Origin of the sequence: Pyrodictium occultum, assembly GCF_001462395.1 — an archaeon.
In the GTDB taxonomy this organism is placed as follows: domain Archaea; phylum Thermoproteota; class Thermoprotei_A; order Sulfolobales; family Pyrodictiaceae; genus Pyrodictium; species Pyrodictium occultum.
In genome coordinates this window covers 960,317-1,075,005 of the sequence record NZ_LNTB01000001.1, presented here as the reverse complement: position 1 = coordinate 1,075,005, position 114,689 = coordinate 960,317, and the positions used below count along the sequence as shown (strand labels likewise).

At 62.1% G+C, this 114,689-nt stretch carries 113 protein-coding genes and 6 tRNA genes (2 of these 119 running past the window's edge); 54 read left to right on the top strand and 65 right to left on the bottom strand.

The features are described 5' to 3' along the window. Positions 1-175 carry the 3' portion of a winged helix-turn-helix transcriptional regulator gene (locus CF15_RS05655; protein ID WP_058370917.1) on the top strand. Its footprint begins 74 nt before the window's first position, so only the last 175 of its 249 coding nucleotides appear in the window; the start codon falls outside the window, past its left edge; its stop codon occupies positions 173-175. A 54-nt stretch (positions 176-229) separates the two neighbouring features. Here CF15_RS05655 and CF15_RS05650 read toward each other — a convergent pair whose 3' ends face one another. Next, positions 230-466: a 30S ribosomal protein S25e gene (locus CF15_RS05650; RefSeq protein ID WP_058370916.1), complete on the bottom strand. Its 237-nt coding sequence runs from the start codon at positions 464-466 to the stop codon at positions 230-232. Between the two features lie 139 nt (positions 467-605). Between CF15_RS05650 and rqcH the strand changes: the two genes are divergently transcribed. Then, entirely contained in the window at positions 606-2,633 is a 2,028-nt protein-coding gene (gene rqcH, locus CF15_RS05645) for a ribosome rescue protein RqcH (RefSeq protein WP_058370915.1), read from the top strand. Then, the gene (locus tag CF15_RS05640; protein WP_058370914.1) at positions 2,578-2,868 is read left to right on the top strand and encodes a hypothetical protein; all 291 of its coding nucleotides are present in this window, start codon (positions 2,578-2,580) and stop codon (positions 2,866-2,868) included. The genes rqcH and CF15_RS05640 overlap by 56 nt, the downstream gene beginning before the upstream one ends. Here the strand turns inward: CF15_RS05640 and CF15_RS05635 are convergent. From CF15_RS05635 to metG, 4 genes are all read right to left on the bottom strand, one after another. Continuing rightward, a complete protein-coding gene (locus tag CF15_RS05635; protein WP_058370913.1) occupies positions 2,833-3,474 on the bottom strand; it encodes an SAM-dependent methyltransferase in 642 nt (213 codons plus the stop codon). The genes CF15_RS05640 and CF15_RS05635 overlap by 36 nt on opposite strands. Next, a complete protein-coding gene (locus tag CF15_RS05630; RefSeq protein ID WP_236698153.1) occupies positions 3,458-4,360 on the bottom strand; it encodes an MBL fold metallo-hydrolase in 903 nt (300 codons plus the stop codon). The genes CF15_RS05635 and CF15_RS05630 overlap by 17 nt, the downstream gene beginning before the upstream one ends. Positions 4,361-4,539: 179 nt before the next feature. Beyond that, positions 4,540-4,962 carry a UBP family nucleoid-associated protein gene (gene ubp, locus CF15_RS05625; RefSeq protein ID WP_070807829.1) on the bottom strand — a complete coding sequence of 141 codons (423 nt, stop codon included), beginning with the start codon at positions 4,960-4,962 and terminating at the stop codon, positions 4,540-4,542. 21 nt (positions 4,963-4,983) lie between these two features. Then, complete coding sequence (gene metG, locus CF15_RS05620; protein WP_236698152.1) at positions 4,984-6,744, bottom strand: methionine--tRNA ligase; 1,761 nt, start codon at positions 6,742-6,744, stop codon at positions 4,984-4,986. Positions 6,745-6,806: 62 nt separating this feature from the next. Here metG and CF15_RS05615 point away from each other — a divergent pair, with 62 nt between their 5' ends. Both CF15_RS05615 and CF15_RS05610 read left to right on the top strand, forming a co-directional pair. Then, positions 6,807-7,763, top strand: a complete 957-nt coding sequence (locus CF15_RS05615) for a PfkB family carbohydrate kinase (protein WP_058370911.1) — start codon at positions 6,807-6,809, stop codon at positions 7,761-7,763. Next, complete coding sequence (locus CF15_RS05610; protein ID WP_058370910.1) at positions 7,732-8,139, top strand: YkgJ family cysteine cluster protein; 408 nt, start codon at positions 7,732-7,734, stop codon at positions 8,137-8,139. Before CF15_RS05615 ends, CF15_RS05610 begins: the two co-directional genes overlap by 32 nt. Here CF15_RS05610 and gcvPB read toward each other — a convergent pair. From gcvPB to CF15_RS09360, 6 genes are all read right to left on the bottom strand, one after another. Further along, entirely contained in the window at positions 8,094-9,692 is a 1,599-nt protein-coding gene (gcvPB, locus tag CF15_RS05605) for an aminomethyl-transferring glycine dehydrogenase subunit GcvPB (RefSeq protein WP_058370909.1), read from the bottom strand. The two genes, CF15_RS05610 and gcvPB, sit on opposite strands and share 46 nt — an antisense overlap. Further along, positions 9,689-11,071: an aminomethyl-transferring glycine dehydrogenase subunit GcvPA gene (gcvPA, locus tag CF15_RS05600; protein ID WP_201783089.1), complete on the bottom strand. Its 1,383-nt coding sequence runs from the start codon at positions 11,069-11,071 to the stop codon at positions 9,689-9,691. Before gcvPA ends, gcvPB begins: the two co-directional genes overlap by 4 nt. Before the next feature lie 307 nt (positions 11,072-11,378). Then, positions 11,379-11,678 carry a helicase HerA domain-containing protein gene (locus CF15_RS05595; protein ID WP_083494522.1) on the bottom strand — a complete coding sequence of 100 codons (300 nt, stop codon included), beginning with the start codon at positions 11,676-11,678 and terminating at the stop codon, positions 11,379-11,381. 318 nt (positions 11,679-11,996) lie between these two features. Beyond that, a complete protein-coding gene (locus tag CF15_RS08900; protein WP_168371300.1) occupies positions 11,997-12,914 on the bottom strand; it encodes a hypothetical protein in 918 nt (305 codons plus the stop codon). 141 nt (positions 12,915-13,055) lie between these two features. Then, positions 13,056-13,295, bottom strand: a complete 240-nt coding sequence (locus tag CF15_RS08600) for a hypothetical protein (protein WP_236698150.1) — start codon at positions 13,293-13,295, stop codon at positions 13,056-13,058. Continuing rightward, positions 13,270-13,425 carry an AbrB/MazE/SpoVT family DNA-binding domain-containing protein gene (locus tag CF15_RS09360; protein WP_168371299.1) on the bottom strand — a complete coding sequence of 52 codons (156 nt, stop codon included), beginning with the start codon at positions 13,423-13,425 and terminating at the stop codon, positions 13,270-13,272. The genes CF15_RS08600 and CF15_RS09360 overlap by 26 nt, the downstream gene beginning before the upstream one ends. A 415-nt stretch (positions 13,426-13,840) precedes the next feature. Here CF15_RS09360 and CF15_RS08890 point away from each other — a divergent pair, with 415 nt between their 5' ends. From CF15_RS08890 to CF15_RS05590, 3 genes are all read left to right on the top strand, one after another. Further along, positions 13,841-14,272, top strand: coding sequence for a hypothetical protein (locus CF15_RS08890; RefSeq protein WP_168371298.1), 432 nt, complete (start codon positions 13,841-13,843; stop codon positions 14,270-14,272). 4 nt (positions 14,273-14,276) lie between these two features. Beyond that, positions 14,277-14,927 (top strand): hypothetical protein, encoded by a 651-nt coding sequence (locus CF15_RS08885; protein ID WP_168371297.1) that lies wholly within the window; start codon positions 14,277-14,279, stop codon positions 14,925-14,927. A 172-nt stretch (positions 14,928-15,099) separates the two neighbouring features. After that, positions 15,100-15,414 (top strand): TrbC/VirB2 family protein, encoded by a 315-nt coding sequence (locus CF15_RS05590; protein ID WP_058370906.1) that lies wholly within the window; start codon positions 15,100-15,102, stop codon positions 15,412-15,414. A 612-nt stretch (positions 15,415-16,026) separates the two neighbouring features. Here CF15_RS05590 and CF15_RS05585 read toward each other — a convergent pair. Next, positions 16,027-16,138: transfer RNA gene (locus CF15_RS05585), tRNA-Thr, on the bottom strand. Positions 16,139-16,585: 447 nt separating this feature from the next. Here CF15_RS05585 and CF15_RS05580 point away from each other — a divergent pair. Beyond that, on the top strand, positions 16,586-17,332 hold the full coding sequence (locus tag CF15_RS05580) for a DUF2208 domain-containing protein (RefSeq protein ID WP_058370905.1): 747 nt from the start codon (positions 16,586-16,588) through the stop codon (positions 17,330-17,332). A gap of 20 nt (positions 17,333-17,352) precedes the next feature. Here CF15_RS05580 and twy1 read toward each other — a convergent pair whose 3' ends face one another. Continuing rightward, positions 17,353-18,504 carry a 4-demethylwyosine synthase TYW1 gene (twy1, locus tag CF15_RS05575; RefSeq protein ID WP_058370904.1) on the bottom strand — a complete coding sequence of 384 codons (1,152 nt, stop codon included), beginning with the start codon at positions 18,502-18,504 and terminating at the stop codon, positions 17,353-17,355. Positions 18,505-18,894: 390 nt separating this feature from the next. Further along, a complete protein-coding gene (locus tag CF15_RS05570; protein WP_058370903.1) occupies positions 18,895-19,257 on the bottom strand; it encodes an MGMT family protein in 363 nt (120 codons plus the stop codon). 152 nt (positions 19,258-19,409) lie between these two features. On the opposite strand from CF15_RS05570, the gene CF15_RS05565 reads away from it, so the two are divergent. Together CF15_RS05565 and CF15_RS05560 are read left to right on the top strand one after the other, a co-directional pair. Then, positions 19,410-19,486, top strand: a tRNA-Met gene (locus tag CF15_RS05565). Positions 19,487-19,600: 114 nt separating this feature from the next. After that, positions 19,601-21,766: a hypothetical protein gene (locus tag CF15_RS05560; protein ID WP_168371296.1), complete on the top strand. Its 2,166-nt coding sequence runs from the start codon at positions 19,601-19,603 to the stop codon at positions 21,764-21,766. Here CF15_RS05560 and CF15_RS05555 read toward each other — a convergent pair. Further along, positions 21,707-22,924 carry a nicotinate phosphoribosyltransferase gene (locus CF15_RS05555; protein ID WP_058370901.1) on the bottom strand — a complete coding sequence of 406 codons (1,218 nt, stop codon included), beginning with the start codon at positions 22,922-22,924 and terminating at the stop codon, positions 21,707-21,709. The two genes, CF15_RS05560 and CF15_RS05555, sit on opposite strands and share 60 nt — an antisense overlap. A gap of 5 nt (positions 22,925-22,929) precedes the next feature. Beyond that, positions 22,930-23,340 (bottom strand): secondary thiamine-phosphate synthase enzyme YjbQ, encoded by a 411-nt coding sequence (locus CF15_RS05550; protein WP_058370900.1) that lies wholly within the window; start codon positions 23,338-23,340, stop codon positions 22,930-22,932. A gap of 138 nt (positions 23,341-23,478) precedes the next feature. Here CF15_RS05550 and CF15_RS08595 point away from each other — a divergent pair, with 138 nt between their 5' ends. From CF15_RS08595 to CF15_RS05535, 3 genes are all read left to right on the top strand, one after another. Beyond that, a complete protein-coding gene (locus CF15_RS08595; protein ID WP_058370899.1) occupies positions 23,479-23,907 on the top strand; it encodes a thioredoxin family protein in 429 nt (142 codons plus the stop codon). 238 nt (positions 23,908-24,145) lie between these two features. Continuing rightward, positions 24,146-24,982, top strand: coding sequence for a BtpA family protein (locus CF15_RS05540; RefSeq protein WP_058370898.1), 837 nt, complete (start codon positions 24,146-24,148; stop codon positions 24,980-24,982). 132 nt (positions 24,983-25,114) lie between these two features. Next, positions 25,115-25,852, top strand: coding sequence for a methylenetetrahydrofolate reductase (locus tag CF15_RS05535; protein ID WP_058370897.1), 738 nt, complete (start codon positions 25,115-25,117; stop codon positions 25,850-25,852). A 6-nt stretch (positions 25,853-25,858) separates the two neighbouring features. On the opposite strand, the gene gatC is transcribed toward CF15_RS05535, so the two are convergent. The 10 genes from gatC to CF15_RS05485 form a co-directional block, all read right to left on the bottom strand. Then, positions 25,859-26,149, bottom strand: a complete 291-nt coding sequence (gene gatC / locus CF15_RS05530) for an Asp-tRNA(Asn)/Glu-tRNA(Gln) amidotransferase subunit GatC (protein ID WP_058370896.1) — start codon at positions 26,147-26,149, stop codon at positions 25,859-25,861. Beyond that, complete coding sequence (locus CF15_RS05525) at positions 26,139-27,182, bottom strand: MBL fold metallo-hydrolase (RefSeq protein WP_236698148.1); 1,044 nt, start codon at positions 27,180-27,182, stop codon at positions 26,139-26,141. The genes gatC and CF15_RS05525 overlap by 11 nt, the downstream gene beginning before the upstream one ends. 183 nt (positions 27,183-27,365) lie before the next feature. After that, positions 27,366-28,355, bottom strand: coding sequence for a hypothetical protein (locus CF15_RS05520; protein WP_236698147.1), 990 nt, complete (start codon positions 28,353-28,355; stop codon positions 27,366-27,368). 241 nt (positions 28,356-28,596) lie between these two features. Further along, on the bottom strand, positions 28,597-29,433 hold the full coding sequence (locus tag CF15_RS05515; protein WP_058370894.1) for a protein-tyrosine phosphatase family protein: 837 nt from the start codon (positions 29,431-29,433) through the stop codon (positions 28,597-28,599). Next, entirely contained in the window at positions 29,430-30,626 is a 1,197-nt protein-coding gene (locus CF15_RS05510; protein WP_236698146.1) for a lactate utilization protein B, read from the bottom strand. The genes CF15_RS05515 and CF15_RS05510 overlap by 4 nt, the downstream gene beginning before the upstream one ends. Further along, on the bottom strand, positions 30,619-31,587 hold the full coding sequence (locus CF15_RS05505; protein ID WP_058370892.1) for a (Fe-S)-binding protein: 969 nt from the start codon (positions 31,585-31,587) through the stop codon (positions 30,619-30,621). The genes CF15_RS05510 and CF15_RS05505 overlap by 8 nt, the downstream gene beginning before the upstream one ends. A 9-nt stretch (positions 31,588-31,596) precedes the next feature. Continuing rightward, positions 31,597-31,935: a 4Fe-4S dicluster domain-containing protein gene (locus tag CF15_RS05500; protein ID WP_236698145.1), complete on the bottom strand. Its 339-nt coding sequence runs from the start codon at positions 31,933-31,935 to the stop codon at positions 31,597-31,599. 2 nt (positions 31,936-31,937) lie between these two features. Then, positions 31,938-33,353, bottom strand: a complete 1,416-nt coding sequence (locus CF15_RS05495; protein ID WP_058370891.1) for an FAD-binding oxidoreductase — start codon at positions 33,351-33,353, stop codon at positions 31,938-31,940. A gap of 232 nt (positions 33,354-33,585) precedes the next feature. After that, positions 33,586-33,661, bottom strand: a tRNA-Asn gene (locus tag CF15_RS05490). 183 nt (positions 33,662-33,844) lie between these two features. Then, a tRNA-Ile gene (locus CF15_RS05485) sits at positions 33,845-33,921 on the bottom strand. Between the two features lie 284 nt (positions 33,922-34,205). Between CF15_RS05485 and CF15_RS05480 the strand changes: the two genes are divergently transcribed. The 6 genes from CF15_RS05480 (at position 34,206) to CF15_RS05455 (ending at position 38,276) form a co-directional block, all read left to right on the top strand. Then, positions 34,206-34,394 carry a chromatin protein Cren7 gene (locus CF15_RS05480; RefSeq protein WP_058370641.1) on the top strand — a complete coding sequence of 63 codons (189 nt, stop codon included), beginning with the start codon at positions 34,206-34,208 and terminating at the stop codon, positions 34,392-34,394. Between the two features lie 188 nt (positions 34,395-34,582). Continuing rightward, on the top strand, positions 34,583-35,074 hold the full coding sequence (locus CF15_RS05475; protein ID WP_058370890.1) for a hypothetical protein: 492 nt from the start codon (positions 34,583-34,585) through the stop codon (positions 35,072-35,074). Positions 35,075-35,179: 105 nt separating this feature from the next. After that, a tRNA-Trp gene (locus tag CF15_RS08880) sits at positions 35,180-35,315 on the top strand. A gap of 198 nt (positions 35,316-35,513) precedes the next feature. Next, complete coding sequence (ahcY, locus tag CF15_RS05465) at positions 35,514-36,725, top strand: adenosylhomocysteinase (protein ID WP_058371412.1); 1,212 nt, start codon at positions 35,514-35,516, stop codon at positions 36,723-36,725. Positions 36,726-36,753: 28 nt separating this feature from the next. Continuing rightward, complete coding sequence (locus CF15_RS05460; RefSeq protein WP_058370889.1) at positions 36,754-37,356, top strand: MarC family protein; 603 nt, start codon at positions 36,754-36,756, stop codon at positions 37,354-37,356. Between the two features lie 92 nt (positions 37,357-37,448). Further along, complete coding sequence (locus CF15_RS05455) at positions 37,449-38,276, top strand: aldo/keto reductase (protein WP_058370888.1); 828 nt, start codon at positions 37,449-37,451, stop codon at positions 38,274-38,276. Positions 38,277-38,324: 48 nt separating this feature from the next. On the opposite strand, the gene CF15_RS05450 is transcribed toward CF15_RS05455, so the two are convergent. Continuing rightward, positions 38,325-39,155: a Snf7 family protein gene (locus CF15_RS05450; protein ID WP_058370887.1), complete on the bottom strand. Its 831-nt coding sequence runs from the start codon at positions 39,153-39,155 to the stop codon at positions 38,325-38,327. 402 nt (positions 39,156-39,557) lie between these two features. Further along, positions 39,558-40,280, bottom strand: a complete 723-nt coding sequence (locus CF15_RS05445; RefSeq protein ID WP_058370886.1) for a CdvA-like protein — start codon at positions 40,278-40,280, stop codon at positions 39,558-39,560. Positions 40,281-40,387: 107 nt separating this feature from the next. Between CF15_RS05445 and CF15_RS05440 the strand changes: the two genes are divergently transcribed. The 4 genes from CF15_RS05440 to CF15_RS05425 all read left to right on the top strand — a co-directional run bounded on the left by CF15_RS05440 (position 40,388) and on the right by CF15_RS05425 (position 43,371). Beyond that, positions 40,388-41,098, top strand: a complete 711-nt coding sequence (locus CF15_RS05440; protein ID WP_058370885.1) for a hypothetical protein — start codon at positions 40,388-40,390, stop codon at positions 41,096-41,098. Beyond that, positions 41,071-41,331 (top strand): hypothetical protein, encoded by a 261-nt coding sequence (locus CF15_RS05435; protein ID WP_058370884.1) that lies wholly within the window; start codon positions 41,071-41,073, stop codon positions 41,329-41,331. The genes CF15_RS05440 and CF15_RS05435 overlap by 28 nt, the downstream gene beginning before the upstream one ends. A gap of 107 nt (positions 41,332-41,438) precedes the next feature. Next, entirely contained in the window at positions 41,439-42,314 is an 876-nt protein-coding gene (locus CF15_RS05430; RefSeq protein WP_058370883.1) for an inositol monophosphatase family protein, read from the top strand. Between the two features lie 19 nt (positions 42,315-42,333). Then, positions 42,334-43,371 (top strand): thiamine-phosphate kinase, encoded by a 1,038-nt coding sequence (locus CF15_RS05425; RefSeq protein WP_058370882.1) that lies wholly within the window; start codon positions 42,334-42,336, stop codon positions 43,369-43,371. A gap of 163 nt (positions 43,372-43,534) precedes the next feature. Here CF15_RS05425 and CF15_RS05420 read toward each other — a convergent pair whose 3' ends face one another. After that, positions 43,535-43,891: a hypothetical protein gene (locus tag CF15_RS05420; protein WP_058370881.1), complete on the bottom strand. Its 357-nt coding sequence runs from the start codon at positions 43,889-43,891 to the stop codon at positions 43,535-43,537. A gap of 360 nt (positions 43,892-44,251) precedes the next feature. Between CF15_RS05420 and CF15_RS05415 the strand changes: the two genes are divergently transcribed. Continuing rightward, positions 44,252-44,863 carry a class II aldolase/adducin family protein gene (locus CF15_RS05415; protein ID WP_236698200.1) on the top strand — a complete coding sequence of 204 codons (612 nt, stop codon included), beginning with the start codon at positions 44,252-44,254 and terminating at the stop codon, positions 44,861-44,863. On the opposite strand, the gene CF15_RS05410 is transcribed toward CF15_RS05415, so the two are convergent. The 5 genes from CF15_RS05410 to CF15_RS05390 all read right to left on the bottom strand — a co-directional run bounded on the left by CF15_RS05410 (position 44,826) and on the right by CF15_RS05390 (position 49,507). Beyond that, positions 44,826-45,761, bottom strand: coding sequence for a DMT family transporter (locus CF15_RS05410; protein ID WP_058370879.1), 936 nt, complete (start codon positions 45,759-45,761; stop codon positions 44,826-44,828). The two genes, CF15_RS05415 and CF15_RS05410, sit on opposite strands and share 38 nt — an antisense overlap. Positions 45,762-45,869: 108 nt before the next feature. Beyond that, the gene (locus CF15_RS05405; RefSeq protein ID WP_058370878.1) at positions 45,870-46,136 is read right to left on the bottom strand and encodes a 4Fe-4S dicluster domain-containing protein; all 267 of its coding nucleotides are present in this window, start codon (positions 46,134-46,136) and stop codon (positions 45,870-45,872) included. Between the two features lie 32 nt (positions 46,137-46,168). Then, complete coding sequence (locus CF15_RS05400) at positions 46,169-47,623, bottom strand: Ni/Fe hydrogenase subunit alpha (RefSeq protein WP_236698199.1); 1,455 nt, start codon at positions 47,621-47,623, stop codon at positions 46,169-46,171. Then, positions 47,610-48,632 (bottom strand): NADH-quinone oxidoreductase subunit B family protein, encoded by a 1,023-nt coding sequence (locus tag CF15_RS05395; protein WP_058370876.1) that lies wholly within the window; start codon positions 48,630-48,632, stop codon positions 47,610-47,612. The genes CF15_RS05400 and CF15_RS05395 overlap by 14 nt, the downstream gene beginning before the upstream one ends. After that, on the bottom strand, positions 48,629-49,507 hold the full coding sequence (locus CF15_RS05390) for a hypothetical protein (protein ID WP_058370875.1): 879 nt from the start codon (positions 49,505-49,507) through the stop codon (positions 48,629-48,631). The genes CF15_RS05395 and CF15_RS05390 overlap by 4 nt, the downstream gene beginning before the upstream one ends. A gap of 366 nt (positions 49,508-49,873) precedes the next feature. Here CF15_RS05390 and tatA (CF15_RS05385) point away from each other — a divergent pair, with 366 nt between their 5' ends. From tatA (CF15_RS05385) to CF15_RS05360, 6 genes are all read left to right on the top strand, one after another. After that, positions 49,874-50,227, top strand: a complete 354-nt coding sequence (tatA, locus tag CF15_RS05385) for a twin-arginine translocase TatA/TatE family subunit (protein WP_058370874.1) — start codon at positions 49,874-49,876, stop codon at positions 50,225-50,227. Between the two features lie 191 nt (positions 50,228-50,418). After that, the gene (gene tatC, locus CF15_RS05380) at positions 50,419-51,279 is read left to right on the top strand and encodes a twin-arginine translocase subunit TatC (RefSeq protein ID WP_058370873.1); all 861 of its coding nucleotides are present in this window, start codon (positions 50,419-50,421) and stop codon (positions 51,277-51,279) included. Between the two features lie 120 nt (positions 51,280-51,399). Then, positions 51,400-52,545 (top strand): MFS transporter, encoded by a 1,146-nt coding sequence (locus CF15_RS05375; protein ID WP_058370872.1) that lies wholly within the window; start codon positions 51,400-51,402, stop codon positions 52,543-52,545. A 108-nt stretch (positions 52,546-52,653) separates the two neighbouring features. After that, on the top strand, positions 52,654-53,754 hold the full coding sequence (locus tag CF15_RS05370; protein ID WP_058370871.1) for a zinc metalloprotease HtpX: 1,101 nt from the start codon (positions 52,654-52,656) through the stop codon (positions 53,752-53,754). Positions 53,755-53,982: 228 nt separating this feature from the next. Then, positions 53,983-55,359, top strand: a complete 1,377-nt coding sequence (locus CF15_RS05365; protein ID WP_058370870.1) for an ABC transporter substrate-binding protein — start codon at positions 53,983-53,985, stop codon at positions 55,357-55,359. A gap of 308 nt (positions 55,360-55,667) precedes the next feature. Further along, on the top strand, positions 55,668-56,438 hold the full coding sequence (locus CF15_RS05360) for an ABC transporter ATP-binding protein (protein WP_058370869.1): 771 nt from the start codon (positions 55,668-55,670) through the stop codon (positions 56,436-56,438). A gap of 331 nt (positions 56,439-56,769) precedes the next feature. Here CF15_RS05360 and CF15_RS05355 read toward each other — a convergent pair whose 3' ends face one another. Then, positions 56,770-58,356, bottom strand: coding sequence for an AAA domain-containing protein (locus CF15_RS05355; RefSeq protein ID WP_058370868.1), 1,587 nt, complete (start codon positions 58,354-58,356; stop codon positions 56,770-56,772). 21 nt (positions 58,357-58,377) lie between these two features. Next, positions 58,378-60,228: a PD-(D/E)XK nuclease family protein gene (locus CF15_RS05350; RefSeq protein ID WP_058370867.1), complete on the bottom strand. Its 1,851-nt coding sequence runs from the start codon at positions 60,226-60,228 to the stop codon at positions 58,378-58,380. 125 nt (positions 60,229-60,353) lie between these two features. On the opposite strand from CF15_RS05350, the gene CF15_RS05345 reads away from it, so the two are divergent. Next, complete coding sequence (locus CF15_RS05345) at positions 60,354-62,999, top strand: DUF1156 domain-containing protein (protein WP_058370866.1); 2,646 nt, start codon at positions 60,354-60,356, stop codon at positions 62,997-62,999. Between the two features lie 15 nt (positions 63,000-63,014). Beyond that, positions 63,015-66,134, top strand: a complete 3,120-nt coding sequence (locus tag CF15_RS05340; RefSeq protein ID WP_058370865.1) for a DUF499 domain-containing protein — start codon at positions 63,015-63,017, stop codon at positions 66,132-66,134. 106 nt (positions 66,135-66,240) lie between these two features. Here the strand turns inward: CF15_RS05340 and CF15_RS05335 are convergent, their stop codons facing one another. Continuing rightward, positions 66,241-67,365, bottom strand: coding sequence for a hypothetical protein (locus CF15_RS05335; RefSeq protein ID WP_058370864.1), 1,125 nt, complete (start codon positions 67,363-67,365; stop codon positions 66,241-66,243). A gap of 158 nt (positions 67,366-67,523) precedes the next feature. Between CF15_RS05335 and CF15_RS05330 the strand changes: the two genes are divergently transcribed. The 5 genes from CF15_RS05330 to CF15_RS05315 all read left to right on the top strand — a co-directional run bounded on the left by CF15_RS05330 (position 67,524) and on the right by CF15_RS05315 (position 70,835). Then, positions 67,524-67,820 carry an OB-fold nucleic acid binding domain-containing protein gene (locus CF15_RS05330; RefSeq protein WP_269082827.1) on the top strand — a complete coding sequence of 99 codons (297 nt, stop codon included), beginning with the start codon at positions 67,524-67,526 and terminating at the stop codon, positions 67,818-67,820. A 73-nt stretch (positions 67,821-67,893) separates the two neighbouring features. Further along, positions 67,894-68,007 (top strand): hypothetical protein, encoded by a 114-nt coding sequence (locus CF15_RS08590; protein ID WP_236698144.1) that lies wholly within the window; start codon positions 67,894-67,896, stop codon positions 68,005-68,007. Positions 68,008-68,015: 8 nt separating this feature from the next. Next, complete coding sequence (locus CF15_RS05325; RefSeq protein ID WP_058371411.1) at positions 68,016-68,729, top strand: ABC transporter ATP-binding protein; 714 nt, start codon at positions 68,016-68,018, stop codon at positions 68,727-68,729. 12 nt (positions 68,730-68,741) lie between these two features. Beyond that, positions 68,742-69,686, top strand: coding sequence for a branched-chain amino acid ABC transporter permease (locus tag CF15_RS05320; RefSeq protein ID WP_058370862.1), 945 nt, complete (start codon positions 68,742-68,744; stop codon positions 69,684-69,686). Positions 69,687-69,689: 3 nt separating this feature from the next. After that, complete coding sequence (locus CF15_RS05315; protein ID WP_058370861.1) at positions 69,690-70,835, top strand: branched-chain amino acid ABC transporter permease; 1,146 nt, start codon at positions 69,690-69,692, stop codon at positions 70,833-70,835. Positions 70,836-70,888: 53 nt separating this feature from the next. On the opposite strand, the gene tatA (CF15_RS05310) is transcribed toward CF15_RS05315, so the two are convergent. Next, positions 70,889-71,281 (bottom strand): twin-arginine translocase TatA/TatE family subunit, encoded by a 393-nt coding sequence (gene tatA, locus CF15_RS05310; RefSeq protein WP_058370860.1) that lies wholly within the window; start codon positions 71,279-71,281, stop codon positions 70,889-70,891. Positions 71,282-71,605: 324 nt separating this feature from the next. Between tatA (CF15_RS05310) and CF15_RS05305 the strand changes: the two genes are divergently transcribed. Continuing rightward, positions 71,606-71,896, top strand: coding sequence for a hypothetical protein (locus CF15_RS05305; protein WP_168371293.1), 291 nt, complete (start codon positions 71,606-71,608; stop codon positions 71,894-71,896). Here the strand turns inward: CF15_RS05305 and CF15_RS05300 are convergent. Next, positions 71,893-73,425, bottom strand: coding sequence for an HD domain-containing protein (locus tag CF15_RS05300; RefSeq protein WP_058370858.1), 1,533 nt, complete (start codon positions 73,423-73,425; stop codon positions 71,893-71,895). The genes CF15_RS05305 and CF15_RS05300 overlap by 4 nt on opposite strands. An 87-nt stretch (positions 73,426-73,512) precedes the next feature. Between CF15_RS05300 and CF15_RS05295 the strand changes: the two genes are divergently transcribed. Both CF15_RS05295 and CF15_RS05290 read left to right on the top strand, forming a co-directional pair. Beyond that, positions 73,513-73,803 carry a 30S ribosomal protein S26e gene (locus CF15_RS05295; RefSeq protein ID WP_058370857.1) on the top strand — a complete coding sequence of 97 codons (291 nt, stop codon included), beginning with the start codon at positions 73,513-73,515 and terminating at the stop codon, positions 73,801-73,803. 104 nt (positions 73,804-73,907) lie between these two features. Next, a complete protein-coding gene (locus CF15_RS05290) occupies positions 73,908-74,507 on the top strand; it encodes a hypothetical protein (RefSeq protein WP_058370856.1) in 600 nt (199 codons plus the stop codon). Here the strand turns inward: CF15_RS05290 and CF15_RS05285 are convergent. Continuing rightward, positions 74,497-75,123, bottom strand: a complete 627-nt coding sequence (locus CF15_RS05285; RefSeq protein WP_058370855.1) for a class I SAM-dependent methyltransferase — start codon at positions 75,121-75,123, stop codon at positions 74,497-74,499. The genes CF15_RS05290 and CF15_RS05285 overlap by 11 nt on opposite strands. Positions 75,124-75,398: 275 nt before the next feature. Between CF15_RS05285 and CF15_RS08875 the strand changes: the two genes are divergently transcribed. Beyond that, positions 75,399-75,611: a hypothetical protein gene (locus CF15_RS08875; RefSeq protein ID WP_168371292.1), complete on the top strand. Its 213-nt coding sequence runs from the start codon at positions 75,399-75,401 to the stop codon at positions 75,609-75,611. Here CF15_RS08875 and proS read toward each other — a convergent pair. Together proS and CF15_RS05275 are read right to left on the bottom strand one after the other, a co-directional pair. Continuing rightward, positions 75,541-76,992, bottom strand: a complete 1,452-nt coding sequence (gene proS / locus CF15_RS05280; RefSeq protein WP_058370854.1) for a proline--tRNA ligase — start codon at positions 76,990-76,992, stop codon at positions 75,541-75,543. The two genes, CF15_RS08875 and proS, sit on opposite strands and share 71 nt — an antisense overlap. A 147-nt stretch (positions 76,993-77,139) precedes the next feature. Next, complete coding sequence (locus CF15_RS05275) at positions 77,140-77,439, bottom strand: ATP synthase subunit C (RefSeq protein ID WP_201783088.1); 300 nt, start codon at positions 77,437-77,439, stop codon at positions 77,140-77,142. Between the two features lie 148 nt (positions 77,440-77,587). Here CF15_RS05275 and CF15_RS05270 point away from each other — a divergent pair, with 148 nt between their 5' ends. Next, positions 77,588-78,427 (top strand): D-aminoacyl-tRNA deacylase, encoded by an 840-nt coding sequence (locus CF15_RS05270; protein WP_168371291.1) that lies wholly within the window; start codon positions 77,588-77,590, stop codon positions 78,425-78,427. A 12-nt stretch (positions 78,428-78,439) separates the two neighbouring features. On the opposite strand, the gene CF15_RS05265 is transcribed toward CF15_RS05270, so the two are convergent. The 5 genes from CF15_RS05265 to CF15_RS05245 all read right to left on the bottom strand — a co-directional run bounded on the left by CF15_RS05265 (position 78,440) and on the right by CF15_RS05245 (position 83,459). Beyond that, entirely contained in the window at positions 78,440-79,099 is a 660-nt protein-coding gene (locus CF15_RS05265) for a V-type ATP synthase subunit D (RefSeq protein WP_070807908.1), read from the bottom strand. Positions 79,100-79,132: 33 nt separating this feature from the next. Beyond that, entirely contained in the window at positions 79,133-80,557 is a 1,425-nt protein-coding gene (locus CF15_RS05260; protein WP_201783113.1) for a V-type ATP synthase subunit B, read from the bottom strand. Between the two features lie 64 nt (positions 80,558-80,621). Further along, complete coding sequence (locus CF15_RS05255) at positions 80,622-82,430, bottom strand: ATP synthase subunit A (RefSeq protein WP_058370850.1); 1,809 nt, start codon at positions 82,428-82,430, stop codon at positions 80,622-80,624. An 86-nt stretch (positions 82,431-82,516) separates the two neighbouring features. Beyond that, complete coding sequence (locus CF15_RS05250; protein WP_058370849.1) at positions 82,517-83,143, bottom strand: V-type ATP synthase subunit E; 627 nt, start codon at positions 83,141-83,143, stop codon at positions 82,517-82,519. A gap of 7 nt (positions 83,144-83,150) precedes the next feature. After that, positions 83,151-83,459, bottom strand: coding sequence for a V-type ATP synthase subunit F (locus CF15_RS05245; RefSeq protein WP_058370848.1), 309 nt, complete (start codon positions 83,457-83,459; stop codon positions 83,151-83,153). 105 nt (positions 83,460-83,564) lie between these two features. Between CF15_RS05245 and CF15_RS05240 the strand changes: the two genes are divergently transcribed. Next, the gene (locus tag CF15_RS05240) at positions 83,565-85,643 is read left to right on the top strand and encodes a V-type ATP synthase subunit I (protein WP_058370847.1); all 2,079 of its coding nucleotides are present in this window, start codon (positions 83,565-83,567) and stop codon (positions 85,641-85,643) included. 186 nt (positions 85,644-85,829) lie between these two features. Here the strand turns inward: CF15_RS05240 and CF15_RS05235 are convergent, their stop codons facing one another. The 5 genes from CF15_RS05235 to CF15_RS05215 all read right to left on the bottom strand — a co-directional run bounded on the left by CF15_RS05235 (position 85,830) and on the right by CF15_RS05215 (position 90,267). After that, positions 85,830-86,843: a V-type ATPase subunit gene (locus tag CF15_RS05235; protein ID WP_058370846.1), complete on the bottom strand. Its 1,014-nt coding sequence runs from the start codon at positions 86,841-86,843 to the stop codon at positions 85,830-85,832. Then, on the bottom strand, positions 86,840-87,181 hold the full coding sequence (locus CF15_RS05230; protein WP_058370845.1) for a hypothetical protein: 342 nt from the start codon (positions 87,179-87,181) through the stop codon (positions 86,840-86,842). The genes CF15_RS05235 and CF15_RS05230 overlap by 4 nt, the downstream gene beginning before the upstream one ends. A 68-nt stretch (positions 87,182-87,249) precedes the next feature. Then, the gene (locus tag CF15_RS05225; RefSeq protein ID WP_058371409.1) at positions 87,250-88,560 is read right to left on the bottom strand and encodes a cyclic 2,3-diphosphoglycerate synthase; all 1,311 of its coding nucleotides are present in this window, start codon (positions 88,558-88,560) and stop codon (positions 87,250-87,252) included. Positions 88,561-88,650: 90 nt separating this feature from the next. Further along, a complete protein-coding gene (locus tag CF15_RS05220) occupies positions 88,651-89,919 on the bottom strand; it encodes a hypothetical protein (RefSeq protein ID WP_058370844.1) in 1,269 nt (422 codons plus the stop codon). Between the two features lie 69 nt (positions 89,920-89,988). Next, a complete protein-coding gene (locus CF15_RS05215) occupies positions 89,989-90,267 on the bottom strand; it encodes a hypothetical protein (protein WP_058370843.1) in 279 nt (92 codons plus the stop codon). Between the two features lie 87 nt (positions 90,268-90,354). On the opposite strand from CF15_RS05215, the gene CF15_RS05210 reads away from it, so the two are divergent. From CF15_RS05210 to CF15_RS05190, 5 genes are all read left to right on the top strand, one after another. Further along, positions 90,355-92,544: a CDC48 family AAA ATPase gene (locus CF15_RS05210; protein WP_058370842.1), complete on the top strand. Its 2,190-nt coding sequence runs from the start codon at positions 90,355-90,357 to the stop codon at positions 92,542-92,544. Between the two features lie 424 nt (positions 92,545-92,968). Next, a complete protein-coding gene (locus tag CF15_RS05205) occupies positions 92,969-94,717 on the top strand; it encodes a cytochrome ubiquinol oxidase subunit I (RefSeq protein WP_236698142.1) in 1,749 nt (582 codons plus the stop codon). 136 nt (positions 94,718-94,853) lie between these two features. Next, on the top strand, positions 94,854-96,203 hold the full coding sequence (locus CF15_RS05200; RefSeq protein WP_058370840.1) for a cytochrome ubiquinol oxidase subunit I: 1,350 nt from the start codon (positions 94,854-94,856) through the stop codon (positions 96,201-96,203). Between the two features lie 169 nt (positions 96,204-96,372). Then, positions 96,373-97,212, top strand: a complete 840-nt coding sequence (locus CF15_RS05195; RefSeq protein WP_236698141.1) for a serine protein kinase RIO — start codon at positions 96,373-96,375, stop codon at positions 97,210-97,212. Then, positions 97,143-97,775: a KH domain-containing protein gene (locus CF15_RS05190; RefSeq protein ID WP_058370838.1), complete on the top strand. Its 633-nt coding sequence runs from the start codon at positions 97,143-97,145 to the stop codon at positions 97,773-97,775. Before CF15_RS05195 ends, CF15_RS05190 begins: the two co-directional genes overlap by 70 nt. A 139-nt stretch (positions 97,776-97,914) precedes the next feature. On the opposite strand, the gene CF15_RS05185 is transcribed toward CF15_RS05190, so the two are convergent. Next, on the bottom strand, positions 97,915-98,259 hold the full coding sequence (locus CF15_RS05185; protein WP_058371408.1) for a translation initiation factor aIF-1A: 345 nt from the start codon (positions 98,257-98,259) through the stop codon (positions 97,915-97,917). Between the two features lie 469 nt (positions 98,260-98,728). Here CF15_RS05185 and CF15_RS05180 point away from each other — a divergent pair, with 469 nt between their 5' ends. Next, the gene (locus CF15_RS05180) at positions 98,729-99,190 is read left to right on the top strand and encodes a hypothetical protein (RefSeq protein WP_058370837.1); all 462 of its coding nucleotides are present in this window, start codon (positions 98,729-98,731) and stop codon (positions 99,188-99,190) included. A 240-nt stretch (positions 99,191-99,430) separates the two neighbouring features. Here the strand turns inward: CF15_RS05180 and CF15_RS05175 are convergent. Then, positions 99,431-99,547, bottom strand: a tRNA-Pro gene (locus CF15_RS05175). Between the two features lie 475 nt (positions 99,548-100,022). Here CF15_RS05175 and CF15_RS05170 point away from each other — a divergent pair. After that, on the top strand, positions 100,023-100,241 hold the full coding sequence (locus CF15_RS05170; protein ID WP_058370836.1) for a hypothetical protein: 219 nt from the start codon (positions 100,023-100,025) through the stop codon (positions 100,239-100,241). A 108-nt stretch (positions 100,242-100,349) separates the two neighbouring features. On the opposite strand, the gene dcd is transcribed toward CF15_RS05170, so the two are convergent. Beyond that, positions 100,350-100,880: a dCTP deaminase gene (dcd, locus tag CF15_RS05165; protein WP_058370835.1), complete on the bottom strand. Its 531-nt coding sequence runs from the start codon at positions 100,878-100,880 to the stop codon at positions 100,350-100,352. 64 nt (positions 100,881-100,944) lie between these two features. After that, positions 100,945-101,667 (bottom strand): biotin--[acetyl-CoA-carboxylase] ligase, encoded by a 723-nt coding sequence (locus CF15_RS05160; protein ID WP_058370834.1) that lies wholly within the window; start codon positions 101,665-101,667, stop codon positions 100,945-100,947. 141 nt (positions 101,668-101,808) lie between these two features. Between CF15_RS05160 and CF15_RS05155 the strand changes: the two genes are divergently transcribed. Then, entirely contained in the window at positions 101,809-103,293 is a 1,485-nt protein-coding gene (locus CF15_RS05155) for an acetyl-CoA carboxylase biotin carboxylase subunit (RefSeq protein ID WP_058370833.1), read from the top strand. Further along, positions 103,265-103,729, top strand: a complete 465-nt coding sequence (locus CF15_RS05150; RefSeq protein ID WP_058370832.1) for an acyl-CoA carboxylase biotin carboxyl carrier protein subunit — start codon at positions 103,265-103,267, stop codon at positions 103,727-103,729. The genes CF15_RS05155 and CF15_RS05150 overlap by 29 nt, the downstream gene beginning before the upstream one ends. On the opposite strand, the gene CF15_RS05145 is transcribed toward CF15_RS05150, so the two are convergent. Both CF15_RS05145 and CF15_RS05140 read right to left on the bottom strand, forming a co-directional pair. Further along, a complete protein-coding gene (locus CF15_RS05145; RefSeq protein ID WP_058370831.1) occupies positions 103,726-105,282 on the bottom strand; it encodes an acyl-CoA carboxylase subunit beta in 1,557 nt (518 codons plus the stop codon). The genes CF15_RS05150 and CF15_RS05145 overlap by 4 nt on opposite strands. A 30-nt stretch (positions 105,283-105,312) precedes the next feature. Next, on the bottom strand, positions 105,313-106,425 hold the full coding sequence (locus tag CF15_RS05140; protein ID WP_058370830.1) for a M42 family metallopeptidase: 1,113 nt from the start codon (positions 106,423-106,425) through the stop codon (positions 105,313-105,315). 93 nt (positions 106,426-106,518) lie between these two features. On the opposite strand from CF15_RS05140, the gene CF15_RS05135 reads away from it, so the two are divergent. Then, on the top strand, positions 106,519-108,675 hold the full coding sequence (locus CF15_RS05135) for a GNAT family N-acetyltransferase (RefSeq protein WP_058370829.1): 2,157 nt from the start codon (positions 106,519-106,521) through the stop codon (positions 108,673-108,675). 730 nt (positions 108,676-109,405) lie between these two features. On the opposite strand, the gene CF15_RS05125 is transcribed toward CF15_RS05135, so the two are convergent. From CF15_RS05125 to CF15_RS05095, 7 genes are all read right to left on the bottom strand, one after another. Beyond that, entirely contained in the window at positions 109,406-110,086 is a 681-nt protein-coding gene (locus CF15_RS05125) for a VTT domain-containing protein (RefSeq protein WP_168371290.1), read from the bottom strand. A gap of 187 nt (positions 110,087-110,273) precedes the next feature. Further along, the gene (locus CF15_RS05120) at positions 110,274-110,798 is read right to left on the bottom strand and encodes a Mut7-C RNAse domain-containing protein (RefSeq protein WP_236698139.1); all 525 of its coding nucleotides are present in this window, start codon (positions 110,796-110,798) and stop codon (positions 110,274-110,276) included. Between the two features lie 108 nt (positions 110,799-110,906). Beyond that, the gene (locus tag CF15_RS05115) at positions 110,907-111,749 is read right to left on the bottom strand and encodes a CBS domain-containing protein (RefSeq protein WP_058370826.1); all 843 of its coding nucleotides are present in this window, start codon (positions 111,747-111,749) and stop codon (positions 110,907-110,909) included. 34 nt (positions 111,750-111,783) lie between these two features. Continuing rightward, entirely contained in the window at positions 111,784-112,617 is an 834-nt protein-coding gene (locus tag CF15_RS05110; RefSeq protein WP_058370825.1) for a CBS domain-containing protein, read from the bottom strand. 90 nt (positions 112,618-112,707) lie between these two features. Then, positions 112,708-113,655: a CBS domain-containing protein gene (locus CF15_RS05105; RefSeq protein WP_058370824.1), complete on the bottom strand. Its 948-nt coding sequence runs from the start codon at positions 113,653-113,655 to the stop codon at positions 112,708-112,710. Between the two features lie 74 nt (positions 113,656-113,729). Then, complete coding sequence (locus CF15_RS05100; protein WP_058370823.1) at positions 113,730-114,566, bottom strand: CBS domain-containing protein; 837 nt, start codon at positions 114,564-114,566, stop codon at positions 113,730-113,732. A 37-nt stretch (positions 114,567-114,603) separates the two neighbouring features. Further along, positions 114,604-114,689: the final stretch of a CBS domain-containing protein gene (locus tag CF15_RS05095; RefSeq protein WP_058370822.1), read on the bottom strand. 370 nt of this gene lie beyond the right edge of the window; only the last 86 of its 456 coding nucleotides appear in the window; the start codon falls outside the window, past its right edge — the gene reads right to left on this strand; it ends in the stop codon at positions 114,604-114,606.

The following is a 114,689-nucleotide window of genomic DNA, read 5'->3' as shown; positions in this document are numbered from 1 at the left end:
CGCCAGGCCCAAGGAGATAGCTGAGAGGGCTGGCCTCGACGCGCGTAGAGTGGCGGCCAAGATGAGGAAGCTCGTGAGGCTAGGCCTGGTGGAGAGGACCGGTGAAGGCCTCTACAGCATAACGGAGGAGGGTGCCAGGCAGGCGGAAGCCGAGGCCCCCGAGATGAGCGCTTGAATAACCAAAGAACGCCTTATTGCGGGTGCCTTTTTTTGAAGCGCTGCCTAGACCCTACTTGCCCTCCTTGACTATGTATATCGGAGCCCTTCTGTTGGGAGCGTAGAGCTCCACTATGCCCTCCTTCTCGAGCCTCCTCAGCACCTGCTTGGCCAGGCTGACGGTCATGTCGTACTTCTCCGACAGCATGTAGGGGGTTACATACTTCTCCCTCCTAATCTCCCTGCTTATCCTCTTGTAGAGGCTCTCGGGGATGAAGGCGGTGTACTCGTGGCCACTGCGCTCCGACACTGCGCTCCCCCCGGGGGAGGGCAGGGCTCCTGGGCTCCAGGGTATAAGTGCTAACACCCTCCCACTGATGGGCCCTTGGGGGAGGCGCTATAGCCGCTCCGCCGTCTCCGCACAGAGGCCCGAGGGAAGGGGGAAGGCTTTGATCAAGCGCAAGAGGTCTATGACGAGCTTCGATGTGGCGGCTGTCGTGAGGGAGATGGCGGGTCTCCGGGGCCTGAGGCTTAACAACATCTACTATGTAGACGGTCTGGTGCTGCTTAGGCTGAAGGGGGCAGGCAGGGATGCAAGGATAGCGGTGGTGCCGGGTGAGCGTGTACACATAACATCGTTCGATATAACCGGTAAGGGGATGCCGCCACCCTTCATAATGGGTGTGAGGAAGTACATCCGTGGCGCAGGCCTGGTGGATGTGAAGCAGCAGGGGTTCGACAGGATAGTAGAGATGGTCTTCGATGCCGCGGGGCGCAGGTACCGGCTTATAGCGGAGGTGCTCCCCCGAGGCGTGGCGGTGCTGACCGACGAGGAGGGTACGATACTGCAGCTCGACGAGCAGAGGGTGATGAAGGATCGTGTGCTGAGGCGCGGCGCCCGCTACGCGCCCCCACCCGGCTCCAGCATCCATCCCCTCGACCTCGCCGAGGAACATGTGGCGAAGGCGATAAAGGCGGGCGGTGAGGCGGCCCGCAGCCTCGCCAGAAGCCTCGGCTACCCGGGCGAGGTCGTTGAGGAGGCTCTTGCAAGGCTTGGAGTAGAGCCCGGTGATAGTGTTGAGGCTCTCCGGGGTCGCGAGGGCGAGGTGGTGGAGACGCTCCGCAGTATATACCGTGAGAGCCTGGAGCCCGGCGCCTACCTGCTCTACACGCCGGAGGGAGAGCCCCTAACGGTGGTTCCCTTCGAGCCCCGCGGCCTCGCAGAGAGATACGGGTTTAGGATTGCCTCCAGGCATAGCATTAGTGAGGCCCTCGACCAGTACTTCGTGGAGGAGCTGAAGAGGGCTGAAGAGGCGGAAGCCATCAGGGAGATAGAGGCTGAGCGCCGCCGCCTCCTAGCCTCCCTGGAGCGGGCTAGGAGGAACCTGGAGGATCTTGAGGAGAAGCTGAAGAGCCTCGAGTCTAAGGCGCAGCTCCTAGCGGAGCACATGGCGGAGGCCTATGAGGCCCTCGAGTGCGCCAGGAGAATGCGGAAGAGCAGCGGCTGGGAGTACATAGTCGGCAACTGCCCCCACGTGGTGGATGTACAGCCCTCCCGCGGCATCATCGTTGTCCAGATTTCGGGGGAGCCGGTGGAGCTGGATATACGCTCCGACCCGAGCAGGATGGTTGTAGAGCTCTACAAGCGGGCGGGCGAGATACGCTCTAAGATTGAGAGGGGGCGCCGCGCGGTTGCCGAGGTTGAGCAGAGGCTGGCCGAGCTCGAGAATAAGGCGGCTATGAGGGCCAGGAGGGCCCGCGCGGTTGTGCGGAGGCGTGAATGGTACGAGCGCTACCACTGGCTCATTACGAGCAGCGGCCTCCTCGCCATAGGCGGGAGGGATGCGAGCCAGAACGAGTCGGTGGTCAAGAGGTACCTGAACGAGAAGAGGATATTCATGCACGCCAATATACATGGGGCGCCCGCGGTGGTGGTGTTTGCTGAGGGCCGCGAGCCGCCGGAGAGGGATCTCCGCGAGGCAGCGCTCCTCACAGCAGCCTACTCCAAGGCATGGAAGGCCGGCATGGGCTCGATCGACGTCTACTGGGTGTGGGGGAGCCAGGTCTCCAAATCCCCTCCGCCCGGCGAGTACCTGGCCCGCGGAGCCTTCATGGTGTATGGGAAGAGAAACTACGTGCGCAACGTGGAGCTAAGGCTGGCGCTCGGCATCGGCCTCGAGAACGAGGCCCCCGTGGTCATAGTGGGGCCTCCAGAGCTGGTTAAAAGGCGCAGCATAGTCTACGCCGTGCTTGTGCCGGGGGACGAGGACCCCTCTAAACTCGCCCAGCGGCTCCGAAGGCTGCTTGCGAACAAGGCGGAGGAGGAGCAGCGGCCGGCGGTGGAGGCGGTGAGCCACGAGGAGATAAGAGAGAGGGTGCCCGGCCGCTCCCGAGTAGTCTACGTGGACAGGGGCGAGGCCGTTGAGCCGCCGCGGCCCCTTAGAGAGCTACGTGGAGAAGAGGATACAGAAGTTTAAGCTATCCCTGGCCAAGATCCTGCTAGGCTTTGCCGCCGGGCTATTGGCCGCTGTGCTCCCAAGCGGGTGCCTAGCCAGCCTCGCCCTCTATACGGCTCTGCTCCTAGCTGTCAGCGGCTACGCCGAGAGGAGACTCCGGCTGCTCGAAGGCCTGGAACCCTACACCACCGGGCTGGTGAGCGGGCTAGCCGCCTACCTGCTAGGAGTCTTCTTCGCCTCCGCCCTCGCGTCCTAGGCCCCGGAGCATCTCCCGCGCCTCCTCGTAGCCCAGGCCGCTGGCCAGAAGCTCCTCTAGCCCAGGGGCGAAGAGCGGCCTCCCACCGACTAGGGGGTAGGCGAAGGGTAGCTCGACCTCTACCGTCAGCAGGCCGTCCAGCTCCACCTCCAGCCGGGGCCGGCGGACTAGAGGCACGCTGGAGGGGTGCACGCCCTCTAGCGCCTTGAGGGCAAGGTAGACGGCGCCGTCTATGCTGAGCTGGTCCCCGCCGAGGCTCCTAGCGGCCATGCCGCGCGCCCGCCGGGTCAGCATCTCCCAGGTGCGCCGCCTGGGCGGGTGGTCGCCTAGTATGCCGCCCACAACTATCGCCTCGGCTTCAGCGGCCTCCTCTGGGCTGAGCATGGCCTCCGCGGAGGGGTCCAGGATTATCACGCGGCCCCGCTCCCTGTAGAGGACGCCCTCCAGCTCTACCACGCTCTCCCGGTAGCATGGCGCTATCCTGCTCAGCCTGCCGCAGTACTCTCTACCGTTGGTGAAGACCAGGCGGCTCCTAGCCAAGCTACGGCTATGCTGGTACTCGAGGAGCAGCCAGCGCGATAGGTGGTCCTCAAGATGCTCTATCACTATCAGCGGCTTCGGGGCTCCGCCTCCAGAGATCCCTGCGGAGGGCCTCGAAGGGCTCATACTCCACACCCATGAACTCGGCGGCCGAGAGCACTCTCCCGCCCCGGGACCGTATATCCTCAAGGTAGCTCGGGTACTCGAGGTCGCGGGCGAAATGGTGGTCCGCCACTACAGCCTCGCGGGCTGCACGAGCCAGCTCCTCTAGGTGTCTAAGCCCCTGCGCCACGCTCTCCTCATCCACCTTGTAGCCCTCGAAGTAGGTTGGCGGCCCGCTTATGAAAACAAGCTCCGGGCTCCAGCGCTGCAGGATCTCCATCGCCCGCGCCGATATGGGGCCCTGCACATCCGAGCCATGGACGAAGCGGTAGCCGCAACACTCTACGAGCACCATCACCACGTAGCCCAGCTTGGTTCCGTCGGGCCCGTGGGGGACGGGAGGAGAACCCCTTATCTCAAGCCCCTGGTCCACCCTGTACGTGCTGCCGTCAAGGTATATGACCTGCCTCGCAAGCTCGGCTACCCTGTTGCCCTTGAGGAGGCGGTGTGCCCGTATACGCTGGCTAACATTAATGCTCCTCGTTGGATGCTTGACCAGGAGCACCTTGCCCCGGTAAAGCTCAGCTTCCTCGCCGCGGTAGAGGTAGTGGTCGTAGTGGTAATGTGTTATCACCACTATATCCGTGTCCTCCAGCTCCTTGTATATCCTCTCCTTGATCTCCTCGAGCCTCCTTATCTCCAGGGGATGCGGCGGCAGCCCATAGCGGCGGGGCGCGTAGCTCACACCAGGGTCTATGAATATCTTGACGCCGCCGGCCTCAACCACGGTGGCCATGGAGCGGGAGCCGAAGCTGTCGGCCCCTATAATCCTGACCCGCAGCTCCGGCAAGGTGCGCTACACCACTCGCCTAGAGCGGCCCTGGAGGCCGGAAGGGTATTCGGTGGCGGCCGCCACTCCCCAGGCTCCTCACCGGGGCCCCAGGGGAGCCTCGGCTGAGGGGAAGGCTCCACACCCGCGCTCAGAGCCCAGCCTGGGCCGCCTATCTTGGTAGCGCTGGCCCTGGAGGGCTACTCCGGCTCCTCCACGGCCTCGTAGCCCTCGAAAACCCAGCGGTACTTCTCATAGACCCGCCTGTCAAGAATAATATCGCGCCCCTCCACAGTGAACCGGAGCCCCGCCACGGGATGCTCCGGGGGGTCGGGATAGCCCTCCAGCTCTCTAGGCTTCTCCCTGCCGACATAGATCCACTTTACACGCGAGGTGCTGCCCGACTTGCCCTGATAGAGAACGCGCCACCAGTACCTGCCGATGTAGTAGTAGGTCCTCTTGCCCTCCGGCGTGTTCTTGGTCACTATATGCATGGGCTTGAGGTAGAAACCGGTACCGCGTATAAGGCTGTTGTAGCGGTAGATACGCCGCCTATACTCCTCGAGCAGCCTCTCCACGGCCTCTAGGCCGTTAATCACCCTTACGCGTCTCCGCCGCGGCATGGCTGCATCAGGGCCCGCCGGCTACCAGCGTAGCAGCGGCGGCCTCTTCTCCATCACCTTCTTCCTGGCCTCCTCTAGGATCTCCTTGACCTTCTCTGGGAAGTCGTTGGCCAGCTTCCGGAACAGCGGCTCTGGCTCCCCTATCTCGTGGCCTGGCTCCACGAGGGGCCTGGATGCCTCCCTCCAGCGGCCGGGCTCGTGCACCGAGCCCCGCATGTTGAGCATCCTCCACAGCCTCTCCGCGGCATCTGGAGTGAAGGGTGCCAGCATCACAGCCAGTGTCGCCACAGCGTTGGCCGCCACATACATTGTTGTAGCGGCATCGCTGGGCTCCGTCTTTATCTTGTCCCAGGGCGCCTTTGCATTGAGGTACTGGTTGCCGTGCCGAGCCAGCTCCACGACCTCGTCTAGCGCCTGCTTCAGTCTGAATGAGTCCAGGTAGCTCCCAACCCTCTCAGGGGCCTTGAGCGTGTAATCCAGGTAGTCCCGGTCTAGCTCCTTCATCTCTCCCGGCTCTGGCACCCTGCCGCCAAACCTAGACTTTATGAACTTGAGTACCCGGTGAACGAAGTTGCCTATATCGTCGTTCATGTCGCTGTTAACTATTCTCGTGAACTCCTTCCAGGTGAAGTTGGTGTCCCTGGTTTCCGGCCTCATCTTTATCAGTGCGAAGCGCCAGTAGTCGGCGGGAAGTATCTCAAGCGCCTCATCTATCCATATACCCCAGCGCCTACTCTTGGAGAACTGCTCGCCCTCATACATCAGGTACTCGGTCGAGGCTATATACCATGGGAGTGTGTAGGGGTCACCGCTGGCCATGAGCATCGCCGGGAATATTATGGCGTGGAAGGGTATGTTGTCCTTGCCTATGAAGTATACAGTCCTCGTTTCCTTGTCGAACCAGTATCTCTTCCAGAGGCTCTCGTCCCCCTTTTTCAAGCCATACTCCTTGGTTGCAGATATGTAGCCAAGGAGAGCGTCAAACCATACATAGATTGTCTTACCCTCGGCCCCGGGGAAGGGGGCCGGTATGCCCCACTTGTTGTCGCGGGTCACGCTACGCGGCTTGAGGCCCTCCCTGACCCAGTTTAGCGCATAGTTCTTCACGTTGGGCGGGAGGTTCGACTCCTCGAGCCACTTGAGCAGCCTATCCTGAAGCTTGGACAGGTCGAAGAACCAGTGCTTGCTCTTTCTGAACTCCACGGGGCCGCCGCATATAGCGCAGCGCGGGTTCTTAAGCTCGGTCGGGTGCAGGAGCCTGCCACAGTTGTCGCACTGGTCTCCATGGGCGTAGGGGTAGCCGCAGTAGGGGCATGTGCCTACCACGAACCTGTCGGGTAGGAACATCTTGTCGCGGGGGCAGTAGGGCAATATATCGTCCTGCTCGAATATGTAGCCATTCTCGTAGAGCTTCATCATGAACTCGCGGACGAACTCCCTGTGTACCGGGCTCTCGGTGCGTGTGTAGTTGTCAAAGCTTATCCGGAACTCCCTGAAGAGCCTGGACACGTACTCGTGGGCCTGGTCAGTGAGCTGCCTCGGGTGGACCCCTCGCTTTATCGCCTCGATCTCTATCGGTGTACCGTGCTCATCGCTCCCGCTCACGAACACGACGTCCTCGCCGCGCAGCCGGAGATAGCGGGCGAACACGTCGGCAGAGAGCACTGAGCCGATAAGGTTGCCTAGGTGCGGCACGTTGTTGACGTAGGGCCATGCAGACGCTACTACCCAGCGTGCCACGGCTACCTGGCCCTCCGGAGCCTGGGCCTCCCCGAGGTGCATGCGGCCCGCCCCTTGTTATTTTAGGCGCTCCCTCATCCAGGCGCGGCTCCGGGGCCGGTGAATTGCCTGCCCGGGACCCCCCGCTGCACCTGGCAGTTGGTAACATCAACGTTGACGTCTACCTCCTGGTTGACTACTTGCCGGGCCCGGACGATAACGTGGTGGCTCGTGAGGCCTACCTCGGGCCTGGCGGCGCGGCGTCGAACTACTCGGTTGCGGTATCCAGGCTCGGGCACCGGGCAGCCATAGTAGGCCACACGGGGAGGCTCGCAAAGCAACTAGGAGTTCTGGCCGGGCTCGAGGCTGCGGGTGTAGACACCTCCTTTGTGAAGATACACGAGGACGAGATGCCCGGGATAGTGATTGTCCTCGTCACTCCCGGCGGCGAGAGGACGATGATATCTATGAGGGGTGCTAACAACCTCCTCCGCGGCGATGAGGCCAGGGGCGCTGTTGCCGACGTGCTGCACGTGGCTAGCCGCGGCGTGGAGGTGCTGGAGCGTGCAGCTTCCAGCACGCGCCCCGGCATAGTGTCCTATGACCCTGGCAGCTCGGTGGCTAGGAGGGAGGGGGGCCTGATCCTTGAGGCTGCCCGGAGGTATGTGGACATACTGGTTCTCAACAGGGTGGAGTACCAGCTTGTGGCCGGTAATAGAGGCATCGAGGAGGCTCGTGGCCTGCTCGGCGGGAGGCTCCGTTACATTATAGTCAAAAGGGGGTCTGAGGGCGCGGTGCTCGTGGCCAGGGATGGTGTATGGCATGTTGAAGCCCTTCGCCTCGGCGAGCCCGTCGACACCACTGGGGCTGGCGATGTATTTATAGCTGCATTCAACACGTACTTGGTAGAGAGAGGTGACCCGCTGGAGGCTTTACAAGCGGCCTCGGCCGCGGCGGGCATTAAGGTTACACGCCGGGGTGCCCAGAGTGCGCCTAGCAGAGAGGAGGTCGAGAAAATCCTCCGCGAGAACCCGCCGAGGATACGGGAGTATGGGCGAGGAGCCTCCCGAGCTCAGGGTTGACTGTAGGCTCCCCGACGGCAGGTTGTGCGCCCTCTGCTGCTACAACACTGAGATGCCCCTCACTAAGGAGGATATTGAGAGGATAGCGTCCCTGGGCTACAGTGTGGAAAGCTTCGTAGAGTATGTGGACGGCATTCCGCGCCTAAGGAATGTCGACGGGCACTGCGTGTTCCTCGACCCCTCAACCGGGAGGTGTAGAATATACCCATACAGGCCGATGGGCTGCCGCCTCTATCCGCTCGTCTACGTCCCCGGAGAGGGCGTTACTGTTGATCCTGAGTGTCCTAGGGCATACATGATTAGCGGAAAAACTGTGGAGAGGCTGGCGCCCTATGTGGCGAGGCTCGTGGAGAAGATATACGGGAGGCTAGAGTGAGAGCTCTCTCCCGCAAGCCTCCTCCTGAGCACCCGGTGGCTCGGCGTCACGCTGCGCGGGTGGTTGGCGTACACGTTATCTAGCCTGCCCACAGCGGTGTTGCGGGGCGCCCGCTTCACAGCCTCCGGGTCCCGGTAGGCCTCTTCCACTATCTCTCGGAGCGCTCTTGCATACTCCTCGATCGAGCGGCGGGGCTCTGACTCAGTGAACTCTATCATGAGCGCCTCATCCACTATGAGCGGGAAGTACATCGTTGGGGCGTGTAGCCCTCGGTCTAGCAGCGCCTTAGCCACATCCTCGGCCGTCACGCCTGTATCCCTCTTCAGAGGCTTTGCCGAGAGCACCAGCTCGTGCTTCCTGGGGCGATCCGGGTCATAGGGCAGCTCGTAGCCCCTGACGCCCCTCATCAGCGCTATGAAGTAGTTTGTGTTGATCACGCTCTGTATGGCCGTTTCCCGGAGCCCCTCGCCGCCAAGCATGGCTATGTATATGAACGTCTTCACGAGGGGCAGTATGTTGCCGTAGAACATTCTTATCCTGCCTATGCACTTCTTGCACTCGTAGTCCCAGTAGTAGCGGCCGTTCTTTCTCGCTATTAGGGGCCTGGGCAGGTAGTCTACAAGCTCGCCGCGTGCGCAGACAACGCCGGCTCCAGGCCCGCCGCCGCCGTGGGGTGCGGAGAAGGTCTTGTGGACGTTAAGGTGCACGATGTCGAAGCCCATGTCGCCGGGCCGGACTATCCCCATTATGCCGTTGAGGTTCGCGCCATCGTAGTAGAGGAGCGCCCCCCGGCTGTGAAGCTTCTCGGCGACCTCGAGTATCCGGTCTTCGAACAGGCCGAGCGTATTGGGGTTTGTCAGCATTATGCCCGCCGTGCGCTCGGAGAGTGCGGCCTCAAGGGCCTCCATGTCCAGGGTGCCGTGCTCAGAGGTCGGTATTCTCACCACCCGGAACCCTGCCATAGCGGCGCTGGCCGGGTTGGTGCCGTGGGCCGAGTCTGGGATCAGCATCTCGTCCCTCTCCTCGCCACGGTCCGTGAAGTACTTGCGTATCATCAGCGCCCCTGTCAGCTCTCCTGCAGCGCCGGCCGGGGGCTGGAAGCTGCACCTATCCATGCCGGTGAGCTCTGCCAGCCAGCGCTCGAGGAGGTAAAGGATCTCCAGCAGCCCCTGCACGGTCTCCTCGTCCTGGTAGGGGTGTAGGTAGCGTATCCGCGGGTCTCTGGCCAGCTCCTCGCTTATCTTGGGATTGTACTTCATTGTGCAGGAGCCCAGGGGGACAGGGCCCGTGTCGACGCCGTAGCTCATCTGGCTGAGCCTCGTGAAGTGGCGTACCACCTCAACCTCGCTCAGCCCCGGCACCCTGGGTGCTTCCCTCCTCAGCATTCTGCCGAGCCGCTCCTCGGGCGCCCCGACAAGCCGCTCTAGCTTCTCGTCTTCATCGCTGTAGGGGTGGACGAACCAGGTGTTATCGTAGCTGCCGAGGTCGTAGATGAGGGGCTCGCTCCACTTAGCCTGCCTCCAGCCCTTCCTCAGCTCGAGCCCGCCGCTCATAGGGCCTCACCCACCGCCTCTACGAGCTTGTCTATATCACTCATGCTATGGGCCTCGGTGACGCAGAAGAGGGCGGAGCGCTCGTCCTGGAGCGGGGGCCTCTCCGCGAGGGGTAGACCGCCCAGGATCCCTTTCTCCAGCAGGGCGCTGTGCACCTCCCTGTAGGGCTTGGGAAACCTGGCCACAAACTCCTTGAAGAACTCGCCTTTGAAGAGAGGGGCTTCAACACCCTCTAGCTCGCCTAGCCTCTTGGCGGCGTAGTGGCTGCGGAGCCAGATGCTCCTGGCTAGCTCGCGCAGCCCCTGGCCGCCCAGCAGGGAGAGGTAGGCGGCAGCCGCCACAGCCAGGAGGGCCTCGTTGCTGGTTATGTTTGAGGTAGCCTTCTCCCTGCGTATGTGCTGCTCGCGGGTCTGGAGTATCATAGTGAACCCGTACTCCTCGCCGTCGACGGCTCTCGTGAGCCCTATGAGGCGGCCGGGCATCTGCCTAACTAGCCTCCGGTCCCAGCGGGTGGCGAAGACGCCGAGGTAGGGGCCTCCATAGTTGAGCCCCAGGCCGAGGGGCTGGGCGTCTCCGACAGCTATGTCTGCCCCGTAGCTCCCAGGGGGCCTTACTATGCCTAGGCTGAGCGGCTCTACACCAGCTATCAGCAGTGCCCCTCTCCGGTGGGCTGCATCTGCTATAGCCTCTATCTCGTCCTCTATCACTCCCAGGAAGTTGGGCGTCTCTACATAGACCGCGGCCGTGCCGGCGTCTATCCTGCTCTCTGCATCCTCTAGGCTGGTCTTCCCCGTCTCCCCGTCGAAGCCTAGGATCTCCAGGGTGGCGTCCTTGCCCAGCAGCCAGGTCTTCATAACCTCTAGGCGCTCCGGGTGTATATTACCCGCTACCACTATCTTCCTTCTCCTCGTAACGCGCATGGCCGCCAGCGCCGCCTCCGCCGCGGCGGTGCTCCAGTCGTACATGGATAGGTTGACTACATCCATCTCGAGCAGGTCAGCCATTAGGCTCTGGTACTCGAAGAAGGCCTGGAGGAGGCCCTGGTTTACCTCCGGCTGGTATGGCGTATAGGCTGTATAGAACTCGCTCCTGGAAACTATGGCCTCCACAGCCGCCGGGACCACGTGCATGCAGGCACCGCCGCCCATGAAGGGCGGCGGGTCCAGGAACACACGGTTCCTGGCGAGAAGCCGGTCGATGATCCTCCTTATCTCCCACTCGGAGAGCTGGCGGCCGAACCCCACACGCGGGGGCTCCCGGAGTATAATCTCCCTCGGTATATCCCGGTATAGCTCCATCACGCCTTTAACTCCAATACGCTCGAGCATTTCTCTACGGTCTTTGCTATTCGCCGCAGGGGCCCAGGGGAGTTTCGGCACACCCATGTCACCCCGGGTAGGCAGGGCTCGGGCCCTAGCCGAGGCTCTGGGGAGAAGGGGATTTCGGAGGCCCCCAGGCTCCCGGCGCTCCGGGGCTGTGACGAGAGTCATGCCTGCCGAGCGCTAGGGATGACGCCAGCTACCCTGGGGTAGCTGAGCCCCTGCACCCCATCCTTCAATGAGGAGAGCGGGCTCCCGGGGGCCCTGGAGAGGCTGGGGGAGAAGGGGCGTTGAGCCGGGAGGCTGCTCTAGAATAGTGTACACACAGTTCCTAAGTATGTGCTCGAGACGGGGACCCCAGAAATCCCTAGAATAATTTTTGAAGGGCTGATATAAACGATTCACCAACACGCTCCAACTCCTGCACATCGCGGTACTCGAGGAAATTAATCCTAACAGTACTGCCATACACGCTGGCTGTTACAGGGTCAATGTATACAAGCCTATCAATCTTGTCCTCAGGTATAAGCATGACAATCTCAAGTGCAAGGTCTCCATGAGGGTCGAGAAGAGTGAAGCCCTCGCCGAGATCAATGTGTTGCTTTATCAGAAACTTCAACAATGTAGACTTACCAGTACCAGACTCACCAAATATAGCAATATGCACCTATCGTCCTTATAGATACCATATGCTTTATTATTGAATAAACCCAGATACACTACTTCCTCAAGGCGTTTTAGTTTGATCAAAGCCATCACCTAATAACGCATAGTATGTAGGAATATAGTTACGGATGCTGATTAATCCCATAAAATCTTTCAACTCAAATTATATTTTTAGAACACTTCATGAAGCCACAAGAAGGGCCTATTGAATATGTAGAGCTATTTAGTTACGAGACCTTCATCCTTCTTTTATGATAGGAGCTGTCAGTTCTAAAGGTTTCTTCTAGGATAAAAAAAGTAAGTTATTTTTCAGACCATTTTATTTCTTTGAATGTCCTATGAGAGCTCCGACAATACCTGGCAGGATATGAATAGCTCCCACCATGGCCAGTCCAAACATTGCCAGCTTCTTTAAGGCTTCAAAGAATTCTAGACGTCTTTTTGTCTCAATCCACTCCCTGAAGCCGGGCATTATTGTGGCTAATTTTGTTCTTAGTTCATCGAGTTTATAGGGGTTAAATTCTATTATTGGCGCATTTCCATATCTTGTCAGGTAGGAAGGTAGTCCTCCCAATGATACTCTTTCATCCTTAATTATTAGCATGGGTTTATTCAAACCGTAGGCTATTCCTGTCTCACTATAGAGCCACTCTAGTGTTCTCCAGAGCCCTGTCAAAGCATCAAGATGCCTTGGTGTCGCTATTGCTATTACAGCATCGGATCTCGCTATTTCTCTTCTTACCGCCTGAGGAACTTCCTCCTCTCTAACCTTTACTTCTACGCCTATTGTAACCGTTTCGAATCCCCACTCCTTTATCATTTCCACTATGGGATCGCCAATAACTCTATCCTCAGTACGCAAGCCTCTAGAGACGAATACCCTGTATAATGGCTGCGGATATATACTTAAGAAATACCTCCTCTCATACTCCACAATACCTCTATCAACCCATGTATTGCTAAAGTACTCGTAGACACGGTGCCTTATTAGAAATATTTTTCTGCCAACAACATTTTTAGGCAACAATATTCTCGCGGTACCCAAGTACATATTGCTCCTAGGGGGAATAGCTCCTGCCACAGTATTGATCCTGTATTTTCCGAAGTCGAACTCTATTTCAAAATCACTAAAATATAGATAATTATCGCCAGTATTTTCAACCCAGAAGCTCACAGTAGCTGTGTCTCCTGGCGAGTACGTAGACTTGTCAAATGCCCACCTTAGGATCCAGCTCATTTTAGATCCCCTGTTAATTTGTTCTTAATAAGAATGTAATAAATATTATATAGCTTTGAAGATAATTCTTCAACTTATACCATAGATCAGGAGCAAACCTGATCTCCCCCTCCCTGCTCACACAAGTCACCTACAATGCTTTTATATTTTTATAACTTTTTCTCCGCCTAGGACATATTCTAATAGAGTAGTAAACTCTGATACTTTACCATGAGGGCTTATGCCATAGTAGTAGTTGAATTCGCTACGGCATTTGGGGCATTCAAGTATTCTAACCGTGTAAAATCTAAACCTCCGCGGCTCTTTTAACAGTTTAAACTTGGAGATGTCTACTTCGTATCCACAGTATGGGCATTTAACCATGGCTCCCAGCCTTCCCAACAACTATTCTTCCTTCTTCGAAAACCCATTCTATTTCATCATTCTCATGAAGGTCTAGAAGCTTCCTTACTTCACGTGGAACAGTGGTTCTATAGTATTTACCGATACGTGTAACGGATAATATAGGCATAAACACTATATCACCTCCTATGAGAGAATATAGTGGTAATACTTTATAAAACCAGCCAGAATAATGTCTCTAAGCAATATATACTACCAGCTTCTTCCATAATCCCATAGCGGAATAGTCTTAGAGAGCCTTATAGTTGGGGAGGAAACTACTCGCCTTCTCCATGCTCATGGAGACTTGTATCATAGATGAGAACTCCCCGGTTCTCAGCCTTCCTAAGGGGGCTGGGAGGAGCTGTGAAGCCTCCCCTAAACAATAAGGAGTATAGAGAGGGTTTCCTTTGGTTGGGGGTTCAAGATGCGTTGGAGCCCCCTAAACAGTTGAGCCACAAATTTGTGGTGAGGATGGTCGGGGGCTTTCGTGCTATTTCAGCCCCTGCAAATAAAAATAATAGGGGAACCGGGGTTCCCCTAAAATGCAGTGGGCGATGGAGTTGGAATCACCTAAGATTACCTCTACCAACGTGGAACCCTGCAGAGACACAATAGCTCCATGCCTCATGTTTAATGTCCGTGTTGAAGGATTTGATGCTGGTAGAGGGATTTATATTCCAGTAGATGGCGCACTATATTCTGATGATGAAAAATTTCTGACACGAATCATTCTTGACAAGGTTTCATTCAGCGGTACATCATTTCCTCCACAAATAATAGTAGATTACGGGGAGAAGTATCCCAGAGATCTCAAGCATACTCTGATCCTCGGAGGCAAAGCATTACTAGATCCTAAATCTATAAACTATATTGAGGAGAGGAGGAGAATAAACAAGTATCATAGAGTTGAATTGAAGCTTAAAATAAGATTTATAGTACTTTACAGTACGGTTCATCATCCAGACGACATATAATAGGGTGGGAAAGGATTTTCGTTTAGCCGGGCTCCCAAATGATGCTGTAATGTTAAAAGCCGGAAAACCATTACTGGGTATAAACAAATTAAAATTACTGGGTATAAACAATACTGTATATAGCGAATATGAGACACCTATTACAATTGAGGGTCCTAGATGGGTTAGAGATTTTGCCCCCGCACTAGGACTTGGAAACTATGTATTGCTAGAGCTCCCATTACCAGGGCCATTACCAGAGCCGGAGGAGTCCTTACAGCGCTTTATTAATGCTATTAAGTCGCTAAAGCGAGCTAGAGAGGCTATATATGAGACTCTTAGTATTGGACCACCATTAACAGCTCTTAGGAATGCCCTCATAGAAGCCTGCTATGCGTTGGAACCCTTAAAACTCGCTACTAGGAGCCAAAATGGAGGATGCATGCTAGTTAAGGAAAAGCTTAAAGAACTATTCCAAGGAAACGAGCTATTAGCTAAGCTCGTGACAGAAGTTTTTACCAATGTCAAGACAATTTCAACAAGAGGCCCTGAACCCACACAACCCCATCTAGCACCCGGTCCAGCACTAACACTATATCAAGTAGAATCACTTATAGGACTGGCAACATTCATACTCAAACTTCTACTAGATACACTCAAGTATAGACGCATATGAAAACACAATCCCAGCCAATTGCTCGTTTTAAAATGTAAACCTCTACTCATCAAAGAGCCCAGATAACTTTCTAAGAAAGATAAACGCTTCTTCATTTATATGTAACTATGTTTTACCACGTGTTTCTTTGTGGTGTTAGATATGTGTTTAATTTACCGGGTTTAGCAGGCGGATGCGCGCTATTGCCAAGCTTTTTCCGGTATGGCTATCTGTGATTCTGCCTAGTATAGTGTATGCTCAGGATGAGACTCAGCCGCCTGAGGAGCTTGTTACAATGGTTGACAAGATCCTAGGGCTCCTGCAGTATCTAGGCATAGCAGTTTTAATAGGCGGAATGATCTGCACCGGGATCCAGCTTGCCACAGCGGATACACCAGAAGAACAGGCTAGGGCTAAGAAGAGGCTTGGGCTAATAATCTTGGCAGGAGCAATAATGGCTCAAGCAACTCTTTCCGAGTTAAACCGTTTGCCTCAGCTATTTGTTTAAGCCTGTGGCTTTTCTCCAATACTTCTTCGGGAGTGCTGGGAGAGAATGTGTCTGTGAAGGGATCCCATTTGAATACTTCTATGTAACTTAATGGTATAGGCTTCCTAGACCCCAGATCTAGTCCTGTAACCTCCCACACATTAGCCAGCTCCTCGGCTAATCCTAGGCCTATGCCTGCCTGTAAGAAACACTAGAAACTGTTTCTCGGGAAGCACTGATTTAACAGGCTTTTTCGCAATACCCAGACCTACGAAGCCTGATACAAGCACGATAACAGCTACTTCCCCAAACCTCAACCCGCCACCTATCGATAGTGATGCTGATATAATGATGAAACAATGATTAGCAACTGCCTAGCGCTCAGGCCTCCAATAAACGGGAAGCTGAAGAGAGGCTGCATCCACCAAGACCTATCCTCAACAGCTAAAACCCTAACCTTCCTAACCATTACATCATCCCATGAAAAGAGGGGAGGAGAACATAGTAACGGATATACATTATAAACGTTATTATCCTAGGTTAGCGAATTATCAATAAAGTGTTAGGAAAATTAAGGAGGGACATGAACATGAGGGTATGGAGCCGGATGGTGGGTTGGGGAAGGCCCGCGACTGGAGCCGCCGCCGGGATTCGAACCCGGGACCCCCGGCTCCCTCGGAACCCGCGGCTCCTGGACCCCAGCGGGGCTTACGAGGCCGGTGCTCTACCGCTGAGCTACGGCGGCACCATGTAGTATGGCTAGGAGGCCCGGCGGGCGGCTTTATAGGGTTATCGTAGTGTCTAGCCTCTAGTGGCCGATGATGCATCACGCAGGCCTAGTGAACCCCGCCCACCCTCCGGGGCGGGGGATGCCAGGGCCCGTCCACGCTTGAGGCCTCGTCTCGAGCCTCCCCGGGGAGGGTGGTCAGCGCTCAGCCTTCTCCTCATAGCCCTCGGCGTAGGACGCCTACATCACCTGCAAGGCTTTCGAGAGCGTGGCCCTCAGCTCCAGGTTCCTCGCCAGCAGGCTCGGCCCGGCTCTATTCATCACGTCGGAGGCCTTCCCGTGTGGGGTAGCCACAGCCCCCTGGCCTTATTAGGGGCCCACTTCTCGTAGCCCGGGTGGATCAAGGGGGCTCATACCGACTTCATGGGTGAAGCCTGTAGCCCAAGGTAATAAAGGTGGGTGGGTTTGCTCTCGGAGCGTGCCATGATGCTCATAGGCCAGCTTTATCTAGCAGTGCTCTCCCTAGTCATAGCCATAGCGCCTCACTACTACTGGCTTGTATTCATAGTCTACATAGTGGCCATAATGGCGCTGGGCATGTATTCAGCCCGGGGGGTCTCCGGCAAGGTACCGAGAGAGGAGGTGGTGAAGGCGAGGACTCTTATGAAGGAGGATAAGGCCTTTGAGATAGCGATGGAGGATGAGGACCTCATAAGGCTCTACGCCGGCCAGGCTAAGTCAATGATGATAATGCTCCTACTACTCCCCATCTACTACATCCTCTTCAGGGCGGCGGCAGCGTATCATGATGAGGCAGTTGCTAACCTAAACTCTATTGGCATACACGGGGTTCTCGCAGGCTTCGTCTTCTGGCTACTAGTATTCGAGGCGATGTTCCTGCTGAGCCAGGCCTCCAGAAAGCTCATGGTGGGAGGCGGTGTGAAGCAGCCACCGCTAGTGCCTCACGGTTTCCGCGTGACAGAGAAGGGTATAGTTATGAAGGGCTCCATGGGCCAGGTCATCGGGTTCCCCCTGCCGGAGGGAAGCGAGGTCAAGCTGAACGAGTCAAAGAACTATGTCGAGATAAGGTATCCTAAGGGCAGCAGGGTGAGGCTCTATACGCGCAAGGCGCGTAAGCTCTACGAATATATAGTGCGTTACGGTCTTGCAGGCAGGGTTGAGGGTAAGGAGGCTAGTAAGGAGTCCGCCTAGAAACCATTGGGGCCTGTGGGTTAAATCTTCTGTTCGAGGACCATCCGGTACTCGGTCTCGTCGAGGCTTGGGTTCTTCTTTAGCGCCTCTAGCATCTCCTCTAGCCGATCCTTCTCCTTCTCCATCTCGCCTTGGCAGCCCTTGCCAAGCCTTATCGGCTTGTCGATCCTCGATAGGAGAACCACCCTACTCTCTATCTGCTGTGATATTACTTTGTAGCCTGTCATATCGGCGAACTTCTTGGCGAATGCTAGGATCTCCAAGTGGCGCAGCATATCAGTACGGCTGAGCCTGTTCCTGGCCGCGCCGACATGCATGTAGGACTTGAACTCCACATAGGTAGGCTGCGCTATCTCAACCATCTTAGCCCAGGCCTTCAAGGCATCTTCATGCATATTGAAGCTCCTAACTAGCGTGAACCTTATCACAGTGGGGCTTGAGAAGCTTGGCAGGAGCTCTAGCGTCTTGAGTGTTAGCTCCCAGGCTCTGGGTACAAGAGGCTTGTTAAACTTGTTATAGCTGCTCTTGTCCCAGGCCTCTATGCTTATGTAGAGCTGGGAGGGCTCCTCCTCCAAGTTTGCAAGAACGTCGGGGCGGACTCCACGTGTGACGAGGAATGTCGTCATGCCACGTTTGTGGTACTCTTGTATAAGCTCGCCGAGCCTCGGGTAGAGGGTAGGCTCGCCGGTGAGGCTTATGGCCACGTGTACAGGATTCATTGCCTCCTCAAGCATGCGCTTCATCCTCTCGTTGAACTTTGGATGGCCCCAGTAGCCCATGAGCGACTCGCGGTGTGCCTCAATGCTGCCCTCGGCTATGAGGTCGGGGTCATCCACCCATGGTAGCTTGGTGTCGTCCCATTTGAGGGTGTCGGTGGGCCTCAGCCTCCAGCAGTGTAGGCATGCGTTCCAGCACCATAGCGCTGCAGGGCTCATCTGTACGTCTCGGTGGCTTTCGATGCCATAGAACTTGCACTTGTAGCAGAACCTGTTCTCCACTAGAGCCGCATGGGTCCAGTGGCACTTCTTGACGACGCTGTGGCGCCCGACTATAATGTAGCCCTGCCTTTCGAGTATCCTGTAGAGCGTGCGGTAGGGCTCTGGGAAGTCGTCTATCCTGTACTTCCACCTCTTGCCGCGTACTGTCCTGGGCTTGAACTCTAGCTGTGCCATTTTTAGCCCCCATAGGCTGGGGTTTGATCGACTTCTGCTACTCTAATAAGCTTAGCTGGACAGGCAACCCCTGGGCGGCTATTCTTTAAATGGCGGGTCCGGGTGCTTCTAGTCTCCGCCATGGGGGATGTGGTGCACACCCTTTGACCGAGTTGGCGGTGAGGGAAGTGGCCAGGGCCGAACCCCTCCTAGTCTGGATCAGTGCTCCGCCAGCCTCTTCACCCCCGGGGGCCTAGTGGACTGCCTGCTAAGGAGGGTCGGGCCCAAAGGTCGTCATCATCGCCATGCTGAGCCAACACCTAGCTGACCATGCCTGGAGCATGATGAGTTCCCTGTGGTCTGAGGAGGGAGGTCCAGCGCACGGCCCCTGACGCTCTGTACCTTTACCCTTCATGGGTCATCAAGGTCTACTTCAATGCCTCTCCCATGCTTCTCTGCAACCTGCCAGAACTCGCTGGGCGAGTCTATAACGTTCCTGGGCCGGGCTTTCCCGTCAAGCGCGCCCTCTATTTTTAGGAGTTTCTTCTTGAAGTTGATGCCCTTGCTGAATCCACCCAGCCTCCTCTTCGCTACTACGCGGTGGCAGGGCACTACTATGAGGTCCCTATTTGCCCTCATATATGCTCCCACAGCCCTGGGTGAGGTACCTAACAACTGGGCTAGAGCATTATAGGTTATCGTGTAGCCTGGAGGGACTATTGTCAGGAGTAGGTATGAAATGTCCCTGCGGGTTGTGGGGTCCCTCCAGCTCACCCTCTCCCCACCTACGGGTCGGCCCTGCTGCGGGGAGGCCAGTCATCCCCTCCCGGGTGTAGTGGCTGCCGGGCTAACAAGGCAAGCCCGTAAAGCTTATAAGTAGAGCGGGGACCCGTGAAGAAGTAGCATGGCGGATGGCGGGGTAGCATAGCGGGGTAGGGTAGCCTGGCAGCCCGCGGGGCTCATAACCCCGAGGTCGGTGGTTCAAATCCACCCCCCGCTACCACAGCCCGCAGAGAGCGGGCCCCGCCGCCACTCCTTCTACACCGGCCACCCCCTCCCCTAGCAGATCCCCACAGTCCTGCCGGCCTGCTTTAGCTCCGGCCAACCCCCTCTAACGGTGACCGGCCAGGGCTACGCGAGAAACCAGGGGTCTATGGACACTAGAAGATACTACATGCTGGTTATGCCCTTTGCCATTAGGAGCATATCCATTGGAGGGCAGCATAACAGCTTTGATAACCTGCAGCGGTGTATTCCACAGAGGCTAGTAGTTGTAGGCGGCAACGAGAGGCTCCTCAAACTAAGCTGCAATAACAATGACAGCGTGCTGGTCCCCCTAATAGATGGGCAGACAGTTTCCATTGGAGATAGCTTTAGTGGCTGTAGGCCGGGCGATAGCGAGTCTAAAGTTATAGCGGAGGGCCCTCACGCCATAATATATGAGCGTAGAGGACTCTTTAGTCAAAATCTCCTGGTCCTCTTCCGTGCAAGCGGATGTAAAAGATGGGATAGCATAAGCAAGGCCAACGTTGTGACCCAGGGATCTGATCTAGTATCAAGCTTTGTGCTCTATAAGCGTGCGGGCGAGTACCTCCTCATACTCGACACACTTAGCTCGTTTATGCATTTGAGAATAGGCGAGAAACCGGGCCTCGTGAAATATAGGAATGGCGTGGTAGCGTTATTCTTCCAGGATTATGTGCGCCTCGTAAATCCCGCGGCAGGCTTTGTCGACGTGCCCTCGGTGGAGCGCAGCTTAGAGCCCCTAGGCTACAGCATGGATGGTGATGTGCTCCTCTACAATACTAACGATAATGTTGTATATCTTGTGGATAAGCTGGGCGGCATAAAGCCGCTCGTGCGCTGCCGAGATGCCTCCCCCATACCCTCCTATGAGGGGTACAGCATACTTGACTGTGATGGGCGTATAATAGGCGGATCTAGCGCTCTAGCATCATACGCGCTGAATCTCGTCAAGAGGGCGCTGGCTCTCCATAATGCTGTTGTCGTGTTTCCCTACGTGGTCGTAACGAGGGATAATGAGGTCTCTATTATAGAGCTGGGTAGGGTCTCGTCAATACTGTTTGAGGTTTCCCCCAGCTCACGGCGGCTTAGCAGGGCTGTGGGTGCAGGAAAGCTGGGAGAGAGCGGCGTCAACAACCTAGTTTCTATAATGGAGAGTGAGATCTTTGGTAAATTGGTTGATGCTGAGATTAGGCTTGAGGGAGCGAGGTTATGGACAACTAATAGCGGAACTCTCTGCCTAAGAGAGAATTATTGCGGGCAATCAATACTCGAGGCTTGGGGCAAACTAGTGGGAATAGATAGTGTAGAGAGCATAGAGCTGCTGGTGGGAGACAATAGGGTAGAGCCACTAACGCTCCATGAGGACAATAATTTATTTCATGTAGTCTATGTGCTCGGGTTTAGGCCAAACGCTTCCAGGATTGCTCTGCGGGAAAACGCCACTGGAGCCCTGGCAGAGATCGAGAGAATACGTGAGCACCAGTTATCCCTAGAAGTTACAGTGATGGAGGTTGTTCCACGCGGTCTAGACATTGTCGAGGTTGTGTTTAGGGTTGATACTAACATGGAGCTCTACAAGCTGCTAGTGCTTCCCCGGTTTGTAAAGGCTAGAGTAAAGTCTGCACAGAAACATGCCAGGCTCTACAGCGCCTTGGTCCCGGTGGAGGATCTAGTCAACAGTGATAATATAGGAGTAGTTGGTGTAAACGACAACGGCATATTGCTCAAGACGGAAGCGCGGCTTGTCAAGCCATTGGAGGATGTACTAGGATCCATAGAGAGGTTCGACATAGATATTAGAAGGGGCCGCTTGTATATAGTGATGGAGCTTAGCAGGCCTGGCTACCTTGCAGCCAGAGTTAATGGATTGGATGTGGTTGTTGAAGCGGGGCCTAGACTCCCTCTGCGTGTACCTGGGGGGCCGGTGGAGCTTACACTGAGAGACGCTAGGGGCGTGAGGAACCTAAGGCTCTTTGGGCCTACCGAGAGTAAGGTAAACGTAGGCCTCCTAGATAGGAAGCGCATGTATCTAGGATGCAGCTATGAGTGCATAGTGCTATGCTATGGTAAACCACTCAACAGCGGTACAGTTGTCATCGATATAGAGAGATTGCTTGATAGCGGTAACGGTGCATGCAAGGTCATTAATATAGGATATGGGTTCGTGAGGGAGCACAGGCTGGACGCAATTAGGGCCCTAATGCTGCTTGGTGCTAGGGCTGGTATAGCTCTCGCCCAGCTCCTTAAGCTGCGATAGTACATAGTTCCTTATCTCATCAAGGCTCGGTACCTCTGTCAGCAGCTCGCCTTTCTCCATGATCTTCTCTAGGAGCGGTTTAGGCTCAGAGCCATCGCCGCAGTTTTTCTCCGGCTTCTGCCCCCAGGGCACTATGGTATCATTGAGCGGCTTGCAGCGGTATACCTGCTTCATTCCAGGTAGCTTACCGCGTTTCGTTATGGGTACCCACTTGTCGCCCCTCTTAACCTCTACAATGTCCATGCTTATATCTATGCTGGGCGGGAAGGCTATTGAGGTGCCTACGCCGAAGCCGTCGGCTACATCCCTAAGCTCTATTATATCGTTTTCATCGAGGCCACCGCTGACGATTATTTTAACATTGTTGTAGCCATGTAGATTGAGCGTCCAGCGCACCTCCTCAACGATACGCCGCATGTTGCCCCTCCTGCTGCTCGGCGTGTCAAGCCTCACGCCGAACAACTTATCTCCGAGAGTCTTAGCTGCTAGCAGTGCCTCATACCTCTCATCGTAGAATGTGTCGACTAGAGCTATCCTGGGCACCTCGGGCTCAACGATCTCGTCAAAAGCCTTCCAGGCCTTTACAGGGTCCCCGAAGACTATGATGAGTGCATGGGGCATGGTTCCCTTAGGCTCTAGGCCGAGCATCTCGCGCGATATGGTTCCAGATACTGCGTCACAGCCGCCTATGTAGGCGGCTCTATCAAGCATTGGAGCCAGAGCCGGGTGTGCGGAGCGCAGGCCGAAGAAGAGTAGAGCCTTGTCCCCCGCAGCCAGCCGGAGCCTGGCAGCCTTGGTGGCTACACTAGACTCGTGCCTAAGAACGCCTAGTATAGCGGTCTCCAGCTCTGCGAACTCGCAGTAGGGGCCTTCAACAACCATAATGGGCTCTACGGGCTTGAAGAGCGTACCCTCCCTCATGGCGTAGACGTCCACATTCCTGCCTTCAAGTATGGCAAGTGCCTCCTCGAGCCCAGCCAGCACCGCCCATTCATAGCCCTTAGGGAGGCTGTAGGCGTGGAACTCTGCCCTGACAAGCGTGTCGCAGAGACCCTTAGCCTCCAGGATCCTCTTTGTCCGCGTGAAGTAGATGTCGGTCACACGGCCTTCACGTATATCCCTTGGATCCGCGACATATAGTTGGGGCCTCCGGGGCAATGATCCTACTCCCCCAGCACCTCTACGATAACCCTCCTGCTCCTAGGGCCATCGAGCTCGAGTAGAAGGATGTTCTGCCAGGTGCCGCGGACAAGCCTCCCGCCGGCAACCGGGAATACCCTTGAGGGGCCTATCACGGCGGCTGCGAGGTGCGCATGGGCATTATTATCTATCCGGTTATGCCTCCACTTGTAGTCCGGCTTAAAGAGCTGCTTAACAAGGTCTATATAGTCTTCGAGAAGCCCGGGCTCGGCCTCGTTAGCTATTATGGCAGCCGTAGCATGAGGTACGAAAACCATACACATGCCGTTCCTTATCCCAGACTTAGAGACAATGCGCTCAACCTCAGACGTTATGTCAACCGCTTCAAAACGCTGCCTCGTAGACACAACAAGTTCGTCCACAAAGACCCGCATCCCAAACGCCCCCGTGCCTTAGACTCGCCGCACCATAAGCTGCCCGGGAGACTTCAAAATAAGATAGCCCGCATTGACCGCCACTGCAGCACAATTAAACGTAGGCCCCGCCAGCAAAGGATGCGCGGGTGGCACCGGATGAGCAGCGTAGACGAGGTAGCTGCAGAGCTGCGGAAGCTTGTAGAGCAGAAGATAAGACGCATAGAGCAGGATCTGGGAGACCCCCTCTACTACATAGAGAAGGACTTTGATAAGGTGATAGAGAGGTATCCAGTAGCCGTGGTAGAGTTCTCCGCGCCCTGGTGCAACCCCTGCAAGGCCTACACTCCAGTCTTCCGGCGCGTGGCACGCCGCCTTATAGAGGAGTACAACGGCAAGGTACTCTTCGCATACCTTGACACAGACAAGCTACCCGAGACAGCTGACCGCTACAATGTCGAAAACATACCTACAACAATAATATTCGTAAACGGCCACGTGGCCGACGTGATAATGGGGGCTACAACCGAGTCGAGACTCGAAGACAAGGTCAGATCAATACTCAAGGAGGTTGTCGGGGGCAAGTAGCATAGCGGGGACGAGACTAACAACCGGCCCTGGCTCCGGCAACCAGTAACCACTTTTATTGGGAGGTTTCGGCAAAGGGGGAGGCCTGTCATCCTTTCAACGGTCCCATTGGGGACAGCGCATCCACATCCCTAGGCCACTATAGGGGGTTCAGGGACACCGAGCCTCCTTATATATTTAGAGCCCATTAGAGCCTATAGCAACGTGCTGTGATGAAAAAGGTCGAGGGCCGAAAACCGTGCGGAGAGAGGATGGCGCTGAGCCGCTCAAAATACCTGTACTCGGCTTCAAGCCGCTGATAGGAGTAGTGCATCTACCCGCAACACCCTCCTCGCCCAGGGGCCATGGCGATGTCGAGAGGCTGGTCGAGTACACGGTTAACGAGGCAGGCAAACTCGAAGAGGCAGGCTTCGATGCAGTTATAATAGAGAATTACGGCGATAAGCCCTTCGCGGTGGCAGGCCGTGATGACGTGCTGACCGCTGTCCTCAGTGTCGTGGCAAGGGAGGTGGTGAGATCAACAAAGCTCCCCGTAGGATTGAGCGTGCTGCGAAACAACGCCTCCATAGCCCTTGCTGTGGCCTATGCCACCGGCGCCAGGTTCATCAGGCTTAACGCCTACTGCGACACCAGGCTCTCGCCAGAGGGGCTTCTGGCCCCAGCGGCGAGGGAGGTGGAGCAGATGAGAAAACAGCTTGATAGACACATAATGGTCTTCGCAGACATAGATGTAAAGCATAGCTACCCTCTCGGAAGCTATGACCTCGGCGCTGTCCTTAGCGACTGTGTGGAGAGAGGCTATATGGATGCAGTTATAGCAAGCGGGCAGGCCACCTCAAGGCCCCCAGATCCCGGGTATGTTGCCTTCATAAAGCGGGGCTCGCCGAAGCCAGTCCTCCTTGGAAGCGGGCTGAGGCAGGAGAATCTACAGCTATACTGGAACATAGTGGACGGGTTCATAGTAGGCTCGTCAATAAAGTATGGTGGCAGGACAGCTAACCCCATAGACCCGGAGAAGGCCAAGAGACTGGCAGAGGCTGTTAGAGAGCTTAGAGACAGAGCCAGGCTGGCCTAGGTGCTGCGCCAGCCCCGGTGGAAGATATAAGGAGGCTAATGCCGGCTAGATTCTCGCTAGAGCAGGACCAATGCGGTTGCGGGCCAGGGACAGTGCCTGGGCTGCATCGAGCCATCAGGAGGCGAGGGGTACATGCGTCTGCTGGGAGAGCTTGAACCCACGAAGAACCCCGACAAGCTAGCGCTTCGCGTAGAGAAGCTCGCTCAGGCAGTGGACGCTATAGACATACCTGAGGCCCCCATGGGAAGGCCTATAGCGAGTGCAGCAGTGCTAGCAGCCTACATAAAGGCTAAGTACTTCATCGATGTAGTTCCCCACGTGCGGATAGTGGATGTCAACACTGTAGGGCTGCTGAGCATACTTGGCGGCCTAAGGGCCGCCGGTGTAGAGGAGGCTGTACTGCTTCGCGGTGACAGACCAGCCCTAGGGGGCACTGTAGAGGAGCTGACTGTCGAGGAGGCTGCAAGTATAGCAGCCAAGAGGCTGCATGGATCCCCGAGGCTTGGTGCCATGCTTAGCTTGCGATACCCCATGGAGGCCATCCGCTCGCGGCTCGAGGCCCCTCTCAGCTTCTACCTAGTGCTCCGTGCAAACTACTCGATAGAGAGGCTGGCCGAGGTTAGCAAGCTCGCCAGGAGCCTGGGGAAAACGCTCTACCCATACGTGATAGTGGCTAGTAAGAAGAACTACGAGAAGCTCAAGATGATGCTGGCAGACCAGCCGATATATAGCCTGGACGAGGCTATAAGGTTTGCAGAGAAGGTAAAGAGCTACGTGGACGGCCTGCTCATATCGAGCCCCGGAGACATGGACACCGTTGCCGAGGCGGCACGCGAGATAAAGAGGAGGCTTGGCCTCCCGAGGGGTTAGGCCCCCTCACTCCTCAACAGTTCTCGGAGCTACCACGAACCCCTTCTCCACCCTGGCAGCGTTAAGGAGCGCCCTCTCCCGGTCCAGGCTCCCAGATGGCTTGTCCTCACGGAGGAGCCCCTCGCTGCCGGTAGAGTGGTAGAGAGGCTCAACACCCTCCAACCTGGCCTCTAGAAGCTTGTCTATCAGCCTCCTGGCCCTCTCTATACGCCTCCTAAGCTCCTCAGCCTCCTCCCCGAGGCTTATGCGGGAAAGCCAAGCCAGCTTCTCCAGGCTCATATCCTCCCTAGACGCCATCGACTCCACCCCCTGGCAGAGCCACGGCTGGTATTCCGAGACGCTTAGACACGTAGGAGGCGAAATAAGCGGCAGCCCTACCCCCACGATAGCTGTCAGCGACAAGCAGCCGCGGCCGGGCCTCCTCCACGTAGCTTACCAGCTGCCTGAAGTCAGCATGGTCGCTGAACGATACTACCAACTCCCGCGGGCCCAGCCTCCGGAAAGGCTCCCTAAACTCCCAGCCGGTTAGCAGTACGTGGACAGGCCTCGCGCCGTTCTCTCCAGGCAGCGATCTACGCCTACGCCAGCTACTATAGTGGCGAAAGCCTATGTACCAGCCGCTACGCTTAACCTCCACGGCCTCCCGGGTACCCTCCACCACCACGTCGCCCACGCGGTACCCATGACGTTCGAGAACCTCGACGCTGCGGCCAACACGCTGGTTCACAAGGAAGGGTGCGTCAACCCCTTGGTTGCGGAGCAGCAGCATTATCTCCTCGATCTTCCCATAGTAGCCATAGAGGTATACGGGGCCGTGGGAGAGCCCCTCCCGGACCACATCGGCTAACAGCAGGTCGATCTCCTCCTGCCACGGTCTGACCCAGTCCTCGAGCCCGTACGTGGCATCTATGACAAGCACGTCTAGATCGCTCAGCACCTCGGTACCGGGCAGCTTGAAGTCACCGGTATAGCCCACCCGTACCCCGTTCTCCAGCTCCACCAAGACCTCAGCGGCTCCAGGCACATGGTTAGCCCTTCTTAGAGAAAGCACATCGCCCTCCACGGACACCTGGACCCGGTAAGGTAGGGAAAGCCTCTTGCTAGGCGGTATCCTGTAGCCAGCAGCCTCGAGCAGGTCCAGTGTGAGCGGGGTGGCAGCTATCAGCGATGCCTCCCGTATGCTCCTCCTCAGCCCCAGAATATGGTCCTGGTGTATGTGCGTCACAACCCTAACACCATAGCCCGGCGCATGACCATCGACAGCAACCCGGCTTCCAAGCACTATCGCCCCGGTCTCCGTCACAGCGGCGAGATCCAGCAGGCTCCGCAAGGACAAGCGCTCCCTGGGATAGCGGGAAGGAGGCGAAGGTATTACAATTAAGCTTTGAGCCAACTCCGCGAGATCCAGCCCAATAAGGGGATAAGCGCCCTAGACATTGAGCCCCGGGACAGCCGGGGCATGGAACTATAAAACAAGAGAGGGGAGGCTGCGCCAGGCCCGCTGTCCTGGACCTCACTGGCTGCCCTGCTTGGCGAAGCCGAAGGTTAGGTTGAAGAGCTGGTCCAGCTCAGCCTTTATCTCATCCCTCTTCTCCTTCACGGCCTTTACTATGGCTTCTAGCGCGTTATAGGCCCTGCTCGGTATCTTGCCGCGGAACCAGCTCACATCCTTAGCCATGCCGACGCCTATGCTATCATACTTCACCCCAGTCAGCGGGTCCTCCTCGCGCTCGTTGATTAGCTTGTCTATCTCCAGCACCAGGGTACCCCTGGCAAGCATGTAGTCGCCGTAGGGGTCTACGAGCTTCAGCACCTGCTTCTTTATCTTGCTAAGGATCCTTATGCCAAGTATCTTCTCCGGGGACGGCCTTATCTTGGCAGCCTGCAGTGCACCCAGCAGCGCCACTATGCCGCTGAGATCGCTGAAGGGCTCGTACCATGGCCTGCCCCTGCCGCCGGCAAGCATCTGCTCGGCGCTCGCACGGAGAAGTACCTGGCCGCTCAGCACAGTGTTGTAGGCGCTGGCACTCCTGAACTTCTCGTCAAGAGCTATGTCGATTATGCTCTCTGCATTGCTGCCTACGAATAGTGTGTGGCGGGCGGGTGTGTCAAACACCACGCCCATGTAGAAGCCGAACATCACGGCAGCCTCTGGCCTGTCGGCAGCCTTGAACACCGTGTCGCCTAGAAGCGTCCTCTGAAGTGCAACGTCGCTTAGCCTCCTCGGGGCCTCGCTGTAGGCGATAACCCTCACCAGGCCGAAGCTCTGCATCATACGTAGGTAGTAGAGCAGGTCGTTCATACCGAAGTTCTTGAGCGCTACGTACTTCTCTCCCAGCATCTCCACCCTTACAATACCGCCGACTATGTCGCTGACCTTCTTCGGAGGCTGCCCTGGCTCGGCGGCCCCCGAGAGCATATCCTTATAGAATTCTATTAGCCCGGATATGCCGCCTAGCTTGCCCTGCGCAGCTGCGGCTAGCTCCTTGAACCTACGCGGCACTCTAGCCTCTAGGGTCAGAGGGGGTAACAGCATACTCCCACCGCTCCACGTACAGCTATACATTGGACCAGGAGTTAAAAATTGCCCTCTTCAGCCCTGTATGCCAGCCATCAGCGGCTAGCATGTTTAACGTATATTAGCTGATTGCAAGGTCGGTATTACTGCAGCTTGCACGGGCTACCTGCATCCAGCCCCCGTGGGACCGCAAGGAAGCAGCTAAGGATTGACTAGGCTGCAGAGCTTACTCATAGGAAACCTCGACGTGGAGAGCAGCCTTAAGCAGCCCCGATAGGGCGGTACGCACATCCTCCGCCAGAAGGTCGCAGAACTCTGTATAGCTGGTGCAGCGTAGGTAGAGGGTGTACCCCTCCTCGTCCTCTACTATATCTATCTCGGCAAAGGCCTTAGAGGAGTCTAGAACCGAGAGCAGCTTTCCAACCAGTGTAGCTGCACGGCCCGAGCCGGCCCCAGCCCTCCCCGCCGCTAGAGCAGCCTCCACGACCTCCAGGGCTAGCCCCATGGAGCCGAGGCCGCTGGCTGTGATAGCCTCCGCCGCCTGGCCCGCCAGCCGGAGCAGATCCCCGGCCACCCCGTCCCCGTAGAACGGCTCAAGCCTCTCCTCCCCCACGGTCAGCGCGGCCTCGAAGGCTCTCAGCACACCCCTCTGCCACGCCGACTCGACAGCCCCCGGCCGTATCCTCCTAACCGTCATGATAGCGCGGCGGGCGGAGAAGCCGTAGCGGTAGACGAGGTAGCCTGCTGCCAGCGTGGCGCTCCTACCTCTACCGCCCATGCAGTGGATGAGGACCCTCTTCCCCTCCTCGGCCATCTTCGTAGCAGTTTTTGCAGCATAGTAGAGCTGCCAGAGGCTCGGCCCCATGTAGTCGGGTACCGGGAGGTGGATGAACCTCTCAACCCGCAGCTCCCGCGGGTCGTATGCCAGCTCGTGCTTCTCGACAGCGGCTATAACCACGTCGAAGCTCTTGGATATGTATGGTAGGTCCCAGGGTCCAGGCATTGAGGAGAAGGCGACGTACTCGTCTACACTGAACACCCTGCTAGGCCGCACGAGGGTCACCCGGATAGCCCCATCCTCCTGGTGTACTGCCTTTTCAGCCAAGCCGCTATCCTCGACAAGGGTATCTCCATGGGGCAGACTAGGTCGCACCTCATACAGCCGAGGCAGAGCATTGCAGCCTCGGCAGCCACCTCAAGGCTCTCGGTTACGGCGGTCCAGCCGAGCCCCATAGGGCCTCCATAGACCCTTCCTCCCCAGTGGTTCGCAGACTGCTGCCATACCGGGCACTCCAGCTGGCACCTGCCGCAGCGGATGCAGCGCAGCTGCTCCGAGAGAACCGGATGCCTTGCAGCCCTCCTCCTGCCATTGTCAACTAGCACTACGTGAACCTCCCTTGGCCCCTGGGCGCCATAGACACGGTGGAGCTCAATGTCGGCAGTGCTGCTGGGTCCAGCGGTGACGTTCACGTAGGTCGGCGGGTAGAGGCCAGCATAGGCAGCCTGCACCAGGACAGCCTTGAAAGCATCCAGTATGGTTGGCATTATCTTGTCGACGCCCGTAACTACTACGTGCTTCCTGGAGAGGCCGGATACAATCCTAATGTTGCCCTCGTTCTCCACTAGGAACACGGCGCCCGTGTCGGCGGCCACCGCGTTAGCGCCGGTAATACCCACGTCTGCATGCACCAGCTTCTCCCGGAGAAACCGGCGCACAGCCTCAACGATCTCCTCAGGGCTGCCGGAAGATAGCTCAAGCCCGAGCCGCTCAGAGACCAGTCTCGCCGCCTCCACGCGGCTAATGTGGACCGCCGGGGCGATCGTGTGCATGGGCCTACCGTTCTCAAGCTGCACGAGCAGCTGCCCCAGGTCCGTCTCCCAGACCCTGTTGCCAAGGGCTTCCAGGTGCTCCCGGAGCCTTAGCTCCTCGGCAACCATGCTCTTAGACATAACCACTAGCTTCCCGCGCCCAACTATGCCGGCAACTATCTCCCTAGCCTCCTCCGGGGTCTCGGCAAGGTACGGCCTGGCCCCGACACGCCGCAGGCTCTCCATAGCCTTATCTATATAGTAGTCTAGCCTCTCGATAACGCTCTTCTTGGCCTCTTCAACCTCTCTGGCTAGGTGCTCTACCTCCGGGTGCCTCTCCAGCACCCTGGCCACGTTCCTCTCATTATTCTCCGCCGCTCTCTCCAGGGCCCTCCTCAGCGAATCGTCCTCGAGAGCCTCCTCGACCTCGCGGAGGACTCTACTCACCAGCTGCAGCACCCCCATCGACGCCGAGGAAGCCCTTGGCAAGCACCAGCGCTATATCCACTATAGTCTCGTCCCTGGCCACCCTCGAGAGGTTAGCATAGCAGATGGGGCATAGGGTGACCACCCTCTCCGACTTCTCCCTAAGCTCCCGGAGCCTTGCCTCAGCGATCCTCCGCGCTAGCCTGGGGGAGAGGGCCTCGACAGGCCCCCCGCAGCAGTAGGTCATTCTCCCACTTCTCCTCGGCTCGAGAACCTCCACCCCGGCAGCCTTCAGGAGGCGCCTAGGCTGCTCTACTATGCCCAGCGCCCTGGCGTAGAGGCAGGGATCGTGAATGACCATGGCGCCTAGGCTGCCAGGCGCTCGGGCCGGCTTGGAGCCGAGCCTCTCGGCAAGCAGCTCCAGGTAGTTAACCACCTCTATGCTGAAGCCCTCCACGTACTCCGGGTAGACGCTGCGCATAACATAGGTGGTGTGAGGGTCCACCGTTATCAGCTTCTCGGCGCCCCTCCTCCTCAACGCTTCATAGACTCTCGCCGCGTGCTTCCTGAACGCCTCCTCGAGCCCGAGGTCGTAGAGAAGCACCCCGCTATACAAGTCGTCCTCGTAGAGATAGGCGTACTCGACCCCAGCCCTCGAGAGGAGCCGGGCTATCGAGGAGAGTATCCCCTCCACAAGCTCGCTCTCCCGCCTATCGGGCCTCACCACCCTTGCTGCCAGCCTCGTGGAGGCGAGCTTCGCGAGCCTAGAGCCCCCCTTGCCGAGCTGCTCGAGCAGCGAGACGTAGGCCTTTATGTAGGGGACTAGCTGGTAGAGGGCTCCGGTGTAGAGGTATACCCGGCCGTTACGCGGCAGGCCCAGGGGCTGGGCCCACCGGTACACAGCCTCCCGAGGCGCTGGCACCGGCAGCCCGGTGCGTAGAGTGGTCTCAGCTATGGCTGAGAGCACAGAGCGGAGATCCAACCCCGGGGCTCACCCCCTAACCCGTATCTCCACCTGCCGCTCGCCCTCCAGCCCTCCAGAGCTGTAGAGGACACGTACAACACGCATTATATCAGCCACATCTATGGAGACGGGGCACCTCAGGGTACAGGCCCTGCAGAGGAGGCAGGAGTAGATAGAGGCAAGGGCCTCCCCAGAAGCCCTCCCTCCGGCCAAGAGCCGCGCCGCCACAGCCAGGCGGCCACGGGGCCCGTAGCCCCGGTGAGGGCCGTGGCTGAGGGTCGGGCACACCGCCTCGCAGAAGCCGCAGTAGAGGCACATCTCGGCCTCCTGCCGCGCGGCCTCGCGTAGCTTCTCCAGGTCCGGCACACCTACACCACCTTGCCAGGGTTCAGTATCCCCTTCGGATCAAAGACCCGCTTAATCGCCTTCATGATCTCCAGCGCTTTCAGGGAGCCTAGGGCCTCCAGCTCCATCCTGAGCCCCTCCTTCTTCAGCACACCTATCCCGTGCTCAGCGCTGACAGTGCCGCCCAGCTCCACAGCGAGCCTCATGACATCGTGGAACCAGGTCCAAACTCTCCTCCTAGCCTCAGGGTCCCCGGGGTCAAAGCCCACGGCAGGGTGAAGGTTGCCGTCACCTATATGACCGCCGAGCATCATGGGGAGCCTGTACTTCTCCTCCAGCTCCAGGAGCCTCTCCACAGCCTCTGCAAGCCTCGAGGGCGGCACAGCTATATCCTCCACATAGACCTGCACCCTCTCGGAGCCGAGAAGCCTCCTAGACAGCTCAACCTGCGCGGGGAAGAGGCTCCTACGGAGCTGGAAGAGCCCCTTCTTCTCAGCCTCCTCCAGGCTCCTAGCCGTATAGACTAGGCCCGCTCCATTACCCCTGGCCACCCTCTCCAGCCATGCTAGAACCCGGCTGGCAGCCTCGCGGTTAACGTCAACACTCACCAGGAGCATGTGGCCTCTCAGCTTGCCGTGCCAGCCTAGGAAGCCGGCTGCCTGCTCCACGGTGCGCCGCTCCATGAACTCCATTATTAGAGGCTGCACGCCCTCCGACCTTATCTCGACCACGGTATCCAGTAGCCCCTGGAGATCATCGAAGAAGGCGAGCAGTGTGACAGCGGCCTCAGGGAGCGGAGCTATGCGCAGCGTCGCCTCGGTGACTACGGCAAGCGTGCCCTCACTGCCCACAATAAGCCTAACCAGGTCGTAGCCCTGCCGGCACTTCACAGTCCTACAGCCAATCCGCATAACCGTACCCTCCTCGTCGGGAAGCACCACCTCGAGCCCGAGTACCCAGTCCCTCATTGTACCATACTTGGCTCCCCGTAGCCCTCCAGCACCCGTGTTGACGGCACCGCCGACAGTGGCCACGGAGGAGCTGGCAGGGTCGACGGGGAACATGTACCCATACCTAGCGAGCTCTATATTGAGATCATCTATCCGGACCCCGGGCTCCGCCACGGCAACACCATCAACAACGTTCACCTCCTTTATGCGCCTCATACGCTCAAGGCTGAGCACCACACCGCCGGAGGGCAGCGCGGAGCCCGAGAGGCTGGACGTGGACCCCTGCGGGTACACGGGGATCCCGTAACGGTAGGCGAAAGCCAGCAGCTTCGACACGTCCGCGGCGCTCTCCGCGAATACAAGAGCCTCCGGGAGCGTGTCCGCGTTGAGCCCCGTAGCCTCTCTAGAGTAAAGCTCTATTATAATGGGGTCGGTGACCACCTTGTCGCTGCCCAGTATCTCCCTCAGCCTATCCCCTAGCCGGCTCAACGCTCTACTGCCCCGCAGAGGCTGACCCGGGAGAACCCTGCGCCACAGCAGCCGGTAAACCGGTAGCACACAAGCAAACCATAAATGCCTTTAAATAACTTTTTCAGTAAGAAGAATCGTTGAGGGAGCCCGCCTCCAGGCACAAACCATCGCGGCGGGGCGGCACCCCCCGGGGGGTAGGAAGAACGGGGCATGCGCCCGGGGGCCTCTAGTAGAGGGATAACAGGATGCGTGGCGCCGCCGGGTGGATTCGAACCACCGACCACCGGGTTAACAGCCCGGCGCTCTACCCGCTGAGCTACGGCGGCATCCCTGCCCGGCGGCCGTTACGACAGCCACCCCGGCTGGAGGTTTTATCAACTTTACGCGGTTTATCCGCTATAGCGCCGGCGCCGAGCAGATGCTTGCCGGCGCGGCTTGACACGTGTACTGGGAGGAGACCGGTCTAAGGGAGGGATGCAGCAGCGCCCATAGGCAGGAGCCGGAGAAGGTGGTGGGCCCGGGGGGATTCGAACCCCCGACCACCCGGTTATGAGCCGGGCGCTCTGCCGGGCTGAGCTACGGGCCCAGACTCCATGGTTAGGAATCCGGGCTGCTCGCGGGATTTATCAAGTTATCGCTCGGCGGCTCCCCCGACACCCAGCGTATTACCAGGCCATGTGCTCTAGGCCGGCCCCGCTCATGTATCATAGCCTCTCTGATTGCGTCTTGGGCATACACGGGCTTGCCGCGGCAAGGCAGGGCGAGAACCTTCGCATGTAGATCGGCGTGTACTCTGAATGGATACATTCAACTGTATGCAAGTCCCGCCACTACTACCGGAGTAAGGGGAGTTAGTGGGGGTGTTTGTGCTTGGCGTGTGAGAAGGCTGTGAGGGTTCGTGACCCCACAACCGGCAAGGAGGCGGAGCTGGTGCCGATCAAGGTGTGGCAGCTAGCCCCCAGGGGGAGGAAGGGAGTAAAGATAGGCCTATTCAAGAGCCCCGAGACAGGCAAGTACTTCCGCGCCAAGGTCCCAGACGACTACCCGATATGCAGCTAGCACCGAGGCAGCGCTGGGGTGCGGGCTGTCAAGCTTAACCTTCTAGTTTTTACTAGCTTTTCTCTAGTTTTCTCTGGAGCCCGGGGGCCGCCCTCCAGCTCTCCTCTCGTGTGCTATGATAATAAAGGGGCCGACGGGGGCTCTCTCCCGGGTGTGGGCTCCCGCCTCCTTGGGGTGGCAGGGGCTCCATGGGTCTAGAGTGGCTCCTGCCTATCCTCTTCCTAGCCTACACGAGGCAGGGGCTTGACAGGCGCACCCTCGCCGGGCTGCTTGGCGTGCCGGGCTCCACGGTCCGGAGACTGCTCTGGGCTGCAGCGCGCCGAGGCCTGGTGACGGTTAACGGGTCCTCTATAGAGGTTACCGAGCGCGGCGCCGGCCTGGTAGGCCGGGTATACTATGCTGCAAGGGCTCCTAACAAGTTCGTGCTATTGACGCCCGGGCGCCTGGTCTTGGTCGCCGTGAGGCCTAGGAGAGGCCTCCGGGGCTATACGGTGCCGCTGAGCCTTGCCTGCTGGGTCTACAGGGCGGTGCTGGAGGGAGCTGCAGCCCCTAGGGAGGCTGCCGCGAGGCTGGGCATCCATCCCAAGACCGCGTCGCTAGCCATGAGGGCGCTCCGCGTCCTAGGCTGCCCCGGCGCGGGCTGCGTGCTGGCCGAGGCCTGCAGAGACGGTAAGGAATAAACCCCTCCAGCTGCCCCCTAGCCTCGTGGGTTGAACCCCCGGCTGACCCGCGCTCCACCGGGGCGCGGGGATGAGCGTCATGGTGGGCCCTGAGACTGCCTGGATGGGCCCGTAGCTCAGCCAGGCAGAGCGCCGGGCTCCAGACCCCTTAGCTCCGGCCCATAGGCGCCGGGTCTGTCGAGCCCACGGATGAGAGGGAGAGACCCGGAGGTCGGGGGTTCAAATCCCCCCGGGCCCACCATGCCCCAGCAACCCCAACACTGGTCCTAGGCCCCTGCAGCCTCTGGCGGCCCTCCACCTCCACGGAGTCAGCCTCTCAAGCTGCTGGACGGCTATAGCCCGTGGAGGCATCATTCTTTAGCCTGGGGTCCCCCTCGGCCCTAGTGGGCTGGGTGGGTTGGCGAGCAAGATCCGGGACCCCTGGCTAGCGGACAAGGGCATGCTCCAGATAGAATGGGCAGAGATGCACATGCCTGTAGTGGCGAGGTTTATCAGGGAGAGGTTTGAGCAGGAGAAGCCGTTGAAGGATGTGCGTGTCGGCGCCACGCTCCACGTAACCAAGGAGACTGCGGCGCTGGTCCGCACTCTCGTCGCAGGGGGCGCGGAGGTCCGGCTCGCCGCGAGCAACCCCCTAAGCACCCAGGACGAGGTTGCGGCGGCGCTGGCGAGGCATGATGGCGTGGAGGTCTGCGCCTGGCGGGGCATGAGCGAAGACGAGTACTTCTCCTGCATCCGCTGGGTGGCGAAGTGGGAGCCCAACATAGTTATAGATGATGGAGGCGATCTTCACGCCACCCTTCACAAGGAGTACCCCGACGTGGCCGGCAGGGTGTGGGGCGGCACGGAGGAGACAACGACCGGGGTGATAAGGCTCCGCGCCATGGAGAAGGAGGGTGTCCTCCGCTACCCGGCTATAGCGGTTAACGACGCAAAGACCAAGACGATGTTCGACAACCGCTACGGCACGGGCCAGAGCACCATAGATGGGATACTACGGGCCACCAATATCCTCCTGGCGGGCAAGATAGTGGTTGTTGCAGGCTACGGCTGGGTTGGCCGCGGTATAGCGAACCGCGCTAGGGGTATGGGCGCCCGCGTCATAGTAACCGAGGTCGACCCTATAAAGGCCCTCGAGGCCGTTATGGACGGGTTCGACGTAATGCCGATGATGGAGGCGGCTCGCCGCGGAGACGTCTTCATAACAGCCACGGGGAACAAGAAGGTTATACGCAGGGAGCACATAGAGGTCATGAAGGATGGTGCCATACTGGCAAACGCGGGCCACTTCAACGTGGAGATATGGGTCCCCGACCTGGAGGAGATGGCTGTATCCAAGCGCGTGATAAGGCCTAATGTCACTGAGTACAGGCTCCCCGACGGCCGCAGGATATACCTCCTAGCCGAGGGCCGCCTAGTGAACCTTGTAGCAGCGGAGGGCCACCCCAGCGAGGTCATGGACATGAGCTTCGCCAACCAGGCTCTCTCCGCAGAGTATCTTGTGAAGAACCGCGGCAAGCTGGAGCCGAGGCTCTATATGGTGCCAAGGGAGGTAGACGAGGAGGTGGCACGGCTCAAGCTAAGAGCCCTGGGGATAGAGATTGATAGGTTGACGGAGGAGCAGAAGGAGTACCTCTCCAGCTGGCAGCTCTAGCCTAGCCCCGGGGGGTGTAGCCCCCCTCATGACCGGCGTGGGGGCGCTGGGCGAGTTCGTCACCTACTACGCCACCCTCGTCTTTATAATGAACCCCTTCGGCGCCGCGCCCATATTCCTCGACATAGCTGGCAAGCTCCACCCCTGGGAGAGGAGGAGGCTTGCAAACCTAGTAGCAGCCGCCACGGCCATCCTGCTGCTCCTCGTAGCCCTGACAGGGGACCTCCTGCTCAGACTCTACATGATAAACCTTGATGAGTTCAGGCTGGCAGGCGGGATCGTCCTAATAGCCATAGCTCTCCATAGGCTTGAGGGCGAGTCCAGGACCATGGCTCCCGACCCCAGGGATGCGGCCCTCGTGCCCCTGGCCATGCCCCTGCTGGTCGGCCCAGCAACCATGACCTATGTCATAGTATTCTCCAGCCAGGGTGGCGGAGCAGCACTGTTCGCAGCCATACTGGCTGCCGTGGGCACGGTGTGGGCTATCCTCGTCGCCTCAGAGGCAATGCTCCGCGTCCTAGGCTGGAGCACCATGAGGATCCCCACCAGGATAACATCACTATTCGTGGCAGGCGTGGGGGCGGCTATGGTTCACACAGCCCTGCTCCACTGGGGGATAGCAGTAAAATAGCCCAACCAGCGCGTCTATGTCCACCACTCATCTCCCGCGGCAGGGGTAATAATGAGCCCCGGCGCCCCAGGCCCCGGGCGAGGCTGAGGACTATGCCCCTCTTCCCGGTGGATAACGGCGATAGGAAGCCTATAGGCGGCGACACGGTCTCAGCCATAGGGCTTGGCACCTGGGCTATACGCAACCCTCGCAGAGCCTTCGAGGCCCTTGTAGAGGCCATTGAGACGGGGCTGGTGGATAACATAGACACAGCCGAGATGTACGGGGAGGGCACTGCCGAGGAGCTTGTCGGAGAGGTCCTTAGGAAGGTTGGCAGGGAGAGAGTGTTCGTAACCACTAAGGTGCTGCCCTGGAGGCTCCGCAGCTTCGAGGAGCTTGAGAAGGCCATAAGGGCTAGCCTCCGGAGGCTCGGCGTCGAGACCGTGGATCTGATCCTCATCCACTGGCCTCTCGAGGGTATGCCGGTCTCGGAGCAGGTTAGGAGGCTGGAGAAGATCGCTATAGGGAAGGGCTACGCCCGCTACATAGGGGTGAGCAACTTTGACGACCGGGAGCTCGAGGAGGCCCTCCACGCCACCGCTAGCGCGGAGATAGTTGTAGACCAGGTTCACTACAGCGTGCTTCACCGCCGCTGGGTGGAGGAGAAGCTCCTCCCCCTAGCGCTCCGGAATAATGTGACCATACAAGCCTATACACCGCTTGAGAGAGGCAGGGTTGCAGAGCACCCAGTGGTGAGGAGGATCGCCGAGCGGGTCGGCAGGACGCCGATCCAGGTGGCGCTAAACTACTTGATATCCAGGCCGAGGGTGGTGGCTATACCCAAGACCGAGAACCGGGAGCATCTGCGCGAGATACTAGGCGCCATGGGCTGGAGGCTCACGGAGGACGCTATAGAAGAGCTAGAAAGAATCGGAGAGTAAAGCGGCGCCCCAGCAGAGGCCCCAGGGCCGGGAGAAAGAAGAGGAGTCTCAGGCAAGTGCTACTAGACCCTTCTCGGCCAGCCTATGTAGCGCCTGAAGCACCTCGCTCTTAGTCACCCCGTACCTGGCGCTGAAGTCGCGTATGTCCAGGAAGCCGTTATGCTCCATTATGTAGTCCAGCACCAGCCTCTCCAGCTCCTCGCCCCTGGGCCTCCCAACGGCCGCCCCGGCGCCGCCGGTAGGGGCCCCCAGCGCCACCAGCTGCCTTCCCGCCGTCTGAAGCCTTATCACGGGCTCCACAGGGGGCTCCGGGAACTCGCTCTTTATCCTCTCCTCAGCCTTCTTCATGGCCTCCTGGAGTACCTCGATAGCACTGCTGCTTATCACCGCCGGGTCTATGTCGCCTACAGCATCTATGCTGGTCTCCACTATCATGCTCTTGACGCTCCTGGATAGCTCCTCGAATGCTATGTTAAGGTTCGGGTATATCGCGCGCACCTGGTCCTTCACCTCCTCGAGCGCGGTGCCGAACACCATGAGGGTCTGGCCTAGCTCGCGCACATCCCTCACGGTCTTAAGCCTCTCCTTGGTCATTGTTACTAGGTTCTCAACCGCGATAACCATTTTCAGTATATTCCTCACCTGGCTTACCTCTCCCGCATATATAGCGGCCCGGCTCTTCTCGCCGCGGCGGAGTAGGGAGACCACTTTCTCAAAGAGCTCGCGGCTCCTCTGCTCGAACTTATACCGAAGCTCCGCCACATTATCCTCTATAAGCTCGAGCTTCACTATGACCTCGTCTATCCTCTCCTTTATACTGGGCTCCCGGCCGCCTCCCAGCCCCAGGGCCTGGAGTAAGCGTGAAACTAGAGCCGCCATGGTGGGTCACCCCTGCTTTACCTCTACCATCTACTCTGCTATCGCGCCCGGTCACAGTCTTCCCGTTGACTCGGTTAGCTAGCCCTTCCACCCTGCTAACACAGAGAGAGTACCAGAAGCGCGGGCCACAGCGCTGCAGAGGATATGCCGCCGCTATAGCAGGCGCTAATACCCCGGTGGTACTGGTGGAGACGCTGCCTGGGAGGGGGCCGGCTGATACCAGAGAACATGGAGAAGAACGGTGAGAGAGTGGTAGGGGCCAGTGAAGCTAACCGACTCTGATGAGGTATGGGGTGCCCGGGGGGTGGACAAGAAGCTTCGGTGTATTGTAGGCTTGGCACGGCAAAAACCCGGGAGGCACGGCTATGGGTGGGGAATGGGCAGGCTTGGGTGTCTCCGGGGCTAGCCCTCTATCACCTTCACTGGTATAGGCTGGAGGCCCTGCACCGTTGCGGGGGCTGTATTCTTCTCCTTCTCGGCCTTGGCCTCGCTCTTGGTCTTAGCCAGCTCTATAGCTCCGTTCTCGAGGGCCTCAATCCTGCCCTTCGTGTTCTTCAGGTCCTCTAGCTCCCTGGTATTGCTGTCCTTAGCGCCGCGGAGGCGCTCTATAGCGGTCTTGTAGGCCTTCTCCCCTATCTCGCCGGCCATGTAGGATACTTTGAGATTTGCTATGGCGCGGTCAAGCTTGAGGTTGTTATCCTCTATCTCGTGCATTCTCCTGTTGATAATTTCGCGTAGCTTCTTAGCCTCCTCCTTCAGCTTTGAGAGGCTGTCGTTCAGCCTCTTCCTCATCTCGTGGTAGACCACGCTCGGTATCTCATTCCTGCTGTATATGTCCTCAAGCCCCTTTAGCCTCTTGAGGGCCCTCTGGTAGCTCGCTGTAACCTTGTAGGCTATTGTCTTCCACTCGGGCCAGACTATTATCCGGCCGTCCTTGATCTCCACGGCCTCGGCGGGTATGAAGCGTACATCCCTATCCTCGGTCTCGACCACCACGTTCTGCACTAGGCCGTCCACGTCGCTCTCGAAGCTCACAAGCCTCCCGGCAACGCGGCCGTAGGGATCGTAGACTGTCTCGCCGATAAACTCCTGCACCTTGTCAACGGTGAGAGGAGGCCTAGCCATGTCTTGGGTTCACCGCTGGGTACTCTTCCAGACCCAGCCATTGACGGGTATTTAAGCCGGGGGGCTTGAGGCTGCGGGGGACCCCGCGGCCCCGGGGGGCTGCAGCAGTGCCGGTAATACGCGCAGTAATCTTCGAGCATGAAAGGCTCGGCTCCTACAGGGCGGAGGCGCGGGGCGCCGGGCTGGACTCCTGGCTCGGAGGCGGCCGCAGGGTCGAGGTGGTCCTCGAGGTCCTGAGGATCACCAGGCCCGGGCTCCTCGTCCAGGAGCCGCCTAGCCGGAGCGTGGAGCCCGTTTGGGAGCCGCTGCTGAGAATAATGCACATAGGGGTCACGCTCTGCAGGTTCCACGAGGGCCCCAGGGGAGAGCCGGCCAAGCACCGCTACTGTGTGAACCCGGCGGAGACCAGGGACGGGTACTGCAGACTCCACCGCGGCAGCTGGAAGGCCCTCTACGAGCGCTGCGCCCAGGGCATTGACAGCGCCTGCATCGAGGCCCAGAGGCTGAACCCGGGGGAGAAGTACAGCGTCTACGTCCTCGACTACGGCGGGGCCCGGGCGAAGGTGGGACTCACCCAGTCCTGGAGGCTGCTCTGGAGGATAGCAGAGCAGCCCCACGTCGCGGCGGCCATGGTCTACACCGGGGGCCTGCTCGACGCCCGGGAGACGGAGAAGAAGCTGGGGCGCTCCAGGCTCGGCACAGAGGGCGCCGGGGCTAGGCTCGGGGAGGGCTCCGGCTCGCGGTGGCCGAGATCGAGAGGAGGCTCGCAAGCTCCGGGGAGTGGGCCAGGGTGGCTGAGAGGCTCACAAGCCTCATAGCGGGCCTCGGGCTCCAGGGCCGGTTCAGCGCCTACACCGTTCTCCCCAGGGAGCCCGGCTGGCTGGCCCGGGCGAGGAGGCTCCGAGAGCCCGGCGAGCTGCTGGGGAGGAGGCTCCGCCTCGTAGACTACTGGGCCGGCCTCCTGGCCCTCCGCGACGAGGAGACCGGGGAGCTGCTGGCCCTCGACAGGGGCCTGGTGCAGCACCGGGTGCTCCAGGGGAAAGTCGGGTAGAACGGCGGCCAGGGCCCCGGGGGCAGGGGTATCACGTCTCCCGGGCCTCGCGACCAGCGGAACCCCGATAAGCGGGCCGGAGGGCCCCCGGGCCTCCAGGGAGTCTGGTGGAGCCTCTCCTCGCCAGCAGCCGGGAGCTGGAGGACCTCCGCAGGCTCGTGGCCCGTGTAGCCGGGGAGGCCGCGGCCTACCTCCGCGACCGCTTCGGCCTCGAGGAGCTCTTGAGCGTGGTCTCCGTCCACGAGCATGACAGCGACGAGGGAATGAGGATAGACGTTGAGAGCGAGCGCAACATCATCGAGCTGCTGAGGGCTGAGGGGCTGCAGGGCCTCTTCCTCGGCGAGGAGAGCGGCCTCGTAAAGCTGGGCGATGACCCCTACATAGTGGTGGCGGACCCGCTAGACGGGAGCAAGAACTACGCGGGCCTAGTGCCCTGGAGCGCGGTCAGCATAGCGGTAGCCCCGCTCCCCAAGGGCCGGGATCCCTGGCTCACCGACGTGGCCGCCGGCGCAGTGGCCCCAGTGTTCCCCTGGCCCGTGCTCAGCTTCGCACGGGGCCTCGGAGCCTACGAGGGCGGGGCGAGGGTGACGGTCGAGAGGGGGAGGAAGCCCCGCCTCCTCCTAGCCTATGTGGAGAAGCCCGACCAGGCGTCGGTTGTCCACGAGTACCTCCGGCTGGCCGGGGGCAGGAGGAGCGTCCGCGCCCTCGGAAGCGCGAGCCTCGAGATAGCCTGGGCTGGGCTTGGCCGCGCCGAGGCCTTCATAGACGTACGCGGCAGGCTCCGCGTGGTGGACGTGGCGGCCGCTGTCTGGCTCGCCAGGGAGGCCGGCGCCAGGGTTGCCGTGGAGAGGCGCAGCGCCTCCCTAACCAGGGTGGAGAGGGTCGGCAGCGTGGCAGTAGCATCCACGGAGGAGGCCTGGAGGAGGATAGACGCCGCCCTACGCAACTGCGGTCATCCGGGCCTCGAGGGCCTAGACCTCTAGGGCCCCGGTGCCAGCGGGCTTGCAGCGGAGCCCCAGCCTCCGGGAGCTAGGCGAGCACAGGGCGGTGGAGAGGCTTATAGAGCTGCTCTCGAAGGGCTGGCGCTGCCCAAGCCTAGGGCCCGGCGATGACGCGGCCTGCACCGGGCCCGGGCACCCCAGGCTCCTGGTCAAGATAGACGGCGGCGGCATAGAGTCGAACCTCGCGCCCTGGATGAGCCTCGGGGACCTGGGCTGGCTCCAGGTGGCGTCCGCCGCGAGCGACCTCGCAGCCAAGGCCGCCAGGCCCCTCGCCTTCGTCCTGTCACTGGGCCTGGAGCCGGAGAGGAGCATAAGGGAGCTGGAGGAGATAGCAGAGGGCGCCGCCGAGGCCGCGAGAGCCCACGGGGCATGGCTCGCCGGCGGCGACCTCAACAGCTGCCGCGGCAGGGGCTGCGGCTGGGTAGACGTGGCTGCGGTGGGCCTCGCGCCCGGGGAGCCGGTGCCCCGCAGGCCTAGGCCCGGCGACCTCGTCTACGCGACCACCGGCCGCCTAGGCCTCGGGGGCCTCGTCTTCCACTCGCTTGCCGAGGGCTCTTGGAGGAGCGCGGCGGCCAGGTACCCCAGGGCCTTCAGGGTGATGGCTAGGCCGCTGGCCCGGCTAGGCTTCGTGGAGCTGGCCTCAAGGCTCCCCAGGGGCTGCATAACAGGCTCCACCGATACGAGCGACGGGCTAGCCTACAGCCTCTGGCTCCTCTCCCGCTCCGCGGGCGCGCCGCTGGAGGTGCTAGAGGTCCCTGTCGAGGAGGAGGCGCTCCGCTACGCGGAGGAGAAGGGCCTCGACCCACTCAGCCTAGCCCTCTACGGTGGCCAGGAGCTGGAGATAGTCTTCACCGTCCGCCCCCGCTGCAGCCGGCTAGCGGAAGAGGAAGCCGAGGCGCTCGGGCTCCAGGTGGCCCGGGTGGGCAGGATACTAGGGGAGACCGGCGGACCGCTCCTGCTCCATAAGGGGAGAAGCCTAGAGCCCCGGGGGTGGGACAACTTCCTGGGCTGGAGCAGCATACAGGGCCAGAGCCCTTGAGAGCCTCCTCGGGCCGCCGGCTATACGCTAGGCCCCGCGGCAGGCGCGGCGCTCCTATAGGGCGCCTCCGGGCTCGTTACCCCGGAGGGCGATGAAGACTGTAGCCTGCTCCGACGCCCCGCGCGTCCCGGGGGTGTGGGGAGCCTCGATCCCGTTGGAGCCCCTAGGCCTCAGCCTCCACTGGCCTCGTGCCGCTGGAGGAGGGGACCCTCTCCTCCAGGGCTGTGTGGAGGCGGGTGCTGCGCCTTATCTCAGCCAGGTAGCGCTCGATACTCCTAAAGCCTATCCTCATGCTGCGCTTAGCCTCCTCCAGCACGGCTAGCAGCTCCTGAGGCCCGTTCGGCTTTATGACTATATCGTTGAGGCTGGGCCGGCCCAGGGGGCTGCCGCAGCGGGGGCAGATGCCGCCGAACTGGCTTGCGAGCTCGCTCGGGGTGGGGAGACCGTAGCTGTTCTGGCCGACCCTCACGAAGACATGGAGTATGAACCCGCATACGCGGCAGCGGTAGACCACCGGCACGGAGGGGCGCACCCGGTTAGTCGGAAGTACAGCGCCGCGCCCCCACCCAACGGGGTTAGCCCCTCGCGAGCGGGAGGGGTCTCGTAACACGCTTAACGAGACCGTGTTAACACGATGTGGATCGTACTAGGGACTTGTTAGATCGCCCACACGGTAGTATTGACACTATCTATCATATAGATAATACGTGGCGGAGAAGCCCTGCCCCCAAACGCCTGCAGCAAGTGGCAGGCCAAGCGGGAGGAGTGGGGGAAGGAGGCCCCGGGGGGACGCGGGCCGCCGCACAGCATACATACCAGAGCCTGATCGCCCGTCTAGTGGCCCCAGCCGCGTTGAGGAGCGCGTGGTGCCGCGCCATTGGTGGCACAGCCTGGCTATGAGATCCGGCAGGCCCTCGTCGACGCCATGAGGATCCTCCACGACAGGGGGCTTCTCAACCTCCGCGGGGGTAATGCGAGCGCTGTGCTCGAGCTCCCCGATGGCACGAGGTTCATCTACATAACCCCTAGCGGCGCCGTGAAGACCAGGATGAGGCCCGAGGATATAGCAGTAATGAGCCCCGACGGCTACGTCTACGAGGGGAGGCCGAGCAGCGAGTACCGCCTCCACCTCGCGGTCTACAACGCCAGGAGCGACGTCAGGGCGGTGGTGCACGCCCATAACCCCTACGCTGTGCTCGCCCGCCGCCTGGGCCTGGAGCTTAGGACCGAGGTTCTGGGGGTTGAGGCCAGGTACTACCTCGGCCGCTGCGTTGCAGCCGTGCCCGAGGCACCTCCTGGCACCGAGGAGCTGGCCCAGCTGGCAGCAAGCGCGCTCAGGAGATGCGACGTAGCGGTCATGGAGGGCCATGGCGCGGTGGCGGTGGGGACGTCGAGGGACCCGGTCTACGCGGTGTACGAGGCCGTGGACCGGCTGGAGGCCCTCGAGGACCTCGCTAGGGCCGCCGTCCTCGAGGCAGTGCTCCGCCGCTGACCGCTAGCCAGGCGCCCACAACGCTAAGCGCTATGCCCGGCAGGCTCGCCGGCGGGGGCTTCTCCCCCAGGAGGAGCCAGGCGAGCAGGCTGGCTCCATAGGGCTCTAGCAGCGCCACCCCGGTCACAACACTGGCAGGGTAGTAGCCGAGCGCGTAGTTCAGCATACTGTGCCCAGCGAGCATCGGCACGAGGCCCAGCGCTATGAGGTAGGGTAGGCTCCCGGGCCTGGGCCTCCAGGGCTCCAGTCCGGCTGCAAGAGTGTAGACGGTTATCGCTATGAAGGCGGAGGTGTAGGCGCTAGAGGTGTACTCCAGCGTGGAGACGCCCGCTGCCCGGATCCTCCGGCCGGCCAGGAAGTAGGCCGCGGCCGCCAGGGCGGCGGCGAGGGAGAGGAGGGCGCCCCTCGGCGTGGCCCCGGCCCAGGGCGTGGAGAGCACAGCCACGCCTAGGAATCCCAGGGCCGCGCCCGCCACGCTGCGGCGCGGGGCCTGGCGCCTCGCAGCCTCGTAGAGGGCTACGAACACCGGGTAGGAGACCACTATCCCCGTCGAGGAGGCTACGCTGGCGTAGCGTAGGCTCTCAAGCCAGAGCGCTAGGTGGGCTGCGAGGAGCACCCCGCCCGGAAGGCTCGCCACCGTCACGCCCGGCGCTGGGAGCCTGCCTGCAAGGGCTGCAGCGGCTAGTGAGGCCCCTCCGCCTACGAGGAGCCTCCACCAGGCTGCCGTGGCCCCGTCGACGCCGGCCAGCCTGGCCAGGGGGGCTGCCGTAGATATCCCGGCCAGAGCTATTACTAGCGACAGCCAGGGCGGCAGCGGCCTATGTCTAGCCACAGCCTCGCCCCCTAGCAGCCGGCCCGCCGAGCCCCTGAGGGAGAGCTGGGGCTTATCACAACCCAAGTTAGCCCTACTGTATAAGGTGGAGCAGCGAATGGTACTGTTCGACTAGAGCGCCTCTAAGGCCCCACAAGGCCCCGTAGCGGCTAACACACCGGGCTGGAGAAAGGGTTATACCATGTTCCGGTAGCGCTCTGCCATCGCCTCGTCCGGGTTTATTATAACCGTCTCCCGGTAGTTCTCGTGCACTATAGCGTTGGTTGGGCACACCGTGTGGCAGATGAGGCACTCCACGCACTCCTCCGGCCTAGCCACTACCGGGTAGCCGTCGGGGCCCTCCTCGTAGACGCCATCAAACGCTGTGCAGGCCCTCACGCAGTTGAGGCACTGCTTGCACCTGTCCGTCAGTATCCTTATCCTCACCCTGGCCTCCGCCATGGAGGCTCGCCCCCGGCTTCTCCAGCCCGCTCCTACCCCGGTTTTATGACGCGTAAGGGTTTCCAGTTCTCGTCGGCCACTACTATGCGGAGCGGTGGGCTGCCGTGAGCCGTATGGGTGGCGCACGCCATGCAGGGGTCATAGCTCCTGGCTATCGCTACAGCGCTTGCGTAGACATCGCGGTCCCTCATCTCGTCGAGCTTCTCTCCAACGAAGTAGTCGCGGAGGTCCGCCTCGATGGCGGCAGCGTTTATGGCCGTCGGTGTTATTATGTTGACGAACGCCGTCCTGCCCTCCTCGCCGCGGTAGTGGTGTATCAGAGTGCCGCGGGGCGCCTCTATGATCCCAACGCCCTCTCCGGTATCCCTCTCCGGCTCCCTGTATATCTTGTCGCCGAGCGGCTTCTCGAGCTCCCTCTCTATGATCTCGTAGAGGGCCACCGTCTCGACCACGCGAAGGTAGGTGGCTAGGAGGGGCAGGGTTACCGGCCGCCCCCACTCCTCGAACAGCCTATCCCTCAGCTCGTCGGCCCACTCGACCCCATAGCTCTTCACGAGGTTGGCGCGGGCGAGGGCGCTGGTGTGTATCGTGCCCTCCCTTGGGCTCCTAGCCTTCCACTTAGTGGTCACCATTCTTATGTAGCTGTAGGGCACGCTGTACTCGTAGAGGTAGTCGAGATACTCTGTAGTGCGGTCGCCGAACTCCGCCACAACTGAGCCCGTCCTGGCGTCGAGAAGCCTCACCCTCCCATTAACGATGTCATACTCCCTGTTCTCACCGGCCAGGGCCAGCATGTAGTTGAACCCGGGCTTGTATTCCCCAATCTTATGCTTGGCATCCTCCATTATCTTGATAGCAGTCTTCACGAATACCTCTAGATCGCCGCGGTGCTTGGCGAAGAGGCTCTTCAGCCTATCTATCTCCGCGCTTGGGGGCTTCCGCGCCACACCCCCAGCTATAGCGTTAATCGGGTGTATGTCTCTACCGCCATAGACCGCTACAACCCTATGGCCCAGCTCGGCTAGCATCACGCCCGCGCGCACGGCCTCCGGGTACCTCTTCGACAGCGCCATCACGCTCCGCTTGCCCTCCTCGTCGGGCGGCAGGAAGTCGGGGAGGCCGAAGACCAGCGGGTGCAGCACCTGGTTGTTGAGGTGTATACCATAGTTTATCATGTACCTTATCCTCCAGGCATCCTCCGGAGCCTCCGCCTTCCGGACCCCGTCGAGCGCCTTCACGCTAGCCACGTGATGGGTGGCGCTGCACACGCCGCAGATCATCGGGGTTACCCTAGGCAGCTCGTCTATAGACATACCTATCCACATTGTCTCGAACATTCTTGTATCTACTCCCTCAAACAGCACATCCTCTACCCGGCCGTCTTCACCGGTCTTAAAGACCACGTACGCGTGGCCCTCTATCAGTGTTACGAGCAGCTTACGCAGCTTCCTCCTCCGCTCCTCGCTCTTCCTCTCAACCTGATCCACCAAGGCTCTCCTCCCCTCTTTCACTCGGCTTAGGGTTCACAAACCGGATCCGCTCCTCGAGCCTCTTGAGGAAAACAGGGTCCTGTCTAGAGGAGGCCAGTGCCTGGACGGCGTAGCCGTGGGGCTTGTTGCGCAGCACCTGGGAGCCGAAGGTGAATACGTAGAAGCGGCGGGGCCCGTAAACCTCCAGCAGCTTCTTAACCACCTTGTCTAGGTCCCTAACCGGGTCGAGGCCTGCGAGCGTAGCGATCTTCCTGGCGAGCGCGGTCACAATATCCATGTCGCGCCTCTGCGCTATCTCCTGGTGGGGGCCGCCGCAGCCGAAGCACGGTATACCATGCCTGGGGCAAGGTGCTCCGCAGCCTACGCTGGTCACAGGGCCTAGGCAGAGATAGCCCTGGCTGAGGAAGCACGTCTCGGTGTCCGCGTCGGGGCCGGGGAGCCCTGGCTTGAACTCGAGCTTCTCTATGGGCTTCATCTTGCGGGGGCACTGACTGCAGACAGTGCTGTCTACCGCCTTGACACTCTTGCCCTCGGCTATGGCGCGGAGGGTCACGACTATATGCTCTATCGGGGGTGGGCACCTGGATATCACATAGTCAACCGGCACCAGGTCGGCGACCGCGAAGACACGTGGCAGTAGCTCGCTGCTCTCCTCCAGCCTCTCCCTCCCATATATCGCCTTCATGCTGAGCCACGGGTTGAAGGAGTCCGCGTTACCCACTATGCCTCCCCAGGCTGCGCAGCTCCCAAGGGCTATGAGCCTGCGGCTCCGGAGCCTAGCCTCACGCAGCATCTCCAGGTTCTCCCTGGTCCTCACCAGCCCCTCTACTATAGTCACGTCTATCTCGCTGGGCAGCCTGGTCTCCTCGAGAACCATGGGCCAGTATATCACCTCGTAGCGCTCCTGCAGGTCTGGGTGCAGCGCCAGCGCCCGGAGCACCTGCACCTCGCAGCCGCCGCAGCCCGTGAGGGGTACCACGGCGAGGCTCAGCTTCCCCCTGCTCACAGCTGCATCACCTGGTATACCCTCTCCTCGCCGGTGGAGCGGAGCTCTATCCTACGGCCTAGAAGGATCTCGAGGACGCCTGCAATGAAGCCCTGGACAGTCCTATGTATGAACTCTGGGTGCTCGATTTTCTCCCTCTCAACTATCTTGTGGAAGACGCTCTTCTCGAGAACGAGCCTCTCACCCTCAAGCCGCACCCTAACCATACCATGGAGGCCCTGGTTCATAATCTCCACCGCCTCGCCGAGGCTGGAGGCCTCATAGCCCTCGGCGAGGATCGCGGCGCCAACCTGACGGCCGTAGCTCTTCCCAGCCCTATAGCTCATCGCCGGGTTACCGGCGAGCGTCATGTAGAGCGCCCGGGCCAGCCCATGAAGCATGGTGGAGAGCATCTCGTGTAGCAGTCTCAGGTACTCATCCCTGCTGGGCGGGCTGCTCCTAACCTCCAGGTCATCTGGAGGCGGGCTGCCGGAGAGGACAACGCCACGGAGGAGGCATGCGTTGGGCCCGGCCCTCACCGGCTCCACGCGGTAGCGGCCGCCCAGCCGGCCGGCGAGCAGCCTCTCAAGATAGCTGCACATGATCCGGCAGAGGCTCCTTCCCGCAGGCAGGTCCTCGAGGTAGAGTATTTGCCTCACAGGGCACTCACGTGCTATCAGGTAGAACGCCTTGGAGCCCTCCTCATCCCGTACTAGGCGGCCGCCGGCACGGTAGGTGTCCAGCCTGAACACAGTGTTCCGGTTAAGCCACTCGAAGGCGTCCTGAAGACTGCCTCCGGGCGGCTGGTAGGTGTTCATGATCTCCCTTGCGAGCAGGTTGGCGAAGCCCCCGGAGGCTCTGACGCCTATTGCATCCTCAAGGCCCACAACAACCATTGCTATAAGCCGTGAGTACGCCTCAACCCCCCATACTTCCTTACTACCACCTACGTTGCCTATGCCAGGCAGCCTCTGGAGAATGGTGTTGCCCGCCTCCCCCAGCCGGGTCTCTATGGTTATCCCCCGCGTTGATCAGATCTTCCGATAATATCCATAGTACATTCTATCCGAAGATTATAAATAGTTTGAATGATTAACATATGTTAGATTTCATGTGTTAAGCATGGCAATGAATGGCTAGCGGCCCATAGATAAGTTGCTAAGTGAACTGTCTAAGTGAAGCGTGTAGACTTGAGGCGAAAGCCATAATAACATGTAAATCTACATCAACTTCCCAGGCAGAGCGGGGGAAGTGATCAGAATATGTTCTCCCAGTTCCAGGGCATGGAGTGGGTGATTATCCTCCTGGTTATACTGTTGATCTTCGGGCCCAGCAAGCTGCCCCAGCTTGCCCGCGGCCTCGGCCAGGCAATACACGAGTTCCGTAAGGCGAGTCAGGGGGTCATTGAGGATTCAGGAGGAGAGAAGAAGTCCAGGAAGGCGGAGAAGAGCCTAGCCAGTATCGACGATGAGACTCTTAGGAGGCTTGCTGAGAGGCTTGGCGTGAAGGATGCTGATAAGAAGGATAGGGGCAAGCTGATAGAGGAGATAGTAGCGGAGGCGAAGAAGAAAGGACTACTAGACGAGATAAAGACGGAGGAGGCCACGGCACAGTAGCATCCAAGCAGGCTCAAGCCAGGCTCCGAGGCAGCTTCGGCAGAGCAGCTGCCCGACAGCCGCTACTCCCGGGGTCCTCGGTGCCGGTTGACATCTTTGCCCCCCTTGCCCTGCCGGGCGTCGCGCTGATGAGGTACATGTTATAGCCAGGGATCCGGGGTTAACTCAGCCTACCGAGGCTTGATGGGGCTTTGGCCGAGCCGAGGCCGCCGGGCGATAGGGAGGCTACTATATGGGAGCACCTGGAGGAGCTCGCTGTTAGGCTGCGGAGGATAGTGATAGCGTTCATAGTGTCGGCTGCGGTCTTCTCTGCCCTGCCGGCCGGCGGCCATGGCGGCAGCCTCTACGTTCCGCTCATTAGCAGGCTCCCCGTCATCATATTCTCTCACGCTGTTCCAAGCCAGATAAAGGCGTTCGACGGCAAGGTCTATAATGTTACTATAATACCGTCTCACACGTTCGAGTCGATAGACATTATAATGTACTCGGCCATGCTTCTCGGGGCTATAGGTGCTGCGCCGGTAGCTGCCAGAGAGATATGGGCTTATGTGGAGCCTGCTCTATACCCCCACGAGAAGGCGTTTGCCAGGAAGTTCGTAGCCCTCTTTGTGGCTGCCTTCATATTCGGCGTGGTATTCGCGATTTACATCGTGGCCCCTCTGATAATAACTATGATGCTTAAGATGTACCCGTTCTTCGTGCCGCCTAGCTACGGCTTGATAATAACCGTCAATATTAGTGATACCGTGGACTTTACGCTGAAGCTTGCTGTGGCCTTCGGCCTGCTCTTCGAGCTGCCGCTGGTTGTATACCTGCTGCTAGCCTACGGCATAATCGACCCCGAGATGATAAATAAGGATACGCTGAAGTACATCCTCCTGGGCTCTATGATAGTCGGCGCCATTATATCGCCCGACCCCAGCGGGCTTGGCATGGTGCTGATAGGTATCAGCCTCTACTTGCCCATGCATATAGCTATCACGCTGGGCAAGAAGAAGGGCCTCGAGAGGAGGGCGCTTGAGGAGATCAAGGCCCTGGCCAGCTACGCGTGACGCCCCTGGGGCTCTTTCCAGCGCCCCATCCTCTCCCACGGAGCCCCTCTGCTAGGCCTCTCTCTAACGCATAGTTAACTCGGGGCGGCGGGGCTGCTCCGCCGCCCCGGGCTGCTCGGGGTGGCTGGGCTCTATGCTCTGCTAGTGGCGGTGCTGCTATTCTTCACCTCCATCTCGTCGCTCGGCTCCATAGTGTCGAGGTACATGAGGGACCTGGGTGCCGGCGTCGCCGTCTCGGGGCAGGTATATGCTGTGGCGCCTCTCGTGGCGGCCATCCTCCGTATCCCGGTGGGCATCGCGGCCGACCGGGTTGGCAGCCGGCTCTTCCTTGTAGCGGGCGCAGCGGTAGCAGCGGCTGCCGGGCTCCTCGCGGCTGCTGCCGCGGGTGCCGCAGCCCTGGCCGCCGCCCGGGGGCTGCAGGGCGCCGCGCTCGCCTTCTTCGTGGCGCCCTCGATAGCCGCTGCGGCTGCGCTGGGGGGCGAGATGGCTGTGAGGGCTATCTCGCTCCGGGCTGCAGCCGTCTCGGCCGCCATGGTGCTGGGGCCCATGCTGGCGGGCGTGGTGGCGGACCACGCCGGCAGCCGGGCTGCCTTCCTTCTCTCAGCGGCTGCCGGTGCTTCAGCCGCGGCAGCGGCCGCATGGGTGCGTATGTCCTCCAGGCCAGTGTTCGGCGGCCCCTCTCCCGGGCTGCGGGACGCACTGACCCCGGGCGTGGCGCTGGCGGTGGCGCTCGCCGTCGTCGACGGCATGGGGTTCTTCGCAGTCCAGTCCCTCTCCCAGATGAGCCTCCGCGACCTGGGCTACGGGGCCTCTGTGTCGGGGGCGTTCCAGAGCATCCTGGCCGCCTCCGGGCTGGCTGCCCGGGGGCTCTCGAGCAGGGTCTACGCCAAGCTAGGGCCCCGGAGGATGCTAGCCATGGGCTTCGCGCTCGAGGCGCTAGGCCTCTCCCTGCTGGCCAGCCGCCCCGAGCCGCCAACCGCCTACCTGGCGGCCGCCCTCCAGGGCTTCGGCTCCGGCACCTCGATACCCGGGGAGCAGATACTGGTCAGCATCTCCGCTCCCCGCGGCGCTGGGAACAGGGCTGCGAGCCTCTACACCCTGGGCTTCGATGTGGGTGGGGCTCTCGGGGTGTTCGCACTCTCCGGGCTCGCCGGGAGCGCGGGCTACGCCGCTGCCTACACGGCCGCGGCGGCCGCCGCTGTAGCCGCCGGCACCCTCTCCCTGGCTGCTGGAGGCAGGCTGCAGCGCCCCCGGGGCAAGGTATAAGAGCCGGGGCCCGCGGGCCAGGCTGGAATACGAATACGAATAAGGGGCGTGAAGGGAGGGGTTTCCCTGTACAGGGGTGCTAGGCTTCCTCGGCAGGGTGCTTGGGGCATGGTGTGGCTGTTCTGGTTCTACGACCCCGTTACCATGCTCGCGCTAACCCTGGCCTATATAGCCGGGTTCCTGGTGCTGCAGCTGCTGGCCATCAAGGTGGCGCCTAGGGTTGCGGCGAGCCTCTCGGGGAGGCTGAGCCTCTACACAGCGATGCTGCTTACAGCCCTGCTCATCCTCGGTGGAGGCGTCCTAGCCTCCTACGGGCTCTACTACGCCGCCGCCAGCGCCGGCTACCCGCTGCCCCTCGGCTGGCTGGTAGCCTTCATACTCGCGGCCAACCTGCTCAGCTACCTCGCGGCGCCGTACATGATAAACATGGCCTACGGCGCCAGGCCTAGCCTCGAGCTGCAGGAGATAGTCGACGAGGCGGCCGCCCGGGCCGGGATGAAGCCCCCGAAGGCCGTGCTGGTGGAGGGGCCGCCTAACGCCTTTGCATACGGCAACTTCCTCTCGGGCCGCTACGTGGCGGTCACCAGGAGCCTATACGAGATGCTGCCCCGCGACGAGCTGCTGGCCGTGGTGGGCCACGAGCTGGGCCACCACCGGCACCGGGACACGGTGGTCATAATGCTGCTCGGCCTCGTGCCGAGCATCCTATACTACCTTGGGGTCTGGCTTATACGCGCCGGGCTCTGGGCCGGCGCCGCCGGCGGCAGGGACAGGGAGGAGGGCGGGAGCGGCCTCTACCTAGCCCTCCTAGGGGTACTGGGCGTGGCGCTCAGCTTCGTCATGCAGGTGGCCGTGCTCGCCTTCAGCAGGCTCCGCGAGTACTACGCCGACTCCCACGGCGCCTCGGTGGCTGGCGTGAGGCCGATGCAGAGGGCGCTGGCAAGGCTCCACCTCTACTACCGCGGAGGCGGCGCCCGGGAGATGGTGGAGAAGAGCAGCCTCAAGGCACTATTCATATACGCTCTCCTGGACGCCGCTGCCAGCCCCTTCTACAGCGGCTGGGCCGGGGGCCTCGCCGGCGACATAGACGAGGTGGTTGAGAGCCTCAAGCGCGAGCCTGTGAACCCCGCGGAGGAGGTGCTCAGCGACCACCCGCCGGTGCCCAAGAGGCTCCGCTTCCTAGACAGCCTAGCGGCCGCCGCTCGCTAGCGCCCCGCGCCTCTAGGCCTGGTCCCGGCGCACGTTTGATCAACAAAAATATTTTTATACCGAACTAGTTGCTGCCTTCATCCGCGCGGTCTTAGCTCCAATACGGCCTAGCCCTGGCTCCAGGCGCGTTCCCGGTCCTCTACGCCCCGGGTCTGCTGCCGGCCTGGAGCCGGGGGCTGGGCCGCAGGAGAGCCGTAGAGAGCCCTTCCCGGGCAGGGGTGCTCCGTCGTGGCCGGCACGGGTGCACGTGTAGCGGGTATAGCTGTAGCGGGTATAGCAATAGCTGTAATAATAGTGGCCATCGCGGCCTACCTGGCAGCCACATCGGGCGGGCATCCATCCACAGGAACACCGTCACCAGCACCGGCTGCTACTGTAACACAGACTGCAACGCAGCCGGCGCAGCCCACCACCACGGCCACTGTGACGCACACGACGAGCACTATGCAGGCCACCGGCACCGCTAAGGGCCTCCCCAAGGAGATCCCCATAGGCCTCGCCATAGCTGTTAGCGGCGGCTACGCGGTGGACGGCCCCAGGAGGCTCAAGGCAGCCCTGCTGGCGATAGAGGAGATGAACAAGCTCCTGGAGCAGGCCGGCTCACCCTACAGGTTCAAGCCAATACACGAGGACACCAAGGCTGACCCCCAGGAGGCCGTGAACGTGATAAAGAGGTTCGCCAGCGAGGGTATACAGATAGTCGTAGGCCCCCTATCCACGAGCGAGACCAGGGCAGTGATGCCTATAGCCAACCAGCTCCACATAGTGGTAATAAGCCCCAGCAGCACTGGTAAGGCCGCCGCCTTCCCCGATGACTATGTGTTCCGCGCAGCACCACCCGATGTCGTCCAGGGCCCCGTGCTAGCCAAGCTGATACACAGCCTGGGCTACACGAAGCTGGTAATAATAGCTCGCAACGATGACTACGGCCGCGGCCTCGCAGAGCTGGTGAAGCAGACCTTCGAGAAGCTCGGCGGCACAGTGGAGGAGATACTCTACCAGCCCGATAAGCCCGATCTAACCAACGAGGTCAACCAGCTCGCAGTCAAGGTGGAGCAGTTCGGCGCCGATGAGCATACCGCCGTACTGATAATAGCATTCGACAACGATGGCACGAAGATACTGGAGCAGGCCGCCAAGACGCCGATACTGAGCCGGGTGCAGTGGTTCGGCTCCGACAGCATGGCCCGCAAGACGTTCCTCGAGAAGCCCGAGATAGCGAAGTTCCTGGAGGGGGTGCACTTCATAGCAACGGCGCCCGCCATACCGAAGAACCCGGTGGCCAAGCACTTCGAGGAGCTGTATAAGCAGAAGTACGGTGAGGCGCCAACCACCTACGCCTACTACACCTACGACGCTACATGGATAGCCATGCTTAGCGTGCTGACAGCGGGCACGTACGACGGCAGGGCTATCAAGGCGGTACTGCCGACCGTGGCGTTCCACTTCATGGGCGCTACGGGCCACAAGATGCTGGACAAGAACGGTGACGCGGCCCTAGCAGACTACTCGATACTCGCCGTGAAGGACGGCAAGTTCGTGGAGATAGGTGTCTGGCACGGCTCCACCGACAGCGCTGAGTGGTATCAGAAGCCCACGGCTTGAAGGCCCCCGGCAGGCCTTTTTCCACCTGCCAGCCAATTGTCTCTTTAGGCCTTCCCTTTCTTCCCAGCGTCCTGCTCGTCAGCTTAGCGCCCGTGACGGGAAGCCCTTATTTACACCGATACTGGTGCGTGTCCCCGGATCCCCACCGCCCCTGGCTCCGGCTGAGCCCTCTTACATCCCCCCGGTGCTCCGCCCCCTGCCCTGGCTCATGCTGTGATCCCCCGGAGGAGCCCCCGGCGGCTCCCCCGGGGTTTTGCGTCGCTGCAAAGGGGCTCGTGGCATAGCAGTCCCTGGGAGGTACCACGGAGTTGGCGGGTGTCGAGGCGCTCAGGACCGTTGATCTCCACAAACGGTTCGGCGGCATCCGAGCGCTGGACGGCGTCTCTATATCCATCCGGGATGGTGAGTTTGTCGGGCTGATAGGGCCCAATGGCAGCGGTAAGACCACGCTCTTCAACGTGATCTCGGGGATTTATCGCCCGGATAAGGGCGACGTATACCTCTACGGCGAGAAAGTCACCGGGCTCCCGCCCCATGAGCTCTACCGGCTGGGCCTGGTCCGGGGCTTCCAGGTGCCCCGCCTCTGGCACAGGATGACCGTTGTGGAGAATGACGCCACGGCTGCACGTGATAGGAAGGGCTCCGGCCCTCTTGCAGCGCTGCTGAGGAGGAGCGAGTGGCTGAGCTGGGAGCGTAGTAGCCTGGCTAAGCGGGTTGTGGATGTGCTGCACCGCCTCTCGCTGGCTAGGGTGGCGCTTAACCGCGCCTCGGAGCTTAGCGGCGGCCAGATGAAGCTTACAGATATATCGAGGGCGTTGATGGGTGAGGCCCGCGTCCTCCTCCTCGACGAGCCGACCGCCGGCGTAGCGCCTAGGCTGGCCCAGGACCTGTTCAAGGTACTCGAGAGGCTCAACCGGGAGGGCTTGACAATATTCGTTATAGAGCATAGGCTCGAGGTGCTCTTCAACCACGTAGAACGCGTCATAGTCATGCACGAGGGCCGCGTCCTCACCGAGGGGCCGCCGGAGAAGGTGGCCGAGGACCCGCGCGTGCTCGACGCCTACCTAGGCTCGGTCTAGGGGGTTGGTTGCTTTGGCAGGCTCGACGGTGCTAGCACAAGCCCGTGGCAGAGGGGAGGTACAGGCTCAGGAACGGGATCCTAGAGCCTGGTAATAGAGAAGGGTTTACAACGAAGCAGCAAGGCCAGGCGTCTACCGCTACAAACCCAAACTCAAGGGCGTCAAGGGAGTACATTCCACCCAAACACGGCCACTCCGCAAGGCCCGAGTACCTCCTGGCAAAGTTAAAGTAGCTTAATCCAGAATAGGAGGCCCATCTTAGCCCCAGCTGAAGAGAGTTACCAATACTCCACCCTACCCCCTTCAGGGCGTGTTTCCGGACAACCGATAATTAATATTCAATCGGTATTTCGATGGCTTTACCGTCATCCACGAGCCTCTTCATCATACTAGCTGTCCGTGCAATCTTCCCTACCTCCCTTACACCCCGTCCCCGGGTCCTGTAGGAATGCGCAGACGCCAGCTGTCTCGTGGACCCTATTACCACCATCATCCTGTAGTGCCTGCTCAGCTGCACATTCAAGACTTGAGGCTCGTTGTAGTATACCGTACTGTACAAGTCATCGCTCCCAACATATCCCCCGCGCGCCGTGTCGTACTCCTTTCCAAGAACCGACACTACTATATCTGCCTCTCCACCTATCACCGCGTGAACGGTTGCCGACATCGGGGGCTCCGCTATGTTGCCATAGAGCCTCTTGAAGTTGAATGCTATGTTAGCCTCAATATCACTGTACGGCGCTATAGCCATAATGGATGGTATCGGGTATTCACCTGTTTCCCTGGCGAGTCTAGCGTACAACCCGAATATCAGTGATGCGTGCAACGCGAGCCTTGCCCTCTCCGCGTCATAGGTTGAAGCGTAAGACTCTCCCCTAAATTTAGGGGTTTCAACAACAACAAGCGGGACTCCTGAAGACGCCGCATTGTATATTGCGCCGAATAGTCTATCCATCCGCGAACCCCAGGAGGCCTCTATTTCAAGCTTGGATCTTACCTTACCTGCTAAATCTATAAATAGGTCTCTTAAATCTTTCAATCTCTGCTTAGCAGGCATAAAAGCTTGTAGCTTGTCATCATAGAATCCATGGCTTATCGGCTTCTCGCTGGGACCCGGCAGTCTGTAGGTTGTATCCAGCATTACGAAGTTGCTCTTCATTAAATCGTTTTTCTTTAGCAACCGCATGACCTTGTCCATGAGCAGGTCAACAGAGCGCAACCTAAAGACTTCGGGGATCGTTATAGCCTGCTCCGGATCCCCTAGAACGGACATTGACGCCGCGTAGTCCTTGTACCTCATTATACTGTCAACTATGGTTATGAAGGGCCTATAGAATGGCGTCTTGCTGGCCTCGTCGACTATCAGGTGGACTCGCTCGGGTTTAGAGGTGAATCTGCCGCTAACCCTCTGGTACTCGGTAGTAAATACTATCCTAACAATGTGGGGATCCACCGGGCCGTAAGTAATATCCTTTAGCAATTCCTCGCTGAGCCCTCCACTCTTACCGGTCAGAGACTTCAGCACCTTGCCGCAATCCTTGACCGTTATCTTGGACCCGTAAACTCTAACCATGCTAATTATATCTCTTAACGTGTAGCCGCGGGCTAGGAGAGCTGAGGCAACACGCTCAAACGCCTGGGCCGCCAGGTGGTTTGTGGGAGCCACGTAAATTATTACCTCGCCAACGTGATCCCCGATCCAGTCAGCCACGTAGTCCTTCGCGAATGCCTCGACCACACTCGTCTTCCCCGTGCCCGGGGGCCCCTGAATCCCCGCTAAAGGCGCCTTGGCCCTACCTCTGAAGATTTCCTCGATAATACTGACTGCCCTCCTCTGGCTACTATTAAGTGCATCAACGCCTATCGCACGCGTCGTTTTAAGCGCATTCGCGAGCAACTCGCATACGTTATAGCGCACTAACCTTCACCCCACGTCTAGCTACACTTTCACTCCCCCGAAGAGTAGGGCCAGCTTGTCCTCATCATCCAGGTCCTCCCCGCCGCTCCCAGCCTTGGCTAGGGCCTTAGCCCCCTTCACGGCAGTCCCCAGTTCCCAGCCCGTCACACCGAGAAGCTCCAGCTGTGTCAGTTCAACGTTAACCTCAAGCGCTACAACGTTATAGAATGCTTGCTGATATTCGTTATAATACCTCTCGAATATCATAGAGTAAATCCTGGAGAGCTTGTTAGCCGGCGCAACCCTAACCTCGACCATATCCCTCTCCGTGTTATAGCTTACGCTGCTTACAGTTCCGTGGAAGCTAATCCGGAGGAGCGGGTCACGCACGTTTTCCTCGTTCAGGAACACGGCTACAGGCTTCCCCTCGCGGAGCGTGAACAGGTGGTTCTTCTCGATCTCCCAGCGAAGCGGACGCCTAGTTAAAACTAGCTCATCCCCGTCGACGTATGCCTCGTCGAACAGGTCTAACCTGTAGATGCTAGAGCCCTCTGATAGAACCCTGGTGCTGATGCCATAGTGTAAGGCCAGCTCTCTGAGGCTCTTATACGGGGCCAAAGCATTCTCGCGGTACGAGTATATGGCGAAGCGAGCCTTCCAAGCCTCCTTATTGATTACCTTGAAGAATTTAGCGAAATCGGGGGTGTAGAGGTTGCCTCCTTTCATGACGTAGAGGCTGCACGCCTCCCTCACGTTATCGGGGCATACCAGGCAGGGCCACTTCAATGGGGTGCGCGTAGGGTTGCCCATGGGCATCCTCGTCTCTATCCCGCCATAACTAAATGGGTCGGGCACACGCCTAAAGACCGGGCGCATGCCGCCCTTAGTTCGAACGCTGCACAAAGCCTCCACGTTACCCGCGTTTTTCAAGTGGCGCCTCGGATCGGTTACTGAGAGAGTTAAGTGCTCGGCAGCCAGTACAATGCGTGCAAGAAGTTTTTTCAACTCGCTGTAGTCGCATCTATTCTTCTTTTTATCCTCATCGCGGCAAAGGAGGGGGTGGATGTCTACAATTCTCGAGGCCTTGCCCGTGGGGCTTGGCCTCACGATGCCAGGTATTACCCGAGCCCCACTGCCCTGGAACTCCCTGCCCAGGACCGCGTGGACGTAGTCATCGAACGCCCTCCAAGGTTCTCGGTGATAATCTCTAATCAGCCCGAGCCTCTCAGCTTCAACCATTGCATAGACGTAGGCCTGAGCTAAGTCCGCTCTATCCACATTGGGGGCTTTAGAGGGGTCGGGTGCGTACGTTTTCCACTCTATTACAGCCGCGTAGCGGCCCACGGGATCCTCGACAATAACATCGGGAACCGCCCAGACATGGAGCCTATAGCTTATCAGGTGCTGCTCAACAATAACGCGGCTACGGGACAGGGCCTCCTCAGCCTCATCCCCGGCCAGGGCTTCAAACGCTTTCCTGGCGAATTCCACGCCACTCCTAGCCAGCTCAGCCGTCATCCCAACAACCTCATCCTCGCCCCCTATTCCAAGCCGCCCGGAGTCGAGGACTCCGTTGGCCTTCAAGGCCTCCAGAGCTCGCTCAGCATTATGCTCAAAGTCGACTTTTCCGCCCCTAACGCTTTCCCGGAATACTTCCGGGAAAGCGAGAGCCAGAGCTAAGTGGATAACCTCACCCTTACCCGGCAGGACGGAGTGGTAGAAGCCCCGGATCCCCAGGGTCTCCGCGAGGCGCGCCATAAACACGCATCGAGCGGCGGCCGTTGCAACACTCTTAGCCCTAACGATGTGATTTGTGGCGTCTAGGAGCCTGCTCGCGTAATCCGAGCAACCAGGCCGTTTCGTGGCGGACTCTATATACTTTTCAATGAGCAATGAATCTTCGCCCCCAGAGTAGCCGGCATTTAACAGATCAACCAACGAATCCTTAAATACAGTATATCAAACCCCCTATTATAGCTCCTAAGTGCGCCCGGGAGCCCTGAGGGTGACGCTGGGGCTTGGAGCCTCTTATAGCGTATTACTTCCCCACGGAAAACGCTAGCAGAGAATCGCAGAGGGAGAGAGCTGCACTCTTTCCTCCGTCCTTCTACCTCCACCTCTGGTGGGCCCGGAGGCCCCTGGCAGCTAGCAGGGCTACAATAGCAGCCCTGGCAGTCGACGTTAACGGGCCCCCTTCAAGAAGCTTCGTGGCAGAATTCCTGAACGCCGTGAGGCTCACGCCTAACCTGCCGAGACCCGCGTACAACTATGCCGTGAACAGGGACTGGGTGTTCAGGCACAGCCGCGCCGGGGACTCCGTTCTCCTAGACCTGTTCTCCGGGGGAGGCAGCATAGCATTCGAGGCCCTACGCATGGGCTTCAAGAAGGTCGTAGCCGTGGAGTACAACCCAGTAGCCTACATAATCCTCAAGGCGACACTAGAGTACCCCCTAAGGTACGGGAAAAAGCTGGTAGAGGATGTCAGGCGCTGGGCGGAGTGGCTGGCCGGCAATGTGAGGAGGGAGCTCGAGCAGTTCTACCCCCCGCACCCCAAAGGGAGGCCGACCAGCTACGTGTGGGTGCGGGTCTACACGTGCCCAGAAGGAGTCAGAATGCCCAGCCTAGCCAATCCAATACTGTCCAGAAACAGAAAAATCGCCTTGAAGCTGGAGGGATTCGACAGCAAAGGAGACCCGGTACTCAGAATCGTGAGCGTCAGCGATGTAAACAAAGCCAAGGAGCAATACTCCACAATACACAGGAAACGGCTCAAATGCCCCCGGTCCATACTCGACTCAAAAGAGCTGCAGAGGCAGTACAGGGAGGCAATGAAGAAGTGGGAGGAGGAGGGGCTCTACGGCCACCACCCCGCGGTGCTGGCGGCCGTAAAGCTCGAGGACGGCACGTACGTGGAGCCCACCCCTGAAATTATAGAAGCCTACAGGAGGGCGGAGGAGCACCTCCGAAACCACTGGGGCGAGCTAGTAGCAGAGGACCTCATACCCATAGAGGCCATACCGGAAGGCGTGAAAACCCGAGAAGTACTACTGCGCGGCATGGATAGATTCTACAAGCTGTTTAACGCGCGGCAGCTCCTACTCCATGCAGCCATGGTTAAGTACATCAGGGAGGCGTATAGCGAAATGCTCCGAGAAGGGTACGACAGGGAGTACGCCAGGGCTGTTACAACATACCTGGCCATCGGGCATGGGAGGCTGCTCGACTACAACTCGGCCATAACGATATGGGATCCCTACGGTAGGGGATCTATAGGTCACACTTTCAGCCGTCACACTTACCAGTTTGGCGACGACTTCGGGGAGGGCGATATAGTGCCCGGGAAAAGCCGAAACGATCTGCTTAGCTGGGCCTTCTTTGGCCGTGTGGGTGTTGTCAGGGCTCTCGAGCGTATCGTGAGCCTTTTGGAGGGCTCTAATTCAGGTATCGAGGTTGTCCTGGGCGATGCCTCCGATGCAGCCACCTATGCCGGGGTCGATAGGGTTGACTATGTTGTCGCTGACCCGCCCTACTATGATAACGTTCAGTACGGTGAGCTTAGCGACTTCTTCTATGTGTGGCTCAAGCGGAGCATCGGCGACCTGTACCCTGAGGCCTTCACCTGGGATGTTACGCCTAAGGATGGCGAGATTGTTGTTAACCGTGCCCAGGGTAAGGATGGCGCGTGGTTCGAGGAGAGGCTCACAGACGCTTTAAGCATTGTCCGGGAGCTCGGGGCTAAGAGGCTTGCCGTTATGTACGCTCACCGCAGCAGTGAAGGCCTCTACGCTATGTTCAAGGCTATCCTCGAGGCTGGGTGGAAGCCTGTCGGGGTATGGGGGGTTGCCTCGGAGCAGCCCAAGAGCCAGCATATAGTAGGCAAGGCTGCGGCTAGGACTATGCTGATAATAGGGGCAGTCCCGAGAGAGAAGGGCAGCAGGTGCTTCTTCGACGCGAGGTTTCAGCATAAGTTGAGAAGCGCTGTTGAAGAGGCGGTTAGGAACGTGCTACGCTTAGGCCTTGGGCCCGTGGACGCGTTCATGGCCGGCGTCGGGGCCGCATTCAAGCTAGCCGGCGGCTGCTGGCCCCTGCTCACCCCTGACGGGCGGCCGGTCAGCGTTAAGAGCATTATAGATGAAGCCAGCAGCCTAGCGTCCGACGTTATAGCTAATGAGGTGCTCAAAGCCGAGGTTGACAAGGTTACAATGATGTACTTCCTGGCGCGCATCGTACACGGCGAGCCCGAGTACGACGACTTGAGGAGGCTGGGGTACGCGACCGGGTACAGCCACGAGGAGTTCATCGCGAGGTTCACCCGGGGATCCAGGGCCTCGGGCGGGAGGAAGGTGTACTCCATCAGAAGCTTAAACGAGATCAGCCTCCCAATCAAGCCTGACTCGCTAGTCGAGGCCCTCGCAGTAGCTGTTAGAAGGTTCCTAGCCTCCGGCGTTGACAGCGCGGTAGAAGCCCTCAGGGAGGCGGGCTACGGGCTCAGCGCTAGCGTCTGCAGGCTGGTAGAGGTCCTGCTGGAGGACAGCAGCGGAGATGAGAAGAAGGCTCTCCAGGGTATATATGAGGTGTGTATACGCGGCAAGCCCTACGGCCGCGGGGCTTCAAGCGCTCCCGGGCAGCGCAGCCTCCTTGACTACATGAGAAACGACCGTTAGCGGGGGTGGCTCGTAGTGTCTTCAGGCCGTGCCGGCTGGGTTGCGTTTGAGGAGATACGTGAGGGGCGAATAACCGGCGCCAGCTTCGTCGTGCAGCTATGGTACGTCCACTACGGCTGCTCCAGCGGGGGGTACGAATGCGTAGATGAGCGCTACCGGGACCCTGTTAAGTTCTTTGACCGCACTTACTTCTCGGAGGGCTTAAGGCAGGTCCTCGGGACCGTTCTAAAGAGGCTCCTCCGCGGGGGCCCTTACGAGCCGGTCGTACTCCTCCACACAGGATTTGGCGGGGGTAAGTCCCACACTCTACTAGCCATTTACCACCTCGCCGCTAGGTTCTCCGAAGCCCTGAAGAGCCGCAGGCTGAGAGAGTTCCTTAGAGAGGTGGGGGTAGAGGGCCCAGTCAACATACGCTCCGCGGTGGCAGTTTTCGACGGCTCTGCGGTCGACCCTATAACGCTTAGGGAGCGGTATGGAGCCCCAAACGCGTGGACCTTCATACTCGAGGAGCTAGCACGCTCGGCAGGCCTGGGCGCCAGCGCTCTGCAGAGGATCCGCCGCTACCGCGAACTAGTGCCAGGCCACGAGGAGATAGGAAGGCTGCTAGCCGCAATCGAGGAGGCCGGCGTTAGACCCGTGATACTCATCGACGAGCTAGCTATGTACCTCCGCAACCTCGAGCTTTCTAGAGACGAAAGCATTAGGAGTGAGGCCGACGGGCTGCAAATGTTCCTCCAGAACCTCGCAGTAGCCGTAGCCAATTCTAATTACGCAGTGCTAGCCGTAGCAACCCCCCAGCAGTATGGCTACGTCGAGGAGACTAAGAGGATTTTGGGGCTACTCTCTAGCGTCAAGAGAGTGGCCTCTACGTCGTCGATAGTGGGCTACCGCGACGCCGCGGCCGTCCTAAAAGCCGCTCTTCTAAGAGAGGTTGACCCTGACGTAGCGCGCTCCGTCGCGCGTGAATACGCCGACTTCTACTCTAAAGAGAGCGCCTTCTTCCCGTCTGAGGCCGCCAGGACGGAGTATGAAACGAGGATTGTGAAGAGCTACCCCTTCCACCCCTACCTGGTAGACGTCCTCTACAAGGAGCTGGCGGAGATCCCAGAGTTTCAGGGCACAAGGGATATCCTCAGGCTAATGGCCTGGACCCTCCATTGGAGGCTACGTAAGGGGGACGCCTACGACTTAGTCCTACTAGGCGACGTAGACGCTACTAAGAGGGAGATATTAGACGAGCTGCTCTCTAGAAACGAGGACTTGAGAAGCCTCAGAAGAGCGGTCTCCCACGACATTGAGGTAGTGGAGGAGGCCGATGAGCACCACACGCGGGAGGGGATGCCCCCCATAGCGTCGCTAGTCTACTCTGCAGTACTGGTTAGGAGCGCCGCTGGGAAGCCCTCGAGCGCCGAGGAGGTTGCGCTAGGCTCGGCGACGCCTATCAGGGGCGTCACCCCGCAGCTCACTAGGCAGGTTCTAGACTATCTCGTAGAGAGCGCTGCACACATCCACAGAAGCACTCGCCACGGCGAGCCCCTCTACATGGTTAAGACCCGGGCAAACGTGTACGCCCTAGTTAAGCGCCTGGCAAACGAGATAATCAAGAAAAGTAGGGAGTACGTTAGGGACAAGCTGAGGAGCGAGCTGGATAGGATCGCCAAGCCGGTTCGGTGGTGTAAAGTTGTAGTGTGGCCCCGGCACCCCGGCGATATAGAGGATTCCACGCGCGTAAAGCTCGTCCTGCTAGACCCGGAGGATCCCGACGTCGCGGCTGGCGGGTCAAAGCTGGATGAGTTGCTACAGCGTTTCTCAACGTACAGCCAGGCCGGCGGGGTATACCGGCGTCACCGGAACACTGTGCTCTACCTAATCCCCGACGAGAGGCTCTACGAAACACTGATCGAAACCATAGCAAGGCTTACAGCGATATCGAGGCTCTTAAGCCCGGAGCAAATGCAGTACTACGGCTTAGACCGTGAAGACGTGGACGAGCTTAACCGTATGAGGGATAAGTTAGTTAAAGAGCTGCGCTCCGACATTTCAGCCCTCTACTCGAAGCTATACTACCCGCTGGACGCCAGGCCGGACGGCTCCATAGTCTTCGGTGGCATATCCTTAAAAAGCTCTTCAGCAACGGCTCGGGAGGGCCTCTGCAAGTCCGTCGAGGAGGCCCTATTGGGCGTGGGTAAGCTCGTGAAGGATGTGAGCCCGGAATACCTAATGAGGGACGTCATACTCAGGCGATACAGTGCCTTACGACGCCCCTTAAGCCTCGACGAGGTGGTAGCCGCCTTCACGGAGGATCCCTCGAGTGTTATACTCCTAGAGGTAGAGAACAAGGTCGTCGAGCGCATAGCGGATCTAGTTGAGAGCGGCAGGCTAGTGGCCCTAACCAGCTCCGGCCCCAAGTGCATGGTGAGGCCGCCCCTTGCCCAGGAAGGCGTAACCCTAGCCCCGTGCAGCTCTCCCGAGGCCCGGGAAGCCTGTAGTGTACTCGAGAGCGGGGAAGGGCTGAAGTGCGTGCCCAAGCCTCCGGAGGGCTGCAGGAACCCGGTATGGAACCCTGAAGAGAAGACTTGGCAGTGCGAGGGCAGGGAAGGCGGGGAGACCGGTGAAGGCGGGGAGGAGCCCCCCGAACCTAAGCCCCCACCGTCCCCGGTGAATCTGCGCCTGGAAGTGGAAGACCTAACCCCCTACCAGCTCCGCGAGGAGATCCTAAGGAGTGGCGCGCTCGACCGGGTTGTAGAGGAGATCAGTATACGCCTGGAGTATACGGGCCCCGTGGAACGGAGGACCATATCAGGCATTAAGGCCTTCCTAGAGGCTATGCGGGAGCTTGAGGGTAAAGACTACAACTACAGTAGCCATGTAGATGCGCTCGTGAAGTCTGAGTCCAGCGGATCCAGCGTGTTGATAAGTGCCAAGGGCGGTACCCACGAGCTCCTCAACAAGCTCATAAACTTCGCGTTAGGGCTTGGAGAAATAACAGAGATAACTGTGGATGTAGAGTTCGCCAGGAAAACGGGCTCAAAGCCTCTAAGCCTCAAAGATCTGGCGGAGATCCTCAACAGTAGGCTCCTTGCAACGTACCCACTACGCCTAAGGCACGTGGAGATAAGGCTAGAAGCCGGCTAGAACCTAAAAAGCTTCTGCTGCGAACGGTTCAAGCGCTGCGGGAGCGTTGGAGGCCGTGCGGTGCCCCGCAAGTAGCGCCGCTTTCTCCCACACGGCGGCCAGGGCGCTAGCGCCTGGCCTCGAGCCTGAGGAGGTAGAGGCTCCTACCAGGCCTCCACCTGGGCTCGAGGGGCTCTAGGGCTGCCCGGAGGCCGTGCCTCTCGGCGGCGCGGGCCAGGAGCCTGTGGGTGGGTATGTACGCTCCACCGAGTATGCTGTCGCCTATGGTGTACCATGCCTGCCACTCCAGCGCCTCGGCCAGCAGCGCCAGGTGCCTCTCCATGGAGTGCAGGTACTGTAGGAGGAAGCGCCTGTAGCCGCGGGCCCTCCGGCCCCCTATCGCCTCCGCGAGCCTCCGGGCCTCCGGGTCCTCCGTCTCGGGCCTCCACGCCCTGGCGGCGGCCTCGCAGCCGGGGGCCTGGATGCCCCTGAGCCAGCCGAGGTCCCTGCTGCCCCCGGCGAGCCCCGCCCACAGAAGCGCCAGCATGGAGTGCCGTATATAGTCTATGTTGTTGGCGAAGGGCGGGCTTGTGAGCACCCCGCACACCCTCCCAGGCATCCACAGGGTGGAGTCCGCCCACACGAGGTCGACGTGGCCGCAGAAGCTGTGCCCCGCCAGGTCCGCAGCCGCCCCGGCCAGCACCCGCATGAACTCCCTGTAGACGTCCCCGGCCGCCGCCCTGGGGGCTGAGCGGCGGAGCCTGGGGGCCGGGCTGCGGCGGAGAAGACTATACCTCTCCGCCACAGAGGCGTGGACCGCTAGGAGGAGGGGCCTCCACCGCGGCTCGGCGGCCTCCACCAGGGCCCTGAGCCTCCCCAGCGCCTCGAGGACACCCCTAGGGTGATAGCGGCTAAGCCTCGGGGACGGGATAAGGGGCTCGAGGCCCCCCGCATCCTCGAGGGCCCCGCGGGCCCAGCCCAGGAGCCTGGCGGGGTCCACGGGCCTAGTCTTAGCGGCGGAGACCACCAGCGCCCAGGGGTTAGCGTCCACCCCCACCGCGCCCAGGCACCTGCCCTGAGCCTCCACGGCCACCACGCCGCTGCCCACAAACGGGTCCACCACAACCCTGCACCCGGCCTCAGCAGCAGACTCCATGAACGCCTCGACGAGGCCCGGGGTCAGCCCGTGCTCGGTGAAGACGTAGATCCTGTGCACAGGCACCCTGCTCCACGGGTTCACCTTCATGGCCATAGCGGCTCCTCCTCAAATCGTGTTATGTAGCAATGATTCTGTGCGCTGGCCCAAGTGTGACTCGTGTAGCGCCTGCCCGGGCTTGCAGAGGGTGGATCGGAATTTACCCTCGAATTTACCCTCACCCACGCCACCGGCGGCCGGGGTGGCCGTGGTGACTGAAGGGGGGTCAGGTAACAGTCTACGGCCGCGTGGCTGCTGTGAGGCGTAAGGGCAAGATCGCCTTCATACTCCCGGGAACTTTCGACGGAGAGGAGCAGGTAACCGTTAAGAAGGGAGTGGCACCTGACGACGTGTGGAGCGTTGTCGAAGAGCTTGGCAGGGAGTGCTTCGTTAAAGTGACTGGGAGGATGGTTGAGAGCAAGATAGCCGGGCTCGGTAGGGAGATACTGCCCGATGAGATCGAGGTAGTGGCTCCGAGCCCTCCGCCGCCCATGGACTTGTACGGGGGTTGAGGCTGAGTGGCCGACGAGGCTCAGGTACAGGTACCTGGACATCGGGAAGCCCAGGGTTAGGGCGATCCTCGGGGTGAGGAGCACGCTAATGAGGGCGGCCAGGGTGTTCCTCTACCGTGGGGGTTTCGTAGAGCTAAACTTCCCCATCATTATAGCCACAGCCGCTGAGGGCGGTGCCGAGCCGTGAGGGCCGTAATGGCTACCCGCGATCTCGAGGGCGGCTATGGGAAGATGGTCATAGTCCAGGGCGTCAGCATCTACGTGGATCGAGGGGAGATAGTGGCGCTCGTGGGCCCCAACGGTAGCGGCAAGAGCACGCTGCTGAAGACCATCTACGGGGTCGCCAGGGTGTTCGGGGGCCAGGTCCTCTTTGAGGGCCGTGATGTCACCTGGCTGGCCCCCGAGGCTAAGACCAGGCTGGGCATGGGCTACGTTCCCCAGACGAATAACGTGTTCCCCGACCTGACTGTGGAAGAGAACCTGGAGATGGGGGCCTACCTCGTCCAGGACGAGGAGAAGGTGAGGGAGGCGATGGAGATGGTCTTCAACATATTCCCCGTGCTCAGGGGGCTCCGTAAAACGCTGGCAGGAGCCCTCAGCGGGGGGCAACGCCAGATGCTGGCCGTGGGCCGCGCCCTCATGACAAGGCCCAGGCTGCTTCTCCTCGACGAGCCCACTGCGGGCCTGGCGCCGAAGGTGGCGATAGAGCTGCTCAACTCGCTGAGAGAGATAAGGGAGGAGGCGGGCGCGTCGATACTCATAGTGGAGCAGCATGCCCGCCGTGCCCTGGAGCTGGCGGACCGGGGCTATGTGCTCGTAGCCGGCAGGGTAGCCGCCGAGGGCACGGGGCGCGAGATACTCTCCCGCCGCGACCTCCAGGAGCTCTTCCTAGGCATACACCATGGCTAGGGGTGGTCCTGGTTGGCTGGCTCGGCCATCCTCTACGGGCTCCTCGGCGCGGTTATTGACGGGCTCCGCGCCGGCAGCCTCTACGGGCTAATGGGGCTCGGCCTCACCCTCATATTCAGGGTCGCCAAGGTGCCCAATTTCGCCTACGCGGAGTACGTCACCTACGGAGCCTACGCCGCCTACCTGGCCGCAGCAGCCTCCGGCGCCGGCGCGGCGGGCCTCCTAGCAGGGCTGGCTGCGGCCCTGGCCGTCGGGGCGCTCGCGGCGCTGGTGAGCGACGAGGCCGCCTTCAAGCCGCTCTGGAGGAGGGGTGCCACTCCCCTCCACCTGCTGGTCGCGAGCATAGGTGTGAGCCTCGTGCTCCGCTACACCCTGCTAGCTGTTTCCGCCTCGACCGCCGGGCTACTCCAGGTGGCTCTCCCGGAGCGGAGCAGCGTGGTCGCAACGATGGGCGGTATCGTGTCGCTTGAGACGAGCCACCTCCTCGCCATAGGCTCCGCTGTCGTGCTCGCCCTGGCGCTCCACTGGCTCTTCACGCGCACCAGGACTGGTAAGGCCATGAGGGCTACTGCCAGCAACCCCGTGCTTGCCAGGGTCTCCGGGATCAACATATACAATGTGAGAAGACTGGCCTGGCTCATAGGCGGCGGGCTCGCCGGGCTCTCGGGGTTCATCTACTCCTACTACTACTACGTGGACCCGGAGACCGGCTGGTTCATGCTCCTCTGGATATTCGCCGCCGCCACGATGGGCGGCTTCACGTTCTACGGCTCGATTATATCGGGGATAATACTCGGCCTGGCTGAGCAGGTGGTGAGCTTCCTGGCCAACACGTACCTGGGGCTCAGCACCGCCTATGCACCGGTTATAGCCCTCGCAGCACTCATACTCGTGCTCATGTACCGGCCCGAGGGCGTGATAAGGCTAGAGGCGCTCGCGCTCAAGAAGAGGGTGTGAGCCATGGCAGGGGTTGAGGGTATAATAGCCCAGTGGCTGGTAATGTTCGGCGTCTACGCGATAGCGGCCCTAAGCTTCAACATAGAGTACGGCTACGGCGGCATACCCAACTTCGGCAAGGTAATGTTTATGGCCGTGGGCGCCTTCACCGCCGGCGCCCTCGCCGCCTGGCTGGGGCTCAGCTGGGCAGCGGCAGGGGGTGCCGTAGCGGCCAGCGGGGGGCCAGCCTACTGTACGCCAGAGGCCTACAACATACTCTCCAGCGCCGCCTCGCACCTGCTCAGCCCGGGCCAGTACCTGCTAATCTTCATGGTAGCTGTCCTGGCGGCTGCAGTGCTTGGCGCAGTCTCGGGGGCCCTGGCCAGCTATCCCACACTACGCCTCGGCGGGGACTTCCTCGCCATAACACTGCTGGCGATAGGCGAGGTCGTGAGGCTAGTAGCCTACAACGAGCAGTGGCCGGTCTGCGGCTTCAACGGGCTCACCGCAATACCCACGCCGCTCGCGTGGTACAGCAACAAGTCCGCGATAGACGTCATATACGCGGTCATAGTGGTGGTGTTCGCGCTGGCCTTCTACCTGTACACGGAAATGGTCACCAACAGCCCCTGGGGCCGCGCCCTCAAGGCGATGAGGGACGACGAGCTGGCCGCCCAGGTGTACGGCTACGATATAGCCAGGCTGAGGCTCCAAACCCTCATAGTAGGCTCAGCGATGGCAGCGGTGGCGGGAGCCCTGCTAGTCTTCTACTCCGGCAGCGTCCAGGCTAACACCTTCAAGCCCGAGAGGACCTTCGAGGTTATAGTTGCAGTCATGCTCGGCGGCGCCGCCAACAACCTAGGCGCGCTCCTCGGAGCAGCCATGGTGGCCGGGATAAACGTGTTCCTCAACACCTCAGCGCTGGAAACCCTCGGGATAAGCGTGCCCGGCCCCGTAGCTGCCGCGCTCCCCTACCTGCGCTACGTTATAATGGGCGCGCTCATCATACTAGTGCTCCTCTACCGGCCTCAGGGCCTGGTGCCGGAGAAGCCTGTGCGCACGCCGGTACTCGAAGTAGTCATGGAGAGGCTGCAGAGCCTCTCCGGGAGCAGCGAGACCGGCAGCCTTCCAGCCGACACCCAGGGCAGGGTGGAAAAGGGAAGGGGCTAGGTAGGAGGCTCCCTGGGCTGGGGCGGCTCCACCCCGGTGGCGCGGGCTACCCACTACCCTGATCCCTGCTGGGCCTCCGTCTTTATCTCGTCTAGTAGTCCTTTCTTCTTCGCCTCCGCCACTATCTCCTCTATCAGCTTGCCCCTATCCTTCTTATCAGCATCCTTCACGCCAAGCCTCTCAGCAAGCCTCCTAAGAGTCTCATCGTCGATATTGGAGAGGGCGCTGCCCTGGCCGCCGGATTTGCTCCCGGAGACGCCTCCAGCGCTCTTCTGCGGGGGCTTGCCTCCCTGATCCTCCTCGAGGAGTCCCTGGCTTGCTCTGCGGAACTCGTAGACGGCCTGGCCGAGGCCGCGGGCAAGCTGGGGCAGCTTGCTGGGCCCGAAGATTAACAGTATAACCAGGAGGATAATCACCCACTCCATGCCCTGGAAGGCGTCGAACATGGATTACCACTTCCCCCGGGGTCCTCACTTGATGTATCCGAGGCTCGGCCTGTATTAGTTTTACCACGCACATTCCCCGGTATGGCCTAGTGGGGCCGAGCAGCATCGGCATACCGGGCTGCGGTGCATAGTATATCATAGTTGCACTGCTCTGCTGTATAGCTCTCCAGCCGGGTGTGTGCTGGAGATACCCCGGTGGCTCAGTCCTCAACGCCGTTCATACGGTATTCTCTACGGTTTCTTTCAGTCTGCAGTGGGCCCGTGTCCCCGCCTAGGAGCCGTGCATCTTAGATGGTGATACCACCCCTAAGCAACAGCCCGGGGGTGCTAGGCCTCTTGGCTATGGGCTACACGTCTGTCAGATACATCAGCCTGATGGAGGCTGTGGAGAGGGTTCTCCGCGACCTGGGCGGCAGCGCTGACCTCGACACCCTGCTCAGGGAGGTGTGGCGCCGCTACGTGGAGCACGGGGACGGCGAGAAGGTGGTTATGAGGCTCTACCGGCACCCCAGCGGCCGCCTCTGGAGCCCCGACGCGGAGGAGGCCCTCCGCGTGCTCGAGGCAGCGGGCGTTATCGTGAAGAGGGGCCGGTGGGTCGCGCTCCGCGGCGCCTAGGCCCTCTCTGCCTTCTCTTCCTCCTTCTCCAGGCTCTCCAGGAGCTTCGACGCCTTCTCCGCCTCCTCCTCGTGCTCCCTAGTGGTGAACACGGCTATCCTGTAGAGCCCCAGCTCGGGGCCTAGGCCGGTGAACCTCTTTAGCCTGGCTAGCTCGTGGTCACGCTCTCTCTCGTCGTCTAGCTTGAGGGGCGCTCCGAGCCTGCGGCTGTAGACGCCCAGGTGCTCGAGGCTTATCAGGTCCACGCGGAGGGGCCTTATCATGAGTAGCGGGTTTTCGCGCTGCATCTCTAGAAGCTCTTCTAGGAGGGGCTTGGCCCAGGGGGGTGCGTTGGCCTCCTCCAGGTAGCGTGTGTAGAGGCCCCATAGGCTCCCAGACTCTATCACCCGGTAGACCCGTGGGTGGCGGCGCTCGACGAGCATTGCTGCCAGCCTCCTGGCCTCCTCGCCGGCCTTAACCTTGCCGTTGTAGACGCTGCGTATTAGCATCCACATAGCCGTGTCGTCGAGACTCCTCCAGGCCATGAGGGCCTCCTCTCTGCCCTGTGCGAGGGACTGGGGAGTAGGTATGTCTAGCTCGCAGCCCTGCTCCACGCATATCAAGCCATCGCGGGCTAGGAGGCTGAAGAGCCTTGAGTAGACTGAGTTGTAGGCCTCCACTACGCGGTGGAGATAGACCTCGCTGAACATGTAGAGCCTCGCCAGGAGGAAGGCCTCGACCACGCTCACCCCCTTGTCCAGGACCATGACGCGGCAGGCGTTCCTGCTCAGCCGGGAGGCGGCGTCGCTCCTGTCGCGGAGCAGGGGCGTGGCCAGTAGCACCCTTATGAGCCGGTCTACGTCGAACACCCCGTAGCGGACTCCCGCGTATAGGCTGTCGCGTATAAGGTAGTCCATCCTATCCACGTCGAGGCCGCCTGCTATGAGCTGGTGGAGTATGCTCGCTGTGCACTCGCTGAGCATGTCCCTAGCTCCGGGCTGGGCTGCGGAGCCCTTGAGTATTAGAGTAAGGTCGCTGGCCACGCTGCCGGTGAACACCGGCTCTATCCCCGCCTCCTCCGCGTCCCTGGCCACATGGGGTAGGAGGCTGTACGTGTACTCTTCGTGGCGGAGGGGGAGCCTGTCGAACCCCTTCAGCCGGTAGAGGAGCCTAGCATCCGCTATCCCGGTCTCGCTCGAGTGGCTGTAGGGCAGGTGGCCTATGTCGTGGACGAGGGCTGCTAGCTGGAACACCTCCTGGGCACGGAGCAGGTAGCCGGCCAGCTCGGGGCCCCCGGCGCTCCAGTAGTATATCCTCGTGTTCCCTGCGAGGAAGTGGAGCACCTCCCTGGCAAGGTGGGCGGAGCCCAGGCTGTGGTTGAACCTACTATGCTCCATCCCATGGTAGACGAGGTAGGCGAAGGCCGTCTGCCTTATGCCCCGGAGCCTCTGAACGGGCCAGGTGTCCACAACCTCGGCGACCCTGCTGCAGAGGTCCACGTACCCGTGGACGGGGTCCTTGAAGCTCTTTATCTCTGTACAGACGGCCATAGTACGGGCTTCCCCAGGGCCCCGGTCCACGGCGGGGTGGGTAGCTAAAAATAGGAGGCTCCGGCCCTAGTGGCACCGGGTGCCGGGATGCCCAAGAAGAGGCAGAACAGAGGCAGGCATAAGGGGTCGAAGGGCCGGACCCGCGTGGTCCAGTGCGATAACTGCGGCAGGCTAATCCCCAGGGACAAGGCCATCTGCATCACCAAGTGGTACACCCCGGTGGACCCGCAGCTGGCCAGGGAGCTGGAGAAGAAGGGCGCAATCATAATGAAGTATCCCGTCGAGAAGTGCTACTGTGTCAGCTGCGCAGTCCACTACGGCATCGTCAAGGTGAGGCCGGAGGAGGAGCGCAAGGCCGTGAGAACTCCTACGGTATAGCCCTCCCCGTGTTTTTGCGCGCGGAGAGGAGCGCCTTCCTCCCCGCGGTAGGCCTGGGCAGCTCTGGGCCCCTTCTCCCTCCGGGGGCTCTGGCGTGGGGAGTCTTGGCCAGGGCGGCTGCGCGGCTCCTAGGCCCCCTCGGGCTCACGAGGGAGAGGCTCGACACGCTCTGGATAGCCTACGGCGAGCGGCCTCCGGGGCCCCCGCCCAGGCGGTGGAGGGGGCTCACGGGGTACGGGAGGCTCGACATAGCCGCCCGGGTGCTGCTCGCAGCCCTCTACCCCCGGGGCAGGCTGGAGGAGGATAGTGGGCTACTAGTCTACCTGGGCTCCGAGAGGCCGGCGGCGCTCTCTCTCCTCCCCAGCTGCCTCCCCGGGGAGATGGAGTACGAGCACGAGTCCGCCGAGCTGCTTCTCCGCGTCCTGCGGGGCGAGGCCTGCAGGCTGCTCGACCCCGCGCCTCCCCTGGTGGAGCTGCTCCGGGCGCTCCGCGCCAGGGGCTACCGGGTGGTGCTGCTCACCGAGCGGGGTGGGAGGCTCCGCCGCCACCGGCGGGGCACGGCCTACGTCCTCGGGCTCCGCGTGGACCCGCCACGGGGGCTCCCCGTGGATGAGGAGGCTAGTGTCGGGCCCTGCAGCTACCTGGCCAGCCACGTGACGGCCTATGTTAATGCCCTCCGCCTCCTCGGCGGGGCTAGGGCTTGACAGCCTTCACGCATACAAAGCCTCCCCGGGGGCTGGGCTCGGGCTCCTCCTCCACCGGCTTCCCCCAGGGCGGGAAGCGCAGGACGGAGCTGTAGGCATCAATCATCAGCCCCGCCTCCCTCATCATATCCTCCACCTCCGAGACGGTGTAGAACCTGGCAACCCTGTAGAAGGGGCTCTCGGTCCTCCGCTCCATGTAGTAGCGGCCCCAGGCGCTATCCCTTGGCACTATGCACGCCGCTACAGAGCCTCCCCTCCTAGCAACCCGCGCAGCCTCCTCCACGACCGCCGCGGGGTCGTCGACGAAGCAGAGGGTAACTATGAGGAGCACGTAGTCCATTGAGCCGCTCCGTAGGGGAAGAGCCTCTCCTACCCCCTGCACCGCCTCAACTCCACGGCGCCTGGCGACCCGGAGCATGGCGGTGCTCGGGTCGACGCCGTACTCGACGCCTAGCCTCGAGGCGAACCAGCCGGTCCCGACTCCCACCTCGACGCCCCTGCCCCGGAGGCCGAGGCCCTGGACAGCTCTGAGCTCATTCTCGGCTATCACTCGGTTCCTCTCGTACCATCTATCGTACCGGCTCCACAGCCTCTCGAACACCATGGCGGTGGACAACTGGCCGGGGACACCTCCCGACGAGGGTGTAATTACAGGCCTACAAGCCCCGGGTACCCCCTGGGAGGGCTGGTGACGAGGGTTAAAAGCGGCCATAGGCCCCTCCCGGGGCCGATGGGCTGAGCCAGGCCGCTGAAGCCCCTCACACCTACTCCCTGCCGGGCGCGTGCTACCAACAGCTCCGGGAGAGGCCATACTGGATACCTGTCAGGCTGTGGGGCTACCAGCTTCTAAAGGTAGCACCCGCTACCCCAGATAGGCGGGGGTCCGGGGCCGTGCCCGGGAAGGTGCTCGTGGCCGTGGCGCTCAGCGAGGAGGAGGCGGCGGCCCTTGAGAGGGCCGCCGAGAGGGAGGGCCATGGGGACCTAGGGAGGGTGCTTGAGAAGGCCCTCCGCCTCTACCTGGAGCATGAGGAGGCTAGTAGGTCTTCGCAAGCCTTATACTCGTCACAGCGGGCCGGCCGCATACGGGGCACCGTTTGCCCCTAACCCACTCCGGCCTCTCCAGCGGCGAGCCCAGCACCGCCGCGTCGACCTCCTCCTCGAGCCTCTTGCCGCACTCCTCGTTGCCGCACCAGGGCAGCTCGACTATCCCCCTCTCCTCCTCGATAGCCCTCCCCGCCTCCTCCACGCCCTCGACCCTCTTCACCTTGCTGCGCAGCCAGCTCCAAGCCCGCTCGCGGAGCCCCCTGGCAACGTCCTCGAGGATGCCGGGTAGCTTCTCCTCCAGCTCCTCCAGCTTCACGACTGTCTTCTCGAGGGTGTCGCGCCGCGCTACCACCAGGGTCCTGGTCTCAGCCTCCTTGGGCCCGGCCTCTATCCTCACCGGGACGCCGCGGGCCTCCCACTCGTAGAACTTCCTGCCCGGCCTCACCTCCTCCCTCCGGTCCACGTGGTAGCGGAGCCCCAGGCGGCGGAGCCTCTCCTCGACCTCCCCGATGTACTCCTCCAGCCTCCGGGCCTGCTCCTCCCCGCGGGCAGGTATCGGGACGACCACCACCTGGATGGGGGCCACCGCGGGGGGCAGCGCGGCGCCCCGATCGTCGCCGTGGAGGGCTATTAGGCTCGCTATCACCCTGTCGCTGAGCCCGTAGCTCGTCTGCCAGGCGTAGTCGAGGCTCTCGTCCGGCAGCTGTATGCGGACCTCGAAGGGTATGGTGAAGTTCTGGCCCAGGTGGTGCACGGTGCCTATCTGCAGCACCCTCCCGTCCGGCATTACTGTATCGAAGGCCACTGTGTAGACGGCGCCCGCGAACTTGTCCCACTCCGGCCTCCTGCTCACCGCGTAGGGTATCCCGAGCTCGTCGAATATCCGCTTGTAGAGCTCTATAGCCTCCGCCACCTGGCGGTCAGCGTCCTCGAAGCTGGCATGAACCGTGTGGGCCTCCTTGAAGGTGGTTACCTCCCTCAGCCTTATCAGTGGCCGCGTGGCCTTGGTCTCGTAGCGGAAAATGCTCACTATCTGGTAGAACCGGCGGGGAAGCTGCTTGTAGCTCTTAATCCAGAAGCTCTCCATGTAGCTTATACTCGTCTCGCTCGTGGGCCGCAGCGCGAGCCTCACGTCGAGGGGCTCCGAGCCGCCGTGGGCGACCCAGTAGACCTCACCCTCGAAGCCACGGATGTGCTCGCTCTCCCTCCGGAGCAGGGTCTCGGGTATCAGCAGGGGGAAGAGAACCTCCTCATGCCCGGCCCCGTCGAGCACCCTCCTGACGAGCTCGATAACCCTCCTCCTAATCTGGAAGCCGTAGGGCAGCCAGACACCCATACCTTTGACCGGGTAACGCCCGTAGTCGTAGATCCCGGCCTCCTCGAGCACCCAGTCGAACCACCGCGAGAACTCCCTACTCCACCGCTCCCTCTTCGCAGGCAAGGGGCGCGTGGCACCTCCGCTGCCCTGGAGAACACCCGGGGGGCTGGATGCCTGGAGAACCTGGTTCGGTAAAAAGGGGGCCCCGGCCGTGGGGATTCCGGTGACGCTGCTAAAAACCGTGGGCCGGTTTCCGGCGTAGCCGCGGGGCTACTTCACCGCGAATATTATCAGTATGGCAATCAGCAGCCCGTAGATGGCGAGACCCTCGCCCAGCACCAGGTATATCAGCAGCCTGCCGGCGACTTCCGGCCTCTCAGCTGCAGCGGCGCTGGCAGCGGCTCCAGCCTTGGCGAGGGCGTAGCCGGCGCCGAGGGCGCTGAGGCCCATAGTTGCCGCGGCTGCCCAGGCCTTGGCCGAGGCCACGTTGCCCGCAGGGTCGGCGGAGGCCGCCTGCGCATGCAGCGCCGGTATCAGAGACAGTAGCGCCAGCAGGGCGAGAGCCCTCATGAGCCCGGCCCCAATCTCCATTGGTTTGCACCGGTTGAGCGTGTTGTATGTCAGAGATAAAAATACTATACGGGTATCATCCCGCGGCCGCAGGGCAGCCGCCGGAGAGAGGCGGTTGAGGACACCCAGCCCCCGGGAGGGAGCCGTAGTGGCGGGCAGGGCGCCAGTGATGCTGGTGTACTCGCTCCCCGACACAGCGGGCAGCGGCGCGGCCAGGGAGCTGCGGAGGCTCACTGACTGGAGGAGCTGCAGCCTGCCCAGGGCAGCTGAGTGCCTCCATAGCCCCGGGCTCAATGCCTACCTGGCGGGCTTCTCGGAGGACAGCATCCACCTCGACTTCCTTGACGAGGTGGCGCCCTCCGAGGTGGAGGCCTACATAGTGCTCAGCAGGCACAGCGGCGGAAAGCCTTCCCTCACAGCCCACTACCCCGGCAACCCCGGGCCGGAGGCCCCCTACGGTGGGAGGCCCAGGGAGCTGGCCCACACCTGGCCCCGGCTGCTGGTAGCGCTGATCAGGGAGTACCGGAGGGTTGCTGGGGAGGCCGGGCTCCTCCAGGAGTTTAGCCTGAGCCTCGAGGCGACCCACCACGGGCCGACGAGCCTGAAGAAGCCTATAGTGTTCATCGAGATCGGGAGCGGCGAGAGAGAGTGGGGCAGGAGCGACGCCCACCGGGCCCTGGCGGAGACGGTGCTCCGCGTCCTAGAAAGGGGCTGGCTCAGCGAGCCCTGCGCCTCGGTAGCAATGGGCGTGGGCGACACCCACTACCCGGCCAGCCACACCAGGGCGGTTCTCGAGGAGGGGGTGTGCTACAGCCACATATTCTCGAGGCACGTGCTGAACAGCCTCACAGAGGAGGTCCTGGCCCAGGCGGTGGATAAGAGCAGGGACCCGGTGGACTCGGTGAGGCTGGCCAAAGTATCCTCCCGCGTCAAGAGGCTTGTGGCGGACTTCGCGGAGAGGAAGGGGCTCAGGGTGGAGAAGGCCTAGGGGGAGAGGGGCCTAGGCTAGGCCCTCGCCGCCGCGGCTCCGGGCCAGCCTCTTCTTCAGAGTCTTCAGCCTTATCACCTCCTCCCTCATCCGGTCGTCCAGCACCAGCTTTATGTACTTTATGTTCTGCTCGTAGCTGGGTATAATGCTGTAGTCGAGCGCGTTCAGCAGCCTCTGGGTCTCCCGCAGCTCCTCCAGCAGCCTCTGTATGGCAGCCTCCGTCTCCACAACCTTCAGCAGGCTCTGGAAGACCTCCAGCAGCCTCTCCCTAGCCCGGATCAGCGAGGGGGAGAGGCGGGCGGCGGAGACTGGCAGCGGGGGCACCGTATCACCCCTAAGCCTGTAGCTCGGCGTCTTGACGGCGAACAGCACCCTGGCAGCCACGTCCACCTCCATGCTGCTGGGCACGGATTCTAGCACAGGCTTAACCTCCTCGAGGCCGCCGCTGGTCATGAGTGCTAGGAAGAAGCTCCGGTAGGCGTCCGCCAGCGCCTCGGCGACCTTCTCGTACTCCCTCCGGTACTCCTGGCCCAGCTGCCTTATGTACAGGAGGATTACATCCCTCTTCTCCTCGACTACCCTCCTTATCCTCCTGAGGTTCTTCAGCTCCCTGCGCAGGTTGATCAGGTTTATCTTGGTTGGCAGCACCCTAGAGGCGCCGCCGAAGGTCATGGACAAGGCCTGCTACACCCCGGGGTGCTGGGCTCAGCCCTCCTCCTTGGCCTGCTCGCCCGCCTTCTTCCTGTACTTGGGGTGGTACTTGCGTATGAACTCGTCCTTGATCCTGTAGAGCTCGCTCTCCGGGAGTATCGAGAGCACCTCCCATGCTATGTCGAGCGTCTCCTCTATGCTCCGGTTCTCGTAGAAGCCCTGCTTGAGGAACCTCTGCTCGAACGCCTCCGCGAACCTCAGGTACTTGCGGTCCACCTCGCTGAGGCTCTCCTCGCCCACTATCGCTGCGAGGCTCCTCAGCTCCACGGCGCGGCTGTAGGCTGCGTATAGCTGGTCGGAGACATTAGCGTGGTCCTCCCTAGTCTTACCGGGACCTATGCCCTCCTTCATCAGCCTGGAGAGGCTCATCAGCACGTTTATCGGCGGGTAAATGCCGCGGTTGTAGAGCTCGCGACTCAGCACTATCTGGCCCTCAGTTATGTAGCCGGTCAGGTCGGGTATCGGGTGTGTTATATCGTCGTTAGGCATCGTGAGTATGGGCATCTGCGTTATGCTGCCCTTCCTCCCGTGGGCGCGGCCAGCCCTCTCGTAGATGCTCGCCAGGTCGCTGTACATGTAGCCGGGGTAGCCCTGGCGGCCCGGCACCTCCTCGCGGGCGGCGCTGATCTCGCGGAGCGCCTCAGCGTAGTTCGTCATATCGGTGAGTATCACCAGCACGTGCATGCCCAGGTCGAAGGCCAGGTGCTCGGCGAGGGTGAGCGCTATGCGCGGGGTTATCAGCCTGACCGAGGCGGGCTCATCGGCTAGGTTTATGAAGAGCGCCGCCCTCTTTATAGCGCCGGTCTCCTCGAAGAACTTCTTGAAGAAGAGGGCGTCATCGTGCATCACGCCTATGGCTGCGAAGACTACTGCAAACTCCTCGCCCGTGCGGACCGTGGCCTGCCTAGCTATCTGCACGGCTAGCTTGTTGTGGGGGAGGCCGGCGCCGCTGAAGAGGGGCAGCTTCTGCCCGCGGACCATCGTGTTCATACCGTCTATGGCGGAGATGCCGGTCTGGATGAAGTCCTCCGGGTAGGCGCGGGCCGCCGGGTTGAGCGGGTCGCCGTTGATGTCGCGCCACACGCCGCTGGTTATCGGCGGGCCGCCGTCGATCGGGTCGCCTAGCCCGTTGAATACCCTGCCCAGCATCTCGTCCGAGACCTTGACCTCGAGGGTCCTGGCGAGGAACCTTACCTTGGTCCCGGTCAAGCTGATGCCGGTAGTGCCTTCAAACACCTGGACTACGGCGTAGCCCCTCCCAGTCTCGAGTACGCGGCCGCGCCTCCTCTCCCCGCTGGGCAGCTCCACCTCCACTATCTCGTCGTAGGCCGCGTCGCTTATACCCTCGACTATGAGTAGGGGGCCACGTATCTCACGTATACTCTCATACTCGCGTATAACTCTCGACTCGGGGGCCACCGCCAAGGCTCTTGCCACCACGCAGCCTATGGCTCGGTCACGGGTACGTGTGGGGGCCGAAAACCTAGGCTGTGGGGGCCGCGGCCAGGGAGCCGCGCTGCTCCATAAGCTCCTCCAGGCCCTTGAGCAGCTCCTGCTTTATCCTGTCAAGCTCCTCCAGCCTGTCGTTGGGCACGTTGAACCTAGCCATTATGAACTCGCGTATCTTGTCTGCGAGCTTCTCGCGTATCTCCTTCACGGTCATGCCGTGGTCGAGGGCGTCGAGGGCGGCCTTGTAGAAGTCTATTATAGTCTCCAGCTGCTTCCACTGCTTCTGCGGTGTTGCGAACGCGTCTATCTTGTCGAACGCGTTCTGCTGGAGGAAGCCCTCCCTTATGATCCTAGCTACCTCGAGCACCAGCTTGTCCTTCTCGCTGAGGCCCTCAGTGCCGACGAGCCTCACTATCTCCCTCAGCTCGTCCTCGCGGAGCAGCAGCTCGTAGGCGGTGTTGCGGTACTCCAGCCACTTGGGGCTAATGTTCTCGTGCCACCACTTGGCCACGGTCTCGACGTAGGCGGAGTAGCTGAGTAGCCAGTTTATAGCCGGGTAGTGCCTGCTGTAGGCCAGCTTGGCGTCTAGCGCCCAGAAGACACGGATGAACCTCTTAGTGTTAGCGGTAACGGGCTCGGTGAAGTCGCCGCCGGGCGGCGAGACGGCCCCGACCACCGTCACGCTGCCCACGCGCTCCGGCTTGCCGGGGACGCGGACGCGGCCAGCACGGCTGTAGAACTCTGCCAGCCTGGAGGCCAGGTAGCTCGGGTAGCCCTCCTCGGCGGGCATCTCCTCGAGGCGGCCTGCTATCTCGCGGAGTGCCTCCGCCCAACGGCTGGTGGAGTCAGCTACTAGGAGCACGTCGTAGCCCATGTCTCTATAGTACTCAGCCATGGTTATGCCGGTATAGATGCTGGCCTCCCTAGCCGCGACAGGCATGTTGCTAGTGTTGGCTATCAGTATAGTGCGCTCCATCATGGGCTTGCCCGTCCAGGGGTCCTGCAGCTCTGGGAAGGTCTCCAGCACCTCGGTCATCTCGTTGCCGCGCTCGCCGCAGCCTATGTAGATGACTATCTTCGCGGAGCTCCACTTCGCCAGGCTCTGGAGGGTCACGGTCTTCCCGCTGCCGAAGGGCCCAGGTATGGCGCCGGTACCGCCTTTAGCCATGGGGAACATGGTGTCTATAACGCGGAGGCCCGTGATCAGCGGCTCCACGGGATCCATTTTCTCCACTACAGGCCTGGGCCTGCGGACGGGCCAGCGGTGGTATAGCTTGATTTCAAACTTCCTGTCGTCGCCCGCCTCCACCTCGGCTATAGTGTCCTCTACCGTGTACTCGCCCTCCGAGGCTATCCAGCGGAGCACGCCATGCACTCCCGGCGGCACGAGGACGCGGTGTGTGACGAGAGAAGTCTCGGGGACCTCGCCCAGCACGTCCCCGCCGGACACCTTGTCGCCCGGCCTGAGCCCGGAAGGCTTGAAGCTCCATTTCCTGCCACGGTCGAGGGCGGGGACCTTGACGCCTCTACGTATGAATATGCTCTTCGTCTGATCCCTTATAGCGTCGAGGGGCCTCTGGATGCCGTCATATATCCTGCCTATAAGCCCGGGGCCGAGTTCCACGCTTAGAGGGGCCCCGGTGCCGTAGACGGGCTCGCCCGGCTTGATGCCGGTGGTGGTCTCGTAGACCTGGATGTAGGCCTTGTCACCCACTATCCTGTTGACCTCGCCTACGAGCCTCTCCTCGCCTACCTCGACCATCTCGTACATCTGCACGCCCTGCATGCCCTCGGCTACCACGAGGGGGCCGGCCACGCGGATAATCCTACCCTTCACGGGCATACTGCTCATCCTCCCTTCTAGACTAGTGTGGCTAGGCTCCTCCCCTGCACCCACGACTCCCGGGGTGGGAGAGACTGCGTTAAGCTCTACTCTTCAAAAAGAATGCTGGCAATCCTGGACCTAGCCTCCTCTACTGCCGTTGAGAGCACCACGTCCAGCCGGTAATCCAGCGAGGGGCCGCCCCGGGCGCGTATTATGAAGCCGCCTATACCCTCCACGGTCTCGTCCGCCAGGGACGCCTTGACCCCGCCGGGGAGCCGCGCCCTCTTCACCGCCCTCTTCACCGCCTCCCTGTCAGGCCCCGCCGGCACCACCACCAGCTCCCTATACTCGGCGGCGAGTCTCCTGGCAGCCTCCTCGAGCAGCCTGGCTAGGAAGCCGGTATACTCCTCCTCGCCCACAGTGCTGCGCAGCTTCTCGAGGGCCTGCCTCAGCGCCTCCTCTACAGCCTCGGCGCGCAGCTTCGCTATCTTCTTCCGGAGCTCCACCTCGTGGCGCGCGGCGAATGACTCCAGTCTCTCGCTCGCGCTCCTCGCGCTCCTCCTCAGCTCCTCCTCCAGCCGGCTAAGGCTCTCCTCGAAGGCCTTGTCGAGTATCTTCCTAGCTGCCTCCAGCGCCTCGTTCATCCTGGCCTCGGCGTTCCTCCTAGCCCTCTCAATAACCTCGTCGACGAGCTTCTCCGGGCTGCCTATCAGCCGGATGCGCGCAGCCATCGCAGGCTCACCCCATGCCTAGTGCCCTGAGAAGCTCCCTCTGAACATCCATGGGCCTGCCCGGCTCGCGGACCGTGGGGAGCCGGGCTATCACCGCGTCGCTGCGGGCGCGGCGGAACCTATCCACAGCCTCCCTCGCCTCGTCAAAGTACTCGGCCGAGAGCAGGACGAGGCCCACGTCCTCGCGGGGTATGAGGCTCTCGACAACCCTGGCGGCTTCGCGGGGCGAGTTCACGCTATAGCCCTCCACCCCTAGGAGGCGGAAGGCGTAGACCGTGTAGGTGTCGGCTACAACCACCACACGCCTTGCCGCCAAGACTCGGCCTCCTGGGCCCAGGGGCAGAACTATGATATTTAAATATTGCAGTAACGCTGAGGGCCGGCGGGAGGAAGGGTAGCGCGCCGGCCGCGGTGAGGCTGCATGGCCGCGTCCACGCTCATAGCCCAGCCCACCAGCCCGGTGTCGGTGATAGTGGCTAGGGAGGCGCTAGCCGACACCCTCAAGCTGCTGGCCGAGTGCGGCTGCCTCCACCCGGAGCCCCTCGAGGCGGAGGGGGCGCTCTCGCAGACCCTACGCCACCTGCGCAGCGAGCTGGAGTCGCTGGCGCAGCGGCTCCTCGAGCTCCTGCGCGCCGCTGAGGAGGCTGGGGCGGGCGCCGCCGAGGGGGAGCAGGTTCTCAAGATCAGCCGTGAGGCCGACATCGGGCTCTCTAGGCTCCTAGGCGAGATAGACAGAGCTGTGAGGGACGTGGAGTCGCTTGTGGAGAGGCTCTCCCAGCTCCGGAACCCCGAGTCCGAGCTGGCCGAGATGCTGGCCGCGCTGGAGGCCTACAGCTTCATAAACATCGATATCGAGGCGTTGAAGAGGAACAGCTACATACGGGCCAAGGTCTACCGCGTCCCCCGGGGCTCAGTGGCGGGCTTCATAGCCGACCTTGAGGCAATCGGAGCCATAGCAGGCCTCCATGCCACCGGGATAGAGGAGGGAATGGAGACGGTTGTGGTCGCCTACCCCACATGGCTTGAGGCGGAGGTCGGCAAGGCCGCTCTCCGGAGCAGGGCAGTGCCCCTAGAGGTGCCCGAGGGCCTGCCGAGAATCCCCGCCGAGGCCATAAGCAGGGTGCGCAGGGAGCTGGAGGAACTGCCCCTGGCTCTCCGGCGCCACGCCCCCAGGATCCGGGAGGCGCTCGTAAAGGTTGAGGCTGCCAAGAGGCTGCTCAGCCTCCTCGAGGCCACCCGTATAACCAGGCTGCTCGCCGTGATCAACGGGTACATCGCCCCCGGGAGGGAGGGAGACCTCGAGGAGGCCCTCGCCAGCCTGGGCGGGGGCTACACGGCCCTGGTGTACGAGGAGACCGGGGGAAGCAGGGGCCACGGAGGAGAGGCCGGGGAGAAGCTGCCCCCGAGCTACTTCAGGGTTAGCGAGAAGCTGGCACCCTTCGCCAGCCTACTCGAGATGGCCGGGTACCCGAGGCCCCGCGAGTTCGTGCCAGCGGTGCTGATGGCCTTCACGCTGCCCCTAGTCTATGGCCTCATGTTCCCCGACATGGGTCACGGCCTCGTCCTGCTGCTGGCCGGCTACTACCTCTTCTACAGGAAGATGGGTGATAGGAACAATGGCCGACTACTCATGCTGTTCGGCGCGGTAGCCATGGCCACCGGCTTCCTCGCCGGCGAGTTCTTCGGCCCCCTGCCGGCAGTAGCCGGCTGGCTGAACGCCATATGGCATGGCCACCCGCCGCTGGCCAGCCCGCTACACCCCTTCGCCGAGGAGCTGGCGGCGGGGACGGCGGGCGAGAACCTGGCCGGAGAGGCCACGCTGCTCATATACAATGCAATCTACCTCTCGGTGGCGCTTGGAGCCCTGCTGATGGCGCTATCCTCCTGGGTCTCTGTGGCCAACGGCGTGTTGATAGGCGACAAGGAGATAACCGCAGTGGGCCTCGGCAAGGCCCTAGTGTTCACCGGTATAGCGGTAGTCTTCCTTGTAGGCGGTGCCGTGGGTCATGGGGCTACCCCGCTGGAGAGGGCTGGATCGGTGCTCTACGATGCAGGCCTGGCCCTCGTGCCTAAGACGAGCCTGGGCATGGCGGCGAGGCTGATGGTTACCATAGGCCTCCTGCTGGCGCTGGCGGCGCCGGCGCTCTTCGGCCACGGCTCCGCGGGGGAGAGGGTTATGAACGGTATAGTGGAGGCCTTCGACATACTGCTCATGGCTATAGGCAACACGGCATCCTTCATGCGAATAATGGGCCTAATGCTGGCCCACAGCGGCCTCATGTTCGGCTTTGCTATACTAGCGGTGGTCGGCGGCCCGGTACTAGGCGGTATAGCCTACATCTTCGGCAACATACTAGTGATAGGCCTAGAGGCGCTGGTTGCCTACGCGCACTCGCTGAGGCTCCACTTCTACGAGATGTTCAGCAAGTTCTACCTCGACGGCGGCAGGCCCTACACGCCAGTGAAGCTGCCGGAGAACGTGAGGCTGGTGGTTGAGTAGAGAGGCCGCGGGAGGGCCAAAGGAGGCATCTCCCGGCCCTGGGCCCAGCCCCTTTTTATCTACAGGGTGGCAGGAGGAGGCCGCCCTTTTCTCCCAGGAGGTGGGGGAGGCGCCCGGGCCCCTGCCGATAGGGGGCTGGGGGCAGTCTCTAAAGGCGCGCGGATCCCCGGCAGGGGAAGGGAAGTCCTAGAAGGAAAGGAGGCCCGTCACTATGCTCTTGGGCTGCCTGCTGTAGCCCGCCAGGGCTATGGCTATGGCGTCCTCGGCGTCGAGGAGGAAGAGCTCGGCGAACCCCGCGACCACGTCGAGGGAGAGGGGCTCCCTGATGAAGATGGTCTTGGCGCTCGCCCTGTTCTCCCTGCGCCTGCTGGCTATGAAGGCCTCCAGGGCTGATAGGCCCTCGCTGGGCCCGGTGCCCGCAGCCTCTAGGAGTATGTTCTCCACGGATTCCGCGTCGCTGGCCTCTATCGCGTCTATGAGCTTCCTCCTGGGGAGCTTGTAGGTGTCGAGCACGCTTGTGTAGAGCGAGACAGTGCTCTTGTCGATGCTCGCCGCCACGAGCGTGGCGGCGGCGCGGGCGGCGTAGATGTCCTGCCGGGCGCCTACTATCTCCCTCCCAGCCTCCGTCCTAACGGCCCTCCTCGCCCTGTTGAATGCCTGGAGCAGCTCTAGCTCCACCGCCACGCTGAGAAGCTTGGCGTCCCTCGCGCGCTGGAGAAGCTTGGCGGCCTCGCTCATCCCCGCCGCCGCTAGCACCGCCGCGGGGTCCGCGCCCTCCTCCGCCTGCCGGCGCGCGGCCGCCGTCTCCGGCGCCTCGGGGTGGATGAGCTCGCCCGGGGAGGGAGGGGCCTCGCCCTGCAGCCTCCTCCTGGCTATAAGCTCCACGTCGCGGGCCACTACCACGAGGCGGTAGGCGTGGTAGACCGCCTCCGAGTAGCCGGGGGTTCTGCCCCTCAGCGTCTCGAGTGCATCCATGTAGTAGCGGAGGGCGGCCCTCTCTACCGCACCGGGCTCCAGCCTCTCCCCTGCCGGGGGGAGGTAGCGGGCCAGCTTCGTGGCCCGGAAGAGCTCGAGGGTGGCCTCGTCCCCAGTGTACTGGGCCAGGAGCGCCCGGAGGTCGTCCTCGTAGCTGAGGGTCTTCCCGACCATAGCCTTGGAGTAGAGATACTCAGCGCCAAGACCTTCGTAGCTGAGCCTCAACCACGCACCACCCTTGCAAGCAGGTTTAGTGCCTCCTCGACAGCCCTCTCCCGGTTCCTCTCGATCCTATCCCGGAGGCTGCTAAGCTCCCGCTCCTCCCTCTCACGGTACTCCTTCTCCAGCCTCTCCAGCTCCTTCTCGAGCTCCTTCTCCAGTCTCCTCCGGTACTCCTCAATAATCTTGTCCGTCTCCTCGGCCAGGCTACGCGCCATCTCATCCGCCTTGGCCAGGAGCCTGGCGGCGTCGCCGCCCAGCTCCTCCTCTATCTTCTTAAGCTTCTCCTCGGCCTCGGCCACGGCCTGGAGAAACTTGTTGATAACGCTGGCAGCCTCGGCCAATGCCGACCCCAGGGTTGAGGTGTAGCCGGCTCCGGCGCTATTTAAAGGATGTCCATTAGGGCCTCGGGCTAGGCCTCCGGGACCGGGTGGCGCTCGAGCAGCCGGTCTATCATGTCCCTGGGGGTCGGGCCCTCCAGCACCTTTATCTCGTAGCTCACCCTGGCCACCGGCTTGTTGAGGCTCAACATACTCTCTATCCTAGCCGGGCTCGCGACCACTATGGCGTCGGCTGGGACGCTGTTGAGCGTCTCCTCCAGGCTCCGGAGCTGCTCCCTGGTGTACCCTGTCGAGGGAACCACCGGGCCAATGTGGGGGTACCGCCTATACATCTCCTTTATCACGCCGGTTGCGTAGGGCCTGGGGTCGATGATCTTGGCGCCGAGCTTCCTGGCGGCGACGTAGCCGGCCCCGTAGGGGGCTCCGCCGTGGGTTACGGTGGGCGAGTCCTCGACCACCACGACCCGCCTGCCCTCGACGAGGTCTGGCTTGTCGACGTTAACCACCAGATCGGCTACGGCTATCTCGAGCCTCGGGTTTATGCGGGTCAGGTTCTCCCTCACCTTCTTCACGTTGTCCTCCCCGGCCTCGCTTGCCTTGGTTATCACGGCTATCTCTGCCATCCTCACGTTGACCTCTCCGGGGAATGTGGAGTACTCCATCCCCGGCCGGAGGGCGTCGGCCACCACGACCCAGAGGTCGGGCCGTATGAAGGGCCAGTCGTTGTTGCCCCCGTCCCATACTATCACGTCGCCGAGCCGCTCCGCCTCCCTTAGCACGGGGCCATAGTCTATGCCGGCTAGCACCGGTGTCTCGAGGTCGAGGTATGGCTCGAACTCCTCCCTCTCCTCGACCGTCAGGGGGTACTTGGAGAGGTCCTCGGGCTCCACTATCACTATGAGCTTCCGGGCCTCGAGGTCCCCGTACGCCATCGGGTGCCTCACTACCACGGGTGCCAGCTGCCTGGACTTTATCTCCCGGACCAGGGCTCTGGAGAGCGTGCTCTTACCAGCACCGGTCTTCACGGCGGTGACGGCTATCACCGGCTTGTAGCTGGCGAGCATGGTATCGCGGGGCCCTACTATGCGGAAGCTCGCCCCCGTCGAGAGGGCCAGGCTCAGCAGGTGGCCCAGCTCCTCGTAGGTGAGGTCGCTATAGGCTAGGACCACCTCGTCGACCGCCTGCTCCCTCACTATCTCCGGGAGGAGCTTCTCAGGGTAGATGGGGATCCCGTGGGGGTAGCGGTGGCCGGCGAGACTGGGAGGGTAGCGGCGCCACTCGATCCCAGGTATCTGGGCGGCGGTGAAGGCGACGACCTCGTAGCCGGGGTTGTCGCGGAACACTGTGTTGAATACGTGGAAGTCGCGGCCGCCAGCGCCCATTATGACTACTCTGCGCTTAGCCAAGGTTACGCTGCACCGGGCTACCCATGAGGCGGCCTGGGGGTTAAACGCTGGGAGCCGCCCCGGGGCTTAGAGCCTGTCCACCCTCACCCCGAGCATCTCTGCCGCGGCCGTCAGGGCGTCGACCCAGTCCCCGGGCACCATCACATAGTGGTTGCCTATGCTCTCGCGGAGGAGCCTTTCCGCGTCGCCCTCTAGCCTCACCCAGACCTGGGTCCGGCAGTGGAGCTTGCTCCGCGGCTCCCCCTCCATCACGGTGCCGCGGGCCACCCGGAGGAGCTCAAGCCCCGGGTCTAGCCTGGCGAGGGTCACCGTGCTCCCCCGGGGCATGGTCACCGCGACGCCCACCCCCATGCCGGTCTCGAAGTGGGTCCTCAGCATGTAGGCTGGGCCGAGGCTCCTAGCGGCGGTGCAGTGGGCTAGAAGCACCCGGCCCCCATCTATGGCGGCGGGGTTGGCCATGAACCCGGGCCTGCCCGAGGCCCAGCTGGCAAGCATCATGGCCACCGTCGTGGGCACGTCGCCCTCGCAGCCCGCCACCACCCCGCTGTCGTTGAACAGGGAGAGGGCGAGACATGCCGTCGTCTTCAGCCGGGGTATGATCTCGAAGCACTCTATCGTGAAGGCGTCGAGCCTCCTCCTCTCGACAATCCTGCGGAGCGCCTCGTAGACCCGGAGGGCCCTGGCCACCTCCTCCCTCGGCACCTCGACGGCCGCGGCGCCCCCCAGGATCCTCTCGAGCAGCTCCCCGCCGGGCTCCGCCTCCTCGAACTCCCTGTAGAGCTCCTCCAGCGGGACCTCCACCAGCTCCACGCCGAGCCTCTCCCGGAGCCTCCCTGGCTCAACCCTGCTGTAGACAAGCCAGGGGCTGGGCTCTCCCACGAGGCCTAGCCTGCTCCCCCGGAGCCTGGAGGCTGCCCGGAGCCCGGCTAGGCCCTGCTCCAGCCTCCTCCTCGCGCGCTGGTCGCGGGGGTCGAGGCTCGGGAGGAACACCGCCGAGGCCCCGAGGCGGCGGGCCAGCGGGTAGACCTCGAGGAGCGCTGGCAGGCTGTTCGCATAGGGATGAGCTACCAGGAGCGCGGGGCCCCTGAGCGCCCGGAGCCCCTCGAGGACTATGTGCTCGGTGCCCCCCGTCGAGACCACTATGGCCGCGGAGCCGCAGCCCCGCAGCTTCTCCGCCGCCTCCTCCGGGGAGGCGGCCACGCCGAGGTCGCGCAGCCCCGAGGCACCCATGGAGGATGTGCTGGCCCGGAGCCCCTCGAGGAACTCCCTGCTATGGATGGGTGAGGCCGCGTAGAGCAGGCAAGGCTCTCCGCCCCGGCCGCGGGGAGCTGTCAAGGCTCAGGGCTCCTCCGGGCTGGCACCCCGCCCCCGGGGGCTGATAGGGCCGGCGGCGGCTCCTATCAGCTATGTGGCGGTGGGAGGGGCTAGGCCGGCGCGCTGGGCAGCTGCCTCCAGGAGGAGCAGGAGGCTGGCCACACCCCTGCAGCTTGAGGCCAGCCTGGGCAGGGGCTCCGGGGGCTCCACCCCCGCCTCCTCTAGGAGCAGCGCCGCCTCCTCCAGCGGCGGCTCAGCCCCCTCCGCCAGGTCGCAGAGCCCCGACAGCCTGGCCAGCCTGCAGAGGAGCCTGGCGGTTACCCGGAGCGCCTCACCCAGGCCCAGGCACGCCTCGTACTGGTCCTCCAAGCCCCCGGGCGCCCTAGGGGGCCGTGGCCAGAGCCACCACTATATAACCCTAGGTTCATCCTTCCCATACCACGGGTGCGTAGAGTAATGGCGTCCGAGATACAGCTCCGCGTCGCCGAGGCCAGGAGCAGGGACGTGGGGAGGAAGATAGCGAGGATAAGCAGGGAGGCCATGGCTAAGCTCGGCGTAGAGGTAGGCGACTTCATCGAGATCGAGGGCCCCAAGGGCGTCGCGGTGGCGCAGGTCTGGCCCCTCCACCCGGGCGAGGGCGACTCAAACATGATAAGGATAGACGGCTTCATCAGAGAGGCAATCGGCGCCAGCATAGGCGATACGGTCACGGTTAGGAAGGCAGCCAACGTGCAGCCCGCAACCAGGGTAGTGCTCGCCCCCACCGAGCCGATAAGGTTCAGCAGAGACTTCGTCGAGTACGTAAAGGAGTACCTGATAAGGAAGCCGGTGGCCCGCGGGGAGACCATCATCGTCCCGGTGCTGGGCAGCGGCCTCAGGCTAGTGGTGGTTGCAACCCAGCCAGCCCAGTTCGTCTACATAACGGAGCAGACTGACTTGGAGATAAGAGAGGAGCCGGTGAAGGAGGAGAGGCTCCGCCGCGGCATACCCAGGGTGACCTGGGAGGACATAGGAGACCTCGAGGAAGCCAAGGAGAAGATAAGGGAGATAGTAGAGCTGCCGATGAAGCACCCGGAGCTGTTCAAGCACCTGGGCATAGAGCCGCCCAAGGGCATCCTCCTCTACGGCCCGCCCGGCACCGGTAAGACGCTGCTAGCTAAGGCCCTGGCCAACGAGATAGGCGCCTACTTCATAGCCATCAACGGGCCGGAGATAATGAGCAAGTACTATGGCGAGAGCGAGCAGAGGCTCCGCGAGATCTTCGAGGAGGCCGAGAAGAACGCGCCGAGCATCATATTCATAGACGAGATAGACGCGATAGCGCCGCGCCGCGAGGAGGTAACAGGCGAGGTGGAGAAGAGGGTAGTGGCGCAGCTACTAACCCTGATGGACGGGCTCAAGAGCCGCGGCAGAGTGATAGTGATAGGCGCAACCAACAGGCCCGAGGCGCTCGACCCAGCCCTCCGCCGCCCAGGCCGCTTCGACCGCGAGATAGAGATAAGGCCGCCCGACAAGAGGGCCAGGAAGGAGATACTCCAGGTACACGTCCGCAACATGCCGCTGGCCGAGGACGTGGACCTCGACAAGATCGCGGAGATGACCCATGGCTACACCGGCGCGGACCTAGCGGCGCTGGCCAAGGAGGCCGCTATGAGCGCCCTGAGGAGGTTCATTAAGAGCGGTAAGATAGACCTCAACAAGCCGATACCAGCCGAGGTCCTCAAGGAGCTCAAGGTGACTATGGCGGACTTCCTCGAGGCTATGAGGTATATACAGCCCAGCCTCATAAGGGAGATCTACATCGAGGTTCCGGAGGTCCACTGGGGGGATATCGGTGGGCTTGAGGATGTTAAGCAGCAGCTCCGCGAGGCTGTGGAGTGGCCGCTCAAGTACCCCGACGTCTTCCGGCGCATGGGGATAACGCCGCCTAAGGGTGTGCTGCTCTTCGGCCCGCCCGGCACCGGTAAGACGCTACTCGCTAAGGCGGCCGCGACGGAGAGCGGTGCGAACTTCATCGCCGTGAGGGGCCCAGAGGTGCTCAGCAAATGGGTGGGCGAGAGCGAGAAAGCGATACGTCAGATCTTCCGCCGCGCTCGCCAGGTAGCCCCGACAATAGTCTTCTTCGACGAGATAGACGCGATAGCGCCGGCCCGCGGCATGAGGCATGACACCAGCGGGGTCACCGACAGGATTGTGAACCAGCTGCTGACAGAGATGGATGGCATAGTGCCGCTCAGCAACGTGGTTGTGATAGCCGCCACGAACAGGCCGGATATACTCGACCCGGCCCTCCTGCGGCCCGGCAGGTTCGACAGGCTGATCTACGTGCCGCCGCCGGACCGGAAGGCCAGGCTCGAGATACTCAGGATACACACCAGGAAGATGCCACTAGCAGAAGACGTAGACCTAGAGAAGATAGCGGAGAAGACCGAGGGCTACACCGGCGCAGACCTCGAGGCAGTCTGCCGCGAGGCGGCAATGATAGCGGTGAGGGAGGCCTTCCGGAAGGGCGCTAAGCCATTATCCACGGTGGTGAGGATGGAGCACTTCGAGAAGGCGCTGAAGGCTGTGCAGCCCAGCCTAACGCCGGAGGATATAAGGCGCTACGAGAGGCTCGCCAGGGAGCTCAAGCGCATGGTGCTCTAACCCCCTTCCGCTAGGGTATCTGTTTTCCTCACCCCTGCCCCTCTAGCCCCGGGCTCCTTGCCCAGGCCCGGGAGGCCCTAGGGTGCTGTCCTAGGCCTCTACTGCCCCCTTCTAGTGCCGGGACGCCTCTCTGGAGGCCCCCGGGGGAGAGGCTCACCTTCTAACGTGTACAGGGTGATGCTGTGAGCCGGGCGTTTTGGAAAATTATGTACAATAACATGTTTGATAGAGCGGCTTCGCGTGGCGTTTCAACAAGCATAATACACGATTCTACTCTATCATAGTACAAGTAACGGTTATGTTTAAAATAGGGCAACCAAGACTTTTCGTACGTAAATGGTGCATTGGAGAAAAGGGAGCGGTATGAGGAGGGGCTGCGGCCATGGCAGGCGTTGCATACTGGTCCGGGTACCCTCTGCCCGGTATGAGGCTACTGTCATTCATTGGTGTCGACTTCCACTGGGATATACTGCAGTACGTGCTCGGCCTGCCATTCATGACGTTCCTGGCGCTGCTGCTCTACCTGCGGAGCCGCGACGAGGACTGGATGAGGCTAGCCAGGACCCTAGCCAAGGGCTTCATACTAGTGTTCGCCGTAGGCGCTGCCACGGGCACCGCCAGCGAGTTTGGCCTAGTGCTGCTGTGGCCCAACCTGACGGAGGCGGCGGGCCGCTACATCTACTTCCCGCTATATATGGAGATATTCGCCTTCATGATGGAGGTAATATTCCTCTACATGCTATGGTACGGCTGGAATAGGATATCTCCAAAGGCTCTAGCGGTGGTGGCATTCTTCGGCTTCCTCGGCGCCTGGTACAGCGCCAGCATGATTATCAGCGTGAACAGCTTCATGGTGGCGCCCACCGGCATACTACCCGCCTACGAGCCTGACGGCACCTACCTCTACAGCCAGGGCTACCCGAAGCTGGCCATCTACCTGCCCAAGGATGTGGCCAAGCTACTTGACATAAAGAAGCTGGCGGCCGCTGGCGTCGAGGTGCTCGGCGACGCAGGCGACTCCTATAAGGTGGCGATACCGGTTAGGGTCGTGCAGCAGCTAGTGCGCGAGGCCTTCACCGGGGTGGCGCTCAAGGACAGCATACTCGTCAAGGGCGGCTTCGTCAACGTGAAGGCTGTGGAGCAGCTGTCCCCAGAGCAGCTCCGTCAGCTCGCCGAGCACCTAGGCCTGCCGAGCAGCAACCTGCTAGCCTCCGGCAGTGATCCGGTCAAGACGCTGCTGCAGGTGCCGGTGTTCAATGTCCTAGACTACATAGTGATGACCACTGTAAGGCGTGTAGGCTACATGTCCATAACCTTCAAGAGCCCTGTGTACCTGGCAAGCATAGCCCATACCCTGGGCGCCGGCCTCACGGTGTCCGGCTTCACCGTGATGGCTGCCTACGCCCTCCGGCTTCTAAGGATGCCGGAGAACGCTGACCCCAGGTACCGCCGCTACGTCGAGAAGGCCTTCAAGTTCGCCACAATATTCACGCTGATAGCGATAGTCTACCAGGGCTTCATAGCGGGCCACCTAATGGGTGAGGCGGTGGCCGAGTACAACCCCGAGAAGTTCGCCGCCATGGAGGGTACCAGCCAGCACATACTGAGCCTCTCAAGGCTACTAGGCACTGATAAGATAATGCCGCTTATAGCCTACGGCTCTATGAACGCTAAGCTGCCCGACTACGACAAGATACCCAGGGACTACTGCATCTGTAAGCTGGCAAACACGCCGCCGGTGCAGGACTGCAGGCCGCCGATAATGATCCACTACATCTACTACGCCAAGGTAGGGCTAGGGATACTGCTCGGCCTCTACGCAGCCCTCATGACCCTGGTGGTGCTGCGCGACCGCTGGGGCTTCGCGGACGCGCTGCTCAACATACTGCGTATACGCGGCAAGTACCCGAGGACGCTGCTAGCCTCCGCCATAGTGGCTGCCGCCGTGGCGCAGCTGGTGAGCACCATGGGCTGGGTTGTCAGGGAGGTTGGCCGCAAGCCGTGGAGCATATACGGAATGATGACTGTCGACGTTGCCGGCACGGCCAACCCGCCGCCGGCATGGGAGCTGGGCCTAGTGGCTGCCTACTTCCTCATAATGCTTGGTGCCCTGGTGTACGCGGTATACAGGATACTCTGGCTGCCCGGCAAGCCGGAGAAGTTCACGGCCTAGCGCCTCACCAGCCCTTGACGCTCACTCTTCTTTTTACTACTTGCTGTAGCTGCTCTATGCATTGAGCCTCTAACGTATATTTTTTAACACCCTAAATATGCTAGATAAGTGTGTAGCCATGGAGAGGGGAGATGGGATGGTAGGGATAGCGCCAGCCTTCCTGGCAATAATGTTCGGAGCCCACATAGTGATGGTTAACCTTGGTATCGGGCTGGCCTGGCTGGTGCCCTACCTGAAGTGGAGGGCTGACCGGGGCGAAAAGGAGCTGGAGGGGCCGGCGAGGGAGCTCATGAAGTTCTACGCCGCCACATACGGTGTCGCGGGCGTCTTCGGCACAGCGTATACAGTGTTCCTGCTGAGCTACTACCCCAAGTTCCTGGGCTTGGCCGGCCATATAACGCTGATACCCTTCGGCATAGCGATACTCGCGATAATACTGCACTTCTTCAGCATAGCAGCCTTCTGGTACGGCTGGGACCGCTGGAGCAGGGCCGCTCACCACTTCATAGGCCTGCTGCTCGGCATCTCGGCGCTTCTAATACCCCTAGGGTTCCGCGCCGTCTTCGCATTCCTCAACATCCCGGCCGGCCTCGGCTACGACCCGGTGCACAACAAGTTCTACCTCGACGTCGGCGCCGCCCTGACCAAGAACCCGACCTACTGGCCGCTCTACCTGAAGAGCATAGCAGCGGCGTTCGCTGCCACCCTAAGCGTTGTGGCGGGCGCATACGCCTACAAGGCGTTCTTCCGCGCCAAGAGCGAGGAGGAGAGGAGGGCCGCGCTCCGCGTGGCGAGGATGACAGCCACCCCCGCCATAATAGCGCTGGTTATAACAGCCCTCTTCGGCGTCTGGTACGCTGTATCCCTGCAGAACGTACCCTATAAGTTCAACAACGTGTTCGCCAGCCTCGGCTGGAAGACTGCTGACGGCAAGGTCTACTACAACATGTCCTGGCTCTTCGTGCTTAAGATGGTGTTTGCCAGCATACAGCTGATAGCCCTGGCTGTCGCTATACCCGCGCTGGCCGCTGGCAGGATGAGCCCCGGCAAGGCCAGGTTCCTGCTGCTCGGCGGCATACTGGGCTTGCTCACCATACTGGCGGGCGAGTACCTCAACGCGTTCAGCCAGTACCCGTTCTTCATAGCGGTCTGGCCCGACGTGCTGACCGGCAGGGTGCCGGTGTCGGCTCTGCCGCAGTTCGGCATACAGGTGCTCAAGGAGGCCCTGCCCAGGGTTGTCGAGGCTGTGAACTCTGTGGTGCTGCTAGACGATGGGCCCACGGTGAAGAGCATACTCGCCAGCATGGGCATCGAGAAGTACTTCAGCCTACAAGAGGTTACCAACAGCATGGCCGTCGATAAGGGAGTGGTAACTATGACTGTAGTATTCCTATCGGCGCTGGCGATCGCACTAGTGTACCTCTTCTACGTGCTACTGGCCCCGGAGAAGCCCAGGCAGGAGCAGCTGGCAGCAGCCAAGTCCTAGGAGGAGTGGGGCCAGTGGCCGCTGGACCTCTAGCCCCCCTTTTTCCTACTCTGCGCCCCCCAGGGTGCTCCACTCTTCTTCCGCTCATGCATGGTAAGGGATAGGAGGGGCTGCACCACCAGTATCCCCCGCGGGCGTCTCTGGCGGGTGCCGGGCCTGCAGCTGGCTGGTGGAGAGGGGTGTTGCTGGGCTGGGTGGTAGGCGGTACAAGCGGCTGAAGGATAAGGACCTCTTCGAGACCGTGGAGGAGGTCTGGGACCGGCAGACGCTGCTAGCAGCCTACGAGGTCATGAGGAGGCTCCGGCTCGACCGGTTTGCAGGCGTGCTGAGCGCTGGCAAGGAGGCCCGGGTCTACCGCGCAGTGGGCCGGGATGGGCGCGAGTACGCTGTAAAGATATATCTCACGGTCACAGCGGAGTTTAGGAAGAGCATCCAGAAATACCTGCTCGGCGACCCCAGGTTCGAGAACGTGGATACCAGTAACACGAAGAAGCTGTTCTTTGCCTGGGCCCGGAAGGAGTACCGGAACCTCCGGAGGATGTACGAAGCCGGGGTCCGAGTCCCCAGGCCCTACCTGGTGTACCAGAACATTATCGTGATGGAGTTCCTGGGCCGCGGGGGGCTGAGGGCGCCCACGCTGCACGAGATAAGGCACGAGCTGGACGCGGAGCTGGCCGAGAGGCTCGCGCGGGAGGCGCTGGAGCAGTACATGAGGATCTACTGCTGTGCCAGGCTTGTCCACGCGGACTACAGCGAGTACAACCTAGTCTACTTCGACGACCGGCTCTACGTGATAGACGTGGCGCAGGCTGTGTCGCTGGAGCACCCTAACGCCCAGGACTTCCTGCGCCATGACATAGAGAACATATACAGGTTCTTCGCCCTCCAGCTAGGAGTGGAGCTGCCCGAGCCAGAGGAGCTGGTTAGGCGGGTGGTAGCATGCAGGACACAGTGCCCCGGGAAGGAGAGGAGGGAGGACAGGGGGCAAGGGCAGCGCCAGGCCTCCTGAGGCTCTACGCGCGGCTACCCCCGGACCGGATAGGGGTGTTCATAGGGGAGGGCGGTAGGGTCAAGACGGAGGTGATGAGGAGGACCCGGACGAAGATAACGGTTGACAGCAGCACCGGCATGGTCATCATCGAGCCCGAGGCGCCGGACGTGCCGCCCTACATGGTTATGAAGGCCCAGGAGGTGGTGCGCGCCATAGCATACGGATTCAGCCCGGAGAAGGCTATGAGGCTCCTCGAGGACGACCAGGTGCTCGTAGTCATAGACCTCAAGCAGTACGTAGGCGATGCACCCAACCACCTCCAGAGGGTCAAGGGGAGGATTATAGGGGAGAAGGGGAAGGCCAGGAAGACCATAGAGGAGATGACCGGCACATACATATCGGTCTACGGCAATTACGTGGCGATTATAGGGGACTTCGAGACGGCGAACATAGCCAAGCAGGCTATAGAGATGCTTATCCAGGGCAGGCAGCACAGCACAGTATACAGGTTCCTGGAGCGCACAATGTTCAGGCTGCGCAGGACCCGTATGACGCAGCTCTGGGAGCCGCCCCAGCCCTAGCCCCCATCGGGCGTGAGGAGGGCCAGGATAGCCGACCCTCCAGTGGAGGCACAGCCTCCAGGAGCAGGGAGGGGATGAGGTATCTCCTGAAGGCCGAGGCCCCCCTTGGGTAAAAACACTGCTCCCCTGCTCCAGGCTTCTATGCCAGCTCCTCGGACAGTTCGAGCAGCTCCTGGGGCACCAGGCCCTTCTCGACCAGCTTCCTCAGCTCCTCCTTAGTGTAGCGGTACACCACGTCAGCCCGGTCGGGCTTGAAGTCCCAGGGCGCCGCCAGCACTATGTCGCCCTCCCTCATCCACATGCGGCGCCTTAGGCTGCCCGGGATCCTCGCCTTCCTCTCCACGCCGTCCTGGCAGCGTATCAGCAGGTGGTCGGCGCCCAGCACCCTCACCACGACGCAGAGTATGGTGCCCTCCTCCTTGCTGGGCAGGGGGATCTCCTTCCTGCTTTCCTCCCCGCCGCCTTTCCTCCTCTTCTTCGCCAGGGCAGCCTCACCCTTCAACCCTTGCCTACGCCTACACGCCCCTGATTGGTATCCTAAGGAGCCTGGGCGCCGGGGCTCTATTAAGTAGATTAGGCCCTCCCCGGGGCCCCCTGGGGCCGGCCCGGGGTGGCTGGGAGGCTTCTGCTCCTCCGCGTATTCCTGGACACCGGCAGCCTGCCCGGGGGAGGCTACTACTCCCCACTCCACCGGGACCTGGGCTGCGCAACCCTCATCCCGGTGCCCGAGACCCTAGCGGAGAGGGCGAGCCCCGACACCCTCCCCTGGCTCGCCAGGGACCAGTGCACTGGGAGACCCCCTGGCAGGCTTCCTCCCCAGCGACGCCTGGTGGCTGCTCCACAACGATCCCCGGCTGGACCTCGGCTTCTACACCGACTACCCCGCGCCCCGGGGCAGGCTGCCCCGGCGGCTGGGGAGGGGCGACGTAATCGGCTTCATAGCGGGGCTCGCCGTGTACGCTGAGGGCTTCTGGAGCAGGCCCAGGAGCCTGGGGGAGATACGCCGCGCCTTCCGCCGCGCAGCCGCCGAGGGCAGGGCGGGGGTCTACCTGGTGGGCCTGCTAGAGGTCCGGGAGATCCTCGACGCCTCAGAGCAGGGCTGGGCCGCGATACTCCAGAGGCATCCGGAGCTGCGCCACAGCCCCCACCTGCTCCGGCCGGGGGACAGGCCGGCGGCGGTGACGGGGAGAGGCCTCCTCGTGCACCCGCCGGCACCACTCTCCGAGCCCGGGCCGGGGCCCCAGGCCCAGAGGCCAGCGAGGCTGCTCCAACGCCTCCTGGGGGCCAGCGCGGCGGAGGCCCTCGCTAGGGGCAGGTACCGGCGCTCAAGGATCGTGGACCGGAGCCTGGACGAGGTGGCCGAGCTGCTCCGGGAGGAGGGCCACCGGGTCCTGGAGCTCTCCACGCCTGCCTAGGGGCTAGAGTACGGGGGGATGGAGGCGCCTGGGGAAGCGGGCTAGGCACGCACCTCCGCCACTATCGCCTCGGTAGTGTACTGCACGAGGTGTGTAATCGCCGGCAGCCCATAGAGAAGGGTTAGGAAAGTCCGGAGTACTACGTGGTGTGATTGTGAAGTGTCTTGTGAAGTCTCCTAGGCCGCTGTGCTTTCCGGGGAACGCTGGGCCCTGTAAGGCCGGGGGACTCCCCGGAGAGAATGGTGGGGCCGCCGGGATTTGAACCCGGGACCACCAGCGCTCTGGCGCCCGCCCCCGCGCCGGGGGCGGCGGGGTGCGTCCCCAGGCTGGCATCCTACCAAGCTAGACGACGGCCCCGCCCAAGCCCGTGTTAGAGTATCGCGGAGCTCCGGGCCGGGGTTTATTTAGACTACTACCCTCGGCGTGTTTTGCCGACGGCTTCCAGAAGGGCCGAAGTTTAATGTCTTTATAGGGCAGTTCCCACCAGTGTGTGCCAAGGGGGCCTGCCAGAGGCGGAGCCGGTAAGGAATGCCGCCGACGTCGTTAAGAGGCTTAAGGAGAAGCTTAGAGAGCTCAACATGGATCCAGGCTGTATATCCATAGGTGGCGCTGGTGAGAGAAACAGCTTATGGGTTATAGAGTTAACGTGTTCGAGAGATACGTAGCCGAGGACGGAAGGATACCGTCTCTTAAGAGCAGGTTCCTGCTCGCCGGGGTTGCTCTACGAGCCTCGTAGACACGCCGGCTCTCTACGAGAAGCCGCTGCGCAGACGCTACATCCAATACGGGGAGCTAAAAACCGGAGGCGGCTTGTGAGGGCAGGCGAGCTACCATGGTCCATGGTGCTTACCATGCTCTCCATGATATCGCTGCTCCTTGGCGGCAGGCCCTGCGGCGCCACCAGGAGGCCAAGATGCTCGTAAAGACGAGGCTGGCCACGCTCTATGAGAGCCTCTATGGCAGGACCCGGCCTGCTCGTGGCCTCTTCGAGGCTCTGGAGCAGCTCCCGCCAACTTCTACCACGAGTTCCTGGACTCTAAGCAGCTTCTAGACTACCTTGGCGCCGGCGAGGAGCTTGCCACAATACTGCGCGACATGCTTTGCGTGCTTGCGGCTCGCCGGGGGCGGCTCCAGGCGAGCCCCGTGCGCGTAAACCTCTCTAATCCATCTTGGGTGGTGTTACGCCGCGCTGGCCCTGGTACTTGCCCCTGTAGGGCCTGGCCACGGGGCTGGTGGTCTTCACGAAGACTACGTGTAGGAAGCGGTGGCCGGGGTAGAGCTTGACGGGGAACCCGCCGCCCACTATCTCGACGGTGACCTGGCCGCAGAACCCCGCGTCTATCACGGTGGGCGGCACGAAGAGCCCCAGGCGTGCGAACGTGCTCCTCACGTTCACGAGGCCGACGAGGTCGTCGGGGAGGCACACCTCCTCCAGCGTGGTCGCCAGCACATGCTCCCCCGGCGCCACGACGAAGCCGTGGTCGGGGTCCACCTTCCTGCAGTCGTAGTAGGCGCTGGGGTCGATCTCCCCCCGGGTGTCCAGCGTCGGCGCGTCCCCCCGGAACCTGCAGACCTCACCGCCCAGCCTCAGGTCCACACCATTCTCCCTGACAGTATCCTCCGAGAGCGGCTCGATGCGCAGCAGCCCCTTATCCAGGTACCAGTATATGTCGCGGTCGGAGAGGATCACCGCCCACGCACCCCTCTACTACAGTTATCACCCTCGTGCGGGGGCAGGGCTGCTCCGGCCCCGTCTACACCCGGCTAATACCGCGGCGATGGGGTTTGCCGTCCCTGCTCCAGCCTAGCACCCGGCAGCAGTAGACCTCGCGGAGGCCGTGGGTGGTCTCCAGGAGCAGGGCCCCGGTGCCCGTGATCCCCCTCGCCACCCCTGCCGCCGGGCCCCAGGGGGTCTCCACCTCGACCCATGCGTCCCGGAGCACGTCCCTCTCCCGGGCCTCCCCGAGGCAGCGGCCCGGGTCCCGGGCGGCATCGAGCACCGCCTCCACAACGGCCAGGTATACCTCGGCCAGGGGGCCCCGGTAGCCCAGGTCCGCGAGCCTCGCGGCGCCCCTGGGGGCCTCGTTGTACACGTTGACCCCCACCCCTATCCTCAGCGCTCCGCCCCTCTCCTCCACGAGCACCCCGGCGAGCTTGCCCCGGTACGTGTAGAGGTCGTTGGGCCACTTCACCTCTATGGAGCCGGGCCCGGCGCCGGCTAGGTTCTCAAGCCGCGCGGCCAGGCAGCCGCCCACGGCCACGGGCAGCCGGGGGCCCGCGGCAGCGCCGGCGGGGAGGCTTATGGTCAGCCATGCTCCCCCACGGGGGCTTAGCCAGGCCCCTGTGCGCCCTCTCCCCCTTGTCTGCGTGAGCGCTGCTACAACGCCGGGGAGCCCGGGGGGCTCAGCGTCCATGGTGGAGGGGAGGGCGTCGTAGACCTCTATGGGGAGGTGTGTGAGGATGACGTGGAGCACCACTCTTCCCAGCCCCCCGTATATAAGCCTTATCTACGACTGCCGCCGTACACCGGTTTCGCCAGCCGCCTTAAGCTTTATATTTTTAAGTATTGGGAGCCCTCGCTCGGTTGTGAAGAATCCAGCCGCAAGGGTGCCGGCGCCGTGGCTAAGAGGGTGCTCATAGCAGCCCGCGGCGAGGTTGCCATCCGCGTCGCCCGCGCCGCCAGGGAGCTCGGCTGGGAGCCCGTCACGATCTACGAGGAGGACGACCGCGCCAGCCCTCACGTCGCCGCCGGCGTGCTCGCGCTCCCGGTTAGGAGCTACACCGACCCCGACTCGATAATAGAGGCGGCGGTGAAGGCTGGCGCGGACGTGCTCCACCCGGGCTATGGCTTCCTCTCCGAGAGCCCCGAGTTCGCCGAGAAGGTGCTCAGCGCTGGCATCTCATGGGCCGGGCCAAGCCCCAAGGCCATGAGGATGCTGGGCGACAAGACGGGCGCCAAGCAGCTGGCGGAGAAGCTCGGCGTGCCGACCCTTCCCTGGTGCAGGGCCCGGAGCCCCCGGCAGGCCGAGGAGTGCGCCAGGAGGCTCGGCTACCCCGTGGTGATCAAGGCGTCGCGGGCCGGCGGCGGCAGAGGGATGAGGGTGGCCAGGCGGCCCGGGGAGGCGGCCCGGCTCTACAGGCTCGTCTCGCTGGAGGCCGAGCTCGGCTTCGGCGGCGCCGGCGAGGTCTACGTGGAGCGCTACCTCGAGAGGCCCCGGCACATCGAGGTCCAGGTCCTCGGCGACGAGGACGGCGCGCTGCTCCACCTATACGAGAGGGAGTGCAGCCTCCAGCGCCGCCGCCAGAAGGTGGTGGAGGAGGCCCCGAGCCCGCTGGCGGAGAGGCGCCGGGGGCTGCGGGAGAGGCTCATAGACTACGCGCTCCGGCTCGCGGAGCACGCGGGCTACACCAGCGCCGGCACCATAGAGTTCGTGGTCGACGGCAGGGGCGAGGCCTACTTCATAGAGGCCAACACGAGGCTCCAGGTCGAGCACGGGGTGACCGAGGAGGTCACCGGAGTGGATATGGTGAAGATGCAGCTCCTGGTTGCGGCGGGCTCCCGGCTCCCCATAAGCCAGCGGGATGTGAGGCTCCACGGCTGGGCGGTGGAGGCCCGCGTCTACGCGGAGGACCCCTGGGCAGGGTTCCAGGCATCCGAGGGCGTGGTCACGAGGTACCGGGAGCCTAGGGGCCCCGGGATACGGGTGGACTCGGGGATAGCCGAGGGCGTCCCGGTCTCGAGCCGCTACGACACCCTGCTCGCCAAGGTGATAGCCCGGGGGATGGACCGGGGCGAGGCGGTGGCGAGGCTCCGGGCGGCGCTCGGCGACATGGTCGTAGCGGGCGTCGAGACCAACCTGGACCTCCTACGCGCCGTAGTCGATAGCCCCTGGTTCGCCGACGGCGAGTACGACACCGCCACCCTGGAGGAGAGGCTCCCCGAGCTCCTCCGCCAGGCCGGCGAGAGGCGGGCCCTGGCAGCAGCTATAGCCTCGGGCCTCCGCGGCGTGGCCCGGCTCCCCGGCCCCCGGGCTCCGGCAGCCGCATTCTCCACGGCAGCGGTGGTAGCGGGCCATGGATGGCCCTGGCCGCCCTGGAGCTAGGCTGCTTGAGATCCGGGAGACCGCGCCCGGGGTCTACGAGGCCAGGCTCGAGGTCGGCGGCCGCGTTCTCACGGTGAGGGCGCGCCTCGTGGGGGATGTCCTGGAGACCCCTTACGGCAGTTACCATCTCCCCTCCCTGCTGTCCCGCGGCCACGCCGCCGGGGCGCAGAGGGGCCGCCGCAGGGAGGAGTGGCTGGTCCAGCTCGACGCCGGCGGCGTCCTCCGCGCCAAGCTCCCGGTGAAGGTTGTGGAGGTGAGGGTGAGGCCTGGGGACCGGGTCGAGGAGGGCCAGGTGATAGTCATCCTGGAGACGATGAAGATGGTTAACGAGGTCCACTCGCCCTGCAGGGGCGTGGTAGAGGAGGTGGCTGAGCCGGGCCGGGGCCTGGCCCGGGGCGAGCCGCTGGCCAGGATAAAGTGTCTGGGGGAGGGCTAGAGGGGTATGTTGCCGTGCTTCCTCCGGGGCCTCTGCTCCCTCTTCCCGAGCAGCACCGATAGGGCGTTGTAGAGCTTCTTCCTCGTCTCCCGGGGCTCTATAACATCGTCTACGAGGCCTAGCTCGGCCGCCCGGTAGGGGTTGAGGAAGGTCCTGCGGTACTCCTCGGTCAGCCTGCGGCGCAGCTCCTCCGGGTTCTCGGCGGCCGCCAGCTGGCGGCGGTAGAGGATCCTCACCGCGGCCTCGGCGCCGAGCACAGCTATCTCGGCGGTGGGCCAGGCCAGCACCAGGTCGGCGCCCATAGAGCGGCTCCCCATAGCTATGTAGGCGCCGCCGTAGGCCTTCCTGAGCACCACAGTTATCTTGGGCACAGTGGCCTCGGCGTAGGCGTAGAGCATCTTCGCCCCATGCCTTATTATGCCTCCATGCTCCTGGCTCGTCCCCGGCATGTAGCCCGGCACGTCTACGAACGTCACTATAGGGAGGTTGAAGGCGTCGCAGAACCTTACGAAGCGGGCCGCCTTGCAGGAGGCGTCGATGTCTATAGCGCCGCTCATTACCAGGGGCTGGCTGGCGACGACGCAGACGGGTATCCCGCCTAGCCTGGCGAAGGCGGTCACTATGCTGGGGCCCCACTCGGCCTGCACCTCGAGCAGGCTGCCCGTATCGAATACCCTCGCGAGCACCTCCCTCACGTCGTAGGGCTTCACCGGGTCCGGCGGCACTATCGCGTCCAGCTCCGGGTCCTCCCGGTCCACGGGGTCGCCCGTGTCAGCTATGGGGAGGGGGGCCTGGTTGTTGTCGGGGAGGTAGCTTAGCAGCCTCCGCGTAGTCTCGAAGGCCTCCTCCTCGCTGCCCGCCCTGAAGTGGGCCACTCCGCTCCTCCCGCTGTGCACCCTCGCTCCTCCGAGGCTCTCGAAGTCCACCTCCTCGCCCGTGACCTCCCTCACCACGTCGGGCCCGGTCACGAACATGTAGGTTATCCCGTCGACGACTATGGTGAAGTCCATGAGGGCTGGGGCGTAGGCCGCCCCGCCGGCGGCGGGGCCGAGGACCAGGGAGATCTGGGGCACGACGCCGCTTGCCTGGACTATCGCGTTGAGTATCCTCCCGACGCCGTGGAGCGCTGCGACCCCCTCCTGGATCCTCGCCCCGCCGGAGTCCCAGAGCCCTATCACCGGGACGCCGCTCTTCACGGCAAGCTCTATGGTCCGGACTATTTTCTCGGCGTGCATCTCGCCTATACTGCCGCCCATAACGGTGAAGTCCTGGGCGAATATGTAGACGGGGCGGCCGCCTATCCTCCCGAGGCCCGCCACCACGCCGTCGCCGGGGACACGGCTGCGATCGAGCCCGAAGAGGCTGCCCCGCGTGGAGACGAGCCAGCCTATCTCCTGGAAGCTGCCGGGGTCGAGGAGGGCCTCTATCCTCTCCCTCGCGAGCAGCTTGCCCCTCTCCCGCTGCCTCCTAGCCCTCTCCGGGCCCCCTCCCTCGAGGGCCCGCCTCCTAAGCTCCCGCAGCTCCCTCAGCCGGTCCTCGATGCCCGGCCCCATGCCGCCTTTCTCCCCGCGCACCGCCGGGGGCTAGGGCTTGAGCCTAGCCCCCCAGAGTATCTCGCGCTCATACCACTCCCGCGTCATTCTCCTCGTAGCGGCCTTCACCAGGCGGGCCGTGTACAGGGCGTCGCGGAGGCTCAGCAGCTCCACTGGGCTGTGGATGTACCTGGTCGGCACGGAGACTACGGCGCTGGGCACGCCCTCGCCGGCCAGCGCTATCGCCGCAGCGTCGGTGGTGCCGCCGGGGAGTATGCTGAGCTGGTAGGGTATCCCCTCGCTCCTGGCGGTCTCGATTAGGAGGCGGAGCATCTTAGGGTGGGCTATCAGCCCGGAGGCGCCGCGGCCGTCGGCCACGGTGAGCGCCGGGCCTCCCCCCACCACCGCCACCCGGTCTCTCGGCGCCACTCCAGGCACGTCGTTGGCGGTGGTGACGTCAACCGCTATAGCGGCGTCGGGCTGTATCTGCTGCGCCGCCACCCGGGCGCCCTTGAGCCCCACCTCCTCCTGCACCGCCACCACGAGGTAGACTGTGGGCTCGAACCCGTCTATCTCCTTGAAGGCTTTGATCAGCACGGCCACGCCGACCCTGTTGTCGAACGCCTTCCCCGTGACCCTGTCCCCCAGGAGCATGGTGGCCTCCCGGTCGAGGTCGACGGGGCTACCTATCCTCACGCCAGCCCTCTCCGCCTCCTCCCTGCTCGAGGCCCCTATGTCCACGAAGAGCTGGTCGAGCGGGATGACCTTATCCCTCTCCTCGGGCTTCATCAGGTGGGGCGGCTTGACCCCCACCACGCCGCGGATTATCCTCCCGTCGTCGGTGCGTATCCTCACCCTCTGGCCGGGGAGGACCCGCTCGCTCCACCCGCCGACGGGGGAGAGGTAGATGAAGCCCTTCTCGTCTATATCCCTCACGAAGAAGCCTATCTCGTCCATGTGGCTGTCCCAGAGCATCCTGATGCCTCCACGCTCCCCCCTCTTCACGGCTATGACGTTGCCCAGCCTGTCCACGCGGAGCTCGTCGGCAGCCTCCCGGAGCTCGTCGACCACTATCCCGCGTGCCTCGTCCTCGTAGCCCGAGACCCCGAAGGCGTCTGCAAGCCTCTTGAGGAGCCTGAAGAACTCCTCCGCCTCAGCCGCCACGGCTCCCAGGGCCTCCAGGCCTCCCCAGGCCGGGGCCCGAGCCTATTATGCCGGCCCGCGCCCCCAGGGGCCCCCGGGGAAGGGAGGGTAGGAGTGCCGCGTGTAGGCGTCTCAACGGCGCTCCGCGGCTGGCTGGATGAGCTGCGGGCCAGCGGCTACCGGGGCCTCGCCCTAGTCCACTCCGCCTCCCCGGTCTACGCGGCCGGGCTCCTGGCCAGGCTGCTTGGGGAGAGCTACAGCCACGTCACCTGCATCGCCCCGGGGGAGTACCGCCCCCTCCTCCGCGGCGACTGCGAGAGGCTCGAGAGCCCCGGGGCCATAGACAGGCTGCTGGGCACCGAGAACGATGCAGTGGTGCTCCTCATCCCAAGGCTGCTCCGCCCCAACCTCCTCGCAGCCGCGGCCGAGACGGTGCGCGGGGGAGGGGTGCTGGCCCTGGCGCTCCCGCCGCCCGAGGAGTGGAGCCCCGGGGGCGCGGGCACCGGGGCCTACCGCCGCTACCTCCTCAACCGGCTGGCCGCGGCCAGGTCCATATTCTGGGCCGACTACGACAGGGGCATAGTCTACCGCGAGGCCCTGCCCGGCGGCCGCGCCCGGGGGCCGCCGGGGCCCCAGGGCTACCAGGCGAGGAGCCCAGTCCACCGCAGGCTCCTAGAGGCGGCGGCGACCCTCGACCAGGCCCGGGCGCTGGACGAGATAGTCCTCCACTTCCGCTCCCGCGGCAGGAGCGTCCTGGTCACCGGGGACAGGGGCCGCGGCAAGTCCGGGTTGCTGGGGCTGGCCGCGGCGTACCTGGCCGCCAGCAGGATGGTGGGCTTCGTCCCAGTCACCGCGCCCCGGCCGGAGGCGGTGCAGAGCCTCTTCAGGGTGCTCGACGAGGCGCTCGACCGGCTCGGGGCCAGGCACTGGAGGGTAGAGAGGGGAGGCCTCGTACTAGGCGTCGCGGGCCCCTGGTTCCACTTCCGCTACCACACCCCGGACAGGGTGGAGCCCGGCGCCTTCACGATAGTGGACGAGGCCGCGGCGCTGAGGCCGCTCCGGCTCCGCCGCATAGCCTCCAGGAGCCCGAGGCTGCTAGCAGCCACAACGATACACGGCTACGAGGGCAGCGGCAGGGTGCTCGCCAGGATGGTGGAGGAGATCCTCCCCGAGCCCAGGCTGGTGGTGAGGCTCGAGCACCCCGTCCGCTACCCGCCGGGGGACCCGCTGGAGGAGTGGGTCTACGAGACCTTCCTCCTCCGCGCCGAGCCCGGCGAGCCCCCGCCCTGGCCCCCGGCCAGGCTGGAGCCGGTGGAGCTTGACCGCATGAGGCTGGCCGACGACTATGAGGCGCTCAGGCTTGTCTACGGGCTGCTGGTGCAGGCCCACTACCGCAACGAGCCCGACGACCTAGCGTTGATCCTCGACGCGCCCCACCACAGGCTCTACGCCCTCCTCGCCGACGGCACCCCGGTGGCTGTTGCCGACGCCTCGCTGGAGAGCTGGGACACTGCCTACGAGGCGAGGATAATGCCAGACCTCCTGGCCCAGTCGAGCCCCCTGGCCGAGAAGGCCCGGGGGGTCAGGATAGTGAGGATAGCCGTCCACCCCAGTCTCCAGCGCCGGGGGCTCGGCTCCACGCTGCTCCGCTACATAGAGGAGAGGGCGAGGGAGGTGGGCGCCGACTGGCTGGGCGCGGTCTTCGGCCGGCCCGGTGTCCTAGGCTTCTGGAGGCGTAACGGGTTCCAGGCAGTCTACGTCTCACCCCTCCCCAGCAGGGCGACCGGCGAGCACAACATAGCGGTGGCGAAGCCCCTCACCAGCCTGGGCAGGGAGCTGGTGCTCACGGCGGCGAGGGACCTGCTCCGCCGCCTCCTCCTGGCGGGCCACAGCCTCTACCGCGGCCTCCCCGTCGAGGCCTACGTGGAGCTGCTCCAGGGCTCCCCCGGGCTGGCCCAGGACGCCCTCGCAGACCCTAGCCCGGCGCAGCGCCGCCGGCTAGAGCTCGCCCTCAAGGGGGTGCTGGATGTGGAGGCCGTGCTCGACGCCCTCTGGCTCCTCCTGGTCAACCACCTGCTCCGCCGCGGGGGCCTCTGGGGCACCCCGCTGGAGCAGCGGGAGCGCCTAGTCCTGGCGGCCAGGGTGCTGCAGGGGAAGACCATGAGCGACATAGTGGCGGGGCTGCGCATCCCCCTGCAGGAGGCCAGGAGGGCCCTGCGCAGGGCCCTGGAGCTGCTCGCGGGCCCCGCCCAGAGCGGGGAGCCGGGCTAGGAGGCCCCCGCGGCGCCGCCCTCTGGCACGCGCCGGGAGGCATGAGGGGGCAAGGATAGAAGAGCCCTGGCCTCCGGGAGACCCTCGCGGAAGGTGGTGTCTTGCAGGCACCCGCCGCTCTGGGCGTCTCCATGCTTATCGGGCTGCTGGCCTCCGCCGCGGCGAGGGCGGGCTGCGGCCTCCACGTGGACGTGAAGACCCTGCTAGTGGAGCCGATGCCGGGCGTGGCCATGGGCTATAGGGTGCTCGTGACGGTGTGCACGGCGGGCGGGCAGGCCCCCAGGCTGGAGGCCAGGATGGGCCCCATACCGGTGCCCCTCCACGTCGAGAGGCTCAACGCCACCTGCATAGCCGCCTACACGGAGCCCGCTATCCCGCTCGGCGAGAGCCTAGAGATCATCGCCGGGTCCGGCGCCTGCCGGCGGGTGTTCATGGTGAGCCCACCAGCCCCTCCACCCCCGCCGAGCCTCCCCGAGGCCGGCGAGGAGGCCAACGAGACCCCCTTAACGGAGCCCCTGGAGCCCCTTCTGAGGCTGCTCAACCAGACCGGTATCCGCATCCCCTTCGGCGGGCCCCTCCCCCAGGGAGGGGTGGGGAGCGGGCCGGCGGCGGGGAACGGGTCCACGGAGAGCGGTGGGGCGCGGCACGCGGGGCGCCCGGGGAGCCGGGGGCGCGGCGCCGGGCTGCTCCTGGCCGTCTCGCTGGCCGGCCTCGCGCTCGTGCTCGCCGACTACCTTGTGGACCGCCTAGGCGGCCGCCCTCCCCATGCCGGGCTGCGGACCGGGAGTAGGGCTAGGAAGGCCTGCTTGATCATCTCTATGAACGCGGGTATCACGCCCTTCTCGTCATAGACTTCTATTATCTTATTCCAGTTCATCCTCACTATGACTATCGACACTATTATGCTGGCCACTATGAGCCCGGCTATTGTCTCGGGGTTGAAGCCCCCCTCGGAGCCCGTGAGTGAGGCCACCACGTTGCCGAGGAGGACGGCCAGCGACGTTATGATTATCTTGCCCAGCGTCACAGCTATGAAGAAGAGGAGAGGGTTGTAGCCGGCCACGCCGACGGGTATGTAGAGCACGTCATCGGGGAGCGGGAGGGCGGCAAAGAGGAATATGGCTATAAACATGCCCTTGCTGAAGACATGGGCGAACAGCTCCACGTTCTCCCGCGCCCGCTCGGGGAGCACCTGGTGGACGCCGCGGCCGAGCATGTAGACTACGACCTTGCCCAGGCCGGCCCCCAGCCCGCCGGCGAGGGCGACGAGGATCTTCTCGTAGACGCTGTTGAGGGCGGCGCCGTAGCCGGCTATAACCACTAGGTAGGGCACAGTCATGTACGGGATGGCGTTGCTTACGAACGCTGTCAGGAAGGCGCCGATTGCTGCGCCGTAACCCGCCGTCAGCAACTCGAGGGACCCGAGGATATTCATTCCTGCTCCACGCTCCCCACGCTGCTGGCAGGCCTCTCTAGGCTCATGGACCGGGAGACGTTAGCTAATTAGAGCAGGCCTCCAGGGGCTAGATAGCCCCGGCGGCGGGATGGGGACTGCAAACGCGGCTTAGCCGGAGAGGGGTGCTGAGGCCCTCGATCGCTCACCGCCGCCTGCTCTCCCTGAGCCTCTCGGCCCAGCGCCTCGCCTCCCCGAGCGTCCTCTCTATCCCTCTCCAGTGGCCGCCCCTCCAGTAGACCTGGCCGCAGCCCGTGCAGACCCAGAACTCGGTGTAGGACTCGTAAACCCTCGGCGGCACCCTCCCCCTGACCTCCTCCCTGGAGGCCAGCCGCAGGGGGCTGTTGCAGACGGGGCACCTGCTCCTCCCCGGGTCTACCTCCAGAGGGACGCCGTAGCGCAGGCTTATCAGGGCCAGCGCCCTGGCCAGGTCCTCGCCCACCAGCACGGCTTCGAGGCCCCGGCGCCTGGCACGGTTGTAGAGCCCGCGGTCCCTCGTCACTATTATTCGGCGGCTCTTCTCGGCCTCCTCGAGTATCCTGGAGTCGTGCCAGCCCCTGGCGTACAGCGTGTCGCAGCCCATCATGCGGAGCCAGCGGGCCAGGTTCCCCAGCATAGAGTCCACTATGAACCTGGCGGCCCTTAGCCTCGCCTCGAGCCTTGGCGCCAACTCTGCAGCGCCCCGGGAGGCCTGGTCGCTAGCAGCTGCGGGGTGTATAACGTCTAGGCGCTCCGGGGGGAGGGGCGGCCCCGGCCCGGGAAGAAACCCTTCGAGAGGCTAGCGGCCCCTGGAAGCCACGAGCTTTACGAGCTCGTTCAGAGTAATTATGCCCACCAGCCTGCCCTCGTGCACGACCACGGCCCCCTTAGACTTCTTAGCCTCCATCTTCTCGAGAGCCTCAGCCACGCTGCTGTCCGGGGACACCGTGGGCGGCCTCAGCCTTATTATGTCGTCCACCAGCAGGTGCTCTATACGCTCCTTGCGGTACTTCTCCGGCACTATGTCGTGGAAGGCTAGGAAGGCGTCGGCAACCTCGTCGGCGGTTACGTATCCCACAAGCCTCCCCTCCTCGTCGAGCACCGGTAGGAAGAGTATGTTGTAGCGCAGCAGCAGCTGCCTGGCGTGGAGCACCTTGTTAGTGGTCCTCAGCACCTCCGGCACGGTAACCATAACATCCACTGCCTTCACATCCGGGGCCAGCTCGTGGACGAGCCTCGCCACCTCCCAGCGCGTTATGAGGCCAACAACCCTGTCGCCCTCAACAACGGGGAAGCTCCCCACGCCCTCCTCTATCATCCTCTGCGCTATGCTCGCGGCATCCTCCTCCGGGCCAGCGGTCTTCGGGTCGGGCGTCATGAAGCTCGAGACGTGGAGCCTCCCCACCACCAGGTTGCGGGTCCGCAGCGTAGCCAGCTTCATCATTATATCCTTCTTCGTCATTATGCCCACGAGCTTCTCGTCCTCGAATGCGAGCACCCTGTCGCTATCATGCTTCCTCATAACCCTCACGGCCTGCTCTAGGGTCTCGTCCTTATCCACGGCCGGGTACCGTGTATTCATTATATCACGGGCCTTCCACTCCACCATCCCGGTACGCCTCCAGCACTGCACGTCGTCCACGAGGCGCGGGAAGCCTCGAGGCCTCCTAGGCCTCTTATATCGCCCTCAAGATATTATGCTTGACCACTACGCCCAGAGGAGCCCCCTCCTCCACTACGGGCACAGAGCTGAACCCGTGCTCTATCATGAGCCCGGCCGCCTCGGCCAGGTCGCTCTCCGGGGCGACCGAGACCGGGTCCCGAGTCATCACGTCCTCGGCCGTGGGCAGTAGGGGCTCGTAGACGGGGCCAAGCCTGCCCTTAGGCAGCTCGGCGAACCGGCGAATCCTCTTCTTCTCCTCGAGAGCGGCGGCCGGGGAGGCGAACGCTATGTCGCTCGGCGCTATTATCCCTACAAGCCTCCCGCCGTCCACCACTAGCACGCGGCGGGAGGGATGGCCCTCAAGCAGCTCCACCACGTAGGCCAGGCTATGGCTAGGAGAGGCTCTCGGCGCGTCGCTGTACATGTAGTCCCCGGCCCGGCCTCTGCCCCGGAGCCTCTCGGCGTAGGCCCTCACCACGTCGGTCTTGGTTATTATCCCCACGAGCCTCCCGTCCTCGCCGACCACCGGCAGCCCGCCAATGCCGTGCTGGAGCATTAGCCTCGCGGCCTCCCGGAGGGGCCAGCCAGGCTTAGCCACGACAGGCTCCCTGGTCATTACCTCGGCGACCGGTATGGAGTCGAGAGGCCTGCCCCGGAGCCTCCTGGAGGCCAGCTTGAGGAAGTCAGCCTTTGTGACCACTCCCACGGGCTTCTCGGCCTCGTCAACCACCACGAGCCTTCCGACCCGGTGGCGTATCATAAGCCTCCTGGCGTGGGCGAGGCTATCCCCGGGCCTAACAGCCACGACGGGGGAGGACATGTAGTCCGCTATCCTGGGATACGACATTGCTCCAACCCAGCTCTATACGGGTATGGGATGACACGTGCCCGGGCAAAAATCTGGTGAGGATTGAGAGCCCTGGGGCCCTCCGCCCCTCTAGGAGGGCTGCGTGGCGAGGGCGTAGAGTATGTCCCTCTCAGTAACTATGCCCACTAGCTCGCCGTCCTTCACCACCAGGAGGCTACTGACACCCTTCTCCCTCATCAGGGTCGCCGCGTCGCCGGCGTCCGCGTCGGGGCTAACAGTAACGTAGCCGCTGAGCCCGACGAGCTTCACCGGGGCCCTTAGCGCCTCCTCCATGCTATCGCCCTCCATGTAGCGGAAGACGTCGTGGCTGCCGAAGAAGCGTACGATATCCTTCGCCGTTATCATGCCCCAGAGCTTGCCGCCCTCTACTATGGGCAGTCTCCTGACACCATACTTTATCATAGTCTCGGCTGCCTCTTTCAGCGTGGCCTTAGCATCTATGGTTATCACGTTACTCGTCATTATGTCGGATACTTTGCGGCCGATCCTCTTCTCGGCCAGGTGCTCCACCAGGTCGTGCTCGGTTATGATCCCCCAGAGGCTACCGTCCTCCATCACCACGGGTAGGACACCGACGCTCCTGGTAACCATGATCTCCAGTATCCTCGGCAGCTTATCCGCCACGGTTACGTAGACGGGGTTGGGGTTCATGATGGAGGAGACGTGCTCCTTCAGCAGCGCGGAGAAGATGTTGCCGCGGTGCCTGTTAACAACTATGTTGTAGAGGTCGCCGCCGCCCAGGTAGCTGACGAGATCCGTGGCGGTGACTATGCCCTCCAGCTTCTCGTCGCTGGGCGACACCACGGGCATAGCCCTTACCCTGTAGCGGCTCATATCCTCCGCCAGCCCCAGTATGGTGGTGGTCTTGGTAGTGGTGTAGACGGGCCTCCTAGCCAGGATCTTGGCGTCGCCCTCGCTCCTGTGGATGCGGTCGCTGAAGTTCGGCTTCCCGTCGCTCCTCAGCCACCTAATACCCTCCGGCCTCCTGGGGGGCAGGGGCGCTCTAGGCGCTCCCACGGCTCAACGCCTCCCTGGCACCCTCTCCCCTGGGCATCCAAGCCCAATCCCGGTTCTACACGAGGGCCATGGTATTAAACTACCTTGGACCGAGGGCGGCCCCGGAGCCACGCAGCCACCACATCGCTTCTATCCACGACCCCGAGGAGCCTGCCCTCCTCATCCACGACGTACACCCTGCCTATATCCCGGCGCAGCATGAGCCTAGCAGCCTCCGCGGCGGGGGCATCGGGCTCCACCGCGGCCGGCGGGGTGGACATCACCTCCTCCACGCGGGGGCCCCTCCGCAGCCCCGAGGGGGACTCGAGGTCCGGCCTCGTGAACCCGCGGGCCAGCAGGTCGTGCTCAGCCACAACGCCCACCAGCCTGCCGTCCTTAACGACTGGGAGGGCTGAGAAGCCGCGGGAGAGCATTAGCTGCCACACCTTGTAGACCGGGGTCCCGGGCTCGACGTAGACGAGCCTGGTCTCCATAAGCCGCGACACGGGCTTCTCGAGGAACTCCTCCCCGCTCTCCAGGAGCCTCTCTATAACCCCCTCGAGGCCCAGGACGCCGAGCAGCCTGCCCGCATCGTCCACCACGGGGGCGTACCACTCGTCAAGCTCCAGCATCCTGCCGGCCGCCTCCCGCAGCCCCTCGCCCGGCTTGAGGAGGAGCCTGGGCTCCTCCTCGAGGCCCCTAGCCGCCACCCCCGCCCTGGTGCTGGTCACCGTCAGCAGGGCCCTCCTCCTGACCACGCCCTCGAGCCGCATGGTCTTCTCGTCGGAGACCACGGGGATTAGGCGCAGCCTCAGCTCCCTTACCATGCGCCGCAGCTCGCCGATGCTCGTCTGGGGCAGGGCGTAGGGGTAGCGGGGCGAGAACGCGTCTGAGACACGTGCCTCCAGGCCCGACACCGTTAGTAGAATCAAGTATGATTAATGGAGTAAAATCTCTTTTGCAGGACCTCTAGAGTCCGCCTCCCCGGCCCTCCCTTAGGTAGAGGATCTCGATGAGCCCAGGCGCTATCCTCACTATATCGCTCCTCGATATTA

What these genes read in the sequence shown, in the direction of transcription:
- CF15_RS05110 (WP_058370825.1), bottom strand. Translation starts at nt 112,617, where the DNA reads ATGTCGTATCCCAGGATAGCGGACTACATGTCCTCCCCCGTCGTGGCT.
- gatC (WP_058370896.1), bottom strand. Translation starts at nt 26,149, where the DNA reads ATGGCGTCTAGGGAGGATATGAGCCTGGAGAAGCTGGCTTGGCTTTCC.
- CF15_RS05325 (WP_058371411.1), top strand. Translation starts at nt 68,016, where the DNA reads ATGGCTACCCGCGATCTCGAGGGCGGCTATGGGAAGATGGTCATAGTC.
- metG (WP_236698152.1), bottom strand. Translation starts at nt 6,744, where the DNA reads ATGCACCTCGGGGAGGCCCAGGCTCCGGAGGGCCAGGTAGCCGTGGCA.
- CF15_RS05390 (WP_058370875.1), bottom strand. Translation starts at nt 49,507, where the DNA reads ATGGTTGTTGTGGGCCTTGAGGATGCAATAGGCGTCAGAGCCTCCGGG.
- CF15_RS05475 (WP_058370890.1), top strand. Translation starts at nt 34,583, where the DNA reads ATGGGTCTAGAGTGGCTCCTGCCTATCCTCTTCCTAGCCTACACGAGG.
- CF15_RS05460 (WP_058370889.1), top strand. Translation starts at nt 36,754, where the DNA reads ATGACCGGCGTGGGGGCGCTGGGCGAGTTCGTCACCTACTACGCCACC.
- CF15_RS05300 (WP_058370858.1), bottom strand. Translation starts at nt 73,425, where the DNA reads ATGGCCGTCTGTACAGAGATAAAGAGCTTCAAGGACCCCGTCCACGGG.
- CF15_RS05205 (WP_236698142.1), top strand. Translation starts at nt 92,969, where the DNA reads ATGAGGCTACTGTCATTCATTGGTGTCGACTTCCACTGGGATATACTG.
- tatA (WP_058370874.1), top strand. Translation starts at nt 49,874, where the DNA reads ATGTTCTCCCAGTTCCAGGGCATGGAGTGGGTGATTATCCTCCTGGTT.
- CF15_RS05210 (WP_058370842.1), top strand. Translation starts at nt 90,355, where the DNA reads ATGGCGTCCGAGATACAGCTCCGCGTCGCCGAGGCCAGGAGCAGGGAC.
- CF15_RS05610 (WP_058370910.1), top strand. Translation starts at nt 7,732, where the DNA reads ATGGGCGAGGAGCCTCCCGAGCTCAGGGTTGACTGTAGGCTCCCCGAC.
- CF15_RS05455 (WP_058370888.1), top strand. Translation starts at nt 37,449, where the DNA reads ATGCCCCTCTTCCCGGTGGATAACGGCGATAGGAAGCCTATAGGCGGC.
- twy1 (WP_058370904.1), bottom strand. Translation starts at nt 18,504, where the DNA reads ATGGCACAGCTAGAGTTCAAGCCCAGGACAGTACGCGGCAAGAGGTGG.
- CF15_RS05225 (WP_058371409.1), bottom strand. Translation starts at nt 88,560, where the DNA reads ATGGGCGCTGGCGGCCGCGACTTCCACGTATTCAACACAGTGTTCCGC.
- CF15_RS05445 (WP_058370886.1), bottom strand. Translation starts at nt 40,280, where the DNA reads ATGGCTAGGCCTCCTCTCACCGTTGACAAGGTGCAGGAGTTTATCGGC.
- CF15_RS05250 (WP_058370849.1), bottom strand. Translation starts at nt 83,143, where the DNA reads ATGGCTGCGCGCATCCGGCTGATAGGCAGCCCGGAGAAGCTCGTCGAC.
- CF15_RS08900 (WP_168371300.1), bottom strand. Translation starts at nt 12,914, where the DNA reads ATGAGCTGGATCCTAAGGTGGGCATTTGACAAGTCTACGTACTCGCCA.
- CF15_RS08595 (WP_058370899.1), top strand. Translation starts at nt 23,479, where the DNA reads ATGAGCAGCGTAGACGAGGTAGCTGCAGAGCTGCGGAAGCTTGTAGAG.
- CF15_RS05370 (WP_058370871.1), top strand. Translation starts at nt 52,654, where the DNA reads ATGGTGTGGCTGTTCTGGTTCTACGACCCCGTTACCATGCTCGCGCTA.
- CF15_RS05275 (WP_201783088.1), bottom strand. Translation starts at nt 77,439, where the DNA reads ATGAGGGCTCTCGCCCTGCTGGCGCTACTGTCTCTGATACCGGCGCTG.
- CF15_RS05450 (WP_058370887.1), bottom strand. Translation starts at nt 39,155, where the DNA reads ATGGCGGCTCTAGTTTCACGCTTACTCCAGGCCCTGGGGCTGGGAGGC.
- ahcY (WP_058371412.1), top strand. Translation starts at nt 35,514, where the DNA reads ATGCTCCAGATAGAATGGGCAGAGATGCACATGCCTGTAGTGGCGAGG.
- CF15_RS05590 (WP_058370906.1), top strand. Translation starts at nt 15,100, where the DNA reads ATGCGCGCTATTGCCAAGCTTTTTCCGGTATGGCTATCTGTGATTCTG.
- CF15_RS09360 (WP_168371299.1), bottom strand. Translation starts at nt 13,425, where the DNA reads ATGCCTATATTATCCGTTACACGTATCGGTAAATACTATAGAACCACT.
- gcvPB (WP_058370909.1), bottom strand. Translation starts at nt 9,692, where the DNA reads ATGAGCGGCGGGCTCGAGCTGAGGAAGGGCTGGAGGCAGGCTAAGTGG.
- ubp (WP_070807829.1), bottom strand. Translation starts at nt 4,962, where the DNA reads ATGCCGCGGCGGAGACGCGTAAGGGTGATTAACGGCCTAGAGGCCGTG.
- tatA (WP_058370860.1), bottom strand. Translation starts at nt 71,281, where the DNA reads ATGTTCGACGCCTTCCAGGGCATGGAGTGGGTGATTATCCTCCTGGTT.
- CF15_RS05255 (WP_058370850.1), bottom strand. Translation starts at nt 82,430, where the DNA reads ATGCCCGTGAAGGGTAGGATTATCCGCGTGGCCGGCCCCCTCGTGGTA.
- CF15_RS08890 (WP_168371298.1), top strand. Translation starts at nt 13,841, where the DNA reads ATGCAGTGGGCGATGGAGTTGGAATCACCTAAGATTACCTCTACCAAC.
- CF15_RS05200 (WP_058370840.1), top strand. Translation starts at nt 94,854, where the DNA reads ATGGTAGGGATAGCGCCAGCCTTCCTGGCAATAATGTTCGGAGCCCAC.
- CF15_RS05170 (WP_058370836.1), top strand. Translation starts at nt 100,023, where the DNA reads ATGGTCCATGGTGCTTACCATGCTCTCCATGATATCGCTGCTCCTTGG.
- CF15_RS05190 (WP_058370838.1), top strand. Translation starts at nt 97,143, where the DNA reads ATGCAGGACACAGTGCCCCGGGAAGGAGAGGAGGGAGGACAGGGGGCA.
- CF15_RS05265 (WP_070807908.1), bottom strand. Translation starts at nt 79,099, where the DNA reads ATGACCTTCGGCGGCGCCTCTAGGGTGCTGCCAACCAAGATAAACCTG.
- CF15_RS05240 (WP_058370847.1), top strand. Translation starts at nt 83,565, where the DNA reads ATGGCCGCGTCCACGCTCATAGCCCAGCCCACCAGCCCGGTGTCGGTG.
- CF15_RS05145 (WP_058370831.1), bottom strand. Translation starts at nt 105,282, where the DNA reads ATGGGGCCGGGCATCGAGGACCGGCTGAGGGAGCTGCGGGAGCTTAGG.
- CF15_RS05405 (WP_058370878.1), bottom strand. Translation starts at nt 46,136, where the DNA reads ATGGCGGAGGCCAGGGTGAGGATAAGGATACTGACGGACAGGTGCAAG.
- CF15_RS05295 (WP_058370857.1), top strand. Translation starts at nt 73,513, where the DNA reads ATGCCCAAGAAGAGGCAGAACAGAGGCAGGCATAAGGGGTCGAAGGGC.
- CF15_RS05335 (WP_058370864.1), bottom strand. Translation starts at nt 67,365, where the DNA reads ATGGCCATGAAGGTGAACCCGTGGAGCAGGGTGCCTGTGCACAGGATC.
- CF15_RS05315 (WP_058370861.1), top strand. Translation starts at nt 69,690, where the DNA reads ATGGCAGGGGTTGAGGGTATAATAGCCCAGTGGCTGGTAATGTTCGGC.
- CF15_RS05535 (WP_058370897.1), top strand. Translation starts at nt 25,115, where the DNA reads ATGCGTCTGCTGGGAGAGCTTGAACCCACGAAGAACCCCGACAAGCTA.
- CF15_RS05550 (WP_058370900.1), bottom strand. Translation starts at nt 23,340, where the DNA reads ATGCGGGTCTTTGTGGACGAACTTGTTGTGTCTACGAGGCAGCGTTTT.
- CF15_RS05150 (WP_058370832.1), top strand. Translation starts at nt 103,265, where the DNA reads ATGGATGGCCCTGGCCGCCCTGGAGCTAGGCTGCTTGAGATCCGGGAG.